This window comes from Salininema proteolyticum, from assembly GCF_042685645.1.
Taxonomy (GTDB): Bacteria; Actinomycetota; Actinomycetes; order Mycobacteriales; family Micromonosporaceae; genus Salininema; species Salininema proteolyticum.
Genome location: NZ_JBHUNX010000001.1, coordinates 3,118,233 through 3,228,902, shown reverse-complemented (window position 1 = coordinate 3,228,902; position 110,670 = coordinate 3,118,233). Strand labels below are relative to the sequence as shown.

The window sequence follows — 110,670 nt, the reverse complement described above, 5'->3', positions numbered from 1 at the left end:
GTGGAGGAGATGTAGACGGCGCCCTCGCCCCACCAGCACCCCTCCAGGCGGCCGAAGGTCGCCGCGCCCAGCCCGTGGCCCTGTTTGTAGACGGCCAGCGCGTCGTCCTCGGCGTCGGCCGGGTCGGGGTCGGCGATGTCGACCCACTCGACGGGGAGGCCCTCCCGGGGCTCTTGGCCGGTGCGCGTGTCGTACTGCCACTCGTCGCGGACCTTGAGCATCTGGAGCCGGCCGCCGTCGGCGAGGACTTCGGGCGAGTTCGGGACGAAGCGGTAGAAGCCGGCGGTGCCGCGGTCCTCGGTCTCGTAGACGATCGACGTCGCGGGGTCGACGGCGACGGCCTCGTGGACGAAGCGGCCCATCTCCTTGAGCGGGACCGGGACGACGGGGGAGTCCTGGTCGGCGGGGACCTCGAAGATGTAGCCGTGGTCCTCGGCCCAGCCCTCGCCCGGGCCGGAGGTGGTCTCCTCGCAGGAGAGCCACGTGCCCCACGGGGTCGGCCCTCCGGCGCAGTTGACGATGGTGCCCGCCAGCGAGGTCCAGGTCTGGAGCAGTTCGGGGGTTCCGCAGTCGGTGCGCACGACGAGGGTGGTGGTGCCGCCCGCGCCGTCCTCGTCGTAGCGGTCCTCGGGGGCGCCGGAGGGGGTGGTGGAGCCGTGGTCGGTGCGCTCCTCGTGGTTGCGGACCAGGCGGACGGTGCCGGGCTCGGTGCCGGGGAAGGCGGCCATGCCGTCGTGGCCCAGCGGGGTGGTGAAGCCGTCGCCCAGGGCGGTCCCGGCCAGGCCGAAGAGGGTGAAGTCGAATCCCTCGGGCAGGTGCAGGGTCTGCTCGTAGCCCGTCTCGGGGTCGGTGCGGGTGACGGGGGTGAGGCGGCCGTAGCCTCCGTCGCCCTTCGGTTTCCCGGGCTTGCGGCCCTTCTTCGCCTCGGCGGCCCGGACGGTGAGGCCCTCCATGGCGGCGACGGCGAAGATCCCGGCGGCCGTGCCCTGGAGGAGGCGGCGGCGGTTCGCTCGGGCGGAGTGGATATTCATTCGGATTGCTCCTTAACACAGGCAACGTGTGCCTGTCAGTATCGGCGCGTCCCCCTACGGCGACGCGAACGGAAGACCAACAGGAAAGAACATCGTATTGACATCTATAGACTTAGTCCATGCCTGTGCATGGGCAATGCCCTTGGCGTCTAATGACAAGGAGGTTAACCGAAGAACGCCCCGCACGGGGTGGATATCCGTACATCGTTTCCTCCCACCGGAAAGCGGGAGGAAACGACGCGTCCTCAAAGGCAGCAGCGGTACATCTCCGCCGACGTGCGCACCCGCAGAGTCTCTTCGACCCGGAAGTGGTCCTTCAGCGCCCGCTCCACCCCGAGCAGGATCTCGCCGAACTCCGCCTCGGAGAAGGCGGTGAACGACCGGGCCGTGGCCAGGTAGGCCAGGACGGGCTCCGGGTCGGGCACGGCCAGCACGCCGTTCATGGGAACGGACTCGACGTGCGGGAAGGACGCGCCCAGGACGTCGGCGGCGTTGGCGGAGTTGAAGGGGTGGTTCTCCGCGTCGGCGAACCGCACCTCCGTCCCGGCGGCGGCGCTGAACAGCTCCCAGATCTCCTCCAGGTGGTCGGTGCCGATCGTGGAGGCCAGCAGGACGCCGTCGGGGCGCAGGACGCGGGAGAACTCCCGGAGCGCCCTGTCGACGTCGGGCACGTGGTAGAGCATGTGCATCGCGAGGACCGCGTCGAGCGACTCGTCGGCGAAGGGCAGGTCCTGGGCGTCGGCGACGACCTTCGGGCCGTCCAGGTCGGCGAGGATGCCGGGGGAGAGGTCCACGGCGGTGACCTCCGCGGCGGGGAAGCGCTCGCGCAGGGACTCGGTGTACCGGCCGTTGCCGCAGCCGATGTCGGCGACGGCCGGGGAGGAGGGCGCGTCGGCGGTGTGGTCGGCGAGGAGGTCGCCGGCGGTCCCGACGAGGTCCACGGCCGGGCCCACCCGGTGGCGGTAGATGGCCTGCCGTGCGGCGAGCCCGTCGCCGGTGGCGTACTGCTCGAGGACGCGTCGGCGGTCGTTGACGGGAAAACGAGGGTCGACCATGCGGTCTCCTAATCCCGGGCACAAGCGGTTTCGGGGCGGAGCGACACCCTACCAGGGCCCGGGACCAGGACAGGTGTCGGACTCAGCCCAGCCCGTACCAGCAGGGGATCAGCGTGGGGCTGTCCTCGGCGATCCGGAGCCGCTCGCCGGTGTCGGCGAATCCGACGCGCGTGTAGAGCTTCGCCGAGCGTTCGGTGCTGGCCTCCAGGTAGACGGGCAGTCCGCGCTCGTCGGCGTCGGCCAGGACGGCCTCGAGGAGGGCGCCTCCCGCCCCTTGGGAGCGGTGCCGCCGGTCGGTCAGGATATTGGCGACGTAGAGGTGCTCCGGGCCGGTCGGCTGGTGGTCGGCGATGAAGCGCAGGGCCCGTGCCGCCCTTTGCAGGGCGGGGACGTCCGGCATGGCCTCGGCCGCCTCGGCCGTATCCCGGGCGTCCTGTTCGAACGGCTCGCGGTCTCCGACGTGGCTCATGACCGCGACGCAGGCGATCTCGCCGTCTCGCGCCGCGACCCACACCTCGTCGCGAGCGAGGACCTTGGCTACATGGCCGGGCATGTGCTGCTCGATGTAGGCGGCGTAGACCTCCGGGGAGTCGCCGAAGATCCAGTCGTTGACGACCTCGTCGGAGGACGAGCGGCGGTAGACGCCGATGATCCCGTCGGCGTCGTCGGCCCCGGCGCGGCGGACGGTGAAAGGCTGGTTCATGGTGTTCCCTTTGCTCGTTGGTGAACGGTGTTCTAGTCTGGATTCCATGAAAGCAGAGCGGCCCACCGGAGTTAAGCCTTTCGTCACGGATGAGGCCGCGTGACGAAACCGGGCTCCTGCGCGGTGTGCGGGACGGCGCTGCCGGCCGCCGCCACCGGACGTCCGCGCCGCTACTGCTCCCGCGCCTGCCAGGCGAGGGCCTACCGGCGCCGCAAGTCGGAGTCCGCCGTCGCTCCGGTCGCCGCGCCGCCCGGAAGGCTCACCGAGGTGGCCGTCGTCCGCGCCGCCATAGAAATCGCCAACTCCGAGGGCCTGGCCGGGTTGACCATGCGCGGACTCGCCACCGCACTGGGAACGGCCACCGCCGGACTCTACCGGCGCTTCCCCAACCGCAACGCGCTCCTCGCGGCGATGGCCGAGTACGAGCTCGGCGCCGTCGCGTGGCCCGACCGCAGGGAGACCTGGAGCGAGGACCTGGAGGCCGTCGCCTGGACCGAATGGCGCCTCTACCGCCGACGGCCCTGGGTGCTCGCGATCCTGGCCCGCATGCGGCCGCCCTTCAGCCCCGCGCTGGTCGACCTCATGGACCGCTACCACCGGTCCATCGCGCGCGTCCCCGGCGAGCCGGACTTCCTGCCGACCTTCCTGGCCGTCACGGGACTGGTGCAGGGGCTGGCGCTCCTGCCGGTGTCCGAGTCGCCGTCGGCGGAGGACCTCCCGGAGTCGGAGCTCGAGTCGATCGTCGGAATCCTGGCCGACCACCGGGCTCCCGACGTCGCCCGGGCGCTCCTGCACCAGTCCCCGGCCGTCTACGGCGACCTGGACTCCATCGTCCTGCATTCGCTCCGCACGCTCATCGCCGGCCTGGAGCGCACCGGGAGCGCAGGACCGGCATGACGATGTCGTCGACGATCTCGGCGAGGAAGTCCTTCGTCACCGGGCGCTGCATGAGCACGTGGGAACGCACGATGTCCAGCGGCAGGGTGGCGATCTGGTCGCTCATCGCCGACCGGTCGAGCTCTCCGCGGGACTCCGCCCGCTCGTAGACCACGTCGAGCAGCGAGCGCAGGTGCTTGAGGATCGTGTCGTTCAGAAGGGCGAAGTGCTCGCCGTCCACTCCCTCCTGGTCCAAGATCTCCGAGAGCAGCCCGATGATGATCCGGGGGCCCACGGTCATGACCCTCTCCGCCCCGGCCTCCAGCAGCTTGACCAGGTCGTCGCGGAGGTCCCCGGTGTCGGCGAGGTCCTCCTGGCGCGGCAGATTGTCCTGGACCGCCGCTAGGACCAGCGGGACGCGGCCGTCCCAGCGCCGGTAGAGCACCGCTTTGCCCGTGCCCGCGCGCCGCGCGACGCTCTCGATGGACAGGCGCGTGTAGCCGCCCTCGGACACCTCGTCCCAGACTGCCTGGAAGATGGCCGATTCCAGTGCCGCTCCCCGGCGGCGCGTACCGGATTCCGTCAAGACCCTACCTCCCCTAAGAGACGTACCGTTCCTTACATGATACGCTGACGACAATAGCGAACGCATCGTCTCTTATCGAGGTGCATCATGACCCGAACGGACACCGCCCCGACCGAAGCCCCCACCCGGGAGCCCGACCGGCGCACACCCGACCGACTACTACCCGCCCTCCTCGGGGCCCCGCTCCTCCTCGCCGTCCTCCTGACGGCCTTCGCCCTCCCCGCCTCCAAAAGCGAACCCCACGACCTCCCGATCGCACTGGTCGCCCCCGAACCCGTCGCCGCCAAAGCCGCCGAACAACTCGACGGCGTCGCCGACCTCCACCCCGCCGACGGCCCCGACGAGACCCGCGACCTCATAGAGCGACGCGAAGTCTACGGCGCCCTCATCGTCGGACCCGACGGCGTCGAAGTGCAGACCGCCACCGCCGCCGGACCCGCCGTGGCCGGCCTCCTCGACCGACTCGGCGAACGCCTCGCCGCGCAGGCCGACATGCCGCTCGAAACCACCGACGTCGTCCCCACCGCCGAAACCGACCCCAACGGGACCGCCTTCACCGCCTCCGCCTTCCCGCTCGCCGTCGGAGGCATCATCATCGCCGCCCTCCTCACCGCCGCAGCCGCCACCTCGGCCGCCAAACGCGCCACCGGAGCGGTCCTCGCACCCCTCCTCGGCGCCGCGGCCCTCGCCGGCATCATGGTCTGGCCCCTGGAGAGCATCGACGCAGGGGACTACCCGGCCGCCGCCGGGGCTCTCGCCCTGACACTCGCCGCCGTGACATGGACGGTGCTGGGACTCCACGCCCTCGCCGGACGCGTCGGACTGGCGATCGGCGCCGCGACCGTCATGCTCCTCGGAAACCCCTTGTCCGGCATGACGAGCGCACCGGAAATGCTCCCGGAACCATGGGGCGCCGTCGGACAGGGAATGCCGCCGGGCGCCGGAGCCACGCTGCTGCGCACGGTCGTCTTCTTCCCCGAAGCCGATTACGTCCGGTCGGCCGCGACACTGGGGATCTGGCTGTTCTGCGGAGCCGTTCTCTTCTGGATCGGCACCGCCGTCAAAAAGCGGGCAGAGGCCAACGCCTGAAGAACACCACCCACGCCGCGAGCGCCCGGGAACCCGGGCGCTCGCGGCGTCTATAGGGGAAAGCGACGCCGGGTCATGGCGATGCGGGTCCATTGCCCCGTCGGTCCAAGGCGCTGTGCGGGGGCGCGACGGCAGGGTCGCCCTCTCAGGGTGGAAGGTTTTGGCAATGGCCTGTTCGACGAGCACAACGAGAGCCATTGCCCGAGCGGGTGAGAGCCGGGACCGGCGGCTCTCACCCCGACCCTCGTGTTTCGCACGATCCGGGAGGCGCCGTTAGAATGGTCTGCGTCCTCGGTGCGGCTCAACTGATCGGGTGCAATCCGCGCCCACCCGCCGAGTGGACCTGGACCAGTCGGGAATGGGAGTCTACGATGGAAGAGCAGCTCCCAGCTCCCAGCTCCCAGCTCCCAGCTCCCAGCTCCCAGCTCCCAGCTCCCAGCTCCCAGCTCCCAGCTCCCAGCTCCCAGCTCCCAGCTCCCAGCTCCCAGCTCCCAGCTCCCAGCTCCCAGCTCCCAGCTCCCAGCTCCCAGCTCCCAGCTTGCGCTTTCGGGTGAACGACACCTGGTCTTCGCCGCGCGCACACTGCAATCGCTGGTGCGCCTGCACTACGACGTCGCCCCGCTATTCGCCGTCGATCCCCGGATCACCGTCTCCTACACTGTCCCCGCAGGACCCGGAGCCTCCAAATACCGGCACCAGGCAGAGCTCTTCGCCCACCGACACCGCCTGCCGCTGGTTCCCTGGAGCGAACTGCCCACCATAGGCGCCGACCTCCTGCTCACCTCCAGCCCTCGCCCCGAGATGCTTTCACTGGGAATTCCGGTCGCCACCTTGCCCCACGGTGCCGGCCACAACCGTTTCCTCCCTGAAACAGAAGGTGTCGCCGGGTTGTCCCGCGACCACCTTCGCACCATTGACGGCACAATTCCCTCCCTCATCTCCCTTCCCGGCAAAGCCGCGCTGGATCGGCTGCGAACCGACGCCCCTGAAGCGGCCGAACGGGCGGTTGTGACCGGAGACCTCTGTTTCGAACGAATTCTCGATTCCCGATCCCTCCGAGACGAATACCGTCGCGCACTCGGAATCACACCCGAACAGGCACTCGTCACCGTCACCTCCACCTGGGGACGCGACTCCCTCATCGGTCGCCACGTGGACCTCGTTTCCCGACTGCACGAGATGATCGACTTGGACTCGACGTCGCTCGCTTACATCCCGCATCCCAATATCGACGGTGCGCACCAGGCAGGGTCGGCGGCACTGGTCCAGCACCACCTGACGAACGGCTTGGTCATGGTTCCTCCGGAGGAAGGATGGAGGGCGCTGCTCATCGCGTCCGACTACGTTCTAGGCGACCACGGTTCCGTCACTTACTATGCTGCGGCGCTGGGGAAGAAAGTCGCCATAGGAGAGTTCGGCTTCGATGAGATGCCTGAGGACGGTCCCTTGGCGGAACTCGGACGATCCCTGCCGCGACTGCCGCTGTCCGAGAACATATTCGACGAGCTGTTTCGAGTACCGGCCGTCGATCCAGAGTCGACCGCCCAGGTTCTGGACCGGGACGTCGATTGCCCGTCGGCGGTGTTCGCCGAATCGGTGTACGACCGGCTGGGCATTCCCGCGCCGCGACTGTCGAAACCGCGCCAACTGCCTCTGCCCGACCTCGAAATCGGTCATGCCCGACCGAAGTCTTGGGCGGTGGATCGTCGTGGTGGCGGGATGGTCCGCAGGCCCCTCTGCGATCCAACGCGGCCTCCCATCACCCATCCGGTGGCGGCCGACGTATCCTGCCTGTCGTCATCGATCAAGGCCGAAGCCACCCTCATTACGCGACTGCATTTGCCGCCGTTGGGCCGCCGATCAGCGAGAACAGAAGCCGAACGAGTCATGTCCGGATACCCCCGGTGTTCTATGACTGCCATGGGAACCGATGAACGGACCGTGCTGGTCACCTTTAGGGACGGCCGTTCGGTCGAGGTCCCTTGGGAAGTGGGAGTCGAAAAGGAACTGGGTAAGATGCTACTGTCCGCCGACTAGACGACCGCTACCGGTCACCGAGACCGCGGGCCTTCCGGGCAGCAGTTTCATAACGTACCTTCAGCGGGCCCTCCGAGCTCCCGGCCAGGCGCTCCCAGGCGCGTACGACCTGAGCCGTCTCGACCATCCCGTCCGCTGCCGCGATCTTCTTCTCCACATTGGCCAAGACTTTCGGCCCGTATCGGTCGTAGTCGAGCAGTGCGTGCTCCACGTCGATGAGCGCCTGGTTTCTGGAGTCGCTCGCTTTTCCGAATAGCCGGAGTGCGGTCTCGAAGCATTCCGCCGCGACATCGTAGTCGCCGTTCGATTGCGCGGCACGAGCTTTGAATCTCCACAACTGGGCTTTGGCCCGGGCGCGGCCGTCTTGTCCCAGCCGGCGCAGTCCTTCCTCCGCGAACTCCCATGCTGCCGAGCCGGCGTCGGCCGCCAGTGAATTACGGGCCAGGAGTTCGTAAGCGGTGCCGGCGAGCCTTTCCCCGCTCTCGGACGTCGGCGAAAGACTCAGGGCCGTCTCCAACTCTCGGCGTGCGTCACCGGTCAAACCGGCGTCGGTCAGACATTTGGCCAGATAAAGGCGCATCTGGATTCCGATGGAGGTATCCGGCAGGTGTTCCGAGGCTGCCAGCGCGATCCGGTAACACTTTATGGACTCGTCGGGCATCACCTGATTCGTGTAGAAAGCCCACAGTGCCTCGGCCAGCGCGCATGCCTCCGGCCACCATTCCTGCTCGACACACATATGAACCATGGAGGACAGCATGGAGCGGTGCCTGACCAGCCAGCTCATAGCCTCGCCGCGGGATTCGAAATTCCGCGGCGGCTTGGTGGTCGGCATGAGCCCCAGCCGGCGCCTATCGCGCATGATCGTCTCGTCCGCCGCCTGGACCTGGGCCGTATAGGATTGCACGCAGTCATGCAACGCGGATTGATGGGGCAGTTCAATGCCCTCAGCCGTCGAATCGGCCAGAAACTCCTGGTTCTCCACCAGTCTGAGGTATCCGACGCTGTCGCGTGCAACAAGGGCGGCTGACTCGAGTTCGTCCAGAGCATCGCGGAGTTGTTCGCCGCTTTGCCAGAACTCCCTGGCGGCTGCCTCTTCGAATATCGGTTCGGGCAGGTAGTGGAGGAGGCGGTACAGCCATTGGGTCGAACCGTCGAGACCATCGGCCAGTTCGCTTCTCAAGTCGGTTTCATCCCGCACGAGCTCTATGAGCCTGTCGTGCGGCGGTTCGGCGAGACTGGGGTTCGCTGCGATCGCCCGCGCCGCCTCTCGCACCGTCCTTGGGCCGGCAACGATGTTCTCGGCCAGGTCCCAGCAGACGGCCTGCGAAAGTCGCCCGTGGGACTTGCTCAAGAGCTCGGCACGTTCATCGGTCGAGAAACGGGGGACTTCTATGACTCGGTACTCGTCCAGAGGCGTGGGGGACCCGATCACTACGAACCCCGCTGTGGGATATCGGGGGTGGAAGTACTCGGCATCGGCGGGCTGCGCCCCCAGCCGCACGATGGGCAGGACTCGTCTCGACTGGACCAAGTCCCGTAGGAATGCCGATTTGCCCATGGGCGAGGACGGGATCAGGTCGGTACTCGCACCCAGCCTTATAAGGGAGAGGAGCATTGCATCGTCGGGGGACTGTTCCCGCAGGTCGACGTAGAAAGTACCGCCTGGGTAACGGAGGTGGACGAGTCCGGCGGCCACCTTGGCGAGGAAGGTGCTTCCGGACTTGCCGTCTCCGGTCAGCGCGACCGCCCGCGGCCATTTTCCGCTCAATTCCGTCGTCAGATCGTCGAGGCCGGTCCGGTGCACCAGATGGGACGGCGATTCGAGGAAGTCTCTGGGCCGGGAATCGACAGAGGTCGTCATGTCTTGACAATACCGGCTTTAGGCCGGCTTGCACTATGCTGGAGGCGAATCTGAAGGAGGCTTTCATGGAACCGATCATTCTGGAGATCGCCGGCGCCGTCGCGGGCCATGCCGGACGGCTGGCCAAGGACCTCGACAAGGAGTCGCTCACACGCCTGGGCCTCCTGGTGAAGGGTCGTCTGGCCCGCCGAGTCGAGGATATGGAGGCCTTGGCGGCGGCAGAACAGGACGAGAACAGGGTCGAAGAACTCGCACACACCATCCGCGCCTATGCCGCAGAGGACGGGGAGTTTCTGCGCGATATGGAGAAGCTGGTGCAGAAGGAGATCAAGATCGATTCTCCCGCTGTCACCATCAACGCCGACAAGGTCAATATCGGGCAGCAGTTCAACGGTCCCGCCGAGTTCAACGGTGAGAACCGGGTCGACTTCGGCTGAGCGGGTTCAGCCCACCGACGAGATCGACGACTCCTCGTCGGCGGACTTCTGCATCTCCCACCCCAGGGTCGCCACCCCCGCGAGGACGGCCCCTACGGCTACGATGATCAGGGCGGCTACGTAGCGGTTCTTGGCCGGGGCCTCGTTCTGCTCGGTGTCCATGGCCCCCAGGATAGTCCGTGGCGGGCTCCGACGCCCGTCCCGCGAGCGGATGTGATCATTCAGCCACCGCCTTGAACGAGTACATCAACGGCATCGACTTCTCGCCCTCCTTGGGCCGGTACAGGCCCTTGCCGTCCGGCTCCACGTTGTCCATGGCCTGGAACAGGGTGAAGTCGTGCTCGTGGAGGAACTCCAGGCGGAGGCCGGTGGCCGCGACCGCGCTGATGACGTCGCCCATGGTGTGCTGGAACTCCACCGTCGTGGTGTTCTCGATCTCGGCGTCGCCGTCGGTGTAGGTGCCGGGCTCGTCCTCCACCATCGCCTCGCCGTCGAAGTAGTCGCGCTCGATCCTGTTCCCCGAGGGCCACAGCGTCCAGGTGACGGGGTGGAACTCGGCGACGTAGAGGAAGCCTCCCTCGGCAACGAACGCGGCGGCAGTCTCGGCCCACTTCTCGATGTCGGGAAGCCAGCAGAGAGCTCCGATGCCGGTGTAGACGATGTCGAAGCGCTCGAAGTCCAGCAGGTCCGGGGCCGAGTAGACGTCGGAGGTGACGAAGCCGGCCTCCTCCTCGGAGAAGCCGATCCTCTTCGCCAGTCCGGCGGCGACCTCGACGGCCTTCGGCGAGAAGTCGACTCCCACCACCGACGCGCCCCGGCGCGCCCACGACAGGGTGTCCAGGCCCATGTGGCACTGGAGGTGCAGGAGGCTCTTCCCCTCCACGTCGCCCACTTCCCCGGTCTCGAAACCGCGGATGGTGTCGCCGCCGGCTACGAAGCCGTCGAGGTCGTAGTAGTCGCTCTCGGCGTGCAGGGGAACGCGGTCGTCCCAGTTCGCCCGGTTCAGGTCCAGCCAGTCGCGTTCACGGAAGTCGCTCATCGGCCGAGACTAGATCCGGGGCATCGCGGGCGCCACTTCTTTTCGGGATGCGGACGCCCGCCGGGACTCGGGCCTAGGATGGAGCCATGAGTCTCTTCTCCTCCGAGGTCTTCACCCTCGCGACCGGGCGCACCGAGCGGGTAGTGGACATCACCGAGCGGTGCCGCCGCTTCCTCTACGACAATGACGCCTACAACGGCTTGTTGAACGTCTTCGTGCCGCACGCGACCATGGGCGTGGCCGTCCTGGAGACCGGCGCCGGATCCGACGACGACCTGCTGGCGGCCCTGGGGGCCATCCTGCCCAAAGACGACCGGTGGATACACCGCCACGGGTCACCGGGCCACGGCCGGGACCACGTCCTGCCCGCGTTCATAGCCCCGCACGCGACGCTGCCGGTTCTGGACGGCGGCCTGGAGCTGGGAACCTGGCAGTCGGTCACCATTGTTGACACCAATGTGGATAATCCGGATCGGCAGGTGCGCCTGAGTTACCTGGGCTGATTAGCACACGTGTATGTAGACGATCAGGACGCGTAACTTCCGGACCCGGGAATAATTCGATACATTTTGTGATTGTCGATCGCATATGACGGCGGACCTCTGCCCCCTATCCCCGGATTCGATATGGACTACCCTGAACTCACCACATACCAGGCGCAACTCCTCCTCGCTCTGGCGCTGCTCGACCTCGAGGTCGCCAAGAACGCGGACATGGAGCAGGCCTTCAAACTGGTCAAGCACAAGGCGAAGGAACGCGCCCGCCTCAGCGAGCTCGACCTGATCGAAGTGGAGGGCGGTCGGCACAACCCTCCCTACCGGTACCGGCTCACCGCGGAAGGCCGCACCGTGGCCGATGCGATCGTCAACGGGGACATAGTTCTTGAGGACACCGTCATCAGCGGACGCCTCTGGAGGGCGGCCGCTGCCCAGTACGCGGAATACGAGACGACGCGTTTGACCCACATCGTCGCCACCAACCGCGCCGCCCGTGCCAGAAACGCCCTCGAACCCGTCGAGGAGGAACTGTTCGCCGCCTGGCAGGCGTTGGCACGGGAGAGCGACAAGCCCGTGCTCCTCGCCGATCTGCGAGACGCGGTGTCCGACATGGACTCCACCGATTTCGACGCGGCCTGCGCCTCGCTGGCCGGCAAGGACCGGGTCCGTCTGGTGGCCGAGCAGAACCCCCGTCTGCTGGGCGAAAGGGAGTCCGACGCGGCGATCAGGTTCGGCGGGAAGTGGAGGCACTACATGTGGAGTGATCGGTGATGAGCGACCCGGTTCTCAAGGCCTTCGAGAGGATCCAGGGCGACAATGTGGTCGCACCGCACGAGATCTGGCAGGGCCACGAACGCGTCCACGTCGAAGGCATCAACGACCACGCCTATCAGAACATCATCGGAGAAGTCGACCGAATGGCCGACCGCGACAGCCGCGTCCCGGTGGGGATCCCCGTCGTCGGAGGACCGGGAAGCGGCAAGACGCACCTTCTGGGCCGCGTCTGCTCGGCCGTGAGGGAGCGCAACGGGTACTTCTTCCGCATCGACCTCTTCCACCAGGAGAGTTTCTGGAACAACGTGCTGTCCGGGTTCTGCGACGGGCTCCGGGCACGGTACGAGGGCCAGACCCAGTTGACCTACTTCCTGGAGACGCTGGGAAGAGTCATGAAGGCCCCCTACGAGGTCCGATCCGCCGTGATCTGGGACGAGAGGCCCGGGCAGGAGTCGATCTCCGGGTTCCTGAAAGCCCTCTCCGATTACGACGAGGACCTCTACCGGTCGGCCAACCAGACCCTGCGGGCGCTCATCCTCTTCAACGCCAAGGACGAGCACCAGATGCAGGCCGGAGAGGACTACCTCAAGGCGGCCGCGCCGCTGGACCCCGACGGGGAGTACGGGCCGCCCAGCAGGGCGGTGCCCCAGCCGGCCCAGTTGGTCGAACAGCTCACCAGCCTCCTCGCCCTCACCGGGCCCCTGGTGGTCGCGGGAGACCAGCTGGACGACTTCGTCAAGGACTTCAGCATCGCCGACCTCGACAAACTGGAGAGCTACGAGCGCAAGAACCTGGGCGACATCGCCAACGGCGTCATGGGCCTGCGCCAGAGCGTCCGCCGCACGGTCATCGTCATAGCCTGCATCGAGAGCGCCTGGCAGGCGCTCAAGGAGTGCGCCTCGGAGACCGCCCGCGACCGCTTCGGGCAACCCGTCCCGCTGAGGGCGCTGGGGTCGAAGGACACGGCCATGCGGCTGGTGGCCCAGCACCTGGCCGGGCCATTCGGCGAGGTGGCGTTCGTGCCGCCCTATCTCACCTACCCCTTCACCGAGGCCTTCTTCGCCGACGCCGAGACGCACAGCCCCCGCGGGCTCCTCAACGCCGTCGACCGCCACATCCGCGACTGCCTCGAACGGGGCGAGATCACCGAGCTGGACCGGCTCGACGACCTCGACGAACCGGTTCCGGTGGACGACCGGCCCTCAGACCCGCTCGAACGGCTCGACGACGCCTACGACAAGTTCATCCAGGGCGCCGACATCGGCAACATGTTCACCAGCTCGGCCGAGGACGTGCAGATGCCCGCCATCCTCCGCGACCTCTGCGACCTGTGGATCGCCGAGCAGGGGGTCGACCACTGGGAGCCCGGCGCGGCCCTGCAGGGAAGCAACTTCTACCACATGTACCTTCAGCACCAACGGCACGGCGAACCCGCCGACCAGCGGTGGAACTTCAAAGCGGCGTCCAACAACCACGCTCGGTCCCAGCACTCGCGCATCTCCAAACTCGTCGAGTTCATGAAGAGGGACACGGCGGTCCCGGGGGAGAAGTCGATCCTCCTGGTGGCGCCTGGCTGGGGGAACTGGCCCTCGGCGAAGGCCACCATGCGGGCGATAGAGGAGTACGAGGAGTTGGGCGGCCGAGTGGTGGAGGCGGACGAAGCCGAACTCCGCCAGTACCGGGCCCTCCGCCGTCTGAAACAGGACGCGGCGGACAACGAGCACTTCCCGTCCTGGCTGGCCTCCCGCCGCCCGGTCAGCCGCACCAAGGCATTCGCCCTCGTGACCGCCTCGCTTCCCGCCGAACCGGCCACGGCGCGGCGCAGCAGGGAGAAGGGGTCCGCGCCCGTCGAGCCAGAGGAGGACCACACAGCCGCCCCCGATTCTCTCCCTTTGGGCAGGACTGACGGACAGAACCCCTACGAGATCCCGCTAGAGGAGCTCTGCCGCCACACAGCCGTCTTCGCGGCATCCGGGTCGGGAAAGACCGTCCTGCTCAAGCGCATGATCGAGGAGTGCGCCCTCCAGGGCATCTCGGCGATCGTCCTGGACCCGAACAATGACATGTCCCAACTGGGGGACCCCTGGCGCGAGACGCCCCCGCAATGGACCAGAGCTGACGCGGCCAAGGCCCGGATGTTCCATGAAGAGGTCGACATAGCGGTCTGGACGCCCGGGAGGACCTCCGGACGCCCCCTGACGTTCCAGCCCATGCCGGACTTCTCCGCCGTCCTCGACGACCCCGACGAGTTCGCGCAATCGGTGGACGTGGCGCTGTCGGCCCTCGCCCCGCGGGCGCACATACGCAACTCGACCCGTCGCGACGCCCAGCAGCGAGCCGTCCTCAAGGAATGCCTGCAGCATTTCGGGCGAACGGGCGGAGGCCCGCTGGAGAGCTTCATCGACCTGTTGGAGGACGGGGGAAGCGAACTCAGCAGCATGCCGGACGCCGACCGGATCGCGCCGGACATCGCCGGGGCGCTGAGAGCGGCCGCCATCAACGACGACCTATTCTCAGGCGCCGGCACCCCGCTCGACCCCGGCGTCCTCCTCACCCCCGCCGGCGGAGAACGGGCGCGGATCTCGATCCTCAACCTGTCTGGCCTGGTGGGCGAGGAACAGCGGCACACGTTCGTCCACCAGCTCCAGACCGCCCTGTTCGGATGGATCAAAGAGAACCCGGCGCCGACGTCCGTGCCCCGGGGCCTGCTGGTCATGGACGAGGCACAGACCATCGCCCCCGCCAAGGGCACCACGGGAAGCCTGCAGTCGACGCTCTCCCTCGCCTCTCAGGCCAGGAAGTACGGCCTCGGGCTCCTCTTCGCCACCCAGGCGCCGGCCTCCATCCACAACGGGGTCGTCGGCAACTGCGCCACCCAGTTCTACGGCAGGCTGCAGGCCGCCCCGCAGATCGCACGGGCCAAGGAGATCATCGGCGCGCGGGACAACAGGAACATCGACCTCAGCGGCCTGAGCAAAGGCGAGTACTACGCCCTGGCCGAAGGACGCCCGACGGAACTGGTGCGCACGCCCATGACGCTCTGCCAGCACGGTCCGAGCGCTCCGACGGCGGAGCAAGTGGTGGCCAAGGCGCGCCGGATCGCAGAAGCGGAGAAGTGAGTTGATCCACCCAGTCCTGCAATCGCATTTCGACGAGTTTCGCTATCACAACTCCGTGCCCGAGAACCTGGGAGAGGCGGAGGCGTTCGAGGCCTTCTCCTTCTACTGCTACATGCAGAACTTCCACGAGGGCACGTGGGATCCGCTCACCCAGCGAACCGGTGGCGGCAACGACATGGGCATCGACTCCTATGCGATCATCCTGAACGGCTCCATCGTCCAGAGCCTCGACGAGATCCACGAGGAGATCGAGCGGAACAGGCAGTTCCGCGTCGTGGTGGTCCTGCTCCAGTCGAAGCGGGAGAAGAGCTTCAGCGGCAACGCCATCGGCGGCCTGGCCCGGAACATGGGGCGGGTCTTCGACCTCGACAGGGACCTGGATCCGCAAGAGGCCTCCGATGAGATAAGGACCCTGCAGAACGCACTGCGCCTCCTGCTCAGTCGCCCCGAACTCCTCGCCGGACACCGGCCCAAGGTGTACGTGGGCTATGCCTGCTGCGGCTCCGAGATCAAAGCGCCGCACCGGTACGCCTCCGACGACATAGCGGCCGCCATACGCCGGAACGGGGACTTCGAGGCGAAGGCGGACCTCTTGGGCGCAAGGGACCTGAGAGGGCTCTACGAACGTTCCCTGAAGAGCAGCCGAATCGCCTTCGACGTGGACCGCGACAAGCTCGTGGAAATGCCCGACACTCCGGGCATCGACGGCAATTCCTACATCGGCCTGGTCGACGCGCGCGCCTTCGTGCGGCAGGTCCTCACCGACGAGACGGGCGGAATCCGCGAAAGCCTCTTCCATGAGAACGTCCGAGAGTTCTACGGCTACGCGAACAACCCCGTCAACAGGGCCATCCGCGAATCCCTGCAGAGCCCGGAGGGCCGGGCGCGCTTCCACACCGTGAACAACGGCCTCACCGTCATCGCCCGCGAGGCGGAACGGTACAACAACCGCCTCAGCCTCAAAGACTGCCAGGTCGTCAACGGCTCCCAGACCAGCCACGTGCTCTTCGACCAGAGGGACCGCCTGGACGAGACGGTGCAGTGCCGCGTCGCCGTCATCGCCTCCACGGACAACTCCGTCATCGACGCCGTCATCGCCGGCACCAACCTCCAGACGAAGGTGGACCCGGAGTTCTTCGCCGCCCGCGCCGACCAGCACAGCCACATCGAACAGTACTTCCTGTCGATACCCGAGGACCGGCGCCTGTACTACGAGCGCCGGGAACGCCAGTACTCGCAGAATCCCGAGATACCGCGGCTCCGGGTGGTCAACACCCAGACGCTGCTGAAATACTTCGCCGCCGTCTTCCTCGAAGAGCCGGAGCTCAGCGTCGACCTCCGTCTGCTCCGGGAAAGGGCCCACGCGAAGGCCTTCGACGAGAAGCACCATCCGGCCCTCTACTACTCCGCCGCCAGCGTCGCCTACCGGTTCGAAGGCCTGTTCCGCAACGGGTCGTTCGGAAAAGAGGTGAAACCCGCCAAGTACCTGCTCGCGGCGGGCTTCAAACGAGCACTCATCGGCGGACGGATACCGGAGGGCAAGAAGGGGAACGCCCCCGTCGTACTCAAGACCCTGAACGACGCGGCCTGGGACGAGGCCGAATCGATGGCCGTCTTCGAAAACGTCGTGCGGGCCCTGGCGAGAGCGGTTCCGATCGACGATGACGGAGCCGAGCTGCGGAAGAAGGTCAGAGACCCGGACTTCACCGGCAGGTTCCTCCGGTCGATCACCGCCGGAGCCTCCTGACGCGGCACTCCCACTTCGGCTTCGCCCCCGTCCACTCCGCCACCCCGCGCAAGGCCTCGCGCAGCGGCTCGCGATCGCTCCAGGCCCACTCCGCGGCCTCCACCGACAACCGCCCGTCCCGGCGCCGCAACGCCAGGCGCCCCGGAATCTCGGACCCGACGACCACGGGCATGCACCAGTAACCGAACGTCCGCTTCTTCTGCGGAACATAAATCTCGATGCGCCAGTCATGACCCCACAGTCGCTCCAGCCGGCCCCGGTGCCACACCAGGGTGTCGAACATGGACAGGGCCGTCGGCGAGGCGTCGACTTCGGGCACATCGGTGAGGCCGGGATCCCGGTAGGCGGCCTTGTCCCAGGACTCCACCGCGACCCGAGGCACCTCCATCCGCTCCAGCGAGGCCCTCACCCGGGCCTGCTTGATCCGGAAGTAATCGGCGACGTCATCGACGGTGGCCACCCCGAGATTCGCCAACGCGACCGAGACCAGCCGGTCCACGCACTCGTCATCCGAGGCATCGCGGAAAAGCCCGGCGGGGACGGCGTCGGCCGCGGACCGGTACACCCGCCGGAAACCATCCCTCTCGACACAGGTCACCTCGCCGATATTGAGCAGATAGTCCAACGCCCTCTTATGATCCGACCGGGGATCCCACCCCGTCGAACCCGGAGCCCGCCGGTGCGTCGCACCCTCCGGCAAATGGCCCGCGTCGATCGAACCGTGCTCCCCGAGCAGAACCCGCAGATCCCGCACGGCCGACTCACCGCCCGGAACCTCGCGCTCCAACGCCCGATACGACCGCCTCCGGAAGGCGAAATACGGCCACAGCTCGATATCGATCAAGGACAGCGCATGCGCCCAGTACTCGAAAGCCACCGGCCTCGACCGCGCGATCAGCGAGTTCTCCACCTCCGACACCGGCACACCCCGAGCGAGAAGACTCGACTCATGGGCACGGCGGACCGCCGAAATGGTGTCCAACTGAATGCACCCCGCCGCACGCAGAACGGACTCGTAACTGCCCGCACCGCCCAGACGCTGACGCGAAACCGCCACGGCACGCGCCTCCGACAGCGAAAAATGATCCACAGCGAACTCCTCATCGATCCAAGAGGGCAACACACCCCCCGTGCTTCGGCGGACCACCCTGACGGCCCGCACCGCACTCCGGTCAGGCCGACAACCCTAATACCAGGGTCCGACACCGCCCGGACGGACCGGAACACCAACGGGCGGACGGCCTTAGAATGGTCCAGTGGCAACAAATCACGAAATGTGGAACGGCCGATACCGCCGCAGACGCGCCATAGGATCCGGAGGCATGGGAACCGTCTTCCTCGCCGAGGACACCCGCCTAGGCCGCGACGTGGCCGTCAAAACCGTCAAATCAGACCACCTGGAAGCATCGCAACGAGACACCGTGGTCGCCCGATTCCGCCGCGAAGCCCGCACCGCCGCGGCCACCGAACACCCCAACCTCCCCGTCGTCTACGACGCCGGCCTCGACGACGAAGACGACCTGTACCTCGTCATGGAGCACATCAAAGGCGTCAGCCTGGACGGCCCCGTCGACGAAGGCGAACCACTGCCCGCCGTCGACGTCATGGCCATAGGCATGCAAGCCGCCGCCGCCCTCGACGCCCTCCACTCCCACGGCATAGTCCACCGCGACGTCAAACCCGCCAACCTCCTCCTCAACGAGAAGGGAACGGTCAAAGTCGTCGACTTCGGCATAGCCACCGACACCGAAGGGCGAACCACCCGCCTCACCCGCACCGGATTCGAACCCGGCACCCCCGAATACCAAGCCCCCGAACTACTCCACGGCCAACGCCCCGAACCCCGCAGCGACCTCTACGCCCTCGGAGCGGTCCTCTACGAACTCGCCACCGGAGCCCCGCTGTTCGCCGAAGCGCCCTCCCTCTACGAAGTACAGCGGGCCCACTCCGAAACCAGCCCCCGCCGCCTCGACCACCCCGGCCTCAACGCCCTCATCGCCAACGGCCTCCTGCGAAAGAGCCCCTCCGACCGACCCGCCACCGCCCGCGACGTCTACCTCCGCTTCAGAGACCTCTTCACCGCCACCGACCCCGCACCGGAGACCGAACGCCTCTACGGCAACCCCACCCTCCCGCTCCTCATACCCTCCACACCGCCCACCGCCGTACCCATGGCACCCCGGATACTCGCCCGAAACGACGGCGACAGAAGCGCAGCCGCCGACAAGGCCTACCGAGAAGGCGACTACCGGAAAGCACTCGCCGAATACCGCAACCTCGCCGAAGAACTCGAGGACACCGACCCGCCCGCCGCCTTCACCGCCAGAGTCCGATCCGTCGAGAGCCTCCACCGCCTCGGCCAGGCCGCGGTCGCCCTCCAAGCACTCGAAAGCCTTGTGTCCCAACGACGATCACAGGCACCCGCCGACGAGTCGGTCCTCCGGGCTATGCTGCTCTACGGACGATACCTCCACTCCGCCGGCCGCACCTCCGAAGCCCGCCGCTGGCACGAGGCCACGGCCGCCGAAGCGGAAACACTCCTCGGCCCCGGCCACCCCGTCACCGTCGAGGCGAGAAACGCGCTCGCCGTCCCCTTACCGGCGGGGACACCGCAAGACGCCCACCCTCCGAAAGCCCGCCAATGAATGCGCCTTCCGCCCACCGCCCGCCCATCGGCCTGAACATCGCCTCATGGGCATGGGTGCTCTCGATCGTGCCCTTCCTGGGCCTGGCCACACCGCTGATCTTCCTCATAGGCGCGGTGCGGCGGCCCACCTGGCCCATGTGGCTCTCTGTCGCCGGACACGCCACGGCCTGGACCATCGCCATGGCACACGTCGATCCCGACAAAGTCGACTCCACCGAACTCGGAGCGCTCGTCATCATCCTGGTCGAATGGCTTGGCGCCCTGGTGCAGGCCGTCATCATGCGCCGATACATCTGGTACCCCCCGGCGGACCGGCGCCGAGATCCCGCGGCGCTCCGAACGCACCCGGTCGACGCGGCACCCGCCTGGCCCGCCGACGTGAACACTGACGCGGGGCGTGCCGGACAGGCCGCGTACGCGATGCCGGCCGGTCCTCCCGGGCCGTACGGAACGGGAAGCGGCGCAACCCCGGCGAACCCGTCGAACCCCGTGAAACGCGGAAGCCCCCCGGCGCCGGTGGAAACGGCGGCGCAGGAGGCTCGCACTGGACCCGGAAACCCGGTCCCCGGCGACCCGAACGCCCCGACGGGCGCCCTGGTGCCGGACGGGGCGGCGCTGCTCAGGCAGGAAGAAGAGCAGCGCCGCCAGGCTCGTGAAATGGTCGACCGCGATCCCCTGCTGGCCAAACGGTTCGCGATCGGAAGACCGGACGTTCCGGGGCGCCGGTTCCCCGACGGAGGCCTCGTCGACATCAACCACGTCCCGCTCGAGGTCCTCTGCGGGCTGCTGGGCCTCGACCAGTCCGCCGCCGAGGACATCCGGCGCCGAGTGGCGAGGAAAGGCGCGTTCAAGAACCTCGGAGAGCTGGCCCTGGAGATTCCCGTGCCGCCCGACGACCTCGGACGGCTCGGCGAGTACGCCGTCTTCCTCCCCTGACCCCCGGCTCCGTGCCGGAGACCGGCCGTGGCGAGGATGGCACCCGTCCCCCGATTCCGGGGCGTCCGCTTCGGCAGGTCCCGGCCTTCGGCGCGGCGTTCCGCGTCCCTGTTCAGTTGTGGAGTAGCGCGCCGCCCCGGCTCACCGGCATCGCGGACGTCCTGCCGCCATGCGGGGAGGCCGGCGCGCGCGGCTCACCGGCATCGGCGCTCCGGCTAGGCGGTGACTTCCACGACGCGCAGCTCGGCGGAGTCCATGGCATCGAAGTCGTCCTCGAGGACGAGGGTGAAGAGCTTCTCCGTGACGGACTGGCCGGCCTGCAGGTCGGAGGCGTAGAAGTAGTCCTCGGCGATGCGGTTGCCGTCGGCGTCTGCGGCCTCCACCGTGACCGTGTACGACTCGGTCTCCTCGGAGACGTTGGTGAAGGTGACCTCGACGGACGGCTCCTGGAAGCCGTACTCGTCCTCCTCGACGGTGAATTCGCCGAACTCGACGGTCAACTCGTTCTCGAGGATGTCCTCCGTCGCGCTTCCGTCCATGCGGTTGACCGTGTCGTCGATTTCGTCATTGACCTCGTCGACGGCGTCGTTGAACGCCTGGGTGTAGATGTAGCCGGAGACGAAGACGCTGGCCGCCGCCAGGATGCTGAGCACGATACCGGTAATGGCCATTCCCTTGCCGGTCCGCCTGCCCTTGAGCGCCCCGGCGAGTCCGACGGCGCCGAGGACGAGGCCGATGACGGCCAGGACCAGCCCTATGTAGTTGAGGAGCGGGATCCAGGCCAGGGCGAGGCCCACAATGCCCAGAACGAGGCTGGTAACGGCCATGCCACCGCCGCCCTGAGGCTGAACGGGGGTCGGAGCGGGCTGGTACGGGGACTGAGTTGCCATGGTAATTCCTTCTGAAAACTTTTCACTGTTGAAAATCATGTGAACTGACTTCACAACACTAAGCTGACGTGTAAGATGTTTTCAAGAGGTTTTTGATCACAATTCGATCACGACTGGAAGGGGAGTCATGGCGGTCGTCACCCTGGGGGACATAGCAAGGCTGGCCGAGGTGAATGCCAGTGCGGTCAGCAACTGGAAGAGCAGGGATCCCGGATTTCCCCGCCCGGTCGACGCCGAGGGGAGGTACTTCGACCTGGGGCAGGTCGAGCAGTGGGCCGCGTCAGAGGGGCGCGCCTTCCTCGTCTCACCGGCCGACCGGGTCTGGTTCGGTCTGGCCGAGCGCTTTCCCACGGCGGACGAGGCCCTCGGGTACGCGGCTTCGCAGCTGGTGATGCCCGAGCCGGACGACGACGTGATCGCCGACCTGGTCGTGTCCGAGGATCGGTCGGTGGTCCTGGAGGGCTTCGCGGTCCGCGCGGGAGCGGCACCGGAGTCCGACTTCGCCGACCGGGTGCGGTCGCTGCTGGCGATGTCCCTGGCCATCCGCGACGAGCCGGGCGCTTCGGGCGAGCGCGACGGAGTGACGGGCAGCGGGACGGGAGCACTCCCGGGCGGCGGTGGAGCGCCTGGACGACCCGGTGCGGGCGCCGAAGGCGGCCCGGGCGGTGAAAGGGCCGGGAGGGAAGGCGACGGCGCCGAACCGCTGTCGGCCTACGACCCGGCGGCGGCGAGGGGAGACCTCCTCCTCGCGTGCGCCGAGCAGCCCGGGGTCGGCTCCGTCACGGGAACCGAGCCGGACCCGTCGAAGGCCGCGACGGCCCACGCCAGGCTGGCACTCCTCCACCCCGGGGTGCGGGAGTCGGTGACGACAGAGGAGGCCCTGGTGGGGCCGCCGCCGTCCGACCCGTTCGACCTGGTCGTCTGCGACGCCTACTCGGCGGCGCGCGCCCAGGTGACCGTTCCCCCCTCGGCCTCCGACGCCCGAGGGGTCTACGGGCGCCCGCCGAAGACCGAGCCCGAGATGTCCTGGCTGGTCCACTGTGCAACCGTGGCGAAGCGGGGCGGCCTGGTCCTCGTGCGGATGCCCAACGCGGCGTCGCACAGAAGGTCGGGGCGGCGCATCCGGGCCGAACTGATCAGGCAGGGCGCTCTGAGGGCCGTCGTCTCGAATCCGGACGGGCGGACCCAGACCTGGGTCCTGCGGCCCCAGGCGCCCTCGAACGGCCAGGTCGTCCTGTCGGACGGCGACCTGGGGGAGGGCGTGCCCGTTTCGGCGATCGAGCTGCTCGACGAGGCCGTCGACGTCACTCCCGACCTGTACCTGTCCCGGGACGCCGGCGGCCCCGCCGACGTGGTCGCCGAGCTCGGGGGGTTGGAGGGGCGTCTGCGGGAGGCCGCCGAGTCGGTGCCCCATTGGCGGGTCACGGAGGGGCAGACCCACCCCGGCGTCTCGCTGGAGACTCTGGAGAAGGACGGGGCGGTGTCCATCTCCCAGGAGACGGAGGGCCGGGGCATCGCCCTGGAACCGCGGAGCCTGAGGATCTTGTCCCTCGGGACGCTCGAACCGCAGTCGACGCCGGTGTGGCTCATCACGGTCACCGGGGGATGGGACGCGGACTGGATCGCCGCGTGCCTGCACCACCACCGCCCGGGCACGAGCGGGACTTCGGAGGGGAAGAGGCGGATCCTGGGGGGTGAAGGTGCCGCGCCTGTCGTACGACGAGCAGCGGTACCGCGGGGCCGCGTTCCGCGAGGTGTGGGAGTTGCGCAAGCGGTTGGCCGCGCTGTCGCGGGAGTGCGCGGCGCTGGCGGACGGGACCGCGGCGATGGTCCAGAACTGCAGCGTGGAATGGGAGTGAGTAGCCGTTCGAGGGGCGTGCGGGGTCGGTTCGCACGTGCGGGCGGCGCGAGAGAGATCAGGTCCGCATCACCGTGCCCGTCGGGGTCGACCCGCACGTGCGGCGGTGCCCGGGGCACAGCGGCGATCGGGGCTCGGCGCCGGTCCTGATCGCCTCGGCCGGACGGGAGCGGGACCCCGGGTTCCCCTTCGGCCGGGGCCGGGTGTAGGAGGCCGGAAAGGGGCCGGCCGCAGCCCTCGGCCCGGCCGCCGCGTCGGTGAGCTTTGTCTCCGCAAGGGACACGAACAGGTGAGCCGGGCGGGACCAGGCCCCTTATCAGGGGTAATCTGTATTACTGCAGGGGCCCCCGAGTTGCGGGGTCTTGCCTGCACAAGGCATACTATTCAGGTTGCGTCGTGATCTCGCCGCCCGGGGGAACCCGGATCGGCTTCTCATGACGCGCCTTCAAACGGCTCTCAGAAAACAGACATCTCTTTCTCACGACGTTTGTCCTGTGGGGGGTCGGTTTGGTCGTCTGGTCTCTCGACCAGGCTGTTTAGAACTGACTATTGGTTCTTAGTCGCTGATTCGAACAGTGCCGCTAGGGCGCTTCGTCCCTGTCCGCCGGGCTGGTCCCGTGACGGGGAAGCGCTGCGCCCGGACCTGTTCTTCTTTGGCGACACACCCGACCGCGTGTAGCGGTCCCACCTGTTGTTTTACGAAAAGGTTAGGAACCATGGCGGGACAGAAGATCCGCATTAGGCTGAAAGCCTACGACCACGAGGTCGTGGACTCCTCGGCCAAGAAGATCGTGGAGACGGTCACCCGTACCGGAGCTAACATCTCCGGCCCGGTGCCGCTCCCGACTGAAATCAACCGTTTCTGTGTAATCAAGTCGCCGCACAAGTACAAGGATTCGCGCGAGCACTTCGAGATGCGCACTCACAAGCGCCTCATCGACATCCTCGACCCGACTCCGAAGACTGTCGACTCGCTCATGCGTCTCGACCTGCCGGCGGGCGTCGACATCGAGATCAAGCTGTAGGGAGGTGACCCATGGGTAAGAAGGTCGAACGCAAGATCAAGGGCATCCTGGGCACCAAGCTCGGCATGACCCAGGTGTGGGACGAGAACGGCCAGGCCGTTCCCGTGACGGTCGTACAGGCCGGTCCCAACGTCGTCAGCCAGATCCGCAAGCCCGAGGTGGACGGCTACGCCGCCGTCCAGCTGGGCTTTGGCGACATCAAACTGAAGAAAGTCACCAAGCCGCTTCAGGGGCACTTCGAGAAGGCCGGCGTCGCTCCGCGTCGCCACCTCGTCGAGCTGCGCACCGCTGACGCCGCTGACTACGAGCTCGGACAGACCGTCGACTCCTCCATCTTCGAGGACGGCGACCTGGTCGACATCACCGGCACCACCAAGGGCAAGGGATTCGCGGGCGTCATGAAGCGCCACGGGTTCAAGGGCCTCGGCGCCAGCCACGGTGTCCACAAGGTGCACCGCGCTCCCGGTTCCATCGGCGGTTGCGCGACTCCGGGCCGCGTGTTCAAGGGCATGCGCATGGCCGGCCGTATGGGCGGTCAGCGTCAGACGACGCAGAACCTGAAGGTTCACGCCGTCGACGCCGAGCGCGGTCTGCTGCTCATCAAGGGCGCCGTCCCCGGCCCCAAGAACGGCCTGGTGCTGGTCCGTAGCGCAGTGAAGGCGGTCGCCTAATGAGCATCGAAGTCAAAGTGAAGGACGCTGCTGGCAAGGAGACCGGGAAGGTCATCGAGCTCCCCGCCGAGATTTTCGACGTGGACCCGAACATCCCGCTCATGCACCAGGTCGTCACCGCACAGCTGGCCGCCGGTCGCACCGGCTCCGCCAGCACCAAGACCCGCGGCGAAGTCCGCGGCGGTGGTAAGAAGCCGTACCGCCAGAAGGGAACCGGCCGCGCCCGCCAGGGCTCGATCCGCGCTCCCCAGTTCAAGGGCGGCGGCACGGTCCACGGTCCGAAGCCCCGCTCGTTCGCCGAGCGCACGCCCAAGAAGATGATCGCCGCGGCGACCTTCGGGGCGCTGACCGACCGGGTCCGCAACGAACAGCTGCACGTCATCGACTCGTTCGTCTCGGACGAGACCCCGAAGACCAAGACCGCCAAGGCCGCTCTGTCGAACGTGTCCGAGGCCGGCAAGGTGCTCGTGGTCCTCTCCCGCGACGAAGAGGTCCAGCGGAAGAGCCTGGCGAACCTCCCCGAGGTCCACCTGCTCACCGCCGGACAGGTCAACTGCTACGACGTGCTCAACAACGAAGACGTCGTCTTCACCGAGGCCGCCCTCGAGCAGTTCCTCGGTGAGCGCACCGGGCAGGAGGCCGCGGCATGAGTGAAGTGACCATCGCCGACCCGCGCGACATCATCATCAAGCCGATCATCTCGGAGAAGTCCTACGCTCTCCTCGGCGAGAACAAGTTCACCTTCGAGGTGGACACGCGCGCGAACAAGGCCCACATCAAGATCGCCATCAAGGAGATCTACGGTGTCGAGGTCGAAAAGGTGAACACGATCAATCGCCAGGGCAAGCGCAAGCGCACCCGCTACGGCTGGGGAAAGCGCAAGGACACCAAGCGCGCCATCATCACCGTCAAGGGCGACGCCGGACGTCTCGGCGAGGTCTTCGGCGGAACGATCGCTTAAGGGGGGTTAGGAAACATGGCTATTCGTAAATATAAGCCGACGACCCCGGGTCGTCGCGGTTCGAGCGTCTCCGACTTCTCCGAGATCACTCGTTCCACGCCGGAGAAGTCCCTGCTGAAGCCGATCACCAAGACCGGTGGTCGCGGCAAGGACGGACAGATCTCCACCCGTCACCGCGGTGGCGGACACAAGCGCCGTTACCGCGTGATCGACTTCCGTCGTCACGACAAGGACGGCGTTCCGGCCAAGGTCGCCCACATCGAGTACGACCCGAACCGGTCGGCTCACATCGCGCTGCTGCACTACGCGGACGGCGAGAAGCGGTACATCCTGGCGCCCAAGGGCATCCAGCAGGGTGACCGGATCGAGAACGGTCAGGGAGCGGACATCAAGCCGGGCAACTCGCTCGAGCTGCGCCACATCCCGGTCGGTACCACGGTCCACGCCGTTGAGATGAAGCCCGGATCCGGCGCGGCCCTCGGCCGTTCCGCCGGCTCGTCCATCCAGCTGCTGGCCCGTGAGGGCAAGTACGCGCACCTGCGCATGCCCTCCGGTGAGATCCGCCTGGTCGACGTGCGCTGCCGCGCCACCGTCGGCGCGGTCGGAAACTCCGAGCACGCCAACATCAACTGGGGCAAGGCCGGCCGCATGCGGTGGAAGGGCTGGCGCCCGACCGTCCGCGGTGTCGTCATGAACCCGGTCGACCACCCGCACGGTGGTGGTGAGGGCCGCACGTCCGGTGGTCGCCACCCGGTCAACCCGCAGGGTAAGCCGGAGGGTCGCACCCGGAAGAAGAACCACCCGACCGACCGCCTCATCGTGCGTCGTCGCCAGGCCAACCGGAAGCGGGGTAAGTAACGCATGGCTCGTTCACTGAAAAAGGGCCCCTTCGTCGACGATCACCTTCAGAAGAAGGTCGACGCCGCCGTCGAAAAGGGCAGCAAGAACGTTATCAAGACCTGGTCGCGCCGTTCGACGATCACCCCGGAGTTCATCGGGCTGACGTTCGGCGTTCACGACGGGCGCAAGCACGTTCCGGTGTACGTCACCGAGAACATGGTGGGGCACAAGCTCGGCGAGTTCGCTCCGACGCGCACGTTCCGCGGTCACATTAAGGACGACAAGAAGAGCCGCCGCCGCTAGGCAGGCCTCACGGAATACGAAGGATTAGAACGATGGCAAAAGTGGAGCAGGAAGCTCCGAAGGCACGCGCCGTAGCCCGCTACGTCCGCGTGGCTCCGCGCAAAGCGCGCCGCGTTGTGGACCTCGTGCGTGGCCTGCCGGTGGACGAGGCTCTGACCAAGTTGGAGTTCGCACCGTACGCCGCCGCCCGCGACGTCTACAAGGTGGTCGCCTCGGCTCAGGCCAACGCCGAGAACAACCTCGGCCTCGACCCCGAGTCGCTCATGATCTCCGAGATCATGGTCGACGAGGGTCCGACCATGCGCCGTTTCCGTCCGCGTGCCCACGGGCGCGCCTACCGGATCAACAAGCGCACCAGCCACATCACGGTCAGCGTGGAGTCGGCCGCGGCCTCCGGCCCGTCCGAGTCCACCGTCCGCCGTCCCAAGGCCGCCAAGCCGAAGGCAGCGGAGACCGCTGAGCAGGGCTCGTCCAAAAACTCCGACGCTGAGAAGGAGACCGATTAATGGGTCAAAAGGTTCACCCCAAGGGGTACCGTCTCGGCATCAGCGCTGACTGGACGTCCCGCTGGTACGCCGACAAGGACTACGCTGACTACGTCGGCGAGGACGTCAAGATCCGTAAGCTGCTGACCAAGGGCCTCGAGCGCGCCGGCATCAGCCACGTCGACATCGAGCGCACCCGCGAGCGAGTCCGCGTGGACATCCACTCGGCCCGCCCGGGCATCGTGATCGGCCGCAAGGGCGCCGAGGCCGACCGCCTCCGCGGCAAGCTGGAGAAGCTCACCTCCAAGCAGGTGCAGCTGAACATCATCGAGGTCAAGAACCCCGATGTCGACTCCCAGCTCGTCGCTCAGGCCGTCGCCGAGCAGCTGGCCAGCCGTGTCAACTTCCGCCGCGCCATGCGCAAGTCGATCCAGTCGGCCATGCGCAACCCCGCGGTCAAGGGCATCAAGATTCAGTGCTCCGGCCGTCTGGGCGGCGCTGAGATGTCCCGTTCCGAGCAGTACCGCGAGGGCCAGGTCCCGCTGCACACGCTGCGCGCGAACATCGACTACGGCTTCTTCGAGGCGCACACGACCTTCGGCCGCATCGGCGTGAAGGTGTGGATCTACAAGGGCGAGGCCACGCTCAAGGAGCAGGCCGAGCAGGTCCAGCGTCGCCGCGAGGGCGGCGGCGGACCCGGTCGCGGAGGACGCGGCCGCGGTGGCCGTGGCCGCGGTGGCCGCACGCCGCAGCAGACCCAACAGACGCAAAGCACCGAGAAGCCCGCCGCTTCCAACGAGGCTGCTTCTGCGTCCGCGGAACAGAAGCAGGAGGGTTAAGCGACATGCTTATGCCACGGAAACCACCGCGTGGTTACCGCAAGCCCCACGCTCCCAAGCGTAAGGGCAAGGCGTCCCGCGGAACTCGCGTGACCTTCGGTGAGTACGGCATTCAGGCCACCGAACACAGTTACGTGACCAACCGTCAGATTGAAGCGGCTCGTATCGCGATGACCCGCCACATCAAGCGTGGCGGCAAGGTCTGGATCAACATCTTCCCCGACCGCGCGATCACGAAGAAGCCCGCCGAGACCCGTCAGGGTTCCGGTAAGGGTTCGCCCGAGTACTGGGTGGCCAACGTGAAGCCGGGTCGAGTGATGTTCGAGATCTCTTTCCCGAACGAGGCGACCGCGAATGAGGCCCTCATGCGCGCGATCCACAAGCTTCCGATGAAGTGCCGCATCGTTAAGCGTGAAGGTGCAGGTGAACGCTAATGGCAGTCGGAATCGACGCCGGCGAGCTGCGTGAGCTCTCCGACAAGGAGCTCGCCGACAAACTCGTCGAGAAGAAGGACGAGCTGTTCAACCTCCGGGTTCGTTCGGCTACGGGCCAGCTCGAGAACAACCACACCCTCGGTGTGGCGAAGAAAGAGATCGCCCGGATCTACACTGTCATGAATGAGCGCCGTCTCGGCCTCAGCGACGCGCCGGAAGAGGAGAACTAATGAGCGAGGAAATCACTCGCGGCCGGCGCAAGGTGCTCGAGGGTATCGTCGTCGGCGACAAAATGGACAAGACCGCTGTCATCGAGGTCGAGGACCGCAAGAAGCACGCGCTTTACGGCAAGGTCCTGCGCACGACCAAGAAGTACAAGGCACACGACGAGAACAACCAGTGCGGGATCGGCGACCGCGTCTCCATCATGGAGACCCGCCCGCTGTCCAAGTCCAAGCGCTGGCGTCTGGTCGAGATCCTTGAAAAGGCGAAGTAGGGGAGATTCGACATGATCCAGCAGGAATCTCGGCTGAAGGTCGCCGATAACACCGGCGCCCGCGAACTGCTCTGCATTCGCGTGCTCGGGGGTTCTGGCCGCCGCTACGCCGGCATCGGCGACGAGATCGTCGCCGCCGTCAAGGAGGCCACGCCCGGAGCCGGCGTGAAGAAGGGCGACGTCGTCAAGGCCGTCATCGTCCGCACCAAGAAGGAGCGCCGTCGTCCCGACGGCACCTACATCAAGTTCGACGAGAACGCCGCCGTCCTCGTCAAGGACGGCGAACCGCGAGGGACCCGCATCTTCGGCCCTGTCGCCCGTGAACTGCGTGACAAGCAGTACATGAAGGTCATCTCCCTCGCCCCGGAGGTGTTGTAAGAGATGAAGATCAAAAAAGGCGACCGCGTCCGCATTCTGTCGGGCAAGGACAAGGGTGCCGAGGGCGAGGTCCTGGAGGCCTACCCGACGCGCGGCCGCGTCCTGGTCGAGGGCGTCAACCGCGTCACCAAGCACGTCAAGGCCGGCCAGACCGCTCGCGGCTCGCAGACCGGCGGCATCGAGACCCACGAGGCCTCGCTCGACGTGTCGAACGTGGCGCTGCTCGAGGACGGCAAGCCCGTCCGCGTCGGCTACCGCATCGGCGAGGACGGCCGCAAGGTCCGCGTCTCCAAGAAGACCGGTAAGGACGTGTAATGACTGACGTAGCTGAGAAGGTCGCGCCGCGGCTCAAGGAGAAGTACAACTCCGAGATCCGCAACAAGCTGACCGAAGAGTTCGAGTACGGCAACGTGCACCAGGTGCCTGGTCTCGTCAAGATCGTCGTCAACATGGGTGTCGGAGAAGCCGCGCGCGACTCCAAGCTCATCAACGGCGCCCTGTCCGACCTGACCACGATCACCGGCCAGAAGCCGATCGTTCGCCGCGCCAAGAAGTCCATCGCGCAGTTCAAGCTGCGCGAGGGCCAGGCCATCGGCGCCAAGGTGACGCTCCGCGGAGCCCGCATGTGGGAGTTCCTGGACCGCACCCTGTCGCTGGCCCTGCCCCGCATCCGCGACTTCCGCGGCCTGTCGGACCAGCAGTTCGACGGCAATGGGAACTACACGTTCGGGCTCACCGAGCAGAGCGTGTTCCCGGAGATCGACATGGACAAGATGGACCGCGTGCGCGGAATGGACATCACGCTGGTGACCACCGCGAAGACGGACGACGAGGGACGCGCCCTGCTGCGCCACCTCGGCTTCCCCTTTAAGGAGAACAGCTAATGGCCAAGAAAGCGCTCATCGCCAAGCAGCAGCGCAAGCCCAAGTTCAAGGTGCGCGCCTACACCCGCTGCCAGAAGTGCGGCCGCCCGCACTCGGTCTACCGCAAGTTCGGCCTCTGCCGTGTGTGCCTGCGCGACATGGCGCACAAGGGAGAACTGCCCGGCGTGCACAAGGCCTCTTGGTAGGGTGACCGAGTTCCTTGCCGGCAAGGCAAGGGCAGAAAATTTGGGGGAGGGCGGGACGACCGCCCTCCCGACCGAAAAGTGGTCCGAGGCCCCCGGCGATTCGCGCCGGGGGAACCGGGGCCCCGACTGCCATAGGCCTTTGGACGGTGTACCGGCCAGGGGAACCGTGGCGGAAAGAGGTAAACAGATATGACCATGACCGACCCGATCGCGGACATGCTCACCCGTCTGCGGAACGCCAACCAGGCCTTCCACGAGACCACGTCGATGCCGCACTCCAAGCTGAAGGCCTCCATCGCGGACGTCCTGAAGCAGGAGGGCTACATCGCCGACTGGCGCGTGGAGGAGCCCGAGGAGGGCGCCGTGGCGAAGAAGCTCGTCATCGACCTGAAGTTCGGCGCCAACCGCGAGCGTTCGCTCTCCGGCCTGAAGCGCGTCTCCAAGCCGGGCCTGCGCGTCTACGCCAAGTCCACTGAGCTTCCGCGCGTCCTGGGCGGCCTGGGTGTGGCCATCGTGTCCACGTCCAACGGCCTGCTGACCGACCGTCAGGCCCGCAAGCGCAACGTCGGCGGCGAAGTCCTCGCCTTTATCTGGTAATCACTGAAGGAGGGTATGAAATATGTCCCGTATCGGCAAGGCACCGATCGCGGTTCCCTCCGGCGTCGACGTCAAGGTCGACGGCACCGGGGTTACCGTCAAGGGTCCGAAGGGCGAGCTCTCCCAAGAGCTCCCCGAGCAGATCAAAGTCGAGTTCGAGGACGGCACCGTGAAGGTGTCGCGCCCCGACGACGAGCGTAAGAACCGCGCTCTGCACGGCCTCGTCCGCAGCCTCATCAACAACATGGTCGTCGGCGTCTCGGAGGGCTACCGCAAGTCCCTCGAGATCAACGGCACCGGTTACCGCGCCGTGCCCAAGGGCCAGGGCGTGGAGATGAGCCTGGGCTTCAGCCACACCATCCAGGTCGACGCCCCCGAGGGCATCAGCTTCACGGTGGAGAAGCCCACGCTGCTGCACATCGACGGCATCGACAAGCAGGTCGTCGGCCAGGTCGCGGCGAACATCCGCGGTCTGCGTCCGCCGGAACCCTATAAGGGCAAGGGCGTCAAGTACGTCGACGAGCGCATCCGCCGCAAGGCCGGAAAGGCAGGTAAGTAGTCATGGCTTCGAAGCTGCAGAAGCGGAGCAAGTCGGCGCCGGCCTCCTACCGCCGCCGCATCTCCAAGAACCGCCGCCACTTCCGTCTTCGCAAGAAGATCCGTGGCAGCGAGGTGCGTCCGCGTCTGGCCGTCTTCCGGTCCGACAAGCACATCACCGCCCAGGTCATCAACGACGTCGACGGCAAGACCCTTGCCGCCGCGTCGACGGTCGAGGCGTCCTTCGGAGACTTCAAGGGCACCAAGACCGAGAAGGCCACCAAGATCGGCGAGATGGTCGCCGAGCGTGCGAAGGAGGCCGGCGTCGAGTCGGTCGTCTTCGACCGCGGCGGTCTCAAGTACCACGGCCGCATCGCGGCCCTGGCCGACGCCGCCCGCGAGGGTGGACTGAAGTTCTAAGGCTCCCTTAGGACCCGGTCTCTCACGGCTCGGCCGTGAACAGGCGTTAGGGCCCTCCCCGGAAGGGGAGGGCCCTTTTTCGCGTCCTCCTACCGTCCGCTTTCCTCCCGGCCGACGTACCGCAGCCCGAGCAGGGCGACGACCGCGAGCACGCCGGCCGCCGCCAGCGACGCCGATGCCGGGTCCCGCTCGGCGAGAGCGCCGAGTCCGAGGTTCGCCCCTATGCCGACGACCGAGCCCATCGAGCTCATGAGCGACAGCGCCGTGGCCCGGCGGGAGTCGGGGAGGAGCCGGTTGGCGACCGCCGACAGGACCGGGCCGCGGAGGTTCATCCCCAGGACGACGGCGCCGAACCCGGCTATGGCGACGGCCGGAAGGGGCACTGCCAGCAGGACGAATCCCGCGGAGCCGATAGCGGTGGCGGCGAAGAGGAGCGCCCTGCGGCCGATCCGCCGTTCCAAACGGCCTACGACGGTGTCGGCGGCGGCAGCGGCCAGCATCCCGGCACCGACGACGACCCCGAAGGAGGCCTGCGGAACTCCGGCGCCCTGAAAGAGCGGCTGGTCGAGGGTGTGGACGGCGTTGAAGACCGCGAAGGCCCCTCCCGACGCGACGGCGGCGTAGAGCAGCACCGGAGAGCGGAAGACGATTCCGGCGGCGGTCAGCACGCTGGAGGCCGCTGACTCTGGGCGCGGCGGCGAGGATCGTTCTGCGGGGAGGAGGAGTACGATCGCCAGCGCCGCGCAGGCGGCCCCGGCGGCGGCATAGGCCGGCGCGGCGATTCCCCAGGAAGCGGCGAGCAAAGGGCCGACCACGGCCGACACCGTCCCGCCGACCAAGTCCAGGGCCGCCAGGCGGCCGAAGGCGGTCGTGGCGTGCCGGTCGGCGCCGTCCCCGAGCGACTCGTAGACGTAAGCGCTGTCGACCCCGCTGAGGAGGGCGATGGACAGCCCGCTCAAGGCGAACGACGCGAGGTACGCCGGCAGCCCGCCGCCGACGGCGAAAAGGACCTCGGCCCCTGCGGCGACGGCGAAGCCCGCTGTCAGCGTGCCGCGGCGTCCGGCCCTGTCGGCGAGGTGCCCGGCGGGGACCTCGGCCAGCAGGACGACGGCCGAGAGGACTCCTTCGAGCAGGAAGATCTCCTGGTAGGACAGTCCTCTGGAGACCAGGAAGAGTGCGCTGACGGGGACGTAGAAGACCAGCGCCGAGGTCAGCTGGGCGACCCCTAGGACCAGGAGGGCCCTATGGCGTCGGAGGGCGAAGGAGTCGGGGGAACGGCGTTTGTAAATGCCCGAAGAGGTTTCGCATGGGGACAGCATATCGGACGGGTCCGGCGAACGTCACGAGTGCGGTGGGCGATAAGAGGGCGCCCTTTCGGGCCCCGATGCCTTACCTTGAGTACTGGAGGTGTCGCACAGGTGAAAGACGATAAGGGCTTCGAGGAGTTCCGGCGGACGGCGGACTACCGCAACATGGTGGGCGGAATGCGCCTGGTGCTGCTGGCCCCGCTGCTGATCGCGGTGATGTTCGTGCTCTGGCTGCTGGTCGACGACTGGGTCCCGACGGCGTTCTTCGCCGTGCTGCTGGTCGTCCTGGCCGTCATTCTGCTCATTCCGCTGGTGCTGCTCTACCTGGCGGCCAAGCGGATCATCGAGTCCAGCTCCCGGCCCGCCGAGACGCGCGACAATGTCTCCCGCCTGCTCAAGAGCCTGTACAGGGACTCGCGCAACCTCAAGGACTTCCCGCTCACCGAGTGGCGCGACAGGCGGTGAGCCGTGGAAACGGCGGAGGCGACCCCGCGCGGAAGAGCGGGAGGGGAACGGTCACAAAACCATCTCGGCCATTGGAGTTAAGGTAACCCTAACCTATTCTTGACGGGTGCTCACCCAGACCTCCCGGCCGAGGCGCACCGCCGCCGTGTTCGGACTCGCCGCCGCCCTGCTCGTCGCGGTCGGCGTCCTGTCCGTCCTCGTGGGGGCGCGGCCCCTGGACCCCGGCGAGGTCCTCGCGGCGCTGACGGGCCGGGCCGACCCCGTCGTCACCGAGGTCGTCATGGAGCAGCGGATGCCCCGGACCGTTGTCGGCCTGCTGGTCGGGGCGGGGCTGGCCGTCGCCGGAGTCCTCATGCAGACCCTGACGCGCAACCCCCTCGCCGACCCCCGGCTCTTCGGGGTCAGCGCCGGCGCCAGCCTCGGCGTGGTCGTCGGCATCTCGGTCCTCGGCCTGACGAGCCTCTCGCAGTACGCCTGGCTCGGCATAGCCGGCGCGCTCGTCGTCGGAACCGTCTCCTACTTCGTCGCCACGGCGGCCTCCCGCCACGCCGACACCCCCGTGACCTTCGCGCTCGTCGGGGCGGCCCTGGACGCCTCCCTCACCGCCGTCATCTACGCCATCCTCACCACCGACGTCCAGAGCTTCGACCAGTACCGCTTCTGGGCGGTCGGGTCCCTGGCCGGCCGCGACCCGAGCGTCGCCCAGGGCATGGCACCCTTCCTCCTCTTCGGACTCGCCGTCGCGTTCCTCCTCGCCCGCGGCCTCGACGCCCTGGCACTCGGCGACGACACGGCCCGCGGACTGGGGCACCGGCTGGGCGCCACCCGCGCCGCCGCCGCTCTCGCCGTCGCGCTCATGACCGGCGCCGCCGTGGCAGCGGCCGGTCCCATAGCCTTCGTAGGACTCGTGGTCCCGCACCTGGCCCGCCGCCTCGTCGGCCCCTCGCACCGGCCCCTGATCGCCCTGGCGGTCCTGCTGGGGCCCGTCCTCGTCCTCGGCGCCGACATCGTCGGCCGCAAGATCGTCCCCGGAGAGGCTCCCGCGGGAGTCCTCTGCGCGCTCATCGGCGCGCCCCTCCTCATAGCCCTGGTCCGCCGGGCGAAGGCGCTGAGCGTATGAGCGCGCCGACTCTGATCAAAGGCCACCGCCCCGTCCGCTGGGCCGGGTACTCGCTGCTCGTGCAGCGCCGCAACGTCGTCGTCTGCTCGATACTGGCGCTGGCGCTCGCCGGGGCGGCCCTGCTGTCGCTGACCGTCGGCAACGTGGTCACCGTGCCGCCCGCCGACGCCGTCAACACCCTGCTGGGCGAGCGCACCGGATACAACCTCACCATCGGGGTGCTCCGCTGGCCCCGGATCGTGCTGGCCGCCCTGGCCGGGGCGGCCCTGGCCCTCTCGGGAGCGCTGATCCAGGCGGTGGCGAGGAACCCCCTGGCCAGCCCGGACATCATCGGCGTCACGGCCGGGGCCGGCCTGGCGGCGACCCTGTCGCTCATGACGGGCCTCGGACTCGGCCTCGTCGCGCCTCTCGCCCTGCTCGGCGGTCTGGCGGCGGCCGCCGCCGTCCTGCTGCTCGGTTCCAAGGCCGGGCTCAGCGCGCCCCGCTTCGTCCTGGCCGGCGTCGCCGTCGCGGTGCTCGCCAAGAGCCTCACGCAGATGTCCCTCATGTCCGGCGAGGCCATCGACGCCCAGCGCGCCCAGATCTGGCTGGTCGGCACCCTCGCCGGACGCGGCTGGGACGAGGTGCGCGTGCTCGCGGCCGTGCTGCTCGTCGCCCTTCCGGTGCTGGTCTGGGCTTCGCGCGCCCTGCGGACCACGAGCCTCGACGACCCCACCGCCGTCGGCATAGGCGTCGCGGTGGGCCGCCAGCGCCTCGCCTTCGCTCTCGCGGGCGTCGCCCTGGCGGCCCTGACGGTCAGCCAGGTCGGCGGCATCGAGTTCGTCGCCCTCGCCGCACCCCATATTTCCCGGCGGCTGGTGCGCTCCACCCGCCCTCCGCTGGTCGCCGCGGCCCTCACCGGGGCCCTCCTCCTGGTGCTGGCGGACTGGATCGGACGCAACGCCTTCGGCGACTACCAGCTGCCCGCGGGCGTGCTCACGGCCGCGCTCGGAGGCGCCTACCTGCTCTATCTGCTCATTCGGAAAGGACGTTAAACATGCGGAGAAGAAACGCCATGGGAGCGGCGCTGATCGCCGTCGCGGCCCTCGGGCTCGGAGCCTGCGGGGGAGGGACCGACGACGGTTCCGCCTCCGGTGCCACGCGCACCCTGGACACTGTCATGGGCGAGGTCGAGATCCCCCAGAACCCGGAGAAGGTCGTCGTCCTCGACACCGACAAGATCGACACCGCCCTCACCCTCGGGGTCACGCCGGTCGGCGCGGCGCGCGCCGGAGAGACGGAACTGCCCGGCTACCTCGACGGCCTCGAGGGCGTCGAGACCGTCGGCACGCTGACCGACCCCGACCTGGAGAAGATCGAGCAGTTGCGGCCCGACCTGATCCTCGGCACCCAGTTCCGCCAGGAGCAGTTCTACGACGAGCTCACCGCCATCGCCCCGACCGTCTTCACCGAGAACGTGGGCGTCACCTGGAAGGAGAACTTCCTCCTCGACGGCGACGCGCTGGGGAAGAAGGAGGAGGCCGAGCAGAAGCTCGCCGCCTACGAGCGGCGCGCCGAGGAGTTCGGGCAGTCGCTGGGCGACCCGTCCGAGACCACGGTGTCCATCGTGCGCTTCATGCCCGACCACATCCGCTACTACGGCCCCGAGGGCTTCAGCGGCATCGTCGTGGCCGACACCGGACTGGCCCGCACCGAGCTGCAGGAGATGGAGGGCGCGGAGGACCGCCGCTTCGGGCGGCTCTCCGCCGAGGAGATCGACCGGGCCGACGCCGACTACCTCTTCTACACCGCCTACGGCGAGGACGCGGAGAAGGCGCAGGGCGAGACGACGCAGAGCGCGCTGTGGACCTCCATGACCGCCGTCGGGGAGGGCCGGTCCTTCAACATCGACGACGAGGTGTGGATGACCGGCATCGGCGTCACCGCCGCGAACATGATCCTGGACGACCTTGAGAAGCACGTCCAGGCCTGAGCGGGCCCGGAGGGCGGCCGATCCCGGGCCGCCGTGCCGGACGAGCGCGCCGGGTCGGGACCGGAGGGCCGCCGTAGTCGAGATCACCCGGCCCCGGTGCCCCTCCGCCGCGATTGACAAGGCATAATGGGGAGATGTGCGCCCTCGGGCGCACTCCCCGGGCCGCCTCGTTCGAGGCTTCGAGGCCCGCGAACACACAGCGAGTCGGAATCCCCGGCCGGGCGTGCGCCCGGCGAGAGGGGCCGGCGTTTAGCACTAGGAAGGATCAGTCCAGTGGCTGATGAAAAGCAACAGGGCGGTAAGGACGGCAAGCGCCGTTCCCGCCGTGACGGCGGCCGCGGCGGGGCCGAGAAGTCCCCGCACATCGAGCGCGTCGTCACCATCAACCGCGTCGCCAAGGTGGTCAAGGGTGGACGTCGCTTCACCTTCACCGCCCTGGTAGTCGTCGGCGACGGCGAGGGCAAGGTCGGTGTCGGTTACGGCAAGGCCAAGGAAGTCCCCTCCGCGATCGCCAAGGGCGTCGAAGAGGCCAAGAAGAGCTTCTTCGCCGTTCCGCGCATCGGCGGAACCATCCCCCACCCGGTCCAGGGTGAGGATGCCGCCGGCGTCGTCATGCTCAAGCCCGCCTCGGCCGGTACCGGTGTCATCGCCGGCGGTCCGGTCCGCGCCGTGCTCGAGTGCGCCGGAATCCACGACATCCTGTCGAAGTCGCTGGGTTCCTCCAACGCGATCAACATCGTTCACGCGACCGTTGACGCGCTGAAGCAGCTCGAGAGCCCGGAGGCCGTCGCCGCCCGCCGTGGCATGCCGCTGGAGGACATCGCTCCGGCCGGCCTGCTCCGTGCGCGCGCCGAGGCCGCTCAGGCCGTGCAGGCGTAAGGGGGAATGGGAGAAATGGCAGAACTCAAGATCACCCAGACCCGTTCGCTCATCAACCGGACTCCGAAGCAGCGTGGGACGATCAAGGCCCTCGGTCTTCACCGGATCCGCCACTCGGTCGTCCGTCCGGACACCCCCGAGGTGCGCGGAATGATCGCCGTCGTCAGCCACATGGTCGACGTCGAGGAGGTGGCCAACTAATGTCCATCCGCATTCACGACCTCCGCCCGGCCCCGGGCTCCAAGACCGAGAAGACCCGTGTGGGTCGCGGTGAGGCCTCGAAGGGCAAGACCGCGGGCCGCGGTACCAAGGGCACCAGGGCTCGCAAGGGCGTGCCGGCCGGCTTCGAGGGCGGCCAGATGCCGCTGCAGATCCGTCTGCCGAAGCTCAAGGGCTTCAAGCCGCACAACAAGGTCGTCTTCCAGGTCGTCAACCTCGACCGCCTCGTGGAGCTCTTCCCCGAGGGCGGCCAGGTCGGCCCGGAGGAGCTGATCGCCAAGGGCGTGCTCAACAAGAACGAGCGCGTCAAGGTTCTCGGACAGGGCGACCTCGAGGGCGTCAAGTTCGACCTCAAGGCCCACGCGTTCAGCGCCTCGGCCAACGAGAAGGTGACCGCCGCCGGCGGCACCTGCGAGAGCATCTAGGACGTGAACTGTTCCCGCACTTAGAGTGTGGGTTACTTCACGCGAAGGCGGTCGGGCCTGGTCCCGGCCGCTTTTTCTTGTGCCGTAAAGGCAATCGGACCGTAACCGAACGTGGCCGAGCTCGTTCTTACCAAGTAGGGCGGGTGTACTGCGACACCAGCCACCTGCTAGGCTCGGCGACGGGAACGGAGTGTCGCCGGACGCCGAGTTCCCTGACCACCAACCAGCCCGATTCGGTCGGCCGGGTACCCCACCAGGCCGTGGTTCGTAAAGGACCCCGACCGGGGGTCCCAACCAGGAGGAAATGCCTTGCTCTCCGCCTTTGTGAGCGCGTTCAAAACCCCCGATTTGCGCAAGAAGATCCTGTTCACGCTGTTCATCATCGCGTTGTACCGGCTCGGAGCGCAGACGCCGTCTCCGGGTATCGACTACGCGACAGTCCAGCAGTGCGTCGCGCCGCTCCAGAACGGAGACGCCGACGGGAACATCTTCGGGGTCCTGAACCTGTTCACCGGTGGCGCCCTGCTGCAGCTCTCGGTCTTCGCGCTCGGCGTGATGCCCTACATCACCGCCTCCATCATCATGCAGCTGCTGACGGTCGTGATCCCGCGCCTCGAACAGCTGCGCAAGGAGGGGCAGCCGGGGCAGGCCAAGATCACCCAGTACACGCGCTACCTGACCATCGGGCTCGCCGCGCTCCAGGCCTCCGGCTATATAGCCTTGGCGCGCAACGGCACGCTCTTCGGGCAGGCCTGCCCGGGCATGCTGCCGGACCTGTCGGACAAGGGGATCCCCTTCTGGATGTCCATCGTGACCGTCGTGGCCGTCATGGTCGCCGGCACGACCATGATCATGTGGTTCGGCGAGCAGGTCACCGAGCGCGGCGTCGGCAACGGCATGAGCCTCCTGATCTTCGCCTCCATCGCCTCGGCGCTGCCGAGCCAGTTCTGGGGCCTCAAGGAGGCCGAGGGCTGGTTCATGTTCAGCATCATCGTCGCGATCGGCATCGCCATCCTGGTGGCGGTCATCTTCATCGAGCAGTCGCAGCGCCGCATCCCGGTGCAGTACGCCAAGAAGATGATCGGCCGGCGCATGTATGGCGGCACCTCGACCTACATCCCGATCAAGGTCAACCAGGCCGGCGTCATCCCCGTCATCTTCGGCTCCTCGCTGCTGTACATCCCGACGCTCCTGCTGCAACTGAACCAGGACAGCGACTCCGCTTGGGTCCAGTTCGTCAGCCGCCACCTGACCGACCAGGGCTCGTGGATCTACATCTCGCTGTACGCCATGATGATCATCTTCTTCACCTACTTCTACGTGTCCATCACGTTCCGCGCCGACGACATCGCCGACAACATGAAGAAGGCCGGCGGGTTCATCCCGGGCGTCCGCCCCGGCAACCCCACCGCGAAGTACCTGCAGCAGGTCCTGTCGCGCCTGACCTTCCCCGGCTCGCTCTACCTGGCCATCATCGCGGTCCTGCCGAACCTGGCGATCGTGGTCATGGGCAACCAGCAGCTGTTCGCGCAGTTCCCGTTCGGCGGCACCTCCGTGCTCATCATGGTGGGCGTCGGCCTCGAGTCGGTCCGCCAGATCGAGTCCCAGCTGGAGCAGCGTCACTACCAGGGATTCCTGCGGTAGTACACCCGAGACTCCGAGAGGCCGCCACGCGTGTCGTGGCGGCCTCCGTCCGTCCGGGACGAGATAGATATGCCATACAACCCGCAGGTCGGTCGACACTCGGCGGCCCGGGGCTATACGTTTAAGAACGTCAAAGACGTAGAGGGAAGGAATCTTCTGTGCGACTCGTACTGGTAGGACCGCCCGGGGCCGGCAAGGGCACCCAGGCCGGCGTCATCGCCGAGCGCCTCGGCATCCCCGCCATCTCGACCGGCGACATCTTCCGCGCCAACATCAAGGGCGGCACCCCCCTCGGCCAGGAGGCCAAGAGCTATATCGACGCCGGAAAGCTCGTGCCCGACGAGGTCACCAACCGGATGATCGCCGACCGCCTGTCCCAGGACGACGCGAAGAACGGATTCCTGCTCGACGGCTACCCGCGCAACTCCGAGCAGGCCGAGCACCTGGACAAGATCCTCTCCGAGGACGGCCTCGCCGTGGACACCGTGCTGGAGCTCCAGGTCCCCGAGGACCTCCTGGTCAGCCGCATCACCGGCCGCCGGACCTCCTCCAAGACCGGCAAGATCTACCACCTGGAGTTCAACCCGCCGCCGGCCGACGAGGTCGAGCACCTGACCCAGCGCTCCGACGACACCGAGGAGGTCGTCCGCGACCGCCTCGCCGTCTACCGCGACGAGACCGCCCCGATCATCGACTTCTACGCGAAACAGGGCAAGCTCAAGAGCATCGACGCCGTCGGGGAGCTCGACGAGGTCACCAAGCGCGCCCTCGACTCCCTCCAGTCCGCCTAGCCTCCAGGATTAGAAAGCCGGTCCATTGTTCCGCCGTCGCCAGAACATCCAGATCAAGACCACCGAGCAGATCCGCAAGATGCGCAAGGCGGGCCTGGTGGTCGCCGACGTGCACGAGGCCGTGAGGAACGCCGCCGCCCCGGGCGTCTCGACGGCGGAACTGGACCGCATCGCCGAGGAGACCATCCGGTCGGCCGACGGCGTCCCCTCCTTCAAGGGCTACGACATCGGATGGGGCCCCTACCCGGGCTCCATCTGCTCCTCGATCAACGAACAGGTCGTCCACGCCATCCCGGCCGAGGACCAGGTCCTCAAGGACGGCGACGTCATCTCCGTGGACGTCGGCGCGATCGTCGACGGCTGGCACGGCGACGCCGCCATCACCATCGAGATCGGGGATGTCGCCCCGGAGGTCCGCGAGCTCCACCGCGTCTGCGACGCGTCCATGTGGGCCGGCATCCGCGCCGCGGCGACCTCCAAGCGCCTCGGAGGGATCTCCAACGCCATCGAGACGACCGTCGACGGCGCGGGGGAATACGGCATTGTGGAGGGCTTCGGCGGCCACGGCATCGGCACCGAGATGCACCAGGACCCCCACATCCTCAACTACGGCGAGCCGAACGACGGCCCCAAACTCAAGCCGGGCATGTGCCTGGCCATCGAGCCGATGATCACGCTGGGCTCGCCGGACACGGCGGAGCTGGAGGACCAGTGGACCATCGTGACCGCCGACGGGTCCGTCGCCGCGCACACCGAGCACAGCATCGCCCTGCTGAGCGACGGGATCTGGGTGCTGACCGCTCCCGACGGCGGCGTCTCGGAACTGGGCGACCTGGCTTCCGCCATGGCGCGCAACGAAAGCTGAACGCACTGTGCCAGACTGGGGGACATGTCGGACAATCTCCCAGACCGCGTCCGCGTCTCCGACGCCGAGCGCGAAGAGGCCGTCGAACTGCTCCGTGAGGCGGCCGGAGAGGGCCGGCTGACCCTCGCCGAGTTCGAGGACCGGTCGGCGGAAGCCTACCGCCTCAAGACCAGGGCCGAACTCCGGGGACTGGTGGAGGACCTCCCGGAAGGACCGTCTTCCACCGATCGGCGGAGCCCGGGCAAGCGGCGCGTATCGGTCGGCAGGGCGCTGATCCCCTTCTACTTCTTCGGCGGCCTGTCCACCGCCGGCTGGATCGGCTACAGCCTCCAGCAGGGCGAGCCGGCGCCGTTCTATCCGGTCTTCGGGATCGTACTGGGCCTCCTGTTCTCCGTCGCCTACTGGTTCGGCAGCGGCCGCAGCGGTGACTCCGACGCTTAGGGGACGCGACTCCCCGGTTGCGGTCGACGCCCCGGGACGGGCGTCGGACCCCGCGCGATGCCTTGCGCGGCAGAGCGTGGCCGGCCTTCGGGCGGGCCGGACGAGCGAGAAGGGGCCGGGACCGTGATGCCATACTGAGTGCATGACTTCTGACCCCGGTAGAATCCGCATCGCCGACGCGGAGAGGGACGTCGCCGTCGAGCGCCTCCGCGAGGCCACCGGAGACGGCCGTCTGACGCTCTCCGAGTTCGAGGACCGCTCCTCCCAGGTGTACGACGCCAAGACCCAGGGGGAGCTGGACCTGGTCTTCGACGACCTGCCCGTCGACGCCCCGCAAGGACGCAGCGACGTGCCCGAAGTGCGGGAGCTCCAGATAGGCGCCATGAACGTCTCCGTACGGGACGGCCACGTGTACAAGAACGGCAAGCTGATGGTGGAGGCCTCCGAGACGGAGGCGGCCCGCAAGGACAAGAAGCGGGTGCCGCTGCGCTACGCCATGTCGCCGTTCATCTGGGGCGGAGGGCTCTCGACGGCCGTGTGGTTCGCCATCTGGATCACCAATGACCGTGCTCCCACGTACTTCTGGCCCGTCTGGCCGCTGTCGGTCCTCTTCGCGGTGTCCCTGGCGATCTGGTTGACCAGCAGCAGCGAACAGGCCGAGGAATGAAACGAGGCGTCAGTGTGACATCACACGTTAATGTCTCGGTGACGTCTTCTGCTCGGCGGGCGTCGATGTCATACTGGGTCCATGTCCACTGACCCCGGAAGACTGCGCATCTCGGACGCCGACCGGGAAGCGGCGGTCGAACTCCTGCGGGAAAGCGTCGCGGAGGGCCGACTGACCATCGGCGAGTTCGACGAGCGCTCCCAGCAGGTCTACGAGTCCAAGACCCGCGCGGAGCTCGAACTGATCTTCGACGACCTGCCCGTGAACCTGCCCGGGGCCGGGACCGTCGTCAAGAGGGAACCCGAAGCACGCGGCGGAGCCCGCGAGGGCGAGGTCCTCGACCGCGAGGAGGACGACGAGGACGAGGACGACGAGAACGTCACCGTCCTCGAGGCGTTCCAGCCCCTCATCTGGGGCGGCGGCATCACGACGTCCATCTGGCTGGCCTCCGTCCTCAGCTCCGGCCAGGTGGCCGGATTCTGGCCGGTCTGGGTCATCATCCCGACCCTGTTCGTCGGGGTGGCCCGGCTCATGAACTCGAAGAACAAGCGCAGAGACTGCTAAGGCGGAACCCCATGGCGAAAGACCTCCAGAGATCCGGCGGCGACGAGTACGCCTTCGCCCGATCGGTGCCAGAGACCCGGTTGGGCCATCGCGAGAAGGCACTGCTGGACTCCCTGTTGAACGAATCGGTCCAGGAGGGCTATCTGGACCTCGACGAGTACGAGAAGCGCGTGGAGCGCGTCCTCGACGCGCGGACGCTGGGCGAGGCCGAGCGGCTGCTGGCGGATCTCCCGCCCTACCAGCGCATCCTGGCCGGAGGCGCTTCGGGCGGTGAGGACGGCACCCCCGCCTGGATCAAGTGGGTGTGGTTCGGCCTGGGCATTCCGGCGGCGACGACGTTCGGCATCTGGACGGTCATTCTCCTTGTCAGCGGCAGCACCCAGGCGTACTGGTTCCTCTACCCGCTGGTCCCGCTCCTCGTCGTCGGCGGGGCGCTGACGCTGGCGGAGCGGAGCATCATCCGCCCGTGGTGGCGGGAGGAGAAGCGGAAGCAGCGTCTCCGCAGGGCGCAGAAGAACCGCCGTTAGGACGATCCGCCGTCGAATCCCCCTGTTCGCAGGGGGATTCTTCGTTTGTCCGGGGGCTCGGCGCTGATGACGCGTTTATGAAGGATTTGTGAAGGCGGCTCGTAGAGTATCTCTTGTAGCGCTTGAACCCCGACCCTCTCGGAACGATCACCCTTCGCGAGCCCCTCGCGAACACCGGGAAGGGGCCGGCCGGTCCGGCCCCTTCAACACTCGGAGGGCAGAATGCTCCACCTCCGGTTCGAGTCGCCCTTTGCTGCGGGCGGCCGGGAGGAGGAGGGGTTCCGGCATCACGGGACAAGTCCAAAGGGGCGGTGGAGGATTGCTGCACTCCGCCGCCCCGGTCTCGTCCCCGGGGCCGATCCCCGACCTATTGTTGACAAAAAGGCCGAGGCCGGAGCTTCCGCTCCGGCCTCGGCCTTTGACTTGGGGCGATCGACGGGATTTGAACCCGCGACATCCTGGACCACAACCAGGTGCTCTACCTACTGAGCTACGACCGCCATTCGCAGTCCGCCGTTTCGCCACGACGTTCTGACGCGAAACAATGATAGCCAGTGGAGAACCGGGGCGCCGCACCGGGGTGCGTGTTCGGCGTCTCAGCCCGCTCCGGTCCTCGTCCGCGCGGTCCCGCCGGCGCTGTCGCGGCGGTCAGTTCCGCCCCTCCGACACGGCCTCGGCGGCCTTCGCAGCCTCGTCGCTCGACGGCCCGGGCTCGTCGACGAAGACCGTCCTGCGGTAGTAGGCCAGCTCGTTTATGCTCTCCAGGATGTCGGCGAGCGCGCGGTGGGCCATGCCCTTGGCGGGCTGGTTGTGGTAGACGCGCGGGTACCAGCGGCGGGTCAGCTCCTTGACGCTGGAGACGTCGATCATCCGGTAGTGCAGGTGCTCTTCCAGCTCCGGCAGGTACTTGCGGATGAAGAGGCGGTCGGTGGCGATGGAGTTGCCGCACAGAGGGGCGACCCTGGCGTCGGGGACGAAGCGGCGCACGTAGTCGGTGACGGCCTTGTCGGCCTCGGCGAGGGTGACGGTGGAGGCGCGGACCTCTTCGGTGAGTCCGGAGTCGCGGTGCATCTTCTGGACGACGGGGTCCATGGCGTCGAGGAGGGAGTCCTCGGCGTGGACGATGATGTCGATGCCCTCGTCCAGGGGCACGAGGTCGGCGTCGGTGACGACGGCGGCGATCTCGATGAGGGTCTCGGTGTCGGGGTCGAGCCCGGTCATCTCGCAGTCCACCCATACGAGGCGGTCGGCCTTGGGGCTGATCTCTCTGTTGCTCACAGGGCAACTCTACGCGGTGCCCGCGGCGGGGGCGGAGGACGCCGGGACGGGGCGGGCGGGAGCGGAGCGCGCGTGACATGACGATTCCGTATATTCTCGGTCACATACCGGGGTCCTTATGGCGGGTCGATCCTTTTGCCGGGGTCCATATAATGGTAAAGTACGTGATTGGTGCCGCAATATAAACAGCTCTCAACTTCAGCGCATTTCAGCGCGTGTACTTCTAGGGAGCGAGGACCGCGACGAGGCGGGCCGCAGCACAGCGGCGATGATCCGGCCGGGGAGTTTGACCTGTTCATTCCCGCCGGAATGCCCGTGAGGGCGATCACCGTGGAAATTCAGGAATACCGGCGTCATGGTCGGCCGTTGATTTCGTCAGGGTATCGAGCACGTGCTCAAGCCGGTGAAATCGGGCAGCATCCAAGGACGGAGCTACTGAAACCTCAAAGGCTTCTTAAGAAGATAGCGCTTTTCCGGGCCGACGGCCACCGTGCGGACGAAGAATCCGCTCCGCACGGTGACGGAGGGGGAAAACGGCGCAGGTTGAGAAGCCGCCGCCGACGAGAGGCGACCGAGAGCGTAAAGTAAGAAGTGCGCGCGGTACGTCCGAACGGTGGCGGAGATGGGGTACTGGTGGTGTATACGACACCCCGGTCGCGGAATTCCCGGTGGTTGCACGGTCGTTGTAACAGGTGCGCCACTTGATTGGCGCGGGGGGACGAGAACCTAGAGGAGACCTTGAGCGTGGAAAACAACACTACACCCACTCTTACCACCCAAGAGGTCGCTGAAGAGCGAGACCTGGTAGGTGTCTACCTGCATGAGATCTCCCGGACGCCGTTGTTGGACGCCGCCGCCGAGGTCGATCTGGCGAAAGCCATCGAAGGGGGACTCTACGCACACTACCTGCTCAAAGAGGGCAAAGCCCACGACGACGCGAGTGATAAGGACCTCAATCGCCTAGTCCAAGAGGGTGCCCGCGCCAAGGAGCAGTTCATCAAGGCCAACCTGCGTCTGGTCGTGTCGATCGCCCGCCGCTACGTGCGCTCGGGCATGCCGATGCTGGACCTGATCCAGGAGGGCAACACGGGCTTGGTCCGCGCGGTCGAGAAGTTCGACTACGCCCGCGGATACAAGTTCTCCACTTACGCCACCTGGTGGATCCGCCAGGCCATCAGCCGTGCGATCGCTCAGCAGGAGCGCACCGTCCGCCTTCCGGTGCACCTGGTCGAGGACGTCAACCGCATGCGCAACGTGACCCGCCAGCTCACCCGCGAGCTGGGCGGCGACCCGGACCCGGAGCAGGTCGCGAAGGCGCTGGGCGTGACCGTCGAGCGCGTCAACGAGCTGATCCGCTGGAGCCAGGACACCGTCTCGCTCGACACGCCGATCGGCGACGACGGCGACACGAACCTGGGCGACCTGGTGGCCGACTCGGACGAGCCGGGGCCGGAGGAGCTGGTGCTCGCCGGGCTGGAGCGTCAGAGGATCGAGATGATGCTCAACCACCTGGACGAGCGCTCGGCCGGCATCGTGAAGGCCCGCTACGGGCTGGAGGACGGCCGGGAGCACTCGCTGACCGAGGTGGCGCACCGTTTCCACCTCTCCCGCGAGCGCATCCGCCAGCTGGAGATCCAGGCGCTGGCGCGGCTGAAGGAACTGGCCAACGACCAGATCCTGGCCGAGGCGGCCTGACGTACCGCCGGGCCCGACGGCTCGGCGTCATCATATGAGACTTGGAGGGTGAGGGCCCGGTCCGCGGTGGCGGACCGGGCCCTCACCGTTGTCGCGTCTTCGCCGTGGTCGGCCGTCGGGGCGGCGGGCCGGTTCAGCGGTCTTCTTCGGGGAGCACGGCGACGGCGTCGATCTCGACCTTCCACTCGGGCGAGGCGAGGGCGGCCACCTGCAGCAGGTTGTCGGCGGGGTAGGGCTCGGTGAAGACCTCCCTGCGGATCGCGACGACCGTGTCGAGGTTCGCCATGTCGGTGACCATGATCGTCACCTTCACGATGTCGCGGAGCGAGGCCCCGGTCTCGGTCAGGACGCGTTCGATGTTGGCGACAGCCCGGCGCATCTGGTCGCCGAAGTCCTCCGAGACGGTCCTGCCGTTCTCGTCTATGCCGGCCTGGCCCGAGACGTAGACGGTGTCGCCGGCCCGCATGGCCTGGCTGATGGCGTAGGGCTCGTACCAGTCGGGTTCGATGGCGACGGCGGTGATGTGGCGGGGAGCGGTGCGGTCGGTCATGGTGTCCTCCTCTGTGGCGTCTGCCGAGAATTTTGCTTGCGCAAGCAAATATTGTTTGCGCAAGCAACAATGTAGCATGGGGGCGGGCACGAGTCAACGAAGGAGGTCCCCGTGGACATCGGAACGTGGCTGGACACGGCCGAACGGCGCGAACGCGTGGACAAGAGGATGTCGGCGCTGCTCAGAAAAGACTTCGGCATGGGGATGCTCGACTACCGGGCGCTGCGCGCCGTAGCGGAGTCGGAGGACGGCGAGCTGCGCATGCAGGGCCTCGCCCGGAAGCTCGGCGTGAACCAGAGCTCGATCACCAGGATGGTTCCCCGCCTCGAAGAGCGCGGATACGCCTACCGCGACCTCTGCCCCGAGGACAGCCGTGGCGCCTACTGCGTCATCACGGAGAAGGGCCGCGGAGCGTGCGGGGAGATGACCGAGTCCCTCGACCGATTGCTGGTCGAAGTGGACGGGGATTGGTGACCTGACGACCGGCGACGGCCACGCCGGACACGGAGGCCGCCTGGTGCGGGTACGCCGAAGACGTCGGGCGCGAACGCGAAAGGCGACGGGGCCGGAGCGGGAAGCTCCGACCCCATCGCCCGAACGTGGATCGCGAACGCGGGTCGCCGGGCGGAACCGCGGCGACTGGTCGCGCTAGGCGCGCTTGTAGCCGTCGATGCCCATCATGTCGACCGAGGAGACCTTGACCGACTCGCCCGGCTGCGGGGCGTGGACGACCTGGCCGTTGCCGACGTAGATGCCGACGTGGCTCTGGCCGTTGTAGAACACGAGGTCGCCGGCCTGCAGGTCGCCGCGGCCGATCGACTGGGTCTGGTCCCACAGCGCCCAGGTGTTGCCCGAGACGCCGATGCCCGCGGCGGAGTAGGCCGCGCTCACCAGTCCGGAGCAGTCGAAGGCGTTGGGTCCCGAAGCGCCGAAGACGTACGGCTTGCCCTGCTGGGCGAGCGCGAAGTCCGCCACGGCGTTGCCGGTCTGGGCGTCGTAGGAGACGGTGCCGTCGGCGGAGGAGGAACCGGAGTCGGAGTCCGACGAGGAGCTCTGCTCGGCCTCCGCGGCGGCGGCGGCCTCGGCCTCGGCGGCGGCCTCGGCCTCTTCCTCCGCGGCCTTGCGGGCGGCCTCCTCTTCGGCCTTCTTCTTCTTTGCCTCGTCCTCGGCCTTCTTGGCGTCGTCGTAGGCCGCCCGGGCGGTCTGGATCTCGCCGGTCAGGTCGGAGAGGCGGTCCTTGGTCTCCTGGACGCGCCCTTGGAGGGCCTCGATCTCGGCGGCGGCCTCGGTGGCGTTGTCGCGCTTCTCGGTCAGTTTGCCGTCGAAGTCGAACAGGTGCGAGACCTTCTCCGTGAAGCTGAGCTCGTCGTCGGTCACGGTGGCCGCGGCGATGTCGAGGGTGGACTTGTCGTTTCCGAGCAGTTCGGAGGCGTCGTCGACGATCTCGCGGTTCTGGTCGATGTCGCCCTGCACGTCCTCGATCTCTCCCTTGAGGTCCTCGAACCGTCCGGTGAGCCCGTCGACGTGCTTCTGGATGTCCTTGGAGGACATGTCGCCGTAGTCCACGGACTCGACGGACTTCTCCCCGCTGTCGGGGGTCTTGTCGGCTCCGTCCGCGGCGGCGGGGGAGGCGCCGAGGAGGGTGACGCTCGAGAGGCCCACGAGACCGGTCCCGAGGGCCGCCACGGAGCGGCGGATGAAGATGGATTTCTCGCGGGGGGCGCGGTGTTCGGCTTGCTGGCTTGGCACTCGATTGAGCCCTTCCTCGTCTTCCGCCTACCGGGTTAGCTGACGGGTTCGGGCAGATGAGGATTGGCCCTACCCTCCGGCCTCTGCGCGAGGCCGGCGGGATTCACCCCGGGATGGCCGGGAGGTGAGTCCTCCGGCCGGGTGGGTCCCCGGTCCTGGCGATTCCCCGACGGTTCGGGGCGTCGGGATCGCCGTCTGGTTCGGCGGTCCGGCCGGGTGGGTCCTGGTGGCCCGCTGCTTCCCGATCGGAACGAGGCCCGACCCTACTGGCGCTTCCAGGGCCCGGCAAGGGGGTTGTGAAAAGCTCTACACGCCCCCGGGGACGAAAGGGGACAAGAGGCCCTTTTGCGCCGATTGAACAGGGAAAACGTGGCTCGCACGCCATACGGGGGACTCATACTTTCGGCGGAGGAGCGAGGGGGCGAAGGGGAGATTCCCTGGGGGAAAGGGGGATGGCGACGCGCTGACGGGGAGGCGTCCCCATACTCAGAGATGTTCCGGCAGTGCTACTGACAGTGATCATCAAGGCGGGGAAGGGGATCGACGGCTACGGGTGTGTCGGCGGGGAACTCGGTCGGCGGTGCGGCACCGGTCAGTCCTCGGCCCGCCCGCCGGGACGGCTCTCTCCGGTCTGGTGCCGCGCGCTCGCGGCGGTGTGCGCGATACGGCGGAGGGTCGACAGGAGCGTCTCGCTCATGAGGACGGACGAGACGGCCCACTCCGTGGTGAACTCGGTGCCGGTGCCGACCGCGTCGATCGTCTCCAGGTCGGCCTCGGCCAACTGCTCCGCCGCGTCGGCGAGGATGTCGGTGATGTCGGAGGCCTCCGGATAGCCCAGGGCGAAGTAGTCCGACAGGACCGACACGAGGGTCTCCCGATAGTCGGGCGGAGTGAACTCGGTCCAGTCGTGCGCGGCGAGGATCCGGTCCACGGCGTGCTCGGCCAGGTGCGGGGCGGCGTCGGACTGGACGGTGGACTCGATCCTCTTGTGCGTCACCGCCAGGCTCGCCGCGAGCGCCTGGTGCACATTGCCGGTGAACCGCGCCATGGCGTCGAGGACCTCCTTGATCTGCGCGATGGTCAGCTCGGTGGTCTCGGCCAGGGTGCGGATCAGTTCCAGGCGGTGCTTGTGCCCCTGCCCGTACGACACGCTGCGGTCGCCGGTCTCCTCGCCGTGGGGGAGCAGGCCCTCGCGGATGTAGTACTTGACGGTAGCCACCGGGACGCCGGTCACCTGCGATAGTTCTCCTATCTTCATGGGACCAGTGTAGGGGCGCCCGGTCGGCGGCATGCGACTTCGGGCATTCTGCCGCGCCCGAACCGGCGGGGCGGAGGAGGCGGCGGGTACCCTTTTACCGTGACTCCAGAAACGCTCGCAGAAAAGGTCCTGTCCGCCGCCGCCGCGGCCTTCAACGCCGCCGGCCTAGACGCGTCGCTCCTCCCCGCGACGACCGCTGTGGAGCGACCCCGAAACCCGGAGCACGGCGACTACGCCTCGACATTGGCGCTCCAGGTCGCCAAGAAGGCCGGAACCAACCCGAGGCAGTTGGCCGAGCGGATCGCCGCCGAACTGACCGGCGACTCCGGCATCGCCAAGGTCGAGCTGGCCGGGCCCGGCTTCCTCAACATCACCCTGGCCGCCGGGGCGGCCGGAGAGATCGCCGGAAGCATCGTCGCCCAGGGCCCCCGCTACGGCACCAACACGGCCATGGCCGGCGAGCGCGTCAACCTCGAGTTCGTCTCCGCCAACCCGACCGGCCCCGTCCACCTCGGAGGGACCCGCTGGGCCGCGGTCGGAAACGCCTTGGCGCGCACCATGGAGGCCTCCGGCGCCGACGTCGTCCAGGAGTACTACTTCAACGACGCCGGAGCCCAGATCGACCGCTTCGCCGAGTCCCTCTACGCCGCCGCGCAGGGCCGCCCCGTTCCGGAGGACGGCTACGCGGGCGCCTACATCGACGACATCGCCCAGGCGATCGTCGACCGGAACCCCGAGGTCCTGGAGGGGCCCAACCCGCAGACGGTCTTCCGCACCCAGGGCATCGAGCTGATGTTCGACGACATCAAGAAGTCCCTGGCGGACTTCGGCGTCGAGTTCGACGTCTACTTCAACGAGCGCGACCTGCACGACGAGGGCGCCCTCGACGCCGCCCTCGAGACGCTCGCCAAGGCCGGCCACGTCTACGAGAAGGACGGCGCCACCTGGCTGCGGACGTCCACCTTCGGCGACGACAAGGACCGCCCGCTGAAGAAGTCCGACGGCGCGTGGACCTACTTCGCCGCCGACTGCGCCTACTACCTCGACAAGAGGAAGCGCGGATTCGAGCACGTGATCCTGGTGCTCGGCGCCGACCACCACGGCTACGTGGGCCGCATGAAGGCCATGGTGCAGTGCTTCGGCGACGACGCCGACCGCCTGGAGATCCTCATCGGCCAGTTCGTCAACCTCGTCAGGGACGGCAAGCCCGTGCGCATGTCCAAGCGCGCCGGCACGGTCGTCACCCTCGACGACATCATCGAGCAGCTCGGCGTGGACGCCACCCGCTACGCGCTGGCCCGCTACTCCATGGACACGTCCATCGACCTGGACATCGACCAGTGGACCAAGCACTCCAGCGACAACCCGGTCTACTACGTCCAGTACGCCCACTCGCGCATCTCCAGCATCATCCGCAACGCCGCCGAACAGGGCATCATCCTGGGCGGGACGTACAACGCGTCGAAGCTCACCCACGAGCGCGAAGTCGACCTGCTCAAGGCCCTGGCCGAGTTCCCCAAGGTCGTGGCCGGGGCGGCGGAGCTCAGGGAGGTCCACCGCATCGCCCGCTACGCCGAGGACCTAGCCGGCGCCTACCACCGCTTCTACAACGCCTGCCGCGTCATCCCGCGCGCCGACGAGACGTTCACGGACACGAACCTCGCCCGCCTCTGGCTGGTCGAGGCCACCCGGGTGACGCTCAAAAACGCGCTCCATATGCTGGGAGTCAGCGCGCCGGACAGGATGTAGCGACACGGGAAGAACTTCTCAAACTGTGGCCTATCCGGCGGTTTCTGCGGGATAGGCCACATTTCTGCGCGATCCACATGGTGGACACGACATACTCGACTCAGCGGAGCGGCGAGGCGGCAGGCTAACCTGTGAGCGTCCCGCCCTACGATCCGCACTCGCCCGACGACCGACGAACGGAAAGAATCAAGACTATGCGCGCGCACGAAGCCGGAGCCCTGCACGGTGACTTCGCCTCGCTGCGGCCGGCCTGGCTGGCCGTCCCCGAGGACGTCAACGAGCTGCACAGCTACCTGTGGCCGCGCAACGTGAAACGCGGAGCCGACGGCGCCCTCGAAATGGCCGGCCACAAGGTCCCCGACCTGGTCCGCGAGTTCGGGACCCCCGCCTACCTCTTCGACGAGGGCGACTTCCGCTCCCGCTGCGCGGATTGGGCCGAGGCCTTCGACTTCGCCGACGTCTTCTACGCCTCCAAGGCCTTCTGCTCCAAGGCCGTCCTCAAGATCGCGAGCGAGTACGGCCTCAAGGTCGACGTCTGCACCGAGGGCGAGCTCGCCGTGGCCCTGGCCGCCGGCATCGACCCCGCGGACATCGGCCTGCACGGCAACAACAAGTCCCTCGGCGAGCTGGAGGCCGCCCTCAAGCACGGCGTCGGCCGGATCGTCGTCGACTCCCTCACCGAGATCGAGCGCCTCGAGCGCCTGGCCGGGGAGACGGGCGTCAGGCCCAAGGTCATGGTCCGCGTCAACGTCGGCGTCGAGGCCCACACCCACGAGTACATCGCCACCGCCCACGAGGACCAGAAGTTCGGCTTCAGCCTCGCCGACGGCGACGCCTACGAGGCGGCCGCCCGCATCCTCGACGGCGGCGCCCTCGAACTGCTCGGCCTGCACACCCACATCGGCAGCCAGATCTTCGACACCTCCGCCTTCGAGGTCTCCGCGCAGCGCGCCGTGCGCCTCCAGGCGAAGCTCCAGGAGGACTACCGCGTCCAACTGCCCGAACTCGACCTCGGCGGCGGCTACGGAATGGCCCTCACCAGCCAGGACGACCCCGAGGAACCGGCCGTCATAGCGGAGGCCCTGCGCCGCATCATCGACCGGGAGTCCGCCGCGGCCGGCATACCCGCGCCGCGGATCTCCATCGAACCGGGCCGCGCGCTCATCGGCCCGGCCATGATCACCGTCTACGAGATCGGCACCGTCAAGCCCGTCCACCTCTCCGGAAAGCCGGACGGCGCCCAGCACGGCCCGGGCGGGGAACGGCGGAAGGGCGCCTCGCGCCTGTACGTCTCGGTCGACGGAGGCATGAGCGACAACCTCCGCCCCGCCCTCTACGACGCCTCCTACTCCTGCACGCTGGCCAACCGCGCCGGCGGCCCCGCCGCCTCGCTCTCCCGCGTGGTCGGCAAGCACTGCGAGGCGGGCGACATCATCGTCAAGGACGAGTTCCTGCCCGCCGACGTCCAGCCCGGAGACCTGCTCGCCGTGCCCGGAACGGGCGCCTACTGCCGGTCGATGGGGTCCAACTACAACCACGTGCCGCGACCCCCGGTGGTCGCGGTGGACGAGACGGGCGCGCGGACCATCGTCGCCCGGGAGACGGTCGACGACCTGCTCCGACTCGACCTGGGATAGCGGCCCGCCCGGGCCCGTCCCGACACATGTTTCACGAAAGGCAAGTCACCATGAAAATCGCGCTCCTCGGATGCGGCACCGTCGGCAGTGAAGTCGTGCGCCTCATGCGAATGCGCACTACGGAGCTTGCCGACAGGGTCGGAGAGACGGTCGAGATCGCCGGCATCGCCGTCCGCCGCGCCGGCAAGGACCGCTCCCACCTCGGCGTGGCCGACGACCTCTTCACCACCGACGCGATCGGACTGGTCAAACGGCCGGACATCGACGTGGTCGTGGAGGTCGCCGGCGGCATCGAACCGGCCAAGAGCTGGATCACCACCGCCCTGGCCGAGGGCAAGAGCGTCGTGACCGCCAACAAGGCCCTGCTCGCCGCCGACGGACCCGCGCTCGCCGACGCGGCCCGCGCGGGCAACGCCGACCTCTACTACGAGGCCGCGGCCGCCGCCGCGATCCCGCTCATGCGCCCGCTGCGGGACTCCTTCCAGGGCGACACCATCAACCAGGTGCTCGGCATCGTCAACGGGACGACCAACTACATCTGCTCCCGCATGTCCGAGGCGGGCATCTCCTACGGCGAGGCGCTCCAGGAGGCCTCCGACCTCGGCTACGCGGAGGCCGACCCGACCGCCGACGTCGACGGCTACGACGCGGCGGCCAAGGCGGCGCTCATCGCCTCGCTGGCCTTCCACACCCACGTCGACCTGTCCGATGTGCACCGCGAGGGCATCGCCGACCTCACCCCGGCCGACATCAAGGCCGCCGCCGACGCCGGGCGCGTCATCAAGCCGCTGTGCATCGCCAGCCGCGACGACGACGGCATCTCCGTGCGCGTCCACCCGGCCATGATCCCGCTGGGCCACCCGCTGGCGAACGTCAACGGCGCCTACAACGCGGTGTTCATCGAGGCCGAGTCCGCCGGACGGCTGATGTTCTACGGCGCCGGCGCAGGCGGGACCGAGACGGCCTCGGCCGTGCTCGGCGACATCGTCACCGTCGCCCGCAACCGCCGCTCGGGCGCGCGAGCCTTCCCGCCCGAGGCGGCCTACGGCGAGCGCACCGTCAAGCCCATCGGCAAGGCCCGGACCCGCTACTACGTGAGCCTGGAGGTCGTCGACGAGCCGGGCGTGCTCGCGCGCGTCGCCGCGACCTTCGCCCACCACGGCGTCTCGCTGGCCACCGTGCACCAGACCGGGCGCGGCGAGGACGCCCAGCTGGTCGTCGTCACCCACTACGCTCCGGACGAGCAGCTCACCGCCACCCTCGACGAGCTCAAACGGCTGAGCCTCGTCCACAGCGTCAGCTCCACCATGAGAGTCGAAGGAGATTAGGGACCATGTCGGAGAACAAGTCGGAGGGTTCCATGCCGGGGGGTTCCGCGGCGCGCGCCGTCGGAACCCCGACCCTGGCGGACGAGGTCCGGACCGGCGGATGGCAGGGCCTCATCCGCGAGTTCCGCGACCGCCTCCCGGTCGGCGACGCCACGCCGGTCGTCACGCTCCTGGAGGGGAACACCCCGCTCGTGCCGGCCCGGGCGCTGTCGGAGCGGACCGGCTGCGACGTCTACCTCAAGGTCGAGGGCCTCAACCCGACCGGGTCCTTCAAGGACCGCGGCATGACCATGGCCGTCTCCAAGGCCGTCGAGGCCGGCTCGGAGGCCGTCATCTGCGCCTCGACCGGCAACACCTCGGCATCGGCGGCCGCCTATGCCGCGCGGGCCGGGATCACCTGCGCGGTGCTGGTGCCCGAGGGCAAGATCGCCCTGGGCAAGCTCGCCCAGGCGCTCGTCCACGGCGCCAAGCTGCTCCAGGTGCAGGGCAACTTCGACGACTGCCTGTCCATCGCCGACGGGCTGAGCCAGAAGTACCCCGTCACGCTGGTCAACCACATCAACCCGCACCGCATCGAAGGGCAGAAGACCGCCGCCTGGGAGGTCGTCAGGGCCCTGGGCGACGCCCCGGACCTGCACGTGCTGCCGGTCGGCAACGCCGGGAACATCACCGCCTACTGGGCGGGCTACGAGGTGGACCGCTCGGAGGGGATCGCGACGCGCATGCCCGTCATGCTCGGCGTGCAGGCGGCCGGCTCGGCGCCCATCGTCGACGGGCGCAAAGTGGACGACCCGCAGACGATCGCCACCGCGATCCGCATCGGCAACCCGGCCTCCTGGGACAAGGCCCTCCACGTCGAGAAGGCCAGCGGCGGCGACATCGTCGCCGCCACCGACCGGGAGATCCACAACGCCTACATGTTCCTGGCGCGCAACGAGGGCGTCTTCGTGGAGCTGGCCTCGGCGGCCTCGGTCGCGGGCCTGCTCAAGCGCTCCGACGCCGGCCTGGTCGCCCGCGGGCAGACGATCGTCTGCACGGTGACGGGCAACGGGCTCAAGGACCCCGACTGGGCGGTGTCCACCGCGCCGCAGCCGACGAGCGTCCCCGTCGACGCCGACGCCACCGCCGAAGCGCTGGGGCTCTAGGGGATGGCGGACAAGGCGACCGTTCTGGCCCCGGCGACCACGGCCAACCTGGGACCGGGCTTCGACAGCCTCGGCATGGCGCTGTCCCTCCACGACACCGTGACCATCGAGCGCGGCTCGGCCGGTTCCGGTGTGGCGGTGGAGATCGAGGGATACTCCGACGGCGTTCCCACCGACGGGCGGCACCTGATCGCCGCGACCGTCCGGACCGTGTCGGAGCGGTTGGGAGAACCGTTGCGGGACTTCCGGCTCCACTGTGTCAACCGCATTCCGCACGCGCGCGGCCTCGGTTCGTCCTCGGCGGCGATCACCGCCGGGGTGCTCCTGGCCGACGCGCTGTCCGGGCAGCGGCTGACCGAAGTGGAGGCCGTCGCCCTGGCGAGTGAGATCGAGGGTCACCCCGACAACGTCGCGCCCTGCCTGCTGGGCGGTTTCACCATCGCCTACGAGACCGAGACCGGCGCGCGCGCCGTGTCGCGGCGGGTCCACGAGCGGATCCGGCCGGTCGTCTACGTGCCCTCGACGCGCGGCCTCACCGAGGCGGCCCGCTCGGCCCTGCCGGCGAGCGTCCCGTTCGTCGACGCGGTGTTCAACCTGTCGCGGGCGGCGCTGCTGGTCGAGGCCGTGACGACCAATCCGGGCCTCCTCTTCGAGGCGACCGCCGACCGCCTCCACCAGCCCTACCGCGCCGCCGGCGGGGCCGCGACCTGGGAGCTGGTGCGCCGGCTGCGGGACAACGGCCACGCCGCCGCCGTCTCGGGCGCCGGACCGACCGTCATCGCCTTGTGCGACACGGAGACCGGCACGCCCCCGGAGATGGACGGCTGGGAGCGCGCGGAGCTCGACCCGGGCCCCGGGGCCACGGTCATCGACGTCCGCTGAGTCGGAGTAAACGCAGGCGGCACCCGGTACAATGGGGGTGCCGCCGGGGCGTATCACACGTCTCAGAAGGCGAATCCGGGTGTTATGGGCAAATAAACGCGAATGCGCTATCATTAACGCAGACGAGAGCCCGACAGGACGAGTCGGAGCACTTGGGCCGGGCTCATCCACCCAGTGTCGTAGCTCCTCATCGAGGCAGCTATGCTGATAAAATCACAGCAGTCGCGCATTCGGGCGCTTCCGCCCGGGGCGGGCGTATCCAGCAGTCCCAGACGGAGCACCAAGTCCCTTCGAAAACGCCGCACCGAGCCTTCCAGGCCGTTCGCGCCTCTCGGGCTGTGCGACATCGATTGGTCCTACGCGACTATTTTGACCATGCGGAAACTCGTTCTTCTTTCTGATATCAGTTATCCGCTAAGGGAAGGAATCCATTGAGCGACACCACCGGCACATCGTCGGACCGGAAGAGCAGCGCTGCCAAGACGACCGCGAAACGCCGCCGGCCCGGTACTGGATTGGCCTCCATGCTTATGCCTCAGCTGCAGCAGATGGCGAGCAACATGGGCATCACCGGCGTGGGCCGGATGCGCAAGAGCGAGCTGATCACCGCGATCAAGGCGGCCGAGGAGGCGGCTGAGACGTCCGGTGGCGGCTCAGAACAGGAGGCCCCGCCAGTGCCCGAGACCACTAAGACTTCCACTGTAGACGAGAAGCCCGCCGACGAGAACAAGGAGGCGAACGCGGCCGAGGCCCCGTCCGCCCCCGCCGAGCCGGCCCAGCGCGGCACTCGCCGCCGCCGTGTCCGCGACGACAGGTCGCGTGAGGACGAGGGCGCCGAGAAGGGTTCGGGCAAGCCCGAATCCGGCGACAAGGTTGAGAAGAGCGAACGCTTCGAGAAGAGCGACCGCGGGGAGCGGCAGGACCGTTCGGAGAAGTCCGAGCGCAACGACCGCGACCGCGACCGTGACCGCGATGACGACGAGGGCGGCAACAACAACCGCCGTCGCCGCCGCGAGCGCGACTTCGAGGACCGCGGCAACTACCGCGACCGCCGCAAGCGCCGCGACCGCACCGACCGCCGCCGCGGCAACCGCGACCGGTTCGACGACAACGACGACGACCGCCGCCGCGGCAACCGGGACAACGACGAGGACCTGCTCCCCGTCGCCGGAATCCTCGACATCCTCGAGAACTACGCCTTCATCCGCACCACCGGCTACCTGGCCGGACCGGAGGACGTGTACGTCTCGATGGCCCAGGTGCGCCGCTACAAGCTGCGCCGCGGCGACGCCGTGACCGGCGCCGTCAAGCCCCACCGCGAGGACCAGGGCGGCAAGCGCCGCGAGAAGTACAACCCGTTGGTCCGCCTCGACTCCGTCAACGGCATGGAGACCGAGGACGCCCGCCAGAGGGCCGAGTTCTACAAGCTCACGCCCCTCTACCCGCAGGAGCGCCTGCGCCTGGAGACCGAGCCGCACAACCTGACCGGCCGCGTCATCGACCTGGTGACGCCGATCGGCAAGGGGCAGCGCGCGCTCATCGTCTCGCCGCCGAAGGCGGGCAAGACGATGGTCATGCAGTCGATCGCCAACTCGATCACCACGAACAACCCGGAATGCCACCTCATGGTGGTGCTCGTCGACGAGCGCCCCGAAGAGGTCACCGACATGCAGCGCTCGGTCAAGGGCGAGGTCATCTCCTCCACCTTCGACCGTCCGCCGTCGGACCACACCACGGTGGCCGAGCTGTCCATCGAGCGCGCCAAGCGCCTGGTGGAGCTGGGGCACGACGTCGTGATCCTGCTGGACGGCATCACCCGACTGGCCCGCGCGTACAACAACGCGACGCCGGCCTCGGGACGCATCATGTCCGGCGGCATCGACACCACGGCCCTCTACCCGCCGAAGAAGTTCCTCGGCGCGGCGCGCAACATCGAGGGCGGCGGTTCGCTGACCATCCTCGCCACCGCGCTGGTGGAGACCGGTTCCATGGGTGACACCGTCATCTTCGAGGAGTTCAAGGGCACCGGCAACGCCGAGCTCAAACTGGACCGCAAGATCTCGGAGAAGCGCATGTACCCGGCCGTGGACGTGCACTCGTCGTCGACCCGCAAGGACGACCTGATGATGAGCCCCGAGGAGCAGGCGGTCATGCTGAAGCTGCGCCGCGTGCTGGCCTCTCTGGAGCCTCAGCAGGCCATCGAGCTCTTGCTCGACCGGCTCAAGAAGTCGCAGACGAACGCGGAGTTCCTCATGAACATCGTGAAGAACACGCCGGGCGAATAGTCCGCCGGGCGAGGGAAAAGGGGGAGGAGCCGAGGCTCCTCCCCCTTTTTCTGCGCCGTTCTACTCGACGGGGTTGTCGATCTGCGGCAGGGTGACCAGGTCGCCCTGCCAGTAGGCGGTGACCGACTCGGCCTGGGTGAACATCAGGTACGGCGGCACCCACGGGAGGGGGAAGTCGGCGGTGACCTTCAGGGGGAGCAGGCCGAAGGCCAGTCCCTCCTGCGACACCGCGTAGAGTTCGACGTTCCCGGTCACCGTGACGGTGCTGGCGTCCTTGACGTGCAGCCGCTCGTCCGTGCCCCTGACTCGGGCGGACTGGTCGGCGTTCTCCAGGACGAGTTTGTCCATCGTGAACTTCATGGCCTTGACCGGGCCGTCGGCGGACTCGAAGGTGACGAGGCCTTCGTAGGAGGCCCCTTCCATGATCATCTTGTCCGCCGTCGTCGTGGTGAGTTCGGCGGCCGCCACGACGGGCGCGCCGGCCTCCTTGTCCCTGTCCCCGTACTCTTCGTCCCTGCTGCACTCGTCGAGCACCTCGGCGGCCAGGGCGGCCTCCTCGGTACCGGGGGCGATGTGGCCCTCGGGCATCTTCTCCGGCTCGCAGGCGGCCTCATCGTCCTCTTCCTCTTCCTCGTCCTTCTTCGCCTCGTCCTCCTCGTCAGGGTCCTCTTCGTCCCCGGGCAGGAGGTCGCCGGGCTCGTCCGGCTCCTCGGAGGGGGACTCGGACGGCGACTCGCTCGGGGTCTCGCCCGGCTCCTCCTCTCCTGGCTCGTCGTCGCAGAAGAAGAGGCACCAGGCGTAGGCCGGCTCGCTGGGCGCCGCCACGACGAAGGACAGTCCGAGGGCGACGGCCATGACGGCGGCCGACACGGACTTGGGCATGCGTCCGCCCTTGTCCTCGCGCGGCGGCTCCGGCTCGTCCTCCTTCGCGGAGGGCTCACCGTCGTCGCTGCCGTCGCTGTCGTCGTCCTCGGCGTCGTCGTCCCCGTCCTCGGCGGCCTCGTCCCAGAGGTCCTTCTTCTTGCCCTTCGCCTCGGCGCCGGGCGGGTTCCAGGCGAAGACCAGGCCTCCGCCGATCACCATGAGCAGCATTCCGATGACGAAGCCCCCGAGGTTCGCCAGGGGCATCGAGAGAAGCCCGGCGATGACGATGAGGATTCCGGCGATGCTGCGCAAGTGGACCTGGAACCAGGCGACGCCGACCATGGCGAGGACACCGAGGCAGATGCCGAAGGTGGCCACTTGGCCGACGCCCTGGACGACGCTGATGGAGATCATCTGGAAGCCGAGGAGGGAGTAGAGCTCCACGGCGCCCAGAAGGGCCAGGAGTCCGCCCCAGAAGGGGCGGCTGCGGCGCCAGCGGCGCCAGGCGAGCCAGCCTCGCTTGAGTCCCTTCGGTGCTTCATGCCTGGGCACGGGGCACACCTCCTTCGGAGTCGGCTAGTAGCACTCTTCGACGCCCTTGACGACTTGGACGTCAAGGCCGTTGAGGTTGAAGGTGCCGGCGGTGACGTACCAGGCGTTCTGCTCGGCGCCGTTCACGGTGATCGTATTGGACTGCTGGGCGAAGCCGCCCTGGCCGCCGGTGTTCCCGGGGACTTTGTCCACGGTGGAGGCGTCGAGGCCGACCTGGATGTCGCCGAACGAGGCGTCTCCGCGCAGTTCGTCGATGTACAGCACCAGGTTCTCGGCCGTCACGGGGTTGTCCTCGTCGTAGCCGGCCTTGACCACGAGGGTGTACTCGCCCAGCGGCGTGTCCATCACGGTGGACTGGCACATCCCGTAGATCGTCGCGTCGCGGATGCCGGCGGGGGCCACCACGTGTTGCGAACCGTCGGTTCCCTCGACGACGGTGCCGTATTGCTGGAAGCCCTCGCCCTCCAACCTCTCCGCGGTGACGTGCGAGTTGTCACTGCTGATGGCGAAGTTCGCGGCGATGGCGCCTTCGGCGGCCAGGGCCGCCATGGTCACTCCGGCCGCGAGCGCGGGCCCTGCCAGGAGGCCGAATTTCTTCCAGCTCGTCCTGCCCTTGGGGGTCTCGTCGGACATGGTGCTCCTCCTCTCATGAGTTTCGTGCGGATTACCTGCGGGTAACTAGTCCAGGAAACATGAGAAGCACCACATCTGTCAATGGAAGGATCGCAAAACCTGGGGGCCGAATATTGGGTGAACTCTACAAATGAACGTGAGTCGATACTGGCTGTAGCGGTGGTCACGCGCTATAATCAACCGTTGGCGTCCGCGATGCGGCGTCGACTCAGTTCCAAGAGCGCCCCGGAGACAAGGGGTGCCCGAGCCGGTACCGGTTCACGGCCCCAGGCCGACCCGGCGACCGAAGAAAGGCCGAAAAATGAAACAGGGTATCCACCCGGACTACGTCGAGACCGAAGTCAGCTGCTCCTGCGGCAACAGCTTCACCACCCGCTCGACCGTCGCCTCCGGCAAGCTCCAGGTCGGAACGTGCAGCGCCTGCCACCCGTTCTACACGGGCAAGCAGAAGGAGTTCGCCTCCGACAGCCGCGTCGCCAAGTTCAAGGCCAAGTACGCCAAGGTCAAGAAGTAGCGCGCTTCCCAGAGCACGGCCGCTGCCGGTCACGGCGGCGGCCCCAGTGCCCAGGTACGATTACCTGGGCGCTTTCTGTATTCCCAGACCAGTGTTCCTGAGGAACCCCACTTCGAGGCCTTCAACGAGGAGAGATGATGTCCACCGCCGCTGACAACCGGCTTGCCGTCCTGCTGGCCGAGTACCACGACCTGGAAGCGCAGATGGGCGACCCCGGCCTGCACGCCGACCCGGCCCAGGCCCGCCGCGTGGGACGCCGCTACGCCGAGCTTTCCCCCATCGCCAAGACCGCCGCCGACATCGCGCAGGCCAAAGAGGACTTGGAGACCGCCGAGGAACTGGCCAAGGAGGACTCCGACTTCGCCGAGGAGGCCGAGCGCCTGTCCAAGGAGCTGCCCGCCATGGAGGAGAAGCTCGCCGAGCTCATGATCCCCCGCGACCCGGAGGACTCCAAGGACGTCATCATGGAGATCAAGGCCGGCGCCGGCGGCGAGGAGTCGGCCCTGTTCGCCGGAGACCTTATGCGCATGTACATGCGCTACGCCGAGAAGCAGGGCTGGGCCCTGGAGATCCTGGAGAAGGCCGAGTCCGACCTCGGCGGCGTCAAGGACGCCTCCCTGGCCGTCAAGATGAAGGGCACCCCCGAGGGCGGCAACGGCATCTGGTCCCGCCTCAAGTTCGAGGGCGGCGTCCACCGCGTCCAGCGCGTCCCGGCCACCGAGTCGCAGGGCCGCGTCCACACCTCCGCCGCCGCGGTCATCGTCATGCCCGAGGCCGAAGAGGTCGACATCGAGATCAACCAGAACGACCTCCGCATCGACGTCTACCGCTCCTCCGGCCCCGGCGGCCAGTCGGTCAACACCACCGACTCCGCCGTCCGCATCACCCACGAGCCCACCGGCGTCGTCGTCACCTCGCAGAACGAGAAGTCCCAGCTGCAGAACAAGGAGGCGGCGATGAAGGTCCTCCGCGCCCGCCTGCTCGCCAAACAGCAGGAGGAGGCCGCCGCCGCGGCCGGCGAGGCGCGCAAGAGCCAGGTCCGCACCGCCGACCGCTCCGAGCGCATCCGCACCTACAACTACCCCCAGAACCGCCTGACCGACCACCGCATCGGCTACACCGCCTACAACCTCGACCAGGTCGTGGAGGGCGAGCTCGACGACGTCTTCAACGCCCTCTACGCGGCCGACAGGGCCGAGCGCATGGCCGGCAACGGAGACGAGTCCTAAGAGAGTGGACCGAGCCGTGGACTGGACGGGCCTGATCCGGGCCGCCGCCGCCCGCCTGGCCGAGGCCGGCGTGGAGAGCCCGCGCGTGGACGCCGAACTGATCGCGGCGCACACCAGCGGACGGACCCGGACCGCCCTCCTCATCGCCGACGCCCCCGACGGGGAGACCGCCGGCCGGTTCGAGGACCTCGTGTCCCGCCGCGCGAAAAGGGAACCGCTCCAGCACCTGACCGGGGCGGCGGCCTTCCGCAACGTCGAACTCGCCGTCGGGCCGGGCGTCTTCGTGCCTCGCCCCGAGACGGAGCTGGTCGCCGGATGGGCCGTCGAGCACGCGCCTCGCGGCGGCCGGGTCGTCGAGGCCTGCTCCGGTTCCGGGGCGATCGCGGCGGCGCTCGCTGACGAGCGGCCCGACCTGTCCGTCTGGGCCGTCGAGATCGACGCCGACGCCTTCGAGTGGACCGAACGTAACCTGGCCGGGACGGGCGTCTCGGCCGTGCGTGCCGACGCGACGGACGCCGCGACCCTCGCCGAGCTGGACGGTACAGTGGACCTGGTCGTCTCCAACCCGCCCTACGTGCCCATGGACATCGAAGTCGCCCCGGAAGTCCATTGGGACCCGACGCGCGCGGTCTTCGCCGAGGACAACGGGCTGTCGGTCATCGAAGGGCTCATCGAGCGGTCGCGCGCGTGGCTGAGGCCCGGGGGGCTCCTGGGCTTCGAACACGACCAGACCCACGACGCCGACGTGCGGGCGCTGCTGGAGGTCGGCGGCTTCGCCGGCGCCGCGACGGAGGACGACTACGCGGGGCGGCCCCGTTTCACCACGGCCGGAAAGCAGTTACCACATGATCAAACCCCTCGCCTCTCGTATGGCCGCCGGAACGCTTCTGGCGGCCTTTGCCGTGTCCGTGGCCGGATGCGGACAGGGAGGAGACACCTCTGACGGCGCCTCCGACGAGACCCCTTCCGCTGAGGCCTCTTCGGAGGCGCCGAAGCCCGTCACCGCCATAGGCGGGGGAGAGCTCGTGAAGGCCGCCATGCCGGCCGAGGACTCGCCCCTGCTGGAGGGCTATGAGGCCCAGATCGGCCCCGAGTCGCTGGACCCGTCCGAGAAACAGCCCCTGGAGGCCTGCGCCGACGTCGCGGCCAACGACGACGCCGTGGCCGCCTACATCGCGTACTACGAGGGTCCGCGCCCCGACACCGACCTGTACGCGCACGCCTACAACGCCGACGCCGTCGCCGTGCTCGCCGAACTGAAGAGCACCTGGGACGACGAGTGCGACCCCTACGAACTCGACGACGACGGAGACCCGGTGACGGTCGAGAGGCTCTTCGAGGCCCCCGCGCCGGAGGGCGTGCCGGAAGAGCGGTGGGCCGCCGACTGCGCGCAGCTGACCTTCACCTCCGACGGCAATGACGCCTTGGCCTGGTGCACGGCCATGGTCGCCGTGGGAGACCACGTCATCCTGCGGATTCGGACATCCGGGCCGTACACCGAGGCGGAAGGGTACGCGGAGCGCATGGGCGCCATCGCGAAGGAAGTCCTGGCCGCGCAGGAGTAGCCGTTCGGCCGAGGCCGCGGAGACGGTGGCTCGCACGCCGGTCGAACGCGAATTAGACTGTCGGACATGAGGATTCTTATCGCTGGAGCCGGCGCCGTCGGCGGATACTTCGGGGCGAGCTGGGCCAGGTCCGGTCTCGACGTCACGTTCATGGTCAGCGCCCGGAGGGCGCGCGTGCTCGCCGAGCGGGGCCTGCGGGTCGTCGACATGGGGGAGGAGTCGGTCCTCACCCCGACAACGGTTCTCGCGGAGGACATCGGAGCGCCCTACGACCTCGTCGTCCTGGGCGTCAAGTCCACCGCGGACCGCCCCTTCGCGGCCCTGCTCGACCAGATCGCCCCGGCCGTCGGCCCGGACACCCTCATCCTGCCGCTGCTCAACGGCCTCGCCCATGTCGAGGTCCTCAACGAGCGCTTCGGCCCGGAGCGGGTCCTGGGAGGCGTCGCCAAGATCATCACGACGCTCAACGAGGACGGCGACATCGTCCGCATGGCCCCCGTCGCCACGCTCGTCTTCGGCGAACAGCCCGGCGGGGCGAGCGAACGGGCCAGGGAACTTCGGGAACGGCTGTCGGTGGAGGGCACCGACATCGTCCTGAGCGAGGACATCCTAGGCGATATGTGGGACAAGTGGGTCTTCATCACGACGACCGCCGGACTCAACGTGCTCATGCGCGCGCCCTTGGGCGACATCGCGGCCGTCCCGGGCGGGCCGGAGCTCGCCCGCAGGCTAGCGGCCGAGGGCGCCTCCGTTGCGAAGGCGGAAGGACACGAGCTGAGCGAAGAGCGGATCGAGACGACGGTCGCCTTCGCCAGCGACCCCGAACTCCCGGTCACGACCTCGCTCTACCGCGACCTGGAGGCCGGTTCCGCGACCGAGGGCGAGCACCTGTTCGGGATCATGCTCTCGACGGCGCGCCGGCACGGCCTGGAGGTACCGACCCTGGAGCTGGTCACCTTGAACCTGAGGGTGTTCGAGCGCTCGCGGGAGAAGGCGGGCGCCCGCTAGGGGCCCGGCCGGGCGCCCGCGACGTTCAGGCCGGCCGCCCGTCTAGAACTCGGCCGCCTCGAGGGAGCCCGGTCCGGTGTAGGCCAGGACCATGACGGCCATGTCGTCGGCGAAGGGCAGGTTGTCGCGGTAGAAGGTCCGCCTGCCCTCGGCGACGATGCCCTGCGGATCGCCGCCCGCGCGCCGCACCACCGCGCCGAAGTCCTCCTCCAGGGGCGTGTCGATGCCGGCCACGCGGCGCGACTCGAGGATGCCGTCGGTGTAGAGGAAGAGTATGTCGCCCGGTTCCAGCTGCACGGTGCGCCGCTCGGGCTCCATGAGGGTCAGGTCCTGCATCCCCAGCGGCGCCGTCACCGCGGTCTGGACCGCCTCGGTCTCGCCGCCGCGCACCAGCAGCGGGGGCGGGTGCCCGAAGTTGAGCAGCTCCATGCGCCCGGAGTCCGACACGGACGCCACCAGGGCGGTGGCGAAGGCCGACATCCAGGGGTCGCGGCCCTTGTTGACGAGGTTCATCCGCTGGTCCAGACGCATGCCGACCTCCTGCACGGTGGGCCGGTAGCGGGCGGCCTCGGAGAAGGCGCTGAGCAGGTTGACCGTCGTCGCGACGGTCTCCAGGCTGTGGCCGGAGACGTCGCCGATGAGGAAGCGCGTCCCGTGCGGCGTCCCGCTGATGTGGAAGAGGTCGCCGCCCAGCAGGCCCGGATTGTTCATCGACGTGCGGTAGGCGGCGGCGACCTGGAAGGGGCCGACTCGCGGCGGGATCTCGGGCAGGACTGCCCGGTGCAGCGTGTCGGCCACGGAGGTCATGTCGGCCAGGCGTTTGGCCGTCTGGTCGCGCGCCCAGGACAGGAAGACGCAGAGGACCGAGATCGCCCCGACGGTCGGCAGGTCCGCCCACGACGAGTTCAGGGGCAGCACGTCGAACGCTCCGCCGCCCAGGGCGTAGACAACCGTCACGACGGCTCCGGCCAGCGCCGTGGCCCGCGGCCCTCGGGTCAGGGCGATGAGCGCGGGCATGACCACGGCGACGTAGCGCATGCGCATCCAGTCGTTGTTGAACGCCATGCCGGCGACCAGGACGGCGATGAGGATCAGGGGAAGGCAGCGCAGGATCAGCTCGTTGGGGCTGCCTTCGCGCAGGCGGCCCCACAGGTTCTCGGGCTCCTTCTTCTGAGCGTATCGAAGCAGGTCGCGGGCGGAGTGATTCTGGTCGGTCGGAACCATGCTGCACCTCGTCGACAGAGTGGAAGGACGGGCGCGGGGCCCGCTCTCGATATTACCGACAGTTCCGAGATGTATTCATATCGTGCGATAGAGAGGTGCATCACTCCCTGGGTGTCCGAGACCCGGTTCACCCAACGGCGCCATCAGCGGCCCGCGCGGCGGAGAGTAATCTAGACACCCGTGAGGCTATTCAACTGTCGGAAGTACACCGAACGAGAAACGGGCGTCAAGACCGCCGTCCGGTCGGTCCGGAACGGCCGCCTGGTCGTGCTCCCCACCGACACCGTCTACGGCATAGGCGGCGACGCGTTCAACCCCGCCACCGTGCGGGCCCTCCTCGACGCCAAGGGCCGCGGCCGCGACATGGCCCCGCCGGTCCTCATCGGCTCCCGCCGGGCCCTCGACGGCATCGCCTCCGACCTGCCGGAGAGCGCCACCGCCCTCGCCGAGGCATTCTGGCCCGGCGCCCTGACCCTCGTGGTCGCCTACAACCCGTCCCTGACCTGGGACCTCGGCGACACCGACGGGACCGTCGCCGTCCGCATGCCGCTCCACCCCCTGGCGCTGGAACTGCTCAAGGAGACCGGCCCCATGGCCGTCTCCAGCGCGAACAAGACCGGACAGCCGCCCGCCGCCACCGCCGCGGAGGCGAAGAAGCAGCTCGGCAGCTCCGTCACGACCTACCTCGAGGCCGGCCCCAGCGCCGACAACGTCCCCTCCACGATCGTCGACTGCCTCGCCGACCCGCCGCGCGTGCTGCGCGCCGGCGCCATCTCGCTCGAAGAACTCCGCAAAGTGGTCCCCGAGACCGAAGGCCCCGAGGAAGGGGAGTGACCCCGCCATGTCCGACGACCGACTGCTGACCGTCCTCCACGTCTGCACCGGCAACATCTGCCGCTCGCCGATGTCCGAGCGCATCCTCGACGGGCTGACCGGCGACGACGTGTACAACCACGGCGCCGGGACCTCCCCCTACCACGAGGGCGAGGACATGCAGGCCAACTCGCACGCGCAGCTGGAGGAGCGCGGATACGACGTCCGCCGCCACCACGCGCGCGCGCTCGACCGCGCGGCGGTGGAGATGTCGGACCTCATCCTCGTCGCCACCGACGGCCACCGCGAGTTCATCGCCTCCAACTTCCCCGAGGCGCTCGACCGGACCTTCCTGGTCCGCCAGATCGGCGCCGCCGCCGAGGGCCTCCGGGCCCCGGCCGGGGACGCCAAGGCCCGGGCGAAGGCCCTCATGGAGCACGCCCGCTCGGCGGGGAACGGGGAGGAGAACCTCGCCGACCCGTGGGGCCTGGGCATGGCCACCTACGAGCGCATCGCCGACCAGCTGGAGACGGCCCTCAAGCCGGTCGCCCGCGTCCTGGACACCCGGTGAGCCGGGCGGAGGGCGCCGGAAGGGGCGGCGAGGACGAGGGGACTGCGCGGGACGCGGACCGGAAGGCCGCCGACGGGACCTCGCGAGGCGGTACCGGACAGAGGGCGGCGGGACGACGCCTCGCCCGGGGCTTCCTGAAGTACTGCTGGGTCGCGCTCACCGCGGCGGCCCTGATCGGCGCGATAGTCGCCTTCGCCGTGTCGGGAGCGGCGTCCGCCGCCGGCGTCGCCCTCGGGGCGGCCGCCGTGGGACTCGGCTTCACCGGTTCCGCCTACGCCGTCTCGGGAGCGGAGAGAATTGATGTACGTCTCACGTTGCCGGTGGCTTTGATCACGTACGCCGTGAAGCTCGTCATCTTCGGGGCCGTGCTCTGGTGGCTCTCCGAGGCCCATTCGGGCCTGGTTCTCCCGTTCGGTACGGGGGTCGTGATGGGCGCGGTTGTGTGGCTCGTAACGCAATCTATCTGGACATATAAGGTAAAACTACCCTATATCGAACTAGATTAGTACCTTTTGTCCCAGTTCGCCGGACGCGGAGTGTCCGCCCGATGACCGCCTTTCCAGCCGGGACGAGGCGCACCCGCCGGGGAGCCCAATGTAGTACTCCCCCGCTGATCCTGTTAAAGTTCAAGCTGACATGGCCGACAAGGATTCCCCGGACGATCCGGAGCACAAGAACAGCGCCCAGGGCGCCGACGCAGGTTGGCGAGCGATGGGATACCTCTTGTCCGGACTCATCGTGTGGGGAGGAGCCGGCTTCCTAATCGATAAGTGGCTCGATCTCCCCGGGATCGGACTTCTCATTGGAATGCTCGTCGGCGCCGGTGCAGGCATGTATTTGCTCATGAAAAACATGTCGAAGTGAACTTTGTATAGAGCGTCGCCGTTGACGCTCCTGGACAACGACGAGCGCACGTCCCCCCTTGGGCGGACCTGCCGGATCGATCATGTGCCAGGAACGTTGTCCGCAACGCTCTTTGACCTTTGACCGACCAAGCGAGAGGCGTGACTCGGTGGTGACAGACACGGGAGCGGCCAGCCTGGCCGCGGAATTTCCACCCGGTATCGACGACTTTGACTTCCGGGATTGGTTCCCCGGCCTGTCCGACACGGCCTGGGCCAACGTTTTCACGACGATCACCGCGGCCGTGTGGGCCACGGTCCTGATCCTCGTCATCTTCTTCTTCTGGGCCTACCGCAGCCCCAAGATCGTGCCGACCAAGAGCCAGTGGATGGCCGAGTCGGCCTACGGATTCATCCGCAACTCGATCTCCATCGACTTGCTGGGCAAGAAGGACGGCGTCCGATTCGCCCCCTACTTCGCCACCCTGTTCTTCTTCATCCTGCTCATGAACTTCTGGGCCGTCGTCCCGGGCGTGCAGATCTCGCCGAACGCGCACATCGCGTTCCCGCTGGTGCTCGGATTCCTGTCCTGGCTGATCTACAACTTCGTGGGCATCAAGAAGCACGGCCTCATCGGGTACCTCAAGATGAACTGCGTGCCCCCGGGCGTGCCGGGCTTCATCCTCCCGATCATCATTCCCCTGGAGTTCGTCCAGAACCTGCTGCTGCGCCCGATCACCCTGGCGCTGCGACTCTTCGCCAACATGTTCGCCGGACACCTCATCCTGCTGGTGTTCATCACCGGCGGACTGGCGATGCTGAACTCCGCGAACATGCTCGTCCAGGGCCTGTCGGTCTTCTCCTTCCTCATGGCCATCGCCATGAGCCTCTTCGAGCTGATCGTCATCGGCCTCCAGGCCTACGTGTTCACGCTGCTGACCGCCCTGTACGTCCAGGGCGCGCTCGCCGACGAGCACTAGGCCGAACAAGAGATTTTCCCATAAGCACGCCCGAGTGTCGCCCGACGCCGGGACAACACCAAGTAGGAGAAACACAATGGACATCGCCCAGATGGAAGGCACCCTGAACGTCGTCGGCTACGGCCTCGCCGCGATCGGCCCCGGCATCGGTGTCGCCTTGATCTTCGCCGCGTGGATCACCGCGACCGCCCGCCAGCCCGAGTCGGCCGGCATCACCCGTCCGATGCTGTTCATGGGCTTCGCTCTGGTCGAGGTGCTCGCCCTCTTCGGCCTGGTCCTCGCCTTCGCCCTCAGCTAAGACCCGCACCGGGAGAAACCTATGCACATGGCAGCAAGTGACGGGATGGGAATCCTCATCCCGATCTGGCAAGAGATCGTCGTCGGTCTCATTGCCTTCGCTCTGCTCTGCTTCCTGCTGATGAAGTTCGTCTTCCCGCGGATGGAAGAGACCTTCAAGCAGCGAGTGGACGCGATCGAGGGCGGCATCCAGCGTGCCGAGAAGGCCCAGGAAGAGGCCAACCAGCTGCTGGAGCAGTACCGTCGGAAGCTCGACGCCGCCAGCGAGGAGGCCGCCGCGATCCGCGACGAGGCCCGCGCCTCGGCGGTCGCCGACAAGGAGGAGATCCTGGCCGGCGCCCGCGAGGAGGCCAACCGCGTCATCGCCGCGGGGCACTCGCAGGTGGAGGCCTCGCGCCAGCAGCTCATTCGCGAGCTGCGCAGCGAGGTCGGCACCCTGGCGGTCGACCTGGCCGGCAAGATCGTCTCGGCGGACATGGCGGGCAAGCCCACCACCGAAGAGGCGGTCGACCGTTTCCTGGCCGAACTCGACGAGCAGTCCACGGCGAGCGGAGCACGATAAATGTCGATGACTGGACGCGAAAGCACCGAGGCGGGACGTCAGGTCCTGGAGTCCCAGGCGGCCGACGCCAGTGCCGGTGACCTCATCGACACCGCCGACAACCTCATGGCAGTGACCCGGTTCCTGCTCGACCAGCCTCGACTGCGCCGCGCCCTGTCCGACCCCGCCCGTGGAGCGGACGATAGGGAGAGTCTGGCCAGGAGTGTGCTCGACGGCAAGGTCGACGCGCGGTCCCTGGCGGTCGTCGCCGCACTCGTCCGCGCCCGCTGGGGCACCCCCGGCGAACTCGCCGACGGGTTGGAGGCCATCGCCGTCGAGGCGCTGCTGGAGGCGTCCTCCAAGGAGGGCACCCTGCAGACGGTGGAGGACGAGCTGTTCCGATTCCGCCGCATCGTCGACGGCGACGCCGAACTGTCCGCGACCTTGGACGGGACCGCCGCCGCGGCCACCGCCAAGGTGCAGATCGCCGACCGCCTCCTGGGCGGGAAGGCGGATCCCGTGACGGTGAAGCTCGTCGAGGCCGCGTGCTACGGCATCGGCGGACGCTCCTTCGACGCGTCGATGGAGTACCTCGTCAACGCCGCGGCCGCCGCCCGCGACGAGACGGTCGGCTACCTCACGGTGGCCTCCCCCCTCGAGGAGGAGGCCGAGCGGAGGATCGCCGCGAAACTGTCCCTGGTCTACAACCGCCCCATCGGGGTGAAGGTGACCGTGGATCCCGACGTCATCGGAGGGATCCGTATTCAGGTCGGCCACGACCTGTGGGACGGCACGGTGTCGCGACGTCTCGACGACGCGCGCCAAGCCCTGGCCGGTCGGTAACCAGTGCCGGTATCAACTGCAAGTATTCAGAATGAGGGTGAGAAAAGATGGCGGAACTGACCATCTCCTCCGACGAGATTCGTAGTGCGCTCGACGACTACGTCTCGTCGTACCGGCCCGAGGTGTCCCGCGAAGAGGTCGGCACCGTTACCCAGGCCGGCGACGGTATTGCCATTGTGGAGGGACTGCCCTCCGCCATGGCCAACGAACTGCTGGAATTCGAGGGCGGAGTCCTCGGCATGGCGCAGAACCTCGACGTGCGCAGCATCGGCTGCGTGCTCCTCGGCGAGTACTCCGGTATCGCCGAGGGCCAGCAGGTGAAGCGCACCGGCCGAGTCCTCTCGGTCCCGGTCGGCGACAAGTTCCTCGGCCGCGTCGTGAACGCGCTGGGCGAGCCGATCGACGACCTCGGCCCGATCGAGGCCGACGGCGAGCGCGAGCTGGAGCTCCAGGCGCCCAACGTCGTCAGCCGCAAATCGGTCGACCAGCCCATGGAGACCGGCATCAAGTCGATCGACGCCATGACGCCGATCGGCCGCGGCCAGCGCCAGCTGGTCATCGGCGACCGCAAGACCGGCAAGACGCAGGTCTGCATCGACACGATCATCAACCAGAAGGCCAACTGGGAGTCCGGCGACCCGGAGAAGCAGGTCCGCTGCATCTACGTCGCGGTCGGCCAGAAGGGCACCACGGTCGCCGGCATCAAGGGCACGCTCGAAGAGCACGGCGCGATGGAGTACACCACCATCGTCACCGCCAACGCCGACGAGCCGGCCGGCCTGAAGTACCTGGCCCCCTACACCGGTTCGTCCATCGGACAGCACTGGATGTACAACGGCAAGCACGTCCTCATCGTCTTCGACGACCTGTCGAAGCAGGCCGAGGCCTACCGCGCCGTCTCCCTGCTGCTGCGCCGCCCGCCGGGCCGCGAGGCCTACCCGGGTGACGTCTTCTACCTGCACTCCCGTCTGCTGGAGCGCTGTGCGAAGCTGTCGGACGAGCTGGGCGGCGGTTCGATGACGGGTCTGCCGATCATCGAGACCAAGGCCGGCGACGTCTCGGCGTTCATCCCGACGAACGTCATCTCCATCACCGACGGTCAGGTCTACCTCGAAGAGGCCCTGTTCAACTCGGGAGTGCGCCCGGCGGTCAACGTCGGCACGTCCGTCTCCCGCGTCGGCGGCTCGGCCCAGACCAAGGGTATGAAGTCCGTCGCGGGCTCCCTGCGTCTGGACCTGGCCCAGTACCGCGACCTGGAGGCCTTCGCGGCCTTCGCCTCCGACCTGGACGCCGCTTCCAAGGCCCAGCTGGAGCGCGGTCTGCGCATGGTCGAGCTGCTCAAGCAGGGCGCGGGCGAGCCGCTCCCGATGGGCGAGGAGACCGTCGCGATCTGGGCGGGCACCCAGGGGCACCTGGACGACGTCCCGGTGGCGGACATCCGCCGCTTCCAGGACGAGTTCCTGTCCTACATGCGCGCCAACCACGCCGAGCTCGTCGAGCAGGCGGCGGTCACGAAGGTCAAGGGCGACATCGACGAGTCCCTCAAGACCGCGATCGCCAAGTTCAAGCGCATGTTCCGCTCCTCGGACCCGTCCTTCAACGTCAGCGACCCCGACGCCGGGGACCTCGACGATGAGAAGCACGACAACGAGTCCATCCAGCGGGTGAAGAGGTAGCCGATGGCAGCCCAGCTCCGCCAGCTGAAGGCACGGCTCAAGTCGGCCCAGTCCATCAAGAAGATCACCAAAGCGATGGAACTGGTGGCGACGAGCCGGATCGCCAAGGCTCAAGAGAGAGTCGCGGCCTCACTGCCGTACGCGCGCGCCATGACGGACGTCATGACGTCGCTGGCGACGAGTGCCACGATCAACCACCCTCTGCTGCAGCCTCGACCGAACCCCCGCAAGGCGGGTATCCTTGTCGTCACAGCCGACAAGGGCATGGCAGGCGCCTACACGGCCAACGCGTTGAAGCACACCGAGCAGCTGGTCAAACGGCTGCAAGAAGAGGGCAAGCAGCCCGTGCTCTACGTCGTCGGCCGCAGCGGCGTCGGCTACTACTCCTTCCGGGAGCGCGAGGTCGAGCAGTCGTGGACCGGCTTCACCGAGAAGCCCACGGTCGACGACGCGCGCACCATCACCCGCACCCTGCTCGAGGCCTTCATGGCCGGCGGGGAGGAGACCGTCTCCGACGGCCACCCGGGCGTGGACGAGATCCACGTGGTGAGCACGAAGTTCGTGTCGCTCCTGACCCAGACGCCCCAGTCGCGCCGCCTGGCGCCGCTGGAGGTCGAAGAGGTCGAGGAGCACGAGCTGGAGGACCACGTCCTCCTGCCCGACTACGAGTTCGAGCCCAACCCGGAGGCCCTGCTGGACTCGCTTCTGCCGAAGTACCTGATCACCCGCGTCTACGCGGCGCTGATCGAGTCGGCGGCCAGCGAGTCGGCCTCCCGCCGCCGGGCGATGAAGGCCGCGACGGACAACGCCGAAGAAATGTCTAAGGATCTGACTCGCGAGATGAACGCCGCCCGACAGGCGATGATCACGCAGGAGATCAGCGAGATCGTGGGTGGGGCCCAGTCCCTGGCCGACGCAGGAAAAGGATAAACGATGACTGACACTGATGGAGTGGGACGCGTCGTACGGGTCATCGGGCCGGTCGTCGACGTCGAGTTCCCGCGCAACGCCATCCCGGAGATCTACCACGCTCTCAAGGTGGACGTGACCCTGTCCGGCGGCACGCAGACGCTGACCCTGGAGGTGGCTCAGCACCTGGGCGACAACCAGGTCCGCGGCATCTGCATGCAGCCGACCGACGGCCTCGTCCGCGGCACCGAGGTGCGCGACACGAAGAGCCAGATCAAGGTCCCTGTCGGCGACGGCATCAAGGGCAAGGTGTTCAACGCGCTCGGCGAGCCGCTGAACCTGGAGCCCGGTGAAGAGGTCCAGGCCGACGACTACTGGGAGATCCACCGGCACGCGCCGGAGTTCTCGCAGCTGGAGCCGAAGACGGAGATGCTGGAGACCGGCGTCAAGGTCCTCGACCTCCTGGCCCCCTATGTCAAGGGTGGAAAGATCGGTCTGTTCGGTGGCGCGGGTGTGGGCAAGACGGTCCTCATCCAGGAGATGATCATCCGCGTGGCCCAGAACTTCGGCGGTTCGTCCGTGTTCGCCGGTGTCGGCGAGCGCACCCGTGAGGGCAACGACCTCATCGCGGAGATGGGCGAGATCGGCGTTCTGGAGAAGACCTCCCTGGTCTACGGCCAGATGGACGAGCCTCCGGGCGTGCGTCTGCGCGTGGCCCTCGCGGCCCTGACGATGGCGGAGTACTTCCGCGACGTCAAGAACCAGGAAGTGCTGCTGTTCATCGACAACATCTTCCGTTTCACCCAGGCCGGCTCCGAGGTCTCGACGCTGCTGGGCCGCATGCCCTCGGCGGTGGGCTACCAGCCGACCCTGGCCGACGAGATGGGCGAGCTGCAGGAGCGCATCACGTCGCTCCGCGGCAAGGCGATCACCTCGATGCAGGCGGTCTACGTCCCCGCGGACGACTACACCGACCCGGCGCCGTTCGCCGCGTTCACCCACCTGGACGCGACGACGAACCTGGAGCGGAAGATCGCGGACAAGGGCATCTACCCGGCGGTGGACCCGCTGGCGTCCTCGTCGCGCATCCTGGAGCCGGAGATCGTCGGAGACGAGCACTACCAGGTCGCCTCGCAGGTCAAGCAGATCCTTCAGAAGTACAAGGAGCTGCAGGACATCATTGCGATCCTCGGTATGGACGAGCTCTCCGAAGAGGACAAGGTCACCGTGTCCCGCGCTCGCCGCATCGAGCGCTTCCTGTCGCAGAACACGTACGCGGCGAAGCAGTTCACCGGTGTGGACGGCTCGTTCGTCCCGGTCAAGGAGACCGTCGAGGCCTTCAAGAAGATCGCCGAGGGCGAGTACGACCACTTCCCGGAGCAGGCCTTCTTCATGTGCGGTGGTCTCGAGGACCTGCACCGCAACGAGGAGCAGCTGCGGAAGAAGGGTTAGTCTCCCGGCGTGCCGCTTCGGCGGAGCGTCCGACTGACAGCGTGAAAAGGGCCGGAACCCCCGCAGGGGTTCCGGCCCTTTTCACGCTGTCAGGACGTCCGGCTGGCCTTGACCTCCTCCAGCTCGATCACGGCGGGTTCGGTGTCGAGGATGTCCTGTTCGGTCGCGACCGCCTCTCCGCCCGGGGGGACGTCGTTGAGGAAGACGTGCACCGGGTCGTTGATCCGTTCGCCCTCCGCGTCGACCCAGGAGAAGGTTATGTCGTAGTCGCGGGCCTCCTCGAAGGAGTTCTCGACGGTGAAGTCGACGCCGTACATGTCCGGGACGCCCTCGACCTCCTCGATCTCGCCTACGGTCACGTCGTCTTCCGCGTCGGAGCCGACGATGGTGTCGGGCAGCTCGTCGGTTGCCCTGTCGAGGGCGGCGCAGCCGACTATGCCGAGGACCAGGGCGGCCAGGGAGAGGACGAGGCCGGCGATGGTCACGCCCTTGTTGGTCGCGGCCTTGGCCGAGACCCGCTTGAGGCCGATCCCTCCGAAGACGAGGCCCAGGACTCCGAGGGCCATGGCGACGACGGCCAGCAGGGGCAGGAGGCCCAGGACGGTCCCTATGACGCCGAGGACCAGGGCCGTCGTTCCGAGTCCGTTCTTGGGGGCGACGGAAGCGCCCGGGGCGCCTTCGGTGGACATAGGGTGACCTCGCAGTTTCCGTTCGGTCGTCTTCGGGCGGCGGTGCCGATTGCGCGCCCAGTATCCGACAGGACGGAAGCCTGCGAGGTCGATTGGGGAAATTTCAGGCGGCCCGTGCCGCTTCCGGCGTTCTCATGCTCCACTTCACCCGGACTCCCAGGTAGAAGGTGAGCACGATCAGGCCCAGGCCGTTGAGGGCGTGGATCATGAACAGCGACTGGCCCCAGAGGGATCCGGGCGCGTTCAGCATGGCCAGGAGGTGTTGGAGCCCGACGAGCGCGGCTCCCAGAGCGGTCAGGGCGACGGTCTTGGCGCCCGGCCGGGCCAGGAGGGCGAGGACCACCGCGGCGAGGTAGCCGTACAGCAGGACGCTGCCGTTCACTATGTGCATGTCGAAGCTCTCGCGGAGCTCGCCGCCGTGCCCGACTCCGTACCCGGCGAGGAGGAACTGGCAGATCAGCAGGGCGAACAGGAGGAGGAGCCAGAGGCGCAGGGTCGTTTTCATGCCGCGGTCTCCTTAGGCGTGGTGGGGCGGACGATGGACTTCCCGGTCAGGCGGGTGATGATGTACTGGATGGTCAGGATGCCCAGGCCGTTGGCCGCGTGCAGGGCGATGCTGATCCCGCTCAGGTGGCCGCTCTGGTCGGTCGAGTAGGTGAAGAACCCCTGCGAGACGAGCATGACCAGGGACGCGGCCGCGAGGACCACGACCTTCCAGCCGGGCCGGGCGATCGCGGCGAAGACGAGGCCGAGGAGCAGCCAGACGGTGAGGAGCCCGCCGTTGACGACGTGGCCTAGGAACCGGGCCGTGCGGTCGTCGCCCTGGCTCACGGCGCCCCAGCCGGCGAGGCCGACCTGCAGGACGATCAGGGCGATGACGAACCAGGTCCATCCGAGGAAGAATCTCTTCATTGCGGGGCTCCTCAACCGTGTCCGCCGTGGCCGGAGGACGGGGCGCTCACTGTCCCGACGTCTTCGCCGTGGCCGAGGACGACGAACTGGCCCATCATTCCCTGGTCCTCGTGCAGGAGGATGTGGCAGTGGTACATATAGGGCACGTCCGGGTCGGTGTACGCGGTGAAGCGCATGAGCAGCTTCGCCTCGCCGTTGCCCTCCAGGAGGACGGTGTCCTTCCAGCCGCGCAGGTGGGCCGGGGGCTCCTCCCCGTTGAGGGAGGCGACTTGGAACTGCACGTCGTGGACGTGGAAGTTGTGCTGGAAGCCGTCGGTGCTGCGGACCGTCCACTCCTCCACGGTGTCGACCTCGGTACCGAAGTCGATGCGGTTCATGTCCATCGACTCGCCGTTGATCGAGTCCGGGCTCTGCAGCGCGAACGAGCGTTCGGCGGCCACGGCCTCGGCGGCGAGGCTAGGCACCTCGATCAGCTCGCCGGGCACCTCGGGAGAGTCCGCGAGCTCGTCGGCGGCGCGGATGCGCAGGATGTCGAAGCTGTCGTCCAGCCCGTTGTTCCGGTCGAAGGGGCTGTTGATCTCGACCTCGACCGGGTAGGAGCGCAGGTCGACCGTCTCGCCGGGCCGGAGCTCGACGACGAGGTCGGTGCGTTCGGCGGGGGAGAGGGTGATCCGCCCGGCGGTGACCGGCGCGGAGAGGAGGCCGCCGTCGCTGCCGATGATCTGGAAGTCCCTCTCGTCGGAGAGGCCGAAGGTGTAGAGGCGGGCGTTGGAGCCGTTGAGGATCCGCAGGCGCAGGCGCCGGGTGGTCGCCTCGAAGTAGGGCCCGTAGGTGCCGTTGACGAGGATCTCGTCGCCGTGGATTCCGGTGCTGGAGGAGAAGTCCTCGTCCTCGTCGAACTGGTTGGCGCCGTCGAAGGTGCGGTCCTGGACGATGAGGGGGACGTCGTCGACGCCGTATTCGCGGGGCAGGTCGAGGGCGTCGGAGGCGTCGTCGTCGAGGTAGATGAGGCCGGAGAGGCCCCGGAATATGTGGCGGGCGGTGTTCCCGTGGGGGTGCGGGTGGTACCAGAGCATGGTGGCCGGCTGGTCGACCGTCCACTCCGGCTCCCACGTGCCGCCCGGTTCGATCGGCTGGTGGGGTCCGCCGTCCATCTCGGCCGGGAGGTGCGCGCCGTGGAAGTGGACGGTGGTGGTCTCCTCCAGGTGGTTGCGGACGGTGAAGCGCAGGTCGTCGCCGCGCCGGGCGCGGATGGTGGGGCCGAGGTAGGAGCCGTTGTAGCCCCATGTGGCGGTGGCCCCGCCGGGTTTGAACTCCGTCTCGCCCGCGGCGGCCGCGAGCTCGAAATGCTTGGCCCCGCCCTTTTCCGTGTGCTCGGCGAGCGGGGGGATCTTGAGCCTGTTGTCGAACGGTACGTTGCCTACGGTGTCGGTCTCCTTGTTGAAGAGGCCGCATCCCGCCAAGGGGACCGCGGTGGTTCCGACTCCGGCGGCAGCGAGAGCAATGACTGTACGCCGTTTCATGTCTTCCAGTCTGCTGCCGGGCGGGGTGCCGCGGCATCGGCTTCGAGGCGTCGATCCCCGTACTCCGCGGGGCGTAGGGCCGTACACCGCCGTACGCCCCGCGGAGATCCCCTAACCGTGGTCGCCGTGGGCGGCCATGTCGGGCACCGTGCCGACCTCCTCGCCCTCGCCGAGGACGACGAACTGGCCCATCATGCCGAAGTCCTCGTGGAAGAGGATGTGGCAGTGGTACATGTACGGCAGGTCCGGGTCGGTGTACTGGTCGAAGCGCATGCGCAGGCGGTAGTCGCGATTCGGCTCCAGGAAGACGGTGTCCTTCCAGCCGGCCAGCGGCGGGGGCGGGGCCTCCCCGTCGATGGAGGCGACCTGGAACTGGACGTCGTGGACGTGGAAGTTGTGGTGGTACTCGTCGGTGTTCCGCACGGTCCACTCCTCGACGGTGTCGACCTGCGCGCCGAAGTCGATGCGGTTCATGTCCATCGAATCGCCGTTGATGGTGGAGAAGCCCGCGAGGCGGAAGGAGCGCTCGGCGGCCGGCTCGTCCGAGAGGCTCGCGATCTCGGCGAGCTTCGCGGGCACCTCGGGGGAGTCGGCCAGCTCGTCGGCCGCCCGGATCTGGAGGACGTCAAGGCGGTCGTCCATGCCGTTGAAGCGCTTGAAGATCGATCCCACGCCGACGTCCTCTACCGGGAGCGAGCGGAGGACGACGGTCTCGCCGGGCTCCAGGTCGACGACGATGTCGGCCCTCTCGGCGGGGGAGAGGAGGGCTCGGCGGGTGCGGTGGGGTTCGGTGAGCAGGCCGCCGTCGCTGCCGATCTGCAGGAACTCGCGGTCGTCGTCGAAGGCGAAGTTCATGACGCGGGCGTTGGAGCCGTTGAGGATCCGCAGGCGCAGCCGCCGGGTGGTCGCCTCGAAGTAGGGCCCGTAGGTGCCGTTGACGATGACGTCCTCGCCGATGATCCCCGTCGTGGACGTCCAGGTCTCGCTCTCTTCGAGGGCGTTGTCCCCGTCGAAGTTGCGGTCCTGGACGACCAGCGGGACGTCGTCGACGCCGTATTCGCGGGGCAGGTCGAGGCCGTCGCTGACGTCGTCGTCGATGAGGATGAGCCCGGCCAGTCCGCGGTAGACGTGGCGGGCGGTGTTGCCGTGGGGGTGGGGGTGGTACCAGAGCATGGTGGCGGGCTGGTCGACGGTCCACTCCGGCTCCCACGAGCCGCCCGGTTCGATGGCCTGGTGCGGGCCGCCGTCGCAATCGGCGGGCAGGTGGGCGCCGTGGAAGTGGACGGTGGTGGTCTCCTCCAGGTGGTTGCGGACAGTGAAGCGGAGGTCGTCACCGCGCCTGGCCCGGAGCGTCGGGCCCAGGTAGGAGCCGTTGAAACCCCAGGTGGGGGTGGCTTTTCCGGGTTTGATAGGGGTCTCGCCGGCCTCGGCGTCCAGGGAGAAGTTCCGGGCGCCGCCTCGAAGGTCGCCCTCGTCCAGGGGCGGGACGGCCAGGGGGTTGTCGAACGGGACGTCGCCGGCGGTGTCGCGGCGCGTGGAGGTGTAGAGGTAGGCTCCGCCGGCGATCGGGAGGGCGAGGACTCCGGCCCCGACGGCGGAGAGGGTCATGACGGTTCGGCGTTTCATGTCATCGAGAATGCAGGTCGGAAGGGGCCCGGGGCATCGGCCGGACGGAGTGGGAACGGGTACTCCGAGGGGAGTACGGGCGGCTGTTCATGGCCTCCGCGGTGGTACTCCGCCTCCGTACGCCCCGCAGCCCTCTCTCAGCCGTGGCCGCCGTGGGCGGCCATCTCGGGCACGGTGCCGACCTCCTCGCCCTCGCCGAGGACGACGAACTGGCCCATCATGCCGCTGTCCTCGTGTTTGAGGATGTGGCAGTGGTACATGTAGGGGAAGTCGGGATCGGTGTACTGGCTGAAGCGCATGAGGAGCCGGTAGTCCCGGCCGGGTACGAGGAGGACGGTGTCCTTCCACCCGGCCAGTGGCGGGGGCGGGGCCTCTCCGTCGATGGAGGCGACCTGGAACTGGACGTCGTGGACGTGGAAGTTGTGGGTGAACTCGTTGCCGTTGCGCACCGTCCACTGCTCCACGGTGTCGACCCGCGCGCCGAAGTCGATGCGGTTCATGTCCATCGACTCGCCGTTGATCGTGCTCATGCCGGAGAGCCGGAAGGACCTCTCGGCGGTCGCCGCGGCCGCGCTGAGGCTCTCTATCTCTGTCAGGCTCCCGGGCAGATCGGGCGAGTCCGAGAGCTCGTCGGCCGCGCGGATCTCGAGGACGTCCAGGTGGTCGTCCATGCCGTGCGAGCGGTTGTAGACGAAGCCGAAGTCGATGTCGACCGGCAGCGACTGGAGCTGGATCGTCTCTCCCGGCTCGAGGTCGACGACGATGTCAGTGCGCTCGGCGGGGGAGAGAATGATCCGGTCGGTCCGGTGCGGCTCGGCCAGGAGTCCGCCGTCGCTGCCGATGACGCTGAACTCCCGCAGGTCGCTGAAGGCGAAGTTGTAGAGGCGGGAGTTCGAGCCGTTGAGGATCCGCAGGCGCAGCTTGCGGGTTGAGGCCTCGAAGTAGGGCCCGTAGGTCCCGTTGACGAGGATCTCCTTGCCGACGATGCCGACGGCGGACATGAAGGTGTCGTTCTCCTCCAGCTGGCCGTCCCCGTCGAAGTTCTTGTCCTGCACGATGAGGGGGACGTCGTCGACGCCGTATTCGCGGGGCAGGTTGAGGCCGTCGCCGGCGTCGTCGTCGATGAGGATGAGCCCGGCCAGTCCGCGGTAGACGTGGCGGGCCGTGTTCCCGTGCGGGTGGGGGTGGTACCAGAGCATGGTGGCGGGCTGGTCGACCGTCCACTCCGGTTCCCAGGTGCCGTGCGGTTCGATGGCCTGGTGGGGTCCGCCGTCGGCCTCGGGCGGGAGGTGGGCGCCGTGCCAGTGGACGGAGGTGGTCTCGTCGAGGTGGTTGCGGATGGTGAAGCGCAGGTCGTCGCCGCGCCGGGCTCGGATGGTGGGGCCGAGGTGGGAGCCGTTGAATCCCCAGGTGGCGGTGGCCCTGCCGGGTTTGAAGACCGTCTCGCCGGCGGTCGCCTCGAGTTCGAAGTGTTTGGCGCCGTTGGTCTCGGTGTACTCGGCCAGGGGCGGGACGGCCAGGGGGGGCGTCGAAGGGGACCTTGCCGACGGTGTCGTTCTTCAAGTTGGAGTAGAGGACGGTGCCGCAGGCGGCGGGCACGGCGAGGGCGGCGGCCCCGATTCCGGAGAGGGTCAAGACGGTGCGTCGTTTCATGCCTCAATGGTGCTGGTGAAGAGGGGTGCGGGGCATCGGCCGAGGGGCGCGGTCGCGGTTACTCCGCAGGGGGTACGGAGCGGTTCCGGCGTCGGCTCGGGGGATCAGGTCCGAGTGTTCCCCTCCCGGACATACCGCGGTCATATAGATAGGGTCATGGGATGACAGGATCGTGACTGTGCGAGAATCGCCACACCCGCCACCCCGTTCACGTTAGGAGTCCAATGTGTCAGTCAAACGCAGATCCCTACTCGGAGCCTCGGCCGCCGGCGCGGCCGCCGCCATCTCCTCTCCCGCCTCCGCCCGGCCCGTGAAGCGGTACTCGTTCACCGCCATGGGCACTACCGACCTCCATGGCCACGTCTTCAACTGGGACTACTTCGCCGACGGCGAGTACGCCGACGACGAGGGCAACGCCAAGGGGCTCTCCCGCATCGCCACCCTCGTCGAGCGCGTCCGCGAGGAGAAGGGCCGGGAGAACACGGTCCTGATCGACGCGGGCGACACGATCCAGGGAACGCCCCTGGCGTACTACTTCGCGAAGGTCGACCCCATCGCCGAGCCCGGCGGGCCGACGCACCCCATGGCCCAGGCGATGAACGAGATCGGCTACGACGCCGCCGCCCTGGGCAACCACGAGTTCAACTACGGCCTCGACACCCTGCGCGCCTTCGAGTCCCAGCTGGAGTTCCCGCTGCTGGGCGCCAACGCCATCGACCTGGACTCGGGCGAGCCGGCGTTCCCGCCCTACCACTTCGTCCGCCTCAAGCCGCCGCACGGCAAGCCCGTCCAGGTCGCGATCCTGGGACTGACGAATCCCGGCATCGCCATCTGGGACAAGGCCCACGTCGAGGGCGTCATGGAGTTCCCGGGCCTGGAGTCCCAGGCGGCGCACTGGGTCCCGAGGCTCAGAAAGATGGGGGCCGACGTCGTCATCGTCTCGGCCCACTCCGGCACCTCCGGCGAGTCGGCCTACGACCCCGAGCAGATCCCGCACGTGGAGAACGCCTCCCAGCTCGTGGCCGAACGGGTTCCCGGCATCGACGCGGTCCTCGTGGGGCACGCCCACGAGGAGATCCCCGAGCGCGTGGTGTTCAACGAGGAGACCGGAGCCCCGGTCGTCCTCTCCGAACCGCTCTTCCACGCCCAGCGCCTGACCCTGTTCGACATCGACCTCGAGTTCTCCCGGGGCCGGTGGCACGTCGCCGATGTGCGGGCCTCGCTGCTGGACTCCGCCGAGGCGGAGGACCACCCGCGGATCGCAGAGATCCTCACCGCGGAGCACACCGACGTCGTCGGCTATGTCAACCAGGTGGTGGGACGCAACGGGATCGAGCTGCGCACCGAGGAGGCCCGCTACAAGGACGAGCCGGTCATCGACCTCATCGCCCACGTCCAGGCCGAGGTCGTCGCCGAGGCCCTGGCTGGTACCGAGCACTCCGGGCTGCCGGTCCTCTCGCAGGCCTCGCCGTTCTCGCGCACCGCCGTCATCCCCGCCGGGGACGTCACCATCCGCGCCCTGTCGGGGCTGTACGTCTACGACAACACCCTGTCGGCCAAGAAGTTGACCGGCGCGCAGGTGAGGGACTACCTGGAGTACTCCGCGGAGTACTTCGTCCGGACCGCGCCCGGGGGAGAGGTCGACCCCGACGCGGTCACCAACGCCGGCGGGCGCCCGGACTACAACTTCGACTACGTCTCCGGGCTGACCTACGACATCGACATCTCCCGCCCGGCCGGGTCGCGCGTCGTCGGGCTCTCCTTCGACGGCGCCCCGTTGGAGGACGGCATGGAGTTCGTCCTCGCCGTCAACAACTACCGCGCCAACGGGGGAGGGGCCTTCCCGCACGTGGCCGACGCCGAGGAGTTGTGGAGCGAGTCCACCGAGATCCGCACCCGCATCATCGAGTGGGTGCAGGAGCGCGGCGAGATCGACCCCGCCGAGTTCGCCTCCGTCGACTGGAGGCTGACGCGGGAGGGCGAGCCGGTCTTCGAGTGAGTCAGTCCAACTTCACCGAGAAGCTGGGCGTGCGCATCAGCTCCCGGTAGGACTCCAGCGTCCGGGGGTCGTGGTGCACTTCCGAGTTGCGGCCCTCGGCGTTGGGGGACTCGAAGTACACCATGGCCTTCAGCCGCGGGTAGTGCGAGAGCTGGGCGCGCGCCTCCTCGAACACGCGCCGCTGGTGGTCGGGCCGGTCGGGATCGCGGAAGACGCCCCACTCTCCCAGCATGATCGGCTTGGTCGGATGGTTGCGGACCGTCCAGTCGTAATAGCCGGGCCAGTCGACGTCCGGCGCGGGCCGGTTGACGAGGTCGGTCAGGTCGTCGCCGCTCTCCTTGCGGTCGGCCAGCCCGTAGGCGCTCCAGCCGATCCAGTCGACGACGTCGTCGCCGGGGTAGAGCTCGGAGTGCCACGGGTACTCGACCCACTTGAGGTAGGCCATGTAGTTCATGACCGTGACGATGTTGTCGACCCCTTTGGCGCGCAGGTACTCCACCACGTAGCGGAACATGGCGGCGTAGTCCTCCGCCTCCCACTGGCCCTTCCCGCCCCGGCCGACGTCGTTCTCCGGCTCGTGGTGGACGGTGAAGAAGAACGGCTCGGGGAACTCCTCCTTGATGTGCTCGGCCAGCCGGTCGAGGAACTCGTCGGTCTTCCGGTCCCCGTTGGCTATCTCCTCCCAGGTGGCCTGGTACGGCTTCCAGTTGAGGAAGAGGATCCGCTTCCCGTCCGGGTCGCGGGCCAGGTCGATCTGCTCGGGGCCGGGGAAGACGCGCCGGGTGCCCCTCTCGTAGGCGTGGTAGATGTCCTGTCTCTTGTCGACCCGGTCCTCGAAGGTCCTCAGCGCCTTGTCGCGCGGCACGTTCGAGTGCCCGCCGGCGGCCGCTCCCTGGAGGACCCCGCACGTGGGCACCAGCTTCTCTCCCAGCCGGCACGGGCTCACGGGCGCCGCGGGGCCGGCGGCCTCGGGAAGGTCCTCCACTTTCGCGTCGGGGCGGACGGGAGTCTTCGGCGGCGTCAGCACCCGCAGCAGCGGGCCCTCGGCGACCTCGGTGGTGCCGTTGAAGTGGAGGCGCGAGCCGAGGTCCGGCGTGGTGACGGCGAACCCGTAGCGGCCCGGCCCGCCCACGGCGTCGGTCAGGTCGAACTCCACCGACTCGTCGCCGTCGTCGACCTCGGCGGACCCCCAGACGTTCCCGTACAGCGCCGGGGAGGAGCCCTCCAACTCGCACGGGCAGCCCTCGGGGTCCACCGAGGCGATCTCCAGGATCATCGGGTCCCGGTCGGGCACCTCCAGGGCCGCGATGGGCAGCTCCAAGGTCAGCCGCGAGGCCTCCTCGGCCATGGACTCGTCGACCGTGAAGCGGAAGTGCGCCACCAGCACGCCGGCGGTGCCGAAGCGCCCCACCGGAAGCCGCTGCGGCCGGGGGCTCTCCGGCGTCTCCGCCCCGGAGGCGGTGTAGGTCGCGGCGTCCGGGACGATGACCCGCTCTCCGGGGGAGGTGAACAGGCTGCCGTCGCCTTCCAGGGACTCCTCCTGCCAGCCGAGGTCGCCGGCGCCGCCCAGGACGAAGCCGACGGCGACCAGCAGGAGCGCGGCCCCGGAGGCCACGGCCGCGACCATTCCGCGCCGCTGCGCCCCAGGGGGACCCGCCGCGACCGGCGGCGGCCCCTCCTCGGCCGTGTCGGCACCCTCCCGCGAGTCCTCTTCGCGCGGAGCCCCTTCCGGAGCCGGGCCGGCCTTCTCCGGTTCGTTCTCCCGTTCCATGGCCACTCCCTTGTCTTTGCGTGCGTTGGGTGGGCTGCTCAGTATAACGTGACAAACATCGCAAACCGGGCAAACTGCCCCAGGGTCCGCCTGCCGTGGCACATCCGCCCCGCGACCGGGGCCGTCGGACGAACCGCGCCGCGGAGGTCCGCCCGCCCGCGACGCCGGATCCGGCCGTCACCTCCCCGCCGGTCAGTCGTTAAGCCGGACAGACACGTCGCCGCTGGGGCGCCGCCCCTCTACCGGACTCGGACCCGACCCGGCCCAGCCAAGGGAGTGAACACATTTGAGCTACACCGCCACCCGCACACTGGGCGACTACGCCACGATGCTGCGCCGATCGCGCGGGCTCATCGCCGCCCTCCTCCTGGGATCCCTGGCCCTGGGAGTCGCCGCCCTCTCCTGGGCCGAGGAGGTCTACGAGTCGCGCACCTCGATCCTGGTGCAGTCCACCGGACTCGAGACCGAAGTGCTCGGCGCCCGGGGCAACGGACAGGTCAACCTCGACACCGAGGCCCAACTCGTCCGCTCCACCGAGATCGCCGCCGCCGTCGCCGAACGCCTCGGCCACGGCGACACCACCGCCCTGCGCGAGGCCGTGGACGTGACCGTCCCGCCCAACACCGCCGTGCTCGAGATCCGCTTCCGGGACTCCACCGCCGGAGGCGCCTACGACGGCGCCCGCGCCTACGGAGAGGCCTACCTCGAACACCGCCGCGCCCAGGCGGTCTCGGGCCTGAAGAGCGAGATCGAGTCCAACGAGCAGCGCATGGCGGGACTCAACGGCGAGATCGACGACCTCAAGGACACGCTCGCCGGGCAGGACCCCGACACGACGGCCCACGCGCGGACCGAGGGCAAGATCGACCGCCTCGCCGGGCAGGCCGCCGACCTCGAGGCCGAGAACGCCGAACTCGAGTCGCAGGAGTCCTCCGTCTCCCCGGGCCGCACCATCAACGCGGCTTCGCTGCCCGCCTCGCCGGTCTCCCCCAACGCCCCGGTGACCATGGCGGCCGCGTTCGCCGTCGGGACGATCCTGGCCCTGATCGCCGCGTTCCTGCGCCACCAGGGCGCTCGCCGGGTCCTCTACGCCAGCGACGTGACCCAGCGCTGCGGCGTCGACGTCATCGGCTCGGTCCCCTCCTCGGTGCGGTTCCGCACCCGCGAGGTCTTCGGCGCCTACTCTCCGGGCGGCCGCATCTTCTCCCAGATGCGCAATGTCGTCATGTCCCAGCTGGGGGACGGGCGCCGCGTCATCGTCGCCGTCGGGGTCTCCCCGGGCCCGGCCGCCTCGGTGACCGTCGCCAACCTCGGCAATGCCCTGGCCCGCGCCGGCGACCGCACCGTCTCCATAGCGGGCAACCCGACCTCGCCGGTCGGGCTGTCCGAACTGGCCGAGACCAGTCCCATCCCGGGGCTGTCGGACGTCTGGTCCGGCCGCGCGGGCCTGCCCGACGCGAGCTTCACCGCTCCGCGTCGGCCCGGGCTGAGCGTGATCGGCCCCGGCGCCGCCGCCCGAGCGACCGGGCCGACCAGCGACGCGGTCAACCGGACCTTCAAGGACCTCGCCAAGGCGGGCAACGTCGTCCTCGTCGACGCGCCGCCGCTGTCCTGCTCGGCCGACGCCCAGATGTTCGCCTCGCACGCCGACGCCGTCGTCATCGTCGTGCAGGCCGGCCGCGACACCATCCGCGAGACGCAGGAGTGCGTCGAGGCCATCGAGAAGGTCGGCACGAGGATCATCGGCGCCGTCCTGCTCCCCCCGGACCTGGGGCCCATGATGGAGGCCCCGTCGCCCGGGAGCGGGACTCCGGCGCGGAAGACCGCCGCGGAAGAGGAGGCCCCGGAGGACGCGCCGGGCGACGACTCCCCCACCGACGCGCTGGACGTCGTGGAGCCCGAGCCGCAGCGCTCCTCGCCGCGTACCGAGGCGGCCCACACCGAAGAGGACACCACCCGGAAGAGCTCCAGCGCCGACTGGGAGAGCGTGCACCTCCGCCAGCGGTCGTCGGTCGGACAGGAACCCGCGGGGCAGTCGTGAACCGGTACGGCGGAGTCGGACAGAGGGGGGAGCCCGCCCAGGGCTCCCCCCGCGAGGCCGCGTCCCCGCGGCCCTCCGCCCGCCCCCTCGAACTGCTGATCCTCGGCTATCCCCTGTGGTGGGCCCTGGGAGCGGGCCTGATCGCCGTTCCACTGGTCGCCCTGGTCGCCGTGCACCGCCTGATCCGGCGCCGCTCGATCGCGGTCCCGCCCTGGTTCGGGCTCTGGGCCCTCTTCCTGGCCCTGGTGGCCGTCAGCATCGCCAACCTCGGCGTCTCCCCGCCCGGCACGGTCGAGTCCACCTGGATCGGACAGCTGCCCGGAGCGGTCTTCCGCCTCGGCTTCTACACGTGCGTCACCGTCATCGCCCTGTGGGCCTACAACCTCGCCGCCGACCGGGCCCTGACGGTGGAGCGGCTGCTCTTCCTCCTGGCCTACTGGGGCATCGTCACCGTCGCCGGAGGACTCCTCGGCACCTTCTTCGGCGGATTCGAGTACACCTCCCCGGTCGAGATGCTCCTGCCGGAGGGCATCCGGAGCGACGGATTCGTCAAGTCGCTCGTCCACCCCATGGCGGCGCAGACGATGGACGTTCTCGGCTACGAGAGCCCGCGCCCGGCAGCCCCGTGGGGGTACACGAACACCTGGGGCAACATCGCCGCACTGTGCTCGGCCTGGATGGCCGCCTACCTCTTCACCGGGCGCGGCGTCCGCGACGCGCGCCGCCCCTGGATGTGGGCCGCCCTCGTCCTCGGCCTCATACCGATCGTCTTCTCCCTCAACAGGGCCCTGTGGGCCGGGCTGGTCCTCATGGCGGCCGTGGCGCTCCTGAAACTGCTCGTCTCGGGGCGCCTCGGAGCCGTCCTCGCCGTGACGGCCCTCGGAGCCGTCGCCGCCGTCGCGGTCCTTCTCTCCCCGCTGGGCGCCGTCGTCCAGGCGCGCTTCGACAACCCCCACTCCGACGACGGACGGGCCTTCTCCTCGCAGACGGCCGTCGACCTCACCCTGGAGCACTCGCCCCTGCTCGGATTCGGATCCACGCGCAAGACCCTCGGGTCCGGCGAGTCCATAGCCGTCGGACCCACCGACGACTGCCCGCGGTGCGGGGCCAGGACCCTGGGCGGCAACGGACAGTTCTGGCAGGCCCTGTTCGCCCACGGCGTTCTCGGCGTCGGAGCCTATATCGCCTTCTTCCTCGCGGTGCTGTGGCGGTTCCGCTCCGACCACAGCCCCGTCGGGATCGCGGGGACGGCCTGCGTCGTCTTCTCGCTGTTCACCATGTTCTTCTACAACTCCCTCGTCACCCCGCTCCTGGTCCTCCTGCTCGGCTACGTGCTGTTGGCCGCCAACGGGGACCGCGCCGCGGAACGGACCGGGCGAGCGACCGGGGCGGCGGCATGAACACGACGGCGAACGACGCCGGCACTAGGAGGAAAGGGTCGACATGAGCGAGGCAGTCAAGGCCGCCGACGACATGGAACGGCGAGCGCAGTACGTCAGGGAGGTGCGGGAGATGCTCTTCCCCGACCGGACGGGGGAAGAGGGACCCCCGTCGGCGGGGCCGCCGGCCCGGGACACGGCCTATATCGCCGTGCCCAACCTCAAACGGCCGCGCGTGCTCATCCCCGCCGCACGGCCCGCGGCCGAAGGGGCCCTGCGCCGCTACTCCTGGCCCGCCACCAAGTCCGCCCGCCTCAAACGCCGGGCCGCGCTCTGGGCCGTCGCCGCCCGCCTCGACCGGCTCCTCCTGCCCGACCGGGTCACGCTCCCCTCGGCCGGAGGCATCGACGCCTACCTGTCGGAGGCCATCGGCCACCCGGTCACCAGCGCCATCCATATAGGACCGGCGCGGGCCAACCGCAAGCCCATCCTCCACCTGCTCGACCCCGAGGGGCACTCGGTCGGCTTCGCCAAGATCGGCGTCAACGACCTCACCCGCGACCTCGTCGAGGCCGAGCGGGACAACCTCGAGCGGCTCGCCCGCCGGCGCGGCCGCGTCCAGCTGGTCCTTCCCGAAGTGGCCCACTACGGCCGGTGGCGCGAGTTCAACGTCCTCGTCACGACCCCCGTCCCCGCCTGGACGCCCCCGTCGGACGACAGCCGGACCAGGCGGGCCGCCGCCATGGTCGAGCTGTCCCACTCCTTCGGGACCGTCACCGGACCCCTGGCCGAGTCCGACTACTACGGGCGCCTGCGCGGCCGGCTGGAGGCCGTCGCCCGCTCCGGCGAGGACGGCCCGGCCCTCCACGCGGCGGCCATGGAGATCCTCCCCGCCTGGGAGCGCGAGCAGTTCACCCTCGCCTCCTGGCACGGCGACTGGACGCCGTGGAACGCACGCCACTCGGAGGAGCACATATACCTGTGGGACCTGGAGCGGTTCGAGACCGACGTGCCCTCCGGGTTCGACGCGCTCCACTACCGCCTCCAGGAGGACATCGTCGGCGGCGCCCTCTCTCCGACCGCGGCGCTGCGCCGCCTCTTCGACACCGCGCACACCCTGCTGGTGCCCTTCGGCGTCGACCCCGACCACGCCCGCGGAACGGCGCTGCTCTACACGATCGACCTCGCCGCCCGCTACCTGGGCGACAAGGCCGCCGAGGCCGGGGCGGCACTCGGCGCGCTCGGGTCCTGGCTGCTCCCCGCGCTCATCGAGCAGACGAACAGGGAGCACCGGCGCGGTTGACCACGGCCGCGCACACCGGGACAGCGTGCCCGGAACACCGACCGCACGCTCCGGGCCGGCAGCGCCTCCCGGAGCGAAGGACCACCGAGACCAGCCCACCGAAGAGGTAACCCATGTCCAAGACCATCCGAGAGATCATCCCCGCCCCCGTGCGCCAGGCGATATCGTCGACCTCGCGCACCTACGGGCGCGTGACCTCCGGCCACCGGCTCCTGCCGTCCTTCCTGCTCTGCGGGGGGCAGCGCTGCGGAACGACCTCCCTCTACCGGGCGCTCTCACAGCACCCGGCCGTCCTCAAACCCAACCTGCACAAGGGAGTCCACTACTTCGACACCGCCTACCACAAGGGACCCGCCTGGTACCGCGGACACTTCCCGACCCGCGCCACCGCCAAGCGCGTGCAGGACCAGACCGGCCTCTCCGCCCAGGCGTTCGAGTCCAGCCCCTACTACCTCTACCACCCCCTGGCCGCCGGACGCATCGCCGCCGACCTGCCCGGAGCCAAGGTCATCGTCCTCGTCCGCGACCCCGTCGAACGCGCCTGGTCCCAGCACGCCCACGAACTCGCCCGCGGATTCGAGACCGAAAGCGACTTCACCTCGGCCCTCTCCCTCGAACCCGAACGCCTCCACGGGCAGGACGACCTGCTCGCCGCCGACCCGCGCCACTACAGCTTCTGCCACCAGCACCACGCCTACCGCGCCCGGGGCCAGTACGCCGACCACCTCGACCGGTTCGCCGAGACCCTCGGAGCCGAGCGCGTGCTAGCGGTGGACTCCGGACGGTTCTTCGCCCGCCCCGAGGAGACCTTCGAACGCATCCTGCGGTTCCTCGGCCTCCCCTGGATCGGTTCGGTGGAGTTCAAGCGCCACAACGGACGCGGGCGCCCCTCGCCCCTGCGCGACGACGTCCGGGCCGAACTGGAGGCGCACTACGAGCCCTACGACGAGCGGCTCACCGCCTGGCTCGGACACGAACCCTCCTGGCGCGGCGGGGAATGAGCCGGTGGCCATCGCAATGCGCCAGGGGGCGGGATCCAGCCTCGTCAGCCTCGCCGGCGCCGCGCTCGCCGGCGGGGGAGGGCTTCTCATCACGTGGTTCGCCGCCTTGGCGCTGGACGCGGACCAGGCAGGGGCGTTCTTCACCTCGACCTCGCTGTTCCTGCTCTTGGCGACGGTCGCCAAGCTCGGAACGCCCACGGCGGCCGTCTACTTCATCAACCGGGAGCGGGCCCTGTACGACGTCTACCGGCACTCGTTCCTGCCTCCGGCCGTCTGCTCGCTCTTCGCCTCCGCGGCGCTCCTGGTCTTCGCCGACCGTTTCCCCGACCCCGACATCGCCCGAGTCCTCGCCGTGTTCCTGCCGCTGGCGGTCGTCACCGACATACTCCTGTCCGTCACGCGCGGATTCCACTCCATGGGCCCCACCGTCCTCGTCGACAAGATCGGCCGCACCGCACTCCAGGTGGCGCTGCTCGGAGCGGTCGCCTTCACCGTCCGGACGCCCGAGGCGGCGGCCGCGGCCTGGGTGGTCCCCTACCTTCCCGCGTCGATCATGGCGGCGTGGGCGCTCCACCGCATGCCCTCCCCGCGCTACGACGCGGCGCTCCCGGCCCGCGAGTACTGGTCCTTCACCGGCCCCCGCGCCGCGGCCTCCGTCGTGCAGATCGCCCTGCAGCGCTTGGACATCGTTCTGGTCGCCGCGCTCGCCGGGCTCAAGGCCGCCGCCCTCTACACCGTCGCGACGCGCTTCCTCGTCGTCGGCCAGATGGTCTCCGGCGCCATCGGGCAGGCCCTGCAGCCGCGCATCGCCGCCAACCTCTCCCGCCCCGCCCGGCTCACCGCGCTGTACCAGGAGTCGACCGGCTGGATCATCGCCCTGACCTGGCCGCTCTACCTCGCCATCGCCCTCCTCGCCGACCGCTATCTGGGGCTTTTCGGAGCCGAGTACCAATCCCCCGAGGCGCGCCTGACCATATGGATACTGGTGCCCGCGATCATGATCGCCTCCTCCTGCGGCATTGTGGACACGGTTCTCGCGATGGCGGGCAAGACCTCCTGGCAGTTCTACAACGTCTCCCTCGCCCTAGCGGTCAACACCGCCCTCAACCTCGCCCTCATTCCCTCGCTGTCCATCGTCGGAGCGGCCGTCGCCTGGTCCGCCGCGCTGCTGGCGAAGAACCTCCTCCCCGTGCTCCAACTGCGGCACCGCGGCCACCGGCCGTGGAACGGCGGCACCGTCCGGCTCATGCTCGGCCTCCTGGCCGCCTTCGCGCTGACACTCGCCCTCGGACGGATTTCACCCCTCCTGCAAGACGTCGGAACGCTCCTCGCGCTCGGTCTGTGGGGGATAATGACGGTCGGGTATACGCGCCGGACGCTGACCGACTCCGACCCCCGGCGCCACCACGAGAGAAAGAAAGCAGCCCGCCATGGTCAAGAACTACACTGAGGTCTTCCAGGACAAGTCGGCCGTCGACAAGTACCAGGACCGCACCTACGCGAAGGGGACGTACTCGACCATCGTCTCCGAGCGCCAGGGCACCTGGCTGAAGGCGTTCATAGAGGAGGCCTTCCCCGATCCGCCGGTGCACTTCGACTTCGCCTGCGGCACGGGGCGGGTGGCGCGGCTCGTGGCCGGGAGCGTGGCCACGACGCACGGCTACGACCCGTCCATGGCCATGCTGGACAAGGCGAGGTCCCTCGGGACCCCGGGGGAGCTGCACCATATCGAGCCGGCCGGGGACCTGCCGGACATCGCCGAGACCGGGCGGCACCACCTCGTCACGGCCTTCCGCCTGCTGCTCAACGTGGACGAGTCCGTGCGCGACCGGTTCATGCAGTTCGCCGCGCGCGCCCTCCCGACCCCCGAGTCCGGCCTCCTCGTAGTGGAGAACCACGGCAACGCGCGCTCGCTCCGCCGCCTCCGCAAGACGTTCGGGCGGCTGGACGCCAACATGTGGTTCCAGGAGCTCTCCCACGCCGAGGTGGAGGCGCTCTTCGCCCGCCACGGCTTCGAGATCGTGTCCGTCCACGGATTCACCCTCTTCACACAGGGCTTCTACAAGCAGCCGATCAAGGCCGTGGCGCGGCCGTTCGACGCGACCTTCAGCGGTCTGCTCAGCAGGTCGTGCACCGACGTCGTCTACGTGGCGCGGCGGAAGAACTCTTCAGGATAGGGGCTCGGCGCTCCCGTTCTCGAAGGCCAGGTCCGAGTCCGATCGGGAACCGTCCCACACTGTGCTGCCGGAGAACCCGCAGGACCGAAACGTTCCGCCCGCCATCCACCGGGTATCGGTGAACCGGACGTCGCGGAACTCGGTCTCCGAGCAGTCGAGCTTCTTGTGCATGGTGGACCGCTCCCACCGGACCGTGCCGCGGAAGACGCTGTCGCGGAGCGTGGTCTCGTCGATCATGGTGGTCTCATTGAAGCCGGTCGACTCGTGGAACTCCGTGCGCGAGATGGCGAGCGGACCGTGGAACGTCGCCATGTGGAACTTCCCGGTGTGGAGGGTCGTGTCCTCGAAAATGGTGTCGCCGGTGAAGATGCAGTTGACGAAGGTCGGCCGGTGCAGCTCGCAGTCGCGGAACTGCATGTGGTGCAGGAAGGCTCCCGACAATGGAACGATCTTGTGCTCCCAGTACTGGTCGCCGCGTTCCAGGTGTCGGACCAGGATCCGCTGCACCGTGCGCCGGACCTGGAACTCCGGGTCGTCGTAGTCGACGTTGTAGAGGTCGGGGAGGGTGAACGGCATGCGCAGGTAGGCGCAGTACTCGTCGATGACCAGTTGGCGCAGTTCGGGATTCTGGTTCGCCAGCAACTCCAGGTTGTGCAGGCCCCCGATCCGGACCGTGGGGTTGTCGTGAGCGAGCTGCTCGACCGCTTGGAGGCGCAGGTTGGTGATCTGCTGCTGGCGCGCCTGCTCGTCGGACTGGTTCAGGCGGCGCAGCTCCAGCGCGTGCTGTTCGCGCGTGGTGCGCTCATTCTCGCGTTGACGCCGGAACGCCAAGAGCGCCAGACCGATTCCAGTCAGGCCGCCGCCGGCGGCCAGCGACGACTTGAGGGCGTCGTTGGCCAACTGGGCCTTCTCCACCGCGGAGGTGGAGTCGGGCAGGGACCAGACCGGGGCCATCATGCTGACGTAGAGGAGCACGGTCGCCACGATGATCAGGGCGAGGTAGGCGACGACCGTCCACAGCGGAAGCGGCCTCGGCGTCTCGGGATCGCGATTCATAAGTCCAGCTTAGGAAGCCGGGCCAAAAGAGCCTAGACTCGGTCCCATGTCGAACCGAGTCTCCTCCACCCGTAGCATCGCCGCCTTCGTCCTGTTCGTGTCGATCCTGCTCCTGATCGCGTCCTTCGCCGGAGCGGGCGGCTCGAACGGCGAGGTCCTCGTCGTCGGGGTCCTGGGCCTCCTCACCGGCCTGGCGCTGCGGATCGAGGCGGCGATCCTGGACCGCGGGAAGTGATCACCGGCCCCGGATCCCGAACGAGGCGCCCTGCGGGGAGCGCAGCACGCACCAGCGATAGTCGTTGGAGCGCCAAACGCCCTCGATCTGCTCGGCCCCGGTGTCGAGCGCCCGGGAGAGGGTCTCGTCCAAGTCCGGGGTGTGGAACATGACGGTCCAGCGGCCCCGGTAGCCGGCGCCGGGGCCGTCGTCCCGTTGGAAACCGCCGAAGGCCCGCGGCATGTCGGCGATCTCTAGCACCCGGAAGCGGTCCTCCTCCACCGGGGTGGTCTTCCACTCGAAGAGCTCCTCGTAGAACTCGGCCAGCTCGGCGAGTTCGCCGGCGTAGCCGTACTCGAACCAGCAGGGGGCGCCGACCTCGTCGACGGCCTGGAAGCCGAAGTCCGGGTCGAGCTGCTGGAGGACGATGAAGTCCGCGCCGGTGGGGTCGGTGAGCATGGCCCAGCGGGCGCTTCCCTCCCAGTCGACGGCCTGGACCCGCAGGCCCGCACCGAGGATCAGCGCCTTCTCGACGGCGGCGTCGCAGGTGGGAACGCGGAAGGAGGCGAGCCAGCGGCTGCCGGCCGCGTCGTGGGCGGCTCCGGAGCGGTCGAGTCCGTTGTCGGAATGGCGGGGCGCGAGTCCCTGCACGAGTTCACCGTCCGTATCGCGGCCGCCGTCGTCCGGGTGGCGCGGAACGATGCCGCCGACGACCTTGCCGTCTTCCGGCCGGAAGAGCTCGAGGCGGCCACCCTGGCCGGACCCGAGGCGTCTTCCCTCCCAACCGAAGAGCGGTGCGAAGAACGCCAGGTCGGCGTCGGGGTCTGAGGTGTGAAGGTCGGTCCAGAGCGGAGCGCCATGGGGAAACGGCATCGGGGGCCTCCCGGTCGCAGGTTCGGTGTGGCCATCCATAATACGGTCTCCGGGTGACAGTCGCTGGACGCGCGGTGACGCCGAAGTGCGGGGCGGCCGGCACGGTCGCGCCGGTGTTGCGGTCGTCCCGGCCGGCGCGGGGCGCCGCTCTTCGCTCGCCGCCGACTCTTCTCAATCCTCGTCGTGCCCGGACGCCACGCAGAAGCGGTTGCCGTCGGGGTCGGCCAAGACCGTCCACTCCAGACCGAACTCGGGGACCTCCCGGTCGGCGATCCTCTCGGCGCCCAGGGCGACGAACCGCTCCACCTCCGCCTCGCGGTCCTCGGCCTTGAGGTCGAAGTGCATGGTGTTCCCGGGCTCGTCGTCCGACTTCTGGAAGCTGAGCCCGACCGCGCCGGCCGCCACGGAGGCGTACTCGCCGACGTCGACGGACACCGTCGCGTCGAGCGCTCCGGCCCACCATCGGGCGATGGCGGAGGGGTCGGGCGAGTTCACGGTGATGTTGACCAGTTCTGTGCTCATGGAGAGACGGTACCGGCGGGCACCGACAGCGCGGTCTCGATCCGCTCTAGCGGGCAGGCGCCGCCTTGCAGACTGGTCTCCCGGCACCGCCGAACGGATCGGCCTCCGGCTCCGTCGCCCAGAACGATTTCCGGCCCCGCCGACGAGACTGGCCTCCGGACATGCCGGCCGACTACCTTTCCGGGACCGGAGCGCCTGGCGGAGCCCGGCGCTCCATGGGTCTAGATTCCCTTGCCCCTGCGGTGCAGCGTCGCCATGACGTTCGGGATCGACACCAGTCCGGCGGCGGCGGCCAGGGCGACGGCCGCCCTCGGCTCGGCCGGGTGGTAGCGCGTCGCCCGCGTCGCCCATTTGAGGGCGGTCTTCCTGTCGCCCACCGCCGCGTGCCAGCAGGCCAGTTGCCCGTAGACCCGGGCGGCGCCCTCGGGGCAGCCGTGGATCTCGGGATGGCGGTCGAGGATCCACTTGAGGCTGGAGATCTTCGTGTCCCAGCGGGTCTCGAAATGGCTTCCCGCCCAATTGACCTGAACGTACGGGCTGTCCACGTGGCAGATGGAGCGGCGCCGGGCGGCCCGCAGGAGCACGTCCCAGTCCTCGTTCTGCGAGCCCGGGGCGTCCTCGGCGATCAGCCCGAGCCCTCCGAGCAGGGCGTTGCGGCGGAAGAGGAACGTCGAGGAGTGCAGCATCATCATGCGGGAGCGCAGGAGGTCCCCGTGGTCGATGGTGCTGCGCCCGGCCAGGCGCACGTTGTACTTGCCCCGGTAGGCGACCTCGATCGCGGTCGTGCACATCTCGGCGCTCTGCCCGAGCGCGGCGACCTGTGCGTTGAGCTTCCCCGGCAGCCATTCGTCGTCGTCGTCGAGGAAGGCGACGAGCTCGGTGTCCAGCAGGGTGATGCCGGTGTTGCGGGCCCCGGCGAGTCCCGGCGTCCGATCGTTCTTGACGACCGTGACCGGCCGGTCCCCCTCGGAGGCGAGGCTCTGGTCGGGAGCGGCCCTGTCGTAGACGACGATGATCCGCAACCGCCCCGGGTAGAACTGGTCGAGGACGCTGCGCAGCGCCTCCCGCACCGGTCCCGGGCGGTCGTGCGTCGGTATGACGACGCCTACTGACGGCCATTCGCTGTTCATGGCGTGTCCTTTCTCTGGAGTGCGGGGGCGTCCTCGGCGCCGGCCTCCGGGGCCGGCATGGCGTCCCCGGGTTCGGACTCGCGCGGCTCGGGTACGCCGACGACCATGTCGCTGGGCTCGATCGAACCGTCCCGCGCGCACCGGTCGCCCGGTCCGGCGTCGGCCCCGGAGGCCGGCGCCTCGGGCTCCGCCGCGTCCTCGCGAGCGGCCGCGTCGACGTCCTCCAACCCCTCCTCCACCTGCGGCTCCGAGGGGCGGTCGGTTCTGAGGTACCCGTATCGCCCGAGGAGGGGACGGGTCAGGGTGGAGACGACGCGCTTCGTGCCGGGCGCGAGTCCCGTCGCCCAGATCTGGTCGCTGCGCAGCGGAATGCGTCCCACGGTGAACCGCATGGGATTCCCGGCGGCGGAGTGGCTGGGGCCGAGGTCGGCCCATCCGTCGCCGATGTAGGCGAGGTCTTCGTCGGTTATGTCGAGGCCGCAGAACCGCGCCAGCGAGCTCATGACGTGGCGCGGGCGTTCGATGATGCGTTCATAGCGTACTCGTCGCACGGGTGTTCCATGGCGGTTCAGGAGGCTGAAGGCGGCGTTCTGCGCGTTCCACAGCATCGCGGCCTTGGCGGGGGAGTAGGTCGTCATCGTCTCGCCCGTGGGCGACTCGGGACGGCGCACCCGCTTGGTCCAGGAGTAGGCCACGCCCCTCGAGTCGCGGACGACGTGCAGGACGCGCAGGTCGATGTCGGGCGACCAGCGCAGGCAGTAGGCGAGGGAGGCGTGCTTGGAGGAGTCGACAACGACGCGGGCGCCGGTGTCGGTGGCCGCCGCGCGATAGACCTTCTCGAAGTACGAGCCGTACTCCTTGACCAGCTGGAAGTGGTCGTCATTGAGCCTCTTCCCCGCCAGCAGGGGGATGTGGCGGGTCCGGTCCACCGACGACTTCAGCGCGCGCAGCCGCTCGACGTCCACATTGTCCCACCCGTCGAAGGCCTCTTTCCCTATCCGCTGCCAGAACTCGCAGTAGGAGAACGAAGAGCCGCACGCGCACATCTCGTCGCCGACGAGGTCGCGCTCCCACAAGTGGGTGATCTCGCCGAGGGGAACGACTCCGGGCAACTGCCCGAGGAGCCGTTCGAGGAGCGTGGTGCCGCTGCGCCCGAGGCCGCCGATGAAGACGAGACGGACGGCGTTCTCCCGAGCCGGGACGGTGTCGGAGATCTTGACACTCACGGAGGGACTCCCATCTGGTTCTCGCGGTCATTTCCAATGACTAACGAGTCGACACCCGGGTGAGGACACGCCCTGAGGCGAAATTTCCCGGAATCTCACACTCGGGCCGATAGCGTGTGGGGTTATGGCAAGACCGGAACGGGACGCGATCCCGCTGGCGAACATCGTGGTGGACCGCGTCGACATGGACGACGCGGTGGGAGCCGTGGAGGCCGGGCTGCGCGAAAGGCGCGGCGGGCACGTCGTCACCCCGAACGTGGACATCATCGCCCGGTGCCGCCGGGACGAGGCGCTCGCGGGACTGGTCAACCGCGCCGAGCTCGCCCTGTGCGACGGCGCGCCGCTGGTGTGGGCCTCCAAGGTGGCGGGGACGCCGCTGCCGGGCCGCGTGGCGGGATCGGACCTGGTGTGGCGCCTGGCCGAGCGCGGCTCGCACCTGGGCTGGAAGATGGCCCTCCTCGGCGGGACCCCCGACCCCTCGGCGTTGCCCACCCAGCGGGCCGGCGAGGTGCTCGAGGCCCGCCATCCCGGAGTCAAGGTGGTGGGGCGCTGGTGCCCGCCCATGGGCTTCGAGCGCGACGCGACGCACTGGGAGGCACTGGCGATGCGGCTGCGGGACACCCGGCCCGACGTCGTCCTGGTGGGCCTGGGGTTCCCCAAGCAGGAGGTGGTCATCGACCGGCTCCGCTCGCACGCGCCCGAGACCTGGTTCGTCGGGTGCGGGGCGAGCATCGACTTCATCGCCGGCTACCGCAGCCGGGCTCCCCGGTGGATGCGGCGGAACGGCCTGGAATGGGCGCACCGGATGTGGAGCGAGCCGCGGCGATTGACGAAGAGATATCTCCTGGTGGACGCACCGGTGGCTTTGGGGCTCATGGGAGAGGCTCTCCAGCGGCGGTTCGACCGCTTCCGCCTGAGGGGGTGAGTCCGGAGTCGGCCCGCCCAGGGCGGTACCGCAGCGCGGTGCCGGGTCCCGGAACAGGGCCGACGTCCGGTCCGAAGCCGGTTCACGCCTTGGGGTGGCGCTTGTAGTCGGAGACGTACCGGTCGCCGGGAATCCAGAAACGCCAAGGAGTGTCGGCTGCCTTGCGGACGCCTACGCGCAGACCCGCTTCCACCGCAACAGGTTCTACAGGGGACAGAATACGTCCGTCCATATCGGTCCCGTCGTCGGCTCTGGACCACCCCATGGCCTGCGCCAATCGGGCCGGGCCCCGCGCCAGATCGCGGAAGGGCACGCGCTCGCCGCGGCGCTCCCGGGCCCTCTCGACGCCGCCGGTGACCTCGGCGGCCCGCAGCAGCACCCCGGCGCCCCGGCCCTCCCGGTCGCACACGAGGTTGGCGCAGTAGTGCATGCCGTAGGTGAAGTAGACGTACAGGTGCCCCGGCGGCCCGAACATGGTGCCGTTGGCGGGCGTGGGGCCGCGGAAGGCGTGCGAGGCCTCGTCGTCCCAGCGGTAGGCCTCGACCTCGGTGATCCGGACGGTGACCCCGTCGCCGTGCACGGTGCAGCCGAGCAGGTCGGGGGCGACCTCCGCGGCGTCGCGAGCGAAGAAGCCCCGGGAGGCTACTTCGCGGCGCATCCGGCCGGAGCGTCCCGCAGGGCGGGGATCTTGTCGGCGATGACGGGGGAGAGGTCTCCCAGGACGCCGCCGGACTGCTCGTAGTCGGACGGCACGTCGACGGTCACGGCGGTCTCGCGGTCCACCGTCGCGTACTGGATCGAGCCGTCGTCGCCGGGCGTCTTCAGCCAGCACACGCCGCTGACGTCGACGACCTGGTCGGTCGGGGGGACCTCGACCGGGTCCGTGCCGCACACGGCGGTGACGGCCGGGTCGCCGTAGGCCAGGGCGTACTCGGCGATGCCCTCGCCGCCGACCACCGGCCGCTGCTCAAGTCCGTCGACTTCTCCGGGGGCGGAGGAGGTGACGGCGAGGCAGTAGGTCAGCGCGTCCGCGCCGAGCTCCAGCGGGTCCATCTCGACTGGCTCGGCGACGGCCGACTCGTCGGGCTGCTCGGGCTCGTCTTCGAGGTCGCCGAGGAACGCGTAAGAGGCGTATCCGACGACGAGCGCGATCGGCACGGCCACGATGGTGGCGATGGCTCCCGGCGAACTGAGTTTCGGCATCGGGCCCTTCTCCTCGCGGATCGAGTGGAACAGTGCTCCCCGAACTGTACTGGCGGGCCGTCCGGGCGGGCGCGCCGCGCGGGCCGCGAGTGACACCAGCCTTAGGTGCGGGCGTCCGCCCCGCGTATGAGACATTATTGGACTGACAAGCCACCGAGTGCAAGGAGGGTCGGCGTGGGCGAGACCGCGGCCGAGTACGGGGAGTTCCGCCTGATCGAGCGCATATCCCGGCTGTTCGCCGGGACCGACAGGGTCCTGCTGGGGCAGGGGGACGACGCGGCGGTGCTCGCCGTCCCCGACGGCAGGGTGGTGGCCTGCACGGACATGCTCGTGGAGGGCAACCACTTCCGCACCGACTGGTCCTCCGGCGCCGACGTCGGGCACAAGGCCGCCGCCGCGAACCTGGCCGACGTGGCCGCCATGGGCGCCCGCGCGACGGGTCTGATGGTGGCGCTGAGCCTCACTCCGGAGACGGACGTCGAGTGGGTCGTCGAACTGGCCGAGGGCATCGCCTCCGAGTCGGACTCGACCGGGGCGGCCGTCATCGGCGGGGACACGACGCGCGGCTCGCAACTGACCGTCGCCGTCACCGCCCTGGGCGATCTCGAGGGGCGCGATCCCGTGACGCGCCGGGGCGCCCGGGTCGGCGACGTGCTCGCCTACGCCGGCCGTCTGGGCTGGTCGTCGGCCGGACTGGCGGTCCTGCACCGCGGCTTCCGTTCCCCGGGAGCGCTGGTCGGGGCCTACCGCCGCCCCCAGCCGCCCTACGCGGCCGGTCCGGTGGCCGCGGCCATGGGCGCGACGGCGATGATCGACGTCTCGGACGGGCTGCTGTCCGACGTGGGGCACCTGGCAGAGTCCTCGAACGTGTCGATCGACATAGACGCCTCCGCGCTGACCATCTCCGACGCGATGGCCAGGGCCGCCGAGGCCCTGGGGGCCGATCCGCTGCAGTGGGTCCTCGCGGGAGGCGAAGATCACGCGCTGGTGGCGACCTTCCCCGCCGACGTCATCCTCCCGGCGGACTGGACCCCGATCGGGAACGTGGCCGAGGGGCGGGGCGTGACCGTCGACGGCCACCGCTGGCAGGGCGGGTCCGGCTGGGACCACTTCGACCGCTCCGGCGGCTGAGGCGCTCCGCCGGCGCGCGGACGCACGTTCCCGAATATCGGGTCGGCCCTCTCTGAGGCCGGGCGCTCCGCCGGCCCTCGGACGCACGAAAGAACCGGTGGTCGCGAGGACCACCGGTTCTTCAAGTCTTCGACGGGCCGCGGGGCCCGACGGGTACTGCCTTAGCGGGCCACCTTGTTGGCCTTCAGGCAAGAGGTGCAGACCTTGGCGCGGCGCTTGTTGTCACCAGAGCCGGTGGCGATGCGCACGGACTGCAGGTTCGGGTTCCAACGGCGCTTGGTCTTCTTGTGCGACCACGGAACGTTGTTTCCGAAGGTCGGGGCCTTGCCGCAGACCTCGCATACGCTCGACATAATCCAAACTCCTGCGTTGACGTTTTGAGTTACCTGATCTCCGGAGGAGATCCTGATCCCCAGCGGAGAAAAGGCTCGGCTCCAGCGGAGATGACGGCCCGGAGGCGGGCCCGGACGGCCGATCGGCCGCGGACGCCTACGCTGAACGCAGGCAACCTGGAAATTCTATCCGATGAGCCGGGCGTCGTCCCCTCCCGGGGTCGGCCGACTGTGTCACAGGGTACCCGGCCCGCCGGACGGGCCCCGTCCCGGCCCGGTCCACCGGGGGTGACGGGCGACGTCCCGGCCGACTCCGACAGTCCAGAGGTTGTCCCCATGCCGTAGTCTGACTGCATACCATTTGTGCCGACTCCCATAGTCTTTGGTGAATGAACATGAGCAACCCCCAGCAGCCGCCCGCTGACGGTTGGCAGCCGCCAGAAGAAGTCACTCCTGGTCAACCGGTGTACCGGCCCGAGGAGGAGCCTCCGCTCGCCCCCGGGCAGGAGCAGGGCGCGCCGCAGCAGGGCGCCGACGACACGATGGTGTTCCAGGCTCCCGTCACCGACGACGGCGAGACGACCATGAAGTACCAGGCTCCCGGCCAGCAGTTCCAGGCCCCCGCCGCTCCTCCCGGCGTGCCCGTGTCGCCCTTCGGCACCGGCGGCCAGGGCGACGGCGGGCAGCCCGGCGCGCAGTCGCCTCCCCCGCAGCAGGCCTTCCCCAGCCAGCCCGGGCAGGGGCAGCAGCCCTACTACAGCCAGCCCGGCCAGCAGAGCCAGCCGCAGCAACCCCAACAGCCCATGCAGGGCGTCCCGGGCCAACAGCAGCCCTTCCCGGGCCAGCCCGGCCAGGGACAGCCGCAGCAGCCGCTCTACGACGCCCAGGGCAACCCCGTCTCCGGGGTCCCGGGAATGGCGCCCGTCTCCAGCGTCCCGGCCTCGGCCGTGCCGGTCTCCGGCTACGACCCGGGCCAGTGGAACCAGCAGCAACAGCAGCAGCCCGGCGGACAGCTCGCCCCCGTCTCCTCGGTCCCCGGCTCCCCGGGCGCCTGGGACACGCCGCAGATCGAGCGCAAGGGCAAGAAGAAGACCAAGGGCCCCAAGCCCCCGAAGAAGTCCGGCGCCAAGGGCGGCGGCAGCGGCGGCGGCAAGGCCCCGATGATCATCCTTCTGACCATCGTGGTCGTCATCGTCGCCGGCCTCGCCGTGGGCGGCTACTTCCTGTTCAAGCCGCAGAACGACGACGGCGGCCCCGACACGCGCACGACCGACCAGGCCAGCGCCGACCCGACCGAGGAGCCGCCGGCCGAGGCCAAGCCCGAGGCGGTCGCCGCCGACGGCACCGACCTCAAGTTCGTCGTCGACTCCAACGCCGGCTGGGAGTCCTCCACGCCCGACGTCGCGCCCTTCACCGCGCCGGCCGGGGCGGCCCACCCCGACCTGCCCGTCGAAGCCGTGGTCGGAGCGGTGGACGCCAAGTCCATCGGAATGGACGAAGAGGCCAAGCTCGCCGACGTCGAGGCGAAGTTCGCCGAACTCGTCGCCGACTCCGTGGCCGGAGCCGCACCGGAGGGCTACACGAGCGAGACCTACCGCGTCGACGGCCACGCGGCCCGGTTCGCCGAGTTCACCGTCGGGGACCAGACCTTCTACACCGCGCTGATCACCACCGGACCGGGAGAGGTCTCGGGCTTCGCCGCCTGGGCAGACGCCGACAACGCGGAGGCCGCGCAGGCCATGCGCCAGAGCCTCATGTTCGGGGCGCTCCAGTAGCCCGGCACCACGAGAACGACTGAGCCGCGGGACCCGAGGGCCCCGCGGCTCTTCCCTTCCCGCCCGCCGACCGGAGTATCCTGGTCAACCGTGGCAGACAAACCGGAACTCCCCGACGCCGACCGCAACGCGGCGGCCATAGACGCCGACGTCCTCCGCCGCTGGGCGGACCGGGCGTCCACCGCGCTGGCCGCGCGCCGCGGCGAGATCGACGAGCTCAACGTCTTCCCCGTCGCCGACTCCGACACCGCCACCAACATGCACGCGACCCTGGTCGAAGCCACCTCCGACTGCGATCCCGGCCTCGGCGTCCCCGGCCTCCTCGACCACGCCGCCGGCCGCGCCCTCGTCGCCGCGCGCGGCAACTCCGGCGTCATCCTCGCCCAGATGATCGCGGGACTCGCCGACGCCTGGACCACCGACACCGTCGGCCCCCAGCAGTTCGCCACCGGCCTGCGCCGCGCCGCCGACAGCGCCATGGCCGCCGTCGCCCAACCGACGGCCGGCACCATCCTCACCGTCGCCGAGACCGCGGCCACCGCTGCCGCCAACGCCTCCTCCCTGGGTCTCATGTCCACCGTGCGGGCCGCCGCCGAGTCGGCCGCCGACGCCGTGGCCGCGACCCCGCAGCAACTGCCGGCACTGGCCCGCGCCGGCGTCGTCGACTCCGGCGCGCTGGCCTTCACCCTCATCCTCGAGGCCCTCGTCGAAGCGCTCGGCGGATCGAGCCCCGGCGGCGCCTCCGCGCTGCTCCAAGACCGCCAGGAGGCCCGGCCCACGCCGGTCGAGCCGGTCGTCCGCGAAAGCGGCTCGGAGACCTTCGAGTACGAGATCCAGTACCTCCTCGAAACCCCCGACGAGGCCATCGAGGGCCTGCGGACGCGCCTGTCGGACCTGGGAGACTCGGTCGTCATCGTCGGATCCCGCGCCCCCCACGACGACTCGGGACGCAAGACCTTCAACGTCCACGTGCACGCCAACGACGTCGGCGCCGCCATCGAGGAGGGCATCGACCGCGGCCGCGTCCGCCGCATCGCCGTCACCCGCTTCGACGACGCCCTCGCCCCCGCCGTGCGCCGCGACCGCTCCACCATCACCGTCACGCGCGACTCGGCCCTGTTCTCCTTCCTCGGAGAGCAGGGCAGCCTCGTCTCCGACGGCTCCTCCGCCGAAGAGGTCCTCAGCGTCATCCACCACTCGGGCGGGGCGGAGATCATCGTCCTCGTCGACGACCCCTCGCGGCACGACGCCCTGCGCGTCGCCGTCCGCATCGCGCGCTCCGAGGGATACCGCATCGCCGTCATCCCGACCCTGTCGGTCATGCAGAGCATCGCCTCCCTGGCCGTCGCCGACCCCGAGGCCAGCTTCGACGACGACGTCATCGCCCGCGCCGAGACCGCCTCCGCCTGCACCGGAGTGACAGTCGCCGCCGACGCGGACGGCTACACCGCCGAGTCCGGCGGCGAGATCGTCGCGCAGGGGCCCGACCCCCTGGCCGTGGCCCGCGAGGCGGTCGACCGCTACGCGGGCGACGGCGCCGAACTGCTCACCTTCCTCACCCCCGCCCGGGGCGGCGCCGACGACATTGTCGGTGCCCTGAGCGATCATCTGGCAGAGACCTGGCCGGAGACCGAGACCCAGTGGCTCGGAGTCCACGGCCTCACCGCGATCCTCTACATGGGAGCAGAATAGAGATGAAGGTGGACTTCTCCACCCGCCTGCGCGACGTCCTGGGCGCCCAGACGGCCTCCAAAATGGCCGAGCGCCTCGGACTCCACACGGCGGGCGACCTCCTCGAGCACTACCCGTCCCGCTACTTCCACCGCGGCGAGCGCACCGAGCTCGACGAACTGGTCATCGACGAACAGGTCACCGTCATGGCCCAGGTGAAGGCCGCGGTCACCAAGCCGCTCAAGAAGCGGGCCAAGAACGGCCGGGAGCTCAAACTCCTCGAGGTCACCGTCGCCGACGCGCGCGGGCGCAGCCTCACCCTCGCCTTTTTCAACCAGCCCTGGAGGACCAAGGAGCTCCAGATCGGACGCTGGGGCCTCTTCGCCGGGAAGGTGAGCGCGTTCCGCGGGCGGCTCCAGCTGCAGAGCCCGGAGGCGCGCATGTTCGACGCCCCCGACGAAGAGTCCGCCGAGGGCTTCGCCGGAGGCGTCATCCCCGTCTACCCCTCGGCAGAGGGACTGCCGACGTGGAAGATCGCCCAGAGCGCGGGCATCGTCCTCGACACCGTGACCGCGCCGTCCGACCCCCTCCCCGGCGAACTCCGCCGGCGCCTGGGGCTCGCCGGATACTCCGAGGCGCTGGAGAAGATCCACCGGCCCGCCTCCTCGGCCGACCTCGCCCGGGCCCGCAAACGGCTCAAGTGGCAGGAGGCGTTCGTCATCGAGACCGCCCTGGTCCAGCGCAAGAACGCCGACGACTCCAAGGCCACGGCGCGCCCGCCCGAACCGGGAGGCCTCCTGGAGAAGTTCGACCGGAACCTCCCGTTCGCCCTCACCGCCGGACAGGAGGAGGTCGGCGGGGACATCGCCGCGGCTCTCGCTTCCGAGCGCCCCATGCACCGCCTCCTCCAGGGCGACGTCGGCGCCGGCAAGACCGTCGTCGCGCTGCGCGCCATGCTCCAGGTGGCCGAGTCCGGCGGCCAGGCGGCCCTCCTGGCGCCCACCGAGGTGCTGGCGTCCCAGCACTTCCGCTCGCTGTCCGACATGCTGGAACTGGCCTTCGACCCGGGCGAGGTGCCCATCGAGCTGGTCACCGGTTCGGCGAAGGCCGCCGCTCGCCGCGCGTCACTGACCGCCGTCGCCAGCGGCGCCGCCCCCATCGTCGTCGGCACCCACGCGCTCCTATTCGACGAAGTCGCGTTCCGGGACCTGGGCCTGGTCGTGGTCGACGAGCAGCACCGCTTCGGCGTCGAGCAGCGCGACGCCCTGCGCGCCAAGTCCGAACGGCCCCCCGCACACGCTGGTCATGACCGCCACTCCCATTCCGCGCACGGTCGCCATGACCGTCTACGGCGACCTGGACGTCTCGCGTCTGACCGACCTGCCCGCCGGGCGCTCCCCGATCGCCACGCACGTCGTCCCCGCCGGGGACGAACGCTGGACCGGCCGCATGTGGGAGCGGTTCCGGGAGGAGGCCCGAGCCGGGCGGCAGGGTTATGTCGTCTGCCCGCGCGTTGGCCCCGACCCTGGTGACGCGGAGGCGCCCGACGACGCGGCCGACGAGGACGACTCGATGCCGTCGGTGCGGGACACCTTCACCGAGCTGTCCGAAGGGCCGCTCTCCGGGCTCAGGGTCGCCCCGCTGCACGGAAGGATGGATCCGGACGAGAAGAACCGCACCATGTCCGCTTTCGAGCGCGGGGAGATCGACGTGCTGGTCGCGACGACCGTCATCGAGGTCGGCGTGAACGTCCCCAACGCCACCGCCATGGCCGTCCTCGGGGCCGAGCGCTTCGGGATCAGCCAGCTCCACCAGTTGCGCGGCAGGGTCGGCCGGGGCCGCCAACAGGGACTCTGCCTCCTGGTCACCGGTGCTCGGCCCGGTACCCGCACCCGGGAGCGCCTCGACGCGGTGGCCTCCTCCACCGACGGTTTCCACCTTGCCGAGCTCGATCTGGAGCAGCGCCGGGAAGGGGATATCCTGGGAGAGGCCCAGTCCGGGAGCAAGTCCCACGTCCGGCTGCTGTCGCTGCTGCACGACACCGACATCATCGAGGCCGCCCGCGAGGAGGCCGAACGGCTCCTGGCCGCCGACCCCGGCCTGGATTCCCAGCCCGTGCTGGCCTCCCTCGTCGGAGGGCTGGCCGAGGACCGGGGCGACTATCTCCAGAAGGGGTAGGAGGTCGTCGGCGGCCTCCGCCCGCGACCGGACGGTCTCAGCGGGCCTCCGCACCGCGCGGGCCGGGCTCCCACGGGATCCGCTCTGTGGCGGTGGACGGGGACCAGAGGCCGCCCCGCGCGGGCCGGCCCCCGCGGCCCTATCCTCGGGGGAGAGAACAGAAAGGCTGACAGTGACCAGAATCATCGCCGGGACGGCGAAGGGCCGACGGCTGCGCACTCCCGCGGGAGACCGCACCCGCCCCACCTCCGACCGCGTCCGCGAGGCCCTCTTCAGCGCCCTGGCCCCCGGCGGCGACCTGGAGGACCTGCGCGTCCTCGACCTCTACGCCGGCTCCGGGGCCGTCGGGTTGGAGGCCCTCTCCCGGGGCGCGGCCCGCGCGGTCTTCGTCGAGTCCCACGCCCCCACCGCCAAGCTCATCCGACAGAACGCCGACGACCTGGGATTCGGCGACCGGGTCCAGGTCGAGCGCGCCTCCGCGACGACGTTCGCGGCCGCCGCGGCGGGCGAGAAGTTCGACATCGTCTTCGCCGACCCGCCCTACGACGTCCCCGATGAGACGGTCGCCGCGCTCCTGGCCGACCTCGCCGCGAACGGCTGGCTCGCCCTCGACGCGGATCTGGTCGTAGAGCGGGGCGGCAAGCACTCCACGGTCGAGTGGCCCGAGGGCGTCTCTCCACGCAGGCACCGGAAGTACGGGAGTACTACCCTTTGGTACGGTGACTATTCTTGACATCCCTCCCGAGTCGGCAATCGGCTTAACGAGCGGGTTCCTGCTTCGTCGCACTGCGCCCGCGCCTTGCGGGTCCTACCTGTGCTCCACAGGCGTTTTGCGCCTCCGCATGTCCTGCGGCGGCGAGGCGTCTCCCCTCACGCCTGGCCTTGTCCCGGTTCTTCGAGCCCTTCCGCCGGCGCGACAGTGCCCTCTGGGCATTCCTCAGCTTGCGCTCCATGCGGCGGAAGAACCCGGGGGAGGTTTTAGTCCTCCCGCCCCGCATGACCGCGAATTCCTTCAACCCCAGATCGATGCCGGTCTCGGCGTCGGGATCCGCGATCGGCTCGAGAAGCTCCGCCCCGTCCTTGACGGCCACCACGAAGGAGACATAGTACCTCTCGGCGGGAGTCTTGATGATCGTTGCCGAGCTCGGGTCCGAGGGCAGGTCGCGTGACCAGGCGACACGCAGTTCTCCGACTTTGGCGACGAACAGGCGGCCGTTCTCTCTGACCTGGAACCCCCGGCGGGTGAACCGTGCGGCCTGCCTGTTCGAACGAGACTTGAAGCGAGGCGGACCCACCCGGGGGCCCCTTCGCCTCCCGGCCATGGAATCGAAGAAGGCACGGTAGGCTTTATGGCAGTCGCGCAACGCCTGTTGCAATGGAACCGTGGAAACCTCCGACAGCCATGACCTCTCCGGAGTGGTCTTCGCCCAGGTGATCAATCGCCGGTCCAGCTCGGCCGTCGACGGGTACCGCTTTCCATTCCGGTAGGCTGCCTGACGGGCAGCTATCGCGTCGTTGTACACCACACGCACGCAGCCGAAGGTCCGCGCCAGCACTCCGCGTTGCCGCGCGGTCGGATAGATCCGGAAACGGTACCGGAGAAACATGCCACCACCCTACGAAAGAGGTCCGACATGGCCTGTTCGAGTCAGCAGAGGCCGCTCCGCCTGCTTCCCGCGATTCGACTTGCGGAAAGTTCGCCGTTCGAAGGAACGGTCGCGAGCAGGAGGCAGTCGTGAAACCTGAAGCCCGGCGGGCCGTGTGCCCCGGATCTTTCGACCCCGTCACCTACGGACACCTCGACATCGTGGGCCGCAGTGCCCAGCTCTACGACGAAGTGTGGGTGGCGGTCTTCCACAACGCCTCCAAGAGCGGGCTGTTCGATGTCGAAGAGCGCCTCGAACTGCTCCGCGAGACCACGGCGGACATGCCCAACGTGAAGGTGGCCTCCTTCCAGGGGCTGGTCGTCGACTTCTGCAAACAGCACGAGGTCGGCATCATCGTCAAGGGCGTCCGCGCCGTCTCCGACTTCGACTACGAGCAGCAGATGGCCCAGATGAACTTCGGCCTGGGCGGCGTCGAGACCCTCTTCATGCCCACCAACCCGCTCTACTCGTTCCTGTCCTCGTCTCTCGTCAAGGACGCCGCCAAGTGGGGCGGGGACA

At 68.8% G+C, this 110,670-nt stretch carries 114 protein-coding genes, 1 tRNA gene, 1 pseudogene and 1 riboswitch (2 of these 117 running past the window's edge); of the genes and pseudogenes, 82 read left to right on the top strand and 34 right to left on the bottom strand.

The features are described 5' to 3' along the window. The 3 genes from ACFTE1_RS14980 to ACFTE1_RS14970 form a co-directional block, all read right to left on the bottom strand. On the bottom strand, positions 1-1,031 hold the 5' portion of the coding sequence (locus ACFTE1_RS14980; protein ID WP_380620960.1) for an alkaline phosphatase PhoX. It extends 385 nt beyond the left edge of the window; the window shows 1,031 of its 1,416 coding nt (coding positions 1-1,031); the start codon lies at positions 1,029-1,031; its stop codon lies off the left edge, out of view. A 245-nt stretch (positions 1,032-1,276) separates the two neighbouring features. Next, entirely contained in the window at positions 1,277-2,086 is an 810-nt protein-coding gene (locus ACFTE1_RS14975) for a class I SAM-dependent methyltransferase (RefSeq protein ID WP_380620958.1), read from the bottom strand. Positions 2,087-2,168: 82 nt separating this feature from the next. Further along, positions 2,169-2,789, bottom strand: coding sequence for a GNAT family N-acetyltransferase (locus tag ACFTE1_RS14970; RefSeq protein WP_380620956.1), 621 nt, complete (start codon positions 2,787-2,789; stop codon positions 2,169-2,171). 99 nt (positions 2,790-2,888) lie between these two features. Between ACFTE1_RS14970 and ACFTE1_RS14965 the strand changes: the two genes are divergently transcribed. Then, positions 2,889-3,686 carry a TetR/AcrR family transcriptional regulator gene (locus ACFTE1_RS14965; RefSeq protein ID WP_380620954.1) on the top strand — a complete coding sequence of 266 codons (798 nt, stop codon included), beginning with the start codon at positions 2,889-2,891 and terminating at the stop codon, positions 3,684-3,686. Here ACFTE1_RS14965 and ACFTE1_RS14960 read toward each other — a convergent pair. Then, positions 3,643-4,251, bottom strand: a complete 609-nt coding sequence (locus ACFTE1_RS14960) for a TetR/AcrR family transcriptional regulator (RefSeq protein WP_380620952.1) — start codon at positions 4,249-4,251, stop codon at positions 3,643-3,645. The genes ACFTE1_RS14965 and ACFTE1_RS14960 overlap by 44 nt on opposite strands. An 87-nt stretch (positions 4,252-4,338) precedes the next feature. On the opposite strand from ACFTE1_RS14960, the gene ACFTE1_RS14955 reads away from it, so the two are divergent. Both ACFTE1_RS14955 and ACFTE1_RS14950 read left to right on the top strand, forming a co-directional pair. Beyond that, positions 4,339-5,340: a hypothetical protein gene (locus ACFTE1_RS14955; RefSeq protein WP_380620950.1), complete on the top strand. Its 1,002-nt coding sequence runs from the start codon at positions 4,339-4,341 to the stop codon at positions 5,338-5,340. Between the two features lie 594 nt (positions 5,341-5,934). Beyond that, positions 5,935-7,377 carry a hypothetical protein gene (locus ACFTE1_RS14950; RefSeq protein ID WP_380620948.1) on the top strand — a complete coding sequence of 481 codons (1,443 nt, stop codon included), beginning with the start codon at positions 5,935-5,937 and terminating at the stop codon, positions 7,375-7,377. A 7-nt stretch (positions 7,378-7,384) separates the two neighbouring features. Here ACFTE1_RS14950 and ACFTE1_RS14945 read toward each other — a convergent pair whose 3' ends face one another. Continuing rightward, entirely contained in the window at positions 7,385-9,241 is a 1,857-nt protein-coding gene (locus ACFTE1_RS14945) for a hypothetical protein (RefSeq protein WP_380620946.1), read from the bottom strand. Positions 9,242-9,306: 65 nt separating this feature from the next. On the opposite strand from ACFTE1_RS14945, the gene ACFTE1_RS14940 reads away from it, so the two are divergent. Continuing rightward, positions 9,307-9,678, top strand: a complete 372-nt coding sequence (locus ACFTE1_RS14940) for a hypothetical protein (protein WP_380620944.1) — start codon at positions 9,307-9,309, stop codon at positions 9,676-9,678. A gap of 6 nt (positions 9,679-9,684) precedes the next feature. On the opposite strand, the gene ACFTE1_RS14935 is transcribed toward ACFTE1_RS14940, so the two are convergent. Both ACFTE1_RS14935 and ACFTE1_RS14930 read right to left on the bottom strand, forming a co-directional pair. Then, positions 9,685-9,840 carry a hypothetical protein gene (locus tag ACFTE1_RS14935; protein ID WP_380620942.1) on the bottom strand — a complete coding sequence of 52 codons (156 nt, stop codon included), beginning with the start codon at positions 9,838-9,840 and terminating at the stop codon, positions 9,685-9,687. Positions 9,841-9,895: 55 nt separating this feature from the next. Next, a complete protein-coding gene (locus tag ACFTE1_RS14930) occupies positions 9,896-10,717 on the bottom strand; it encodes a class I SAM-dependent methyltransferase (protein WP_380620940.1) in 822 nt (273 codons plus the stop codon). Between the two features lie 86 nt (positions 10,718-10,803). On the opposite strand from ACFTE1_RS14930, the gene ACFTE1_RS14925 reads away from it, so the two are divergent. From ACFTE1_RS14925 to ACFTE1_RS14910, 4 genes are all read left to right on the top strand, one after another. Then, positions 10,804-11,220 carry a YjbQ family protein gene (locus ACFTE1_RS14925; RefSeq protein ID WP_380620938.1) on the top strand — a complete coding sequence of 139 codons (417 nt, stop codon included), beginning with the start codon at positions 10,804-10,806 and terminating at the stop codon, positions 11,218-11,220. A 123-nt stretch (positions 11,221-11,343) separates the two neighbouring features. Continuing rightward, entirely contained in the window at positions 11,344-11,985 is a 642-nt protein-coding gene (locus ACFTE1_RS14920; RefSeq protein WP_380620936.1) for a hypothetical protein, read from the top strand. Then, positions 11,985-15,107, top strand: coding sequence for an ATP-binding protein (locus ACFTE1_RS14915; RefSeq protein WP_380620934.1), 3,123 nt, complete (start codon positions 11,985-11,987; stop codon positions 15,105-15,107). Before ACFTE1_RS14920 ends, ACFTE1_RS14915 begins: the two co-directional genes overlap by 1 nt. A 55-nt stretch (positions 15,108-15,162) precedes the next feature. Then, entirely contained in the window at positions 15,163-16,854 is a 1,692-nt protein-coding gene (locus ACFTE1_RS14910) for an AIPR family protein (protein ID WP_380620932.1), read from the top strand. Here ACFTE1_RS14910 and ACFTE1_RS14905 read toward each other — a convergent pair. Continuing rightward, the gene (locus tag ACFTE1_RS14905; protein ID WP_380620930.1) at positions 16,835-18,016 is read right to left on the bottom strand and encodes a DNA glycosylase AlkZ-like family protein; all 1,182 of its coding nucleotides are present in this window, start codon (positions 18,014-18,016) and stop codon (positions 16,835-16,837) included. The genes ACFTE1_RS14910 and ACFTE1_RS14905 overlap by 20 nt on opposite strands. A 112-nt stretch (positions 18,017-18,128) precedes the next feature. Between ACFTE1_RS14905 and ACFTE1_RS14900 the strand changes: the two genes are divergently transcribed. Both ACFTE1_RS14900 and ACFTE1_RS14895 read left to right on the top strand, forming a co-directional pair. Then, entirely contained in the window at positions 18,129-19,499 is a 1,371-nt protein-coding gene (locus ACFTE1_RS14900) for a serine/threonine-protein kinase (RefSeq protein ID WP_380621693.1), read from the top strand. Beyond that, a complete protein-coding gene (locus ACFTE1_RS14895) occupies positions 19,496-20,437 on the top strand; it encodes a hypothetical protein (RefSeq protein ID WP_380620928.1) in 942 nt (313 codons plus the stop codon). Before ACFTE1_RS14900 ends, ACFTE1_RS14895 begins: the two co-directional genes overlap by 4 nt. 215 nt (positions 20,438-20,652) lie before the next feature. Here the strand turns inward: ACFTE1_RS14895 and ACFTE1_RS14890 are convergent, their stop codons facing one another. Beyond that, positions 20,653-21,327, bottom strand: coding sequence for an FxLYD domain-containing protein (locus ACFTE1_RS14890; protein WP_380620926.1), 675 nt, complete (start codon positions 21,325-21,327; stop codon positions 20,653-20,655). A 127-nt stretch (positions 21,328-21,454) separates the two neighbouring features. Between ACFTE1_RS14890 and ACFTE1_RS14885 the strand changes: the two genes are divergently transcribed. From ACFTE1_RS14885 to rplR, 19 genes are all read left to right on the top strand, one after another. Then, complete coding sequence (locus ACFTE1_RS14885; protein ID WP_380762765.1) at positions 21,455-23,335, top strand: hypothetical protein; 1,881 nt, start codon at positions 21,455-21,457, stop codon at positions 23,333-23,335. Between the two features lie 566 nt (positions 23,336-23,901). After that, on the top strand, positions 23,902-24,210 hold the full coding sequence (gene rpsJ / locus ACFTE1_RS14880) for a 30S ribosomal protein S10 (RefSeq protein WP_380620922.1): 309 nt from the start codon (positions 23,902-23,904) through the stop codon (positions 24,208-24,210). A gap of 11 nt (positions 24,211-24,221) precedes the next feature. Further along, positions 24,222-24,881: a 50S ribosomal protein L3 gene (gene rplC / locus ACFTE1_RS14875; RefSeq protein ID WP_380620920.1), complete on the top strand. Its 660-nt coding sequence runs from the start codon at positions 24,222-24,224 to the stop codon at positions 24,879-24,881. Further along, a complete protein-coding gene (gene rplD, locus ACFTE1_RS14870; protein ID WP_380620918.1) occupies positions 24,881-25,531 on the top strand; it encodes a 50S ribosomal protein L4 in 651 nt (216 codons plus the stop codon). Before rplC ends, rplD begins: the two co-directional genes overlap by 1 nt. Next, positions 25,528-25,842 carry a 50S ribosomal protein L23 gene (gene rplW, locus ACFTE1_RS14865; protein ID WP_380620916.1) on the top strand — a complete coding sequence of 105 codons (315 nt, stop codon included), beginning with the start codon at positions 25,528-25,530 and terminating at the stop codon, positions 25,840-25,842. The genes rplD and rplW overlap by 4 nt, the downstream gene beginning before the upstream one ends. Positions 25,843-25,857: 15 nt before the next feature. Continuing rightward, positions 25,858-26,700: a 50S ribosomal protein L2 gene (rplB, locus tag ACFTE1_RS14860; protein ID WP_380620914.1), complete on the top strand. Its 843-nt coding sequence runs from the start codon at positions 25,858-25,860 to the stop codon at positions 26,698-26,700. Positions 26,701-26,703: 3 nt separating this feature from the next. Then, positions 26,704-26,985, top strand: coding sequence for a 30S ribosomal protein S19 (gene rpsS, locus ACFTE1_RS14855; protein WP_380620912.1), 282 nt, complete (start codon positions 26,704-26,706; stop codon positions 26,983-26,985). Positions 26,986-27,017: 32 nt separating this feature from the next. Next, a complete protein-coding gene (rplV, locus tag ACFTE1_RS14850; RefSeq protein ID WP_380620910.1) occupies positions 27,018-27,491 on the top strand; it encodes a 50S ribosomal protein L22 in 474 nt (157 codons plus the stop codon). Continuing rightward, complete coding sequence (rpsC, locus tag ACFTE1_RS14845; RefSeq protein WP_380620908.1) at positions 27,491-28,309, top strand: 30S ribosomal protein S3; 819 nt, start codon at positions 27,491-27,493, stop codon at positions 28,307-28,309. Before rplV ends, rpsC begins: the two co-directional genes overlap by 1 nt. Before the next feature lie 5 nt (positions 28,310-28,314). Continuing rightward, positions 28,315-28,743 carry a 50S ribosomal protein L16 gene (gene rplP, locus ACFTE1_RS14840; RefSeq protein ID WP_380620906.1) on the top strand — a complete coding sequence of 143 codons (429 nt, stop codon included), beginning with the start codon at positions 28,315-28,317 and terminating at the stop codon, positions 28,741-28,743. Further along, the gene (gene rpmC, locus ACFTE1_RS14835; protein WP_380620904.1) at positions 28,743-28,973 is read left to right on the top strand and encodes a 50S ribosomal protein L29; all 231 of its coding nucleotides are present in this window, start codon (positions 28,743-28,745) and stop codon (positions 28,971-28,973) included. The genes rplP and rpmC overlap by 1 nt, the downstream gene beginning before the upstream one ends. After that, positions 28,973-29,239: a 30S ribosomal protein S17 gene (rpsQ, locus tag ACFTE1_RS14830; RefSeq protein WP_380620902.1), complete on the top strand. Its 267-nt coding sequence runs from the start codon at positions 28,973-28,975 to the stop codon at positions 29,237-29,239. Before rpmC ends, rpsQ begins: the two co-directional genes overlap by 1 nt. A gap of 12 nt (positions 29,240-29,251) precedes the next feature. After that, complete coding sequence (rplN, locus tag ACFTE1_RS14825; RefSeq protein WP_380620900.1) at positions 29,252-29,617, top strand: 50S ribosomal protein L14; 366 nt, start codon at positions 29,252-29,254, stop codon at positions 29,615-29,617. Positions 29,618-29,620: 3 nt separating this feature from the next. After that, entirely contained in the window at positions 29,621-29,932 is a 312-nt protein-coding gene (gene rplX, locus ACFTE1_RS14820; protein WP_380620898.1) for a 50S ribosomal protein L24, read from the top strand. Then, positions 29,932-30,501: a 50S ribosomal protein L5 gene (rplE, locus tag ACFTE1_RS14815; RefSeq protein ID WP_380620896.1), complete on the top strand. Its 570-nt coding sequence runs from the start codon at positions 29,932-29,934 to the stop codon at positions 30,499-30,501. The genes rplX and rplE overlap by 1 nt, the downstream gene beginning before the upstream one ends. Further along, complete coding sequence (locus ACFTE1_RS14810; protein ID WP_380620894.1) at positions 30,501-30,686, top strand: type Z 30S ribosomal protein S14; 186 nt, start codon at positions 30,501-30,503, stop codon at positions 30,684-30,686. Before rplE ends, ACFTE1_RS14810 begins: the two co-directional genes overlap by 1 nt. A 189-nt stretch (positions 30,687-30,875) precedes the next feature. Then, the gene (rpsH, locus tag ACFTE1_RS14805) at positions 30,876-31,283 is read left to right on the top strand and encodes a 30S ribosomal protein S8 (RefSeq protein WP_380620892.1); all 408 of its coding nucleotides are present in this window, start codon (positions 30,876-30,878) and stop codon (positions 31,281-31,283) included. A gap of 22 nt (positions 31,284-31,305) precedes the next feature. Further along, complete coding sequence (rplF, locus tag ACFTE1_RS14800; RefSeq protein ID WP_380620890.1) at positions 31,306-31,842, top strand: 50S ribosomal protein L6; 537 nt, start codon at positions 31,306-31,308, stop codon at positions 31,840-31,842. 2 nt (positions 31,843-31,844) lie between these two features. Further along, the gene (rplR, locus tag ACFTE1_RS14795; RefSeq protein WP_380620888.1) at positions 31,845-32,240 is read left to right on the top strand and encodes a 50S ribosomal protein L18; all 396 of its coding nucleotides are present in this window, start codon (positions 31,845-31,847) and stop codon (positions 32,238-32,240) included. Positions 32,241-32,329: 89 nt separating this feature from the next. Here rplR and ACFTE1_RS14790 read toward each other — a convergent pair whose 3' ends face one another. Then, positions 32,330-33,559 carry an MFS transporter gene (locus ACFTE1_RS14790; RefSeq protein ID WP_380620886.1) on the bottom strand — a complete coding sequence of 410 codons (1,230 nt, stop codon included), beginning with the start codon at positions 33,557-33,559 and terminating at the stop codon, positions 32,330-32,332. 99 nt (positions 33,560-33,658) lie between these two features. Here ACFTE1_RS14790 and ACFTE1_RS14785 point away from each other — a divergent pair, with 99 nt between their 5' ends. The 14 genes from ACFTE1_RS14785 (at position 33,659) to ACFTE1_RS14720 (ending at position 44,126) form a co-directional block, all read left to right on the top strand. Beyond that, the gene (locus ACFTE1_RS14785; RefSeq protein WP_380620884.1) at positions 33,659-34,012 is read left to right on the top strand and encodes a hypothetical protein; all 354 of its coding nucleotides are present in this window, start codon (positions 33,659-33,661) and stop codon (positions 34,010-34,012) included. 106 nt (positions 34,013-34,118) lie between these two features. Further along, complete coding sequence (locus ACFTE1_RS14780; protein WP_380620882.1) at positions 34,119-35,132, top strand: FecCD family ABC transporter permease; 1,014 nt, start codon at positions 34,119-34,121, stop codon at positions 35,130-35,132. Then, positions 35,129-36,166: an iron chelate uptake ABC transporter family permease subunit gene (locus tag ACFTE1_RS14775; protein WP_380620880.1), complete on the top strand. Its 1,038-nt coding sequence runs from the start codon at positions 35,129-35,131 to the stop codon at positions 36,164-36,166. Before ACFTE1_RS14780 ends, ACFTE1_RS14775 begins: the two co-directional genes overlap by 4 nt. 2 nt (positions 36,167-36,168) lie before the next feature. Beyond that, positions 36,169-37,104 carry an ABC transporter substrate-binding protein gene (locus tag ACFTE1_RS14770; RefSeq protein ID WP_380620878.1) on the top strand — a complete coding sequence of 312 codons (936 nt, stop codon included), beginning with the start codon at positions 36,169-36,171 and terminating at the stop codon, positions 37,102-37,104. A 264-nt stretch (positions 37,105-37,368) separates the two neighbouring features. Continuing rightward, positions 37,369-37,983: a 30S ribosomal protein S5 gene (gene rpsE, locus ACFTE1_RS14765; protein ID WP_380621691.1), complete on the top strand. Its 615-nt coding sequence runs from the start codon at positions 37,369-37,371 to the stop codon at positions 37,981-37,983. 15 nt (positions 37,984-37,998) lie between these two features. Then, positions 37,999-38,184 carry a 50S ribosomal protein L30 gene (gene rpmD / locus ACFTE1_RS14760; protein ID WP_380620876.1) on the top strand — a complete coding sequence of 62 codons (186 nt, stop codon included), beginning with the start codon at positions 37,999-38,001 and terminating at the stop codon, positions 38,182-38,184. After that, complete coding sequence (rplO, locus tag ACFTE1_RS14755) at positions 38,184-38,627, top strand: 50S ribosomal protein L15 (protein WP_380620874.1); 444 nt, start codon at positions 38,184-38,186, stop codon at positions 38,625-38,627. Before rpmD ends, rplO begins: the two co-directional genes overlap by 1 nt. A gap of 309 nt (positions 38,628-38,936) precedes the next feature. Beyond that, entirely contained in the window at positions 38,937-40,271 is a 1,335-nt protein-coding gene (gene secY / locus ACFTE1_RS14750; RefSeq protein ID WP_380620872.1) for a preprotein translocase subunit SecY, read from the top strand. Positions 40,272-40,429: 158 nt separating this feature from the next. Then, positions 40,430-41,062 (top strand): adenylate kinase, encoded by a 633-nt coding sequence (locus ACFTE1_RS14745; RefSeq protein ID WP_380620870.1) that lies wholly within the window; start codon positions 40,430-40,432, stop codon positions 41,060-41,062. 25 nt (positions 41,063-41,087) lie between these two features. After that, positions 41,088-41,927 (top strand): type I methionyl aminopeptidase, encoded by an 840-nt coding sequence (gene map / locus ACFTE1_RS14740; RefSeq protein ID WP_380620868.1) that lies wholly within the window; start codon positions 41,088-41,090, stop codon positions 41,925-41,927. Between the two features lie 24 nt (positions 41,928-41,951). Next, complete coding sequence (locus ACFTE1_RS14735; RefSeq protein WP_380620866.1) at positions 41,952-42,368, top strand: DUF1707 SHOCT-like domain-containing protein; 417 nt, start codon at positions 41,952-41,954, stop codon at positions 42,366-42,368. A 142-nt stretch (positions 42,369-42,510) separates the two neighbouring features. Beyond that, positions 42,511-43,035 (top strand): DUF1707 SHOCT-like domain-containing protein, encoded by a 525-nt coding sequence (locus ACFTE1_RS14730; protein ID WP_380620864.1) that lies wholly within the window; start codon positions 42,511-42,513, stop codon positions 43,033-43,035. An 81-nt stretch (positions 43,036-43,116) separates the two neighbouring features. Further along, complete coding sequence (locus ACFTE1_RS14725; RefSeq protein WP_380620862.1) at positions 43,117-43,599, top strand: DUF1707 SHOCT-like domain-containing protein; 483 nt, start codon at positions 43,117-43,119, stop codon at positions 43,597-43,599. Between the two features lie 11 nt (positions 43,600-43,610). Continuing rightward, on the top strand, positions 43,611-44,126 hold the full coding sequence (locus ACFTE1_RS14720; RefSeq protein WP_380620860.1) for a DUF1707 SHOCT-like domain-containing protein: 516 nt from the start codon (positions 43,611-43,613) through the stop codon (positions 44,124-44,126). 424 nt (positions 44,127-44,550) lie between these two features. Here ACFTE1_RS14720 and ACFTE1_RS14715 read toward each other — a convergent pair. Together ACFTE1_RS14715 and orn are read right to left on the bottom strand one after the other, a co-directional pair. Then, positions 44,551-44,626: transfer RNA gene (locus ACFTE1_RS14715), tRNA-His, on the bottom strand. A 148-nt stretch (positions 44,627-44,774) separates the two neighbouring features. Next, positions 44,775-45,404 carry an oligoribonuclease gene (orn, locus tag ACFTE1_RS14710; protein WP_380620858.1) on the bottom strand — a complete coding sequence of 210 codons (630 nt, stop codon included), beginning with the start codon at positions 45,402-45,404 and terminating at the stop codon, positions 44,775-44,777. 738 nt (positions 45,405-46,142) lie between these two features. Between orn and ACFTE1_RS14705 the strand changes: the two genes are divergently transcribed. After that, positions 46,143-47,099 (top strand): sigma-70 family RNA polymerase sigma factor, encoded by a 957-nt coding sequence (locus ACFTE1_RS14705; RefSeq protein WP_380620856.1) that lies wholly within the window; start codon positions 46,143-46,145, stop codon positions 47,097-47,099. A gap of 133 nt (positions 47,100-47,232) precedes the next feature. Here ACFTE1_RS14705 and ACFTE1_RS14700 read toward each other — a convergent pair whose 3' ends face one another. After that, positions 47,233-47,649, bottom strand: a complete 417-nt coding sequence (locus tag ACFTE1_RS14700; RefSeq protein WP_380620854.1) for a RidA family protein — start codon at positions 47,647-47,649, stop codon at positions 47,233-47,235. A gap of 111 nt (positions 47,650-47,760) precedes the next feature. Here ACFTE1_RS14700 and ACFTE1_RS14695 point away from each other — a divergent pair, with 111 nt between their 5' ends. Next, complete coding sequence (locus ACFTE1_RS14695; protein ID WP_380620852.1) at positions 47,761-48,123, top strand: MarR family winged helix-turn-helix transcriptional regulator; 363 nt, start codon at positions 47,761-47,763, stop codon at positions 48,121-48,123. Between the two features lie 174 nt (positions 48,124-48,297). On the opposite strand, the gene ACFTE1_RS14690 is transcribed toward ACFTE1_RS14695, so the two are convergent. Both ACFTE1_RS14690 and ACFTE1_RS14685 read right to left on the bottom strand, forming a co-directional pair. Continuing rightward, on the bottom strand, positions 48,298-49,398 hold the full coding sequence (locus ACFTE1_RS14690) for a C40 family peptidase (RefSeq protein ID WP_380620850.1): 1,101 nt from the start codon (positions 49,396-49,398) through the stop codon (positions 48,298-48,300). A gap of 9 nt (positions 49,399-49,407) precedes the next feature. Further along, positions 49,408-49,588: riboswitch (cyclic di-AMP (ydaO/yuaA leader) on the bottom strand. A 402-nt stretch (positions 49,589-49,990) separates the two neighbouring features. Beyond that, positions 49,991-50,656, bottom strand: a complete 666-nt coding sequence (locus ACFTE1_RS14685; protein ID WP_380620848.1) for a MerR family transcriptional regulator — start codon at positions 50,654-50,656, stop codon at positions 49,991-49,993. A 99-nt stretch (positions 50,657-50,755) separates the two neighbouring features. On the opposite strand from ACFTE1_RS14685, the gene argS reads away from it, so the two are divergent. The 6 genes from argS to rho all read left to right on the top strand — a co-directional run bounded on the left by argS (position 50,756) and on the right by rho (position 59,682). Continuing rightward, a complete protein-coding gene (gene argS, locus ACFTE1_RS14680) occupies positions 50,756-52,405 on the top strand; it encodes an arginine--tRNA ligase (RefSeq protein ID WP_380620846.1) in 1,650 nt (549 codons plus the stop codon). A gap of 194 nt (positions 52,406-52,599) precedes the next feature. Next, positions 52,600-54,042, top strand: a complete 1,443-nt coding sequence (gene lysA / locus ACFTE1_RS14675) for a diaminopimelate decarboxylase (RefSeq protein WP_380620844.1) — start codon at positions 52,600-52,602, stop codon at positions 54,040-54,042. Between the two features lie 50 nt (positions 54,043-54,092). After that, entirely contained in the window at positions 54,093-55,370 is a 1,278-nt protein-coding gene (locus ACFTE1_RS14670; RefSeq protein ID WP_380620842.1) for a homoserine dehydrogenase, read from the top strand. A 32-nt stretch (positions 55,371-55,402) separates the two neighbouring features. Further along, the gene (gene thrC / locus ACFTE1_RS14665; RefSeq protein WP_380621688.1) at positions 55,403-56,515 is read left to right on the top strand and encodes a threonine synthase; all 1,113 of its coding nucleotides are present in this window, start codon (positions 55,403-55,405) and stop codon (positions 56,513-56,515) included. Positions 56,516-56,518: 3 nt separating this feature from the next. Further along, positions 56,519-57,397, top strand: coding sequence for a homoserine kinase (gene thrB / locus ACFTE1_RS14660; RefSeq protein ID WP_380620840.1), 879 nt, complete (start codon positions 56,519-56,521; stop codon positions 57,395-57,397). Positions 57,398-57,921: 524 nt separating this feature from the next. Beyond that, positions 57,922-59,682 carry a transcription termination factor Rho gene (gene rho / locus ACFTE1_RS14655; protein WP_449329519.1) on the top strand — a complete coding sequence of 587 codons (1,761 nt, stop codon included), beginning with the start codon at positions 57,922-57,924 and terminating at the stop codon, positions 59,680-59,682. Between the two features lie 60 nt (positions 59,683-59,742). On the opposite strand, the gene ACFTE1_RS14650 is transcribed toward rho, so the two are convergent. Both ACFTE1_RS14650 and ACFTE1_RS14645 read right to left on the bottom strand, forming a co-directional pair. Continuing rightward, the gene (locus ACFTE1_RS14650; RefSeq protein WP_380620836.1) at positions 59,743-61,098 is read right to left on the bottom strand and encodes a DUF6114 domain-containing protein; all 1,356 of its coding nucleotides are present in this window, start codon (positions 61,096-61,098) and stop codon (positions 59,743-59,745) included. Positions 61,099-61,122: 24 nt separating this feature from the next. Continuing rightward, positions 61,123-61,731 (bottom strand): DUF6230 family protein, encoded by a 609-nt coding sequence (locus ACFTE1_RS14645; protein WP_380620834.1) that lies wholly within the window; start codon positions 61,729-61,731, stop codon positions 61,123-61,125. A 301-nt stretch (positions 61,732-62,032) separates the two neighbouring features. Here ACFTE1_RS14645 and rpmE point away from each other — a divergent pair, with 301 nt between their 5' ends. From rpmE to ACFTE1_RS14620, 5 genes are all read left to right on the top strand, one after another. Then, on the top strand, positions 62,033-62,245 hold the full coding sequence (gene rpmE, locus ACFTE1_RS14640) for a 50S ribosomal protein L31 (protein WP_380620832.1): 213 nt from the start codon (positions 62,033-62,035) through the stop codon (positions 62,243-62,245). Between the two features lie 137 nt (positions 62,246-62,382). After that, entirely contained in the window at positions 62,383-63,474 is a 1,092-nt protein-coding gene (gene prfA, locus ACFTE1_RS14635; protein ID WP_380620830.1) for a peptide chain release factor 1, read from the top strand. Between the two features lie 4 nt (positions 63,475-63,478). Next, positions 63,479-64,417, top strand: coding sequence for a peptide chain release factor N(5)-glutamine methyltransferase (prmC, locus tag ACFTE1_RS14630; RefSeq protein WP_380620828.1), 939 nt, complete (start codon positions 63,479-63,481; stop codon positions 64,415-64,417). After that, positions 64,377-65,039 (top strand): hypothetical protein, encoded by a 663-nt coding sequence (locus tag ACFTE1_RS14625; protein WP_380620826.1) that lies wholly within the window; start codon positions 64,377-64,379, stop codon positions 65,037-65,039. The genes prmC and ACFTE1_RS14625 overlap by 41 nt, the downstream gene beginning before the upstream one ends. A 66-nt stretch (positions 65,040-65,105) precedes the next feature. Further along, positions 65,106-66,047 (top strand): ketopantoate reductase family protein, encoded by a 942-nt coding sequence (locus ACFTE1_RS14620; RefSeq protein ID WP_380620824.1) that lies wholly within the window; start codon positions 65,106-65,108, stop codon positions 66,045-66,047. 42 nt (positions 66,048-66,089) lie between these two features. On the opposite strand, the gene ACFTE1_RS14615 is transcribed toward ACFTE1_RS14620, so the two are convergent. After that, positions 66,090-67,271 (bottom strand): PP2C family protein-serine/threonine phosphatase, encoded by a 1,182-nt coding sequence (locus ACFTE1_RS14615; protein ID WP_380620822.1) that lies wholly within the window; start codon positions 67,269-67,271, stop codon positions 66,090-66,092. A 180-nt stretch (positions 67,272-67,451) separates the two neighbouring features. Between ACFTE1_RS14615 and ACFTE1_RS14610 the strand changes: the two genes are divergently transcribed. The 11 genes from ACFTE1_RS14610 (at position 67,452) to atpD (ending at position 76,195) form a co-directional block, all read left to right on the top strand. Further along, positions 67,452-68,105: an L-threonylcarbamoyladenylate synthase gene (locus ACFTE1_RS14610; protein ID WP_380620820.1), complete on the top strand. Its 654-nt coding sequence runs from the start codon at positions 67,452-67,454 to the stop codon at positions 68,103-68,105. A 7-nt stretch (positions 68,106-68,112) separates the two neighbouring features. Beyond that, entirely contained in the window at positions 68,113-68,655 is a 543-nt protein-coding gene (locus tag ACFTE1_RS14605) for an arsenate reductase/protein-tyrosine-phosphatase family protein (protein WP_380620818.1), read from the top strand. Beyond that, positions 68,652-69,161, top strand: a complete 510-nt coding sequence (locus ACFTE1_RS14600; protein ID WP_380620816.1) for a hypothetical protein — start codon at positions 68,652-68,654, stop codon at positions 69,159-69,161. The genes ACFTE1_RS14605 and ACFTE1_RS14600 overlap by 4 nt, the downstream gene beginning before the upstream one ends. 130 nt (positions 69,162-69,291) lie before the next feature. Further along, entirely contained in the window at positions 69,292-69,519 is a 228-nt protein-coding gene (locus ACFTE1_RS14595; RefSeq protein WP_380620814.1) for an AtpZ/AtpI family protein, read from the top strand. A 148-nt stretch (positions 69,520-69,667) separates the two neighbouring features. Further along, positions 69,668-70,477, top strand: coding sequence for a F0F1 ATP synthase subunit A (gene atpB / locus ACFTE1_RS14590; protein ID WP_380620812.1), 810 nt, complete (start codon positions 69,668-69,670; stop codon positions 70,475-70,477). Positions 70,478-70,553: 76 nt separating this feature from the next. Further along, entirely contained in the window at positions 70,554-70,775 is a 222-nt protein-coding gene (locus ACFTE1_RS14585) for a F0F1 ATP synthase subunit C (protein WP_380620810.1), read from the top strand. 21 nt (positions 70,776-70,796) lie between these two features. Further along, complete coding sequence (locus tag ACFTE1_RS14580; RefSeq protein WP_380620808.1) at positions 70,797-71,336, top strand: F0F1 ATP synthase subunit B; 540 nt, start codon at positions 70,797-70,799, stop codon at positions 71,334-71,336. 6 nt (positions 71,337-71,342) lie between these two features. Continuing rightward, positions 71,343-72,158, top strand: a complete 816-nt coding sequence (locus tag ACFTE1_RS14575; protein WP_380762760.1) for a F0F1 ATP synthase subunit delta — start codon at positions 71,343-71,345, stop codon at positions 72,156-72,158. A 47-nt stretch (positions 72,159-72,205) separates the two neighbouring features. Next, a complete protein-coding gene (gene atpA, locus ACFTE1_RS14570) occupies positions 72,206-73,834 on the top strand; it encodes a F0F1 ATP synthase subunit alpha (protein ID WP_380620804.1) in 1,629 nt (542 codons plus the stop codon). 3 nt (positions 73,835-73,837) lie between these two features. Continuing rightward, positions 73,838-74,764, top strand: a complete 927-nt coding sequence (locus ACFTE1_RS14565; protein WP_380620802.1) for a F0F1 ATP synthase subunit gamma — start codon at positions 73,838-73,840, stop codon at positions 74,762-74,764. A 3-nt stretch (positions 74,765-74,767) separates the two neighbouring features. After that, on the top strand, positions 74,768-76,195 hold the full coding sequence (gene atpD, locus ACFTE1_RS14560) for a F0F1 ATP synthase subunit beta (protein WP_380620800.1): 1,428 nt from the start codon (positions 74,768-74,770) through the stop codon (positions 76,193-76,195). A gap of 89 nt (positions 76,196-76,284) precedes the next feature. On the opposite strand, the gene ACFTE1_RS14555 is transcribed toward atpD, so the two are convergent. From ACFTE1_RS14555 to ACFTE1_RS14530, 6 genes are all read right to left on the bottom strand, one after another. Continuing rightward, positions 76,285-76,884, bottom strand: a complete 600-nt coding sequence (locus ACFTE1_RS14555) for a hypothetical protein (protein WP_380620798.1) — start codon at positions 76,882-76,884, stop codon at positions 76,285-76,287. A 103-nt stretch (positions 76,885-76,987) separates the two neighbouring features. Continuing rightward, positions 76,988-77,389, bottom strand: coding sequence for a DUF6220 domain-containing protein (locus tag ACFTE1_RS14550; RefSeq protein ID WP_380620796.1), 402 nt, complete (start codon positions 77,387-77,389; stop codon positions 76,988-76,990). After that, entirely contained in the window at positions 77,386-77,796 is a 411-nt protein-coding gene (locus ACFTE1_RS14545) for a hypothetical protein (protein ID WP_380620794.1), read from the bottom strand. The genes ACFTE1_RS14550 and ACFTE1_RS14545 overlap by 4 nt, the downstream gene beginning before the upstream one ends. Before the next feature lie 11 nt (positions 77,797-77,807). Next, the gene (locus ACFTE1_RS14540) at positions 77,808-79,319 is read right to left on the bottom strand and encodes a multicopper oxidase family protein (protein WP_380620792.1); all 1,512 of its coding nucleotides are present in this window, start codon (positions 79,317-79,319) and stop codon (positions 77,808-77,810) included. A gap of 111 nt (positions 79,320-79,430) precedes the next feature. Next, the gene (locus tag ACFTE1_RS14535) at positions 79,431-80,945 is read right to left on the bottom strand and encodes a multicopper oxidase family protein (RefSeq protein WP_380620790.1); all 1,515 of its coding nucleotides are present in this window, start codon (positions 80,943-80,945) and stop codon (positions 79,431-79,433) included. 137 nt (positions 80,946-81,082) lie between these two features. Further along, positions 81,083-82,450, bottom strand: a complete 1,368-nt coding sequence (locus ACFTE1_RS14530; RefSeq protein WP_380621686.1) for a multicopper oxidase family protein — start codon at positions 82,448-82,450, stop codon at positions 81,083-81,085. 374 nt (positions 82,451-82,824) lie between these two features. Between ACFTE1_RS14530 and ACFTE1_RS14525 the strand changes: the two genes are divergently transcribed. Beyond that, the gene (locus ACFTE1_RS14525; protein ID WP_380620788.1) at positions 82,825-84,597 is read left to right on the top strand and encodes a bifunctional metallophosphatase/5'-nucleotidase; all 1,773 of its coding nucleotides are present in this window, start codon (positions 82,825-82,827) and stop codon (positions 84,595-84,597) included. Position 84,598: 1 nt separating this feature from the next. On the opposite strand, the gene ACFTE1_RS14520 is transcribed toward ACFTE1_RS14525, so the two are convergent. After that, positions 84,599-86,368, bottom strand: a complete 1,770-nt coding sequence (locus ACFTE1_RS14520; RefSeq protein ID WP_380620786.1) for a glycosyl hydrolase — start codon at positions 86,366-86,368, stop codon at positions 84,599-84,601. A 286-nt stretch (positions 86,369-86,654) separates the two neighbouring features. Here ACFTE1_RS14520 and ACFTE1_RS14515 point away from each other — a divergent pair, with 286 nt between their 5' ends. The 6 genes from ACFTE1_RS14515 (at position 86,655) to ACFTE1_RS14490 (ending at position 94,269) form a co-directional block, all read left to right on the top strand. Then, positions 86,655-88,409, top strand: a complete 1,755-nt coding sequence (locus ACFTE1_RS14515; RefSeq protein ID WP_380620784.1) for a Wzz/FepE/Etk N-terminal domain-containing protein — start codon at positions 86,655-86,657, stop codon at positions 88,407-88,409. Then, positions 88,406-89,809 carry an O-antigen ligase family protein gene (locus ACFTE1_RS14510; RefSeq protein ID WP_380620782.1) on the top strand — a complete coding sequence of 468 codons (1,404 nt, stop codon included), beginning with the start codon at positions 88,406-88,408 and terminating at the stop codon, positions 89,807-89,809. The genes ACFTE1_RS14515 and ACFTE1_RS14510 overlap by 4 nt, the downstream gene beginning before the upstream one ends. 43 nt (positions 89,810-89,852) lie before the next feature. Further along, the gene (locus ACFTE1_RS14505) at positions 89,853-91,091 is read left to right on the top strand and encodes a hypothetical protein (RefSeq protein WP_380620780.1); all 1,239 of its coding nucleotides are present in this window, start codon (positions 89,853-89,855) and stop codon (positions 91,089-91,091) included. A 113-nt stretch (positions 91,092-91,204) separates the two neighbouring features. Continuing rightward, on the top strand, positions 91,205-92,092 hold the full coding sequence (locus ACFTE1_RS14500; RefSeq protein ID WP_380620778.1) for a sulfotransferase family protein: 888 nt from the start codon (positions 91,205-91,207) through the stop codon (positions 92,090-92,092). 4 nt (positions 92,093-92,096) lie between these two features. Next, positions 92,097-93,542, top strand: a complete 1,446-nt coding sequence (locus ACFTE1_RS14495; RefSeq protein ID WP_380620776.1) for an oligosaccharide flippase family protein — start codon at positions 92,097-92,099, stop codon at positions 93,540-93,542. Continuing rightward, positions 93,523-94,269, top strand: a complete 747-nt coding sequence (locus ACFTE1_RS14490) for a methyltransferase domain-containing protein (RefSeq protein ID WP_380620771.1) — start codon at positions 93,523-93,525, stop codon at positions 94,267-94,269. The genes ACFTE1_RS14495 and ACFTE1_RS14490 overlap by 20 nt, the downstream gene beginning before the upstream one ends. On the opposite strand, the gene ACFTE1_RS14485 is transcribed toward ACFTE1_RS14490, so the two are convergent. Further along, the gene (locus tag ACFTE1_RS14485; RefSeq protein WP_380620769.1) at positions 94,261-95,325 is read right to left on the bottom strand and encodes a pentapeptide repeat-containing protein; all 1,065 of its coding nucleotides are present in this window, start codon (positions 95,323-95,325) and stop codon (positions 94,261-94,263) included. The genes ACFTE1_RS14490 and ACFTE1_RS14485 overlap by 9 nt on opposite strands. A gap of 46 nt (positions 95,326-95,371) precedes the next feature. Here ACFTE1_RS14485 and ACFTE1_RS14480 point away from each other — a divergent pair, with 46 nt between their 5' ends. Beyond that, positions 95,372-95,560: a hypothetical protein gene (locus ACFTE1_RS14480; RefSeq protein WP_380620767.1), complete on the top strand. Its 189-nt coding sequence runs from the start codon at positions 95,372-95,374 to the stop codon at positions 95,558-95,560. On the opposite strand, the gene ACFTE1_RS14475 is transcribed toward ACFTE1_RS14480, so the two are convergent. The 4 genes from ACFTE1_RS14475 to ACFTE1_RS14460 form a co-directional block, all read right to left on the bottom strand. Beyond that, positions 95,561-96,412, bottom strand: a complete 852-nt coding sequence (locus ACFTE1_RS14475; protein WP_380620765.1) for a VOC family protein — start codon at positions 96,410-96,412, stop codon at positions 95,561-95,563. It lies immediately after the preceding gene. Between the two features lie 171 nt (positions 96,413-96,583). Further along, positions 96,584-96,934: a VOC family protein gene (locus tag ACFTE1_RS14470; RefSeq protein WP_380620763.1), complete on the bottom strand. Its 351-nt coding sequence runs from the start codon at positions 96,932-96,934 to the stop codon at positions 96,584-96,586. A 221-nt stretch (positions 96,935-97,155) separates the two neighbouring features. Then, positions 97,156-98,064 carry a glycosyltransferase family 2 protein gene (locus tag ACFTE1_RS14465; RefSeq protein WP_380620761.1) on the bottom strand — a complete coding sequence of 303 codons (909 nt, stop codon included), beginning with the start codon at positions 98,062-98,064 and terminating at the stop codon, positions 97,156-97,158. Continuing rightward, positions 98,061-99,290 (bottom strand): sulfotransferase, encoded by a 1,230-nt coding sequence (locus ACFTE1_RS14460; protein WP_380620759.1) that lies wholly within the window; start codon positions 99,288-99,290, stop codon positions 98,061-98,063. Before ACFTE1_RS14460 ends, ACFTE1_RS14465 begins: the two co-directional genes overlap by 4 nt. Positions 99,291-99,414: 124 nt before the next feature. Between ACFTE1_RS14460 and ACFTE1_RS14455 the strand changes: the two genes are divergently transcribed. Next, on the top strand, positions 99,415-100,215 hold the full coding sequence (locus tag ACFTE1_RS14455) for a WecB/TagA/CpsF family glycosyltransferase (RefSeq protein WP_380620757.1): 801 nt from the start codon (positions 99,415-99,417) through the stop codon (positions 100,213-100,215). Positions 100,216-100,297: 82 nt separating this feature from the next. On the opposite strand, the gene ACFTE1_RS14450 is transcribed toward ACFTE1_RS14455, so the two are convergent. Both ACFTE1_RS14450 and ACFTE1_RS14445 read right to left on the bottom strand, forming a co-directional pair. Then, positions 100,298-100,873: a DNA-3-methyladenine glycosylase gene (locus ACFTE1_RS14450; RefSeq protein ID WP_380620755.1), complete on the bottom strand. Its 576-nt coding sequence runs from the start codon at positions 100,871-100,873 to the stop codon at positions 100,298-100,300. After that, positions 100,858-101,418, bottom strand: a complete 561-nt coding sequence (locus ACFTE1_RS14445) for a DUF3515 family protein (RefSeq protein ID WP_380620753.1) — start codon at positions 101,416-101,418, stop codon at positions 100,858-100,860. Before ACFTE1_RS14445 ends, ACFTE1_RS14450 begins: the two co-directional genes overlap by 16 nt. A 126-nt stretch (positions 101,419-101,544) precedes the next feature. Here ACFTE1_RS14445 and ACFTE1_RS14440 point away from each other — a divergent pair, with 126 nt between their 5' ends. Next, on the top strand, positions 101,545-102,549 hold the full coding sequence (locus tag ACFTE1_RS14440; RefSeq protein ID WP_380620751.1) for a thiamine-phosphate kinase: 1,005 nt from the start codon (positions 101,545-101,547) through the stop codon (positions 102,547-102,549). 161 nt (positions 102,550-102,710) lie between these two features. Here the strand turns inward: ACFTE1_RS14440 and rpmB are convergent, their stop codons facing one another. After that, complete coding sequence (gene rpmB, locus ACFTE1_RS14435; RefSeq protein ID WP_380620749.1) at positions 102,711-102,902, bottom strand: 50S ribosomal protein L28; 192 nt, start codon at positions 102,900-102,902, stop codon at positions 102,711-102,713. Between the two features lie 368 nt (positions 102,903-103,270). On the opposite strand from rpmB, the gene ACFTE1_RS14430 reads away from it, so the two are divergent. The 4 genes and pseudogenes from ACFTE1_RS14430 to rsmD all read left to right on the top strand — a co-directional run bounded on the left by ACFTE1_RS14430 (position 103,271) and on the right by rsmD (position 109,238). Further along, entirely contained in the window at positions 103,271-104,656 is a 1,386-nt protein-coding gene (locus tag ACFTE1_RS14430; RefSeq protein ID WP_380620747.1) for a hypothetical protein, read from the top strand. Between the two features lie 90 nt (positions 104,657-104,746). Further along, complete coding sequence (locus ACFTE1_RS14425; RefSeq protein WP_380620745.1) at positions 104,747-106,348, top strand: DAK2 domain-containing protein; 1,602 nt, start codon at positions 104,747-104,749, stop codon at positions 106,346-106,348. Between the two features lie 2 nt (positions 106,349-106,350). Then, positions 106,351-108,505, top strand: a pseudogene (locus tag ACFTE1_RS14420) (ATP-dependent DNA helicase RecG). 172 nt (positions 108,506-108,677) lie between these two features. After that, positions 108,678-109,238 (top strand): 16S rRNA (guanine(966)-N(2))-methyltransferase RsmD, encoded by a 561-nt coding sequence (gene rsmD, locus ACFTE1_RS14415; protein WP_380620741.1) that lies wholly within the window; start codon positions 108,678-108,680, stop codon positions 109,236-109,238. 25 nt (positions 109,239-109,263) lie between these two features. Here rsmD and ACFTE1_RS14410 read toward each other — a convergent pair whose 3' ends face one another. Next, the gene (locus tag ACFTE1_RS14410; RefSeq protein ID WP_380620739.1) at positions 109,264-110,112 is read right to left on the bottom strand and encodes an RNA-guided endonuclease InsQ/TnpB family protein; all 849 of its coding nucleotides are present in this window, start codon (positions 110,110-110,112) and stop codon (positions 109,264-109,266) included. 128 nt (positions 110,113-110,240) lie between these two features. Here ACFTE1_RS14410 and coaD point away from each other — a divergent pair, with 128 nt between their 5' ends. Continuing rightward, positions 110,241-110,670, top strand: partial view of a pantetheine-phosphate adenylyltransferase gene (coaD, locus tag ACFTE1_RS14405; RefSeq protein ID WP_380620737.1) — the 5' portion only. The gene runs 68 nt beyond the window's last position; the window shows 430 of its 498 coding nt (coding positions 1-430); it begins with the start codon at positions 110,241-110,243; its stop codon lies off the right edge, out of view.

What these genes read in the sequence shown, in the direction of transcription:
- ACFTE1_RS14975 (WP_380620958.1), bottom strand. Translation starts at nt 2,086, where the DNA reads ATGGTCGACCCTCGTTTTCCCGTCAACGACCGCCGACGCGTCCTCGAG.
- ACFTE1_RS14970 (WP_380620956.1), bottom strand. Translation starts at nt 2,789, where the DNA reads ATGAACCAGCCTTTCACCGTCCGCCGCGCCGGGGCCGACGACGCCGAC.
- ACFTE1_RS14955 (WP_380620950.1), top strand. Translation starts at nt 4,339, where the DNA reads ATGACCCGAACGGACACCGCCCCGACCGAAGCCCCCACCCGGGAGCCC.
- ACFTE1_RS14945 (WP_380620946.1), bottom strand. Translation starts at nt 9,241, where the DNA reads ATGACGACCTCTGTCGATTCCCGGCCCAGAGACTTCCTCGAATCGCCG.
- ACFTE1_RS14940 (WP_380620944.1), top strand. Translation starts at nt 9,307, where the DNA reads ATGGAACCGATCATTCTGGAGATCGCCGGCGCCGTCGCGGGCCATGCC.
- ACFTE1_RS14935 (WP_380620942.1), bottom strand. Translation starts at nt 9,840, where the DNA reads ATGGACACCGAGCAGAACGAGGCCCCGGCCAAGAACCGCTACGTAGCC.
- ACFTE1_RS14930 (WP_380620940.1), bottom strand. Translation starts at nt 10,717, where the DNA reads ATGAGCGACTTCCGTGAACGCGACTGGCTGGACCTGAACCGGGCGAAC.
- ACFTE1_RS14925 (WP_380620938.1), top strand. Translation starts at nt 10,804, where the DNA reads ATGAGTCTCTTCTCCTCCGAGGTCTTCACCCTCGCGACCGGGCGCACC.
- ACFTE1_RS14920 (WP_380620936.1), top strand. Translation starts at nt 11,344, where the DNA reads ATGGACTACCCTGAACTCACCACATACCAGGCGCAACTCCTCCTCGCT.
- ACFTE1_RS14915 (WP_380620934.1), top strand. Translation starts at nt 11,985, where the DNA reads ATGAGCGACCCGGTTCTCAAGGCCTTCGAGAGGATCCAGGGCGACAAT.
- ACFTE1_RS14900 (WP_380621693.1), top strand. Translation starts at nt 18,129, where the DNA reads ATGTGGAACGGCCGATACCGCCGCAGACGCGCCATAGGATCCGGAGGC.
- ACFTE1_RS14895 (WP_380620928.1), top strand. Translation starts at nt 19,496, where the DNA reads ATGAATGCGCCTTCCGCCCACCGCCCGCCCATCGGCCTGAACATCGCC.
- ACFTE1_RS14890 (WP_380620926.1), bottom strand. Translation starts at nt 21,327, where the DNA reads ATGGCAACTCAGTCCCCGTACCAGCCCGCTCCGACCCCCGTTCAGCCT.
- ACFTE1_RS14885 (WP_380762765.1), top strand. Translation starts at nt 21,455, where the DNA reads ATGGCGGTCGTCACCCTGGGGGACATAGCAAGGCTGGCCGAGGTGAAT.
- rpsJ (WP_380620922.1), top strand. Translation starts at nt 23,902, where the DNA reads ATGGCGGGACAGAAGATCCGCATTAGGCTGAAAGCCTACGACCACGAG.
- rplC (WP_380620920.1), top strand. Translation starts at nt 24,222, where the DNA reads ATGGGTAAGAAGGTCGAACGCAAGATCAAGGGCATCCTGGGCACCAAG.
- rplD (WP_380620918.1), top strand. Translation starts at nt 24,881, where the DNA reads ATGAGCATCGAAGTCAAAGTGAAGGACGCTGCTGGCAAGGAGACCGGG.
- rplW (WP_380620916.1), top strand. Translation starts at nt 25,528, where the DNA reads ATGAGTGAAGTGACCATCGCCGACCCGCGCGACATCATCATCAAGCCG.
- rplB (WP_380620914.1), top strand. Translation starts at nt 25,858, where the DNA reads ATGGCTATTCGTAAATATAAGCCGACGACCCCGGGTCGTCGCGGTTCG.
- rpsS (WP_380620912.1), top strand. Translation starts at nt 26,704, where the DNA reads ATGGCTCGTTCACTGAAAAAGGGCCCCTTCGTCGACGATCACCTTCAG.
- rplV (WP_380620910.1), top strand. Translation starts at nt 27,018, where the DNA reads ATGGCAAAAGTGGAGCAGGAAGCTCCGAAGGCACGCGCCGTAGCCCGC.
- rpsC (WP_380620908.1), top strand. Translation starts at nt 27,491, where the DNA reads ATGGGTCAAAAGGTTCACCCCAAGGGGTACCGTCTCGGCATCAGCGCT.
- rplP (WP_380620906.1), top strand. Translation starts at nt 28,315, where the DNA reads ATGCTTATGCCACGGAAACCACCGCGTGGTTACCGCAAGCCCCACGCT.
- rpmC (WP_380620904.1), top strand. Translation starts at nt 28,743, where the DNA reads ATGGCAGTCGGAATCGACGCCGGCGAGCTGCGTGAGCTCTCCGACAAG.
- rpsQ (WP_380620902.1), top strand. Translation starts at nt 28,973, where the DNA reads ATGAGCGAGGAAATCACTCGCGGCCGGCGCAAGGTGCTCGAGGGTATC.
- rplN (WP_380620900.1), top strand. Translation starts at nt 29,252, where the DNA reads ATGATCCAGCAGGAATCTCGGCTGAAGGTCGCCGATAACACCGGCGCC.
- rplX (WP_380620898.1), top strand. Translation starts at nt 29,621, where the DNA reads ATGAAGATCAAAAAAGGCGACCGCGTCCGCATTCTGTCGGGCAAGGAC.
- rplE (WP_380620896.1), top strand. Translation starts at nt 29,932, where the DNA reads ATGACTGACGTAGCTGAGAAGGTCGCGCCGCGGCTCAAGGAGAAGTAC.
- ACFTE1_RS14810 (WP_380620894.1), top strand. Translation starts at nt 30,501, where the DNA reads ATGGCCAAGAAAGCGCTCATCGCCAAGCAGCAGCGCAAGCCCAAGTTC.
- rpsH (WP_380620892.1), top strand. Translation starts at nt 30,876, where the DNA reads ATGACCATGACCGACCCGATCGCGGACATGCTCACCCGTCTGCGGAAC.
- rplF (WP_380620890.1), top strand. Translation starts at nt 31,306, where the DNA reads ATGTCCCGTATCGGCAAGGCACCGATCGCGGTTCCCTCCGGCGTCGAC.
- rplR (WP_380620888.1), top strand. Translation starts at nt 31,845, where the DNA reads ATGGCTTCGAAGCTGCAGAAGCGGAGCAAGTCGGCGCCGGCCTCCTAC.
- ACFTE1_RS14790 (WP_380620886.1), bottom strand. Translation starts at nt 33,559, where the DNA reads ATGCTGTCCCCATGCGAAACCTCTTCGGGCATTTACAAACGCCGTTCC.
- ACFTE1_RS14775 (WP_380620880.1), top strand. Translation starts at nt 35,129, where the DNA reads ATGAGCGCGCCGACTCTGATCAAAGGCCACCGCCCCGTCCGCTGGGCC.
- ACFTE1_RS14770 (WP_380620878.1), top strand. Translation starts at nt 36,169, where the DNA reads ATGCGGAGAAGAAACGCCATGGGAGCGGCGCTGATCGCCGTCGCGGCC.
- rpmD (WP_380620876.1), top strand. Translation starts at nt 37,999, where the DNA reads ATGGCAGAACTCAAGATCACCCAGACCCGTTCGCTCATCAACCGGACT.
- rplO (WP_380620874.1), top strand. Translation starts at nt 38,184, where the DNA reads ATGTCCATCCGCATTCACGACCTCCGCCCGGCCCCGGGCTCCAAGACC.
- ACFTE1_RS14735 (WP_380620866.1), top strand. Translation starts at nt 41,952, where the DNA reads ATGTCGGACAATCTCCCAGACCGCGTCCGCGTCTCCGACGCCGAGCGC.
- ACFTE1_RS14730 (WP_380620864.1), top strand. Translation starts at nt 42,511, where the DNA reads ATGACTTCTGACCCCGGTAGAATCCGCATCGCCGACGCGGAGAGGGAC.
- ACFTE1_RS14725 (WP_380620862.1), top strand. Translation starts at nt 43,117, where the DNA reads ATGTCCACTGACCCCGGAAGACTGCGCATCTCGGACGCCGACCGGGAA.
- ACFTE1_RS14720 (WP_380620860.1), top strand. Translation starts at nt 43,611, where the DNA reads ATGGCGAAAGACCTCCAGAGATCCGGCGGCGACGAGTACGCCTTCGCC.
- ACFTE1_RS14700 (WP_380620854.1), bottom strand. Translation starts at nt 47,649, where the DNA reads ATGACCGACCGCACCGCTCCCCGCCACATCACCGCCGTCGCCATCGAA.
- ACFTE1_RS14685 (WP_380620848.1), bottom strand. Translation starts at nt 50,656, where the DNA reads ATGAAGATAGGAGAACTATCGCAGGTGACCGGCGTCCCGGTGGCTACC.
- lysA (WP_380620844.1), top strand. Translation starts at nt 52,600, where the DNA reads ATGCGCGCGCACGAAGCCGGAGCCCTGCACGGTGACTTCGCCTCGCTG.
- ACFTE1_RS14670 (WP_380620842.1), top strand. Translation starts at nt 54,093, where the DNA reads ATGAAAATCGCGCTCCTCGGATGCGGCACCGTCGGCAGTGAAGTCGTG.
- thrC (WP_380621688.1), top strand. Translation starts at nt 55,403, where the DNA reads ATGCCGGGGGGTTCCGCGGCGCGCGCCGTCGGAACCCCGACCCTGGCG.
- thrB (WP_380620840.1), top strand. Translation starts at nt 56,519, where the DNA reads ATGGCGGACAAGGCGACCGTTCTGGCCCCGGCGACCACGGCCAACCTG.
- rho (WP_449329519.1), top strand. Translation starts at nt 57,922, where the DNA reads ATGCTTATGCCTCAGCTGCAGCAGATGGCGAGCAACATGGGCATCACC.
- ACFTE1_RS14645 (WP_380620834.1), bottom strand. Translation starts at nt 61,731, where the DNA reads ATGTCCGACGAGACCCCCAAGGGCAGGACGAGCTGGAAGAAATTCGGC.
- rpmE (WP_380620832.1), top strand. Translation starts at nt 62,033, where the DNA reads ATGAAACAGGGTATCCACCCGGACTACGTCGAGACCGAAGTCAGCTGC.
- prfA (WP_380620830.1), top strand. Translation starts at nt 62,383, where the DNA reads ATGTCCACCGCCGCTGACAACCGGCTTGCCGTCCTGCTGGCCGAGTAC.
- ACFTE1_RS14620 (WP_380620824.1), top strand. Translation starts at nt 65,106, where the DNA reads ATGAGGATTCTTATCGCTGGAGCCGGCGCCGTCGGCGGATACTTCGGG.
- ACFTE1_RS14615 (WP_380620822.1), bottom strand. Translation starts at nt 67,271, where the DNA reads ATGGTTCCGACCGACCAGAATCACTCCGCCCGCGACCTGCTTCGATAC.
- ACFTE1_RS14605 (WP_380620818.1), top strand. Translation starts at nt 68,113, where the DNA reads ATGTCCGACGACCGACTGCTGACCGTCCTCCACGTCTGCACCGGCAAC.
- ACFTE1_RS14595 (WP_380620814.1), top strand. Translation starts at nt 69,292, where the DNA reads ATGGCCGACAAGGATTCCCCGGACGATCCGGAGCACAAGAACAGCGCC.
- ACFTE1_RS14585 (WP_380620810.1), top strand. Translation starts at nt 70,554, where the DNA reads ATGGACATCGCCCAGATGGAAGGCACCCTGAACGTCGTCGGCTACGGC.
- ACFTE1_RS14580 (WP_380620808.1), top strand. Translation starts at nt 70,797, where the DNA reads ATGCACATGGCAGCAAGTGACGGGATGGGAATCCTCATCCCGATCTGG.
- ACFTE1_RS14575 (WP_380762760.1), top strand. Translation starts at nt 71,343, where the DNA reads ATGACTGGACGCGAAAGCACCGAGGCGGGACGTCAGGTCCTGGAGTCC.
- atpA (WP_380620804.1), top strand. Translation starts at nt 72,206, where the DNA reads ATGGCGGAACTGACCATCTCCTCCGACGAGATTCGTAGTGCGCTCGAC.
- ACFTE1_RS14565 (WP_380620802.1), top strand. Translation starts at nt 73,838, where the DNA reads ATGGCAGCCCAGCTCCGCCAGCTGAAGGCACGGCTCAAGTCGGCCCAG.
- atpD (WP_380620800.1), top strand. Translation starts at nt 74,768, where the DNA reads ATGACTGACACTGATGGAGTGGGACGCGTCGTACGGGTCATCGGGCCG.
- ACFTE1_RS14555 (WP_380620798.1), bottom strand. Translation starts at nt 76,884, where the DNA reads ATGTCCACCGAAGGCGCCCCGGGCGCTTCCGTCGCCCCCAAGAACGGA.
- ACFTE1_RS14550 (WP_380620796.1), bottom strand. Translation starts at nt 77,389, where the DNA reads ATGAAAACGACCCTGCGCCTCTGGCTCCTCCTCCTGTTCGCCCTGCTG.
- ACFTE1_RS14545 (WP_380620794.1), bottom strand. Translation starts at nt 77,796, where the DNA reads ATGAAGAGATTCTTCCTCGGATGGACCTGGTTCGTCATCGCCCTGATC.
- ACFTE1_RS14540 (WP_380620792.1), bottom strand. Translation starts at nt 79,319, where the DNA reads ATGAAACGGCGTACAGTCATTGCTCTCGCTGCCGCCGGAGTCGGAACC.
- ACFTE1_RS14535 (WP_380620790.1), bottom strand. Translation starts at nt 80,945, where the DNA reads ATGAAACGCCGAACCGTCATGACCCTCTCCGCCGTCGGGGCCGGAGTC.
- ACFTE1_RS14520 (WP_380620786.1), bottom strand. Translation starts at nt 86,368, where the DNA reads ATGGAACGGGAGAACGAACCGGAGAAGGCCGGCCCGGCTCCGGAAGGG.
- ACFTE1_RS14505 (WP_380620780.1), top strand. Translation starts at nt 89,853, where the DNA reads ATGAGCGAGGCAGTCAAGGCCGCCGACGACATGGAACGGCGAGCGCAG.
- ACFTE1_RS14500 (WP_380620778.1), top strand. Translation starts at nt 91,205, where the DNA reads ATGTCCAAGACCATCCGAGAGATCATCCCCGCCCCCGTGCGCCAGGCG.
- ACFTE1_RS14490 (WP_380620771.1), top strand. Translation starts at nt 93,523, where the DNA reads ATGGTCAAGAACTACACTGAGGTCTTCCAGGACAAGTCGGCCGTCGAC.
- ACFTE1_RS14485 (WP_380620769.1), bottom strand. Translation starts at nt 95,325, where the DNA reads ATGAATCGCGATCCCGAGACGCCGAGGCCGCTTCCGCTGTGGACGGTC.
- ACFTE1_RS14480 (WP_380620767.1), top strand. Translation starts at nt 95,372, where the DNA reads ATGTCGAACCGAGTCTCCTCCACCCGTAGCATCGCCGCCTTCGTCCTG.
- ACFTE1_RS14475 (WP_380620765.1), bottom strand. Translation starts at nt 96,412, where the DNA reads ATGCCGTTTCCCCATGGCGCTCCGCTCTGGACCGACCTTCACACCTCA.
- ACFTE1_RS14470 (WP_380620763.1), bottom strand. Translation starts at nt 96,934, where the DNA reads ATGAGCACAGAACTGGTCAACATCACCGTGAACTCGCCCGACCCCTCC.
- ACFTE1_RS14465 (WP_380620761.1), bottom strand. Translation starts at nt 98,064, where the DNA reads ATGAACAGCGAATGGCCGTCAGTAGGCGTCGTCATACCGACGCACGAC.
- ACFTE1_RS14455 (WP_380620757.1), top strand. Translation starts at nt 99,415, where the DNA reads ATGGCAAGACCGGAACGGGACGCGATCCCGCTGGCGAACATCGTGGTG.
- ACFTE1_RS14450 (WP_380620755.1), bottom strand. Translation starts at nt 100,873, where the DNA reads ATGCGCCGCGAAGTAGCCTCCCGGGGCTTCTTCGCTCGCGACGCCGCG.
- ACFTE1_RS14445 (WP_380620753.1), bottom strand. Translation starts at nt 101,418, where the DNA reads ATGCCGAAACTCAGTTCGCCGGGAGCCATCGCCACCATCGTGGCCGTG.
- ACFTE1_RS14440 (WP_380620751.1), top strand. Translation starts at nt 101,545, where the DNA reads ATGAGACATTATTGGACTGACAAGCCACCGAGTGCAAGGAGGGTCGGC.
- rpmB (WP_380620749.1), bottom strand. Translation starts at nt 102,902, where the DNA reads ATGTCGAGCGTATGCGAGGTCTGCGGCAAGGCCCCGACCTTCGGAAAC.
- ACFTE1_RS14430 (WP_380620747.1), top strand. Translation starts at nt 103,271, where the DNA reads ATGAACATGAGCAACCCCCAGCAGCCGCCCGCTGACGGTTGGCAGCCG.
- ACFTE1_RS14410 (WP_380620739.1), bottom strand. Translation starts at nt 110,112, where the DNA reads ATGTTTCTCCGGTACCGTTTCCGGATCTATCCGACCGCGCGGCAACGC.